The 115,343-nt window shown below is 37.0% G+C and carries 104 protein-coding genes (2 of these 104 only partly in view); 50 read left to right on the forward strand and 54 right to left on the reverse strand.

The features are described from left to right. Positions 1-298, reverse strand: partial view of a DUF748 domain-containing protein gene (locus tag GNP81_RS14200; RefSeq protein WP_155673847.1) — the 5' end (the start) only. 2,756 nt of this gene lie to the left of the window's left edge; only the first 298 of its 3,054 coding nucleotides appear in the window; it begins with the start codon at positions 296-298; the stop codon falls past the left edge of the window. Positions 299-620: 322 nt separating this feature from the next. Here GNP81_RS14200 and GNP81_RS14205 point away from each other — a divergent pair, with 322 nt between their 5' ends. Continuing rightward, on the forward strand, positions 621-1,526 hold the full coding sequence (locus tag GNP81_RS14205; protein ID WP_155673848.1) for a M15 family metallopeptidase: 906 nt from the start codon (positions 621-623) through the stop codon (positions 1,524-1,526). 88 nt (positions 1,527-1,614) lie between these two features. On the opposite strand, the gene speB is transcribed toward GNP81_RS14205, so the two are convergent. Beyond that, positions 1,615-2,541 carry an agmatinase gene (speB, locus tag GNP81_RS14210; protein ID WP_005423310.1) on the reverse strand — a complete coding sequence of 309 codons (927 nt, stop codon included), beginning with the start codon at positions 2,539-2,541 and terminating at the stop codon, positions 1,615-1,617. Further along, positions 2,541-4,433 carry an arginine decarboxylase gene (gene speA / locus GNP81_RS14215; protein ID WP_370539786.1) on the reverse strand — a complete coding sequence of 631 codons (1,893 nt, stop codon included), beginning with the start codon at positions 4,431-4,433 and terminating at the stop codon, positions 2,541-2,543. The genes speB and speA overlap by 1 nt, the downstream gene beginning before the upstream one ends. Positions 4,434-4,733: 300 nt before the next feature. Between speA and GNP81_RS14220 the strand changes: the two genes are divergently transcribed. After that, positions 4,734-5,993, forward strand: coding sequence for a hydroxymethylglutaryl-CoA reductase (locus GNP81_RS14220; protein ID WP_012534689.1), 1,260 nt, complete (start codon positions 4,734-4,736; stop codon positions 5,991-5,993). Between the two features lie 83 nt (positions 5,994-6,076). On the opposite strand, the gene GNP81_RS14225 is transcribed toward GNP81_RS14220, so the two are convergent. Then, entirely contained in the window at positions 6,077-6,607 is a 531-nt protein-coding gene (locus GNP81_RS14225; RefSeq protein ID WP_146860914.1) for a lipocalin family protein, read from the reverse strand. A gap of 235 nt (positions 6,608-6,842) precedes the next feature. Between GNP81_RS14225 and GNP81_RS14235 the strand changes: the two genes are divergently transcribed. Continuing rightward, positions 6,843-7,994, forward strand: coding sequence for an OmpP1/FadL family transporter (locus GNP81_RS14235; protein WP_155672514.1), 1,152 nt, complete (start codon positions 6,843-6,845; stop codon positions 7,992-7,994). A 58-nt stretch (positions 7,995-8,052) separates the two neighbouring features. On the opposite strand, the gene GNP81_RS14240 is transcribed toward GNP81_RS14235, so the two are convergent. Further along, positions 8,053-8,859: a hypothetical protein gene (locus tag GNP81_RS14240; protein WP_155673849.1), complete on the reverse strand. Its 807-nt coding sequence runs from the start codon at positions 8,857-8,859 to the stop codon at positions 8,053-8,055. Between the two features lie 219 nt (positions 8,860-9,078). On the opposite strand from GNP81_RS14240, the gene GNP81_RS14245 reads away from it, so the two are divergent. Continuing rightward, positions 9,079-10,269, forward strand: a complete 1,191-nt coding sequence (locus GNP81_RS14245) for a leucine-rich repeat-containing protein kinase family protein (RefSeq protein WP_155673850.1) — start codon at positions 9,079-9,081, stop codon at positions 10,267-10,269. Between the two features lie 120 nt (positions 10,270-10,389). Here GNP81_RS14245 and astB read toward each other — a convergent pair whose 3' ends face one another. Next, positions 10,390-11,724: an N-succinylarginine dihydrolase gene (astB, locus tag GNP81_RS14250; RefSeq protein ID WP_155673851.1), complete on the reverse strand. Its 1,335-nt coding sequence runs from the start codon at positions 11,722-11,724 to the stop codon at positions 10,390-10,392. 325 nt (positions 11,725-12,049) lie between these two features. Here astB and GNP81_RS14255 point away from each other — a divergent pair, with 325 nt between their 5' ends. Further along, positions 12,050-13,252, forward strand: a complete 1,203-nt coding sequence (locus GNP81_RS14255) for a putative manganese transporter (protein WP_155672518.1) — start codon at positions 12,050-12,052, stop codon at positions 13,250-13,252. Between the two features lie 108 nt (positions 13,253-13,360). Here GNP81_RS14255 and yghU read toward each other — a convergent pair whose 3' ends face one another. Continuing rightward, positions 13,361-14,221 carry a glutathione-dependent disulfide-bond oxidoreductase gene (gene yghU, locus GNP81_RS14260; RefSeq protein ID WP_155673852.1) on the reverse strand — a complete coding sequence of 287 codons (861 nt, stop codon included), beginning with the start codon at positions 14,219-14,221 and terminating at the stop codon, positions 13,361-13,363. 154 nt (positions 14,222-14,375) lie between these two features. Between yghU and GNP81_RS14265 the strand changes: the two genes are divergently transcribed. Further along, positions 14,376-15,227 carry an EamA family transporter gene (locus GNP81_RS14265; protein ID WP_155673853.1) on the forward strand — a complete coding sequence of 284 codons (852 nt, stop codon included), beginning with the start codon at positions 14,376-14,378 and terminating at the stop codon, positions 15,225-15,227. Here GNP81_RS14265 and GNP81_RS14270 read toward each other — a convergent pair. Then, positions 15,214-16,083 (reverse strand): AraC family transcriptional regulator, encoded by an 870-nt coding sequence (locus tag GNP81_RS14270; protein WP_155672521.1) that lies wholly within the window; start codon positions 16,081-16,083, stop codon positions 15,214-15,216. The two genes, GNP81_RS14265 and GNP81_RS14270, sit on opposite strands and share 14 nt — an antisense overlap. A gap of 111 nt (positions 16,084-16,194) precedes the next feature. On the opposite strand from GNP81_RS14270, the gene GNP81_RS14275 reads away from it, so the two are divergent. Then, positions 16,195-17,349, forward strand: a complete 1,155-nt coding sequence (locus GNP81_RS14275; RefSeq protein ID WP_155672522.1) for an aminotransferase-like domain-containing protein — start codon at positions 16,195-16,197, stop codon at positions 17,347-17,349. 36 nt (positions 17,350-17,385) lie between these two features. Then, positions 17,386-18,510: a M14 family metallopeptidase gene (locus GNP81_RS14280; RefSeq protein WP_155673854.1), complete on the forward strand. Its 1,125-nt coding sequence runs from the start codon at positions 17,386-17,388 to the stop codon at positions 18,508-18,510. Positions 18,511-18,562: 52 nt separating this feature from the next. Here the strand turns inward: GNP81_RS14280 and GNP81_RS14285 are convergent, their stop codons facing one another. From GNP81_RS14285 to GNP81_RS14300, 4 genes are all read right to left on the reverse strand, one after another. Next, positions 18,563-19,189, reverse strand: a complete 627-nt coding sequence (locus GNP81_RS14285; protein ID WP_155672524.1) for a hypothetical protein — start codon at positions 19,187-19,189, stop codon at positions 18,563-18,565. A gap of 11 nt (positions 19,190-19,200) precedes the next feature. Further along, entirely contained in the window at positions 19,201-20,202 is a 1,002-nt protein-coding gene (locus GNP81_RS14290; RefSeq protein ID WP_155672525.1) for a 5'/3'-nucleotidase SurE, read from the reverse strand. Between the two features lie 552 nt (positions 20,203-20,754). After that, complete coding sequence (locus tag GNP81_RS14295) at positions 20,755-21,414, reverse strand: hypothetical protein (protein ID WP_196587361.1); 660 nt, start codon at positions 21,412-21,414, stop codon at positions 20,755-20,757. Positions 21,415-21,485: 71 nt separating this feature from the next. Beyond that, the gene (locus tag GNP81_RS14300; protein ID WP_236781372.1) at positions 21,486-21,791 is read right to left on the reverse strand and encodes a hypothetical protein; all 306 of its coding nucleotides are present in this window, start codon (positions 21,789-21,791) and stop codon (positions 21,486-21,488) included. Between the two features lie 310 nt (positions 21,792-22,101). Here GNP81_RS14300 and GNP81_RS14305 point away from each other — a divergent pair, with 310 nt between their 5' ends. Together GNP81_RS14305 and arsB are read left to right on the forward strand one after the other, a co-directional pair. Then, positions 22,102-22,443, forward strand: coding sequence for an ArsR/SmtB family transcription factor (locus tag GNP81_RS14305; RefSeq protein ID WP_155673855.1), 342 nt, complete (start codon positions 22,102-22,104; stop codon positions 22,441-22,443). Between the two features lie 90 nt (positions 22,444-22,533). After that, complete coding sequence (gene arsB, locus GNP81_RS14310) at positions 22,534-23,574, forward strand: ACR3 family arsenite efflux transporter (RefSeq protein ID WP_155672528.1); 1,041 nt, start codon at positions 22,534-22,536, stop codon at positions 23,572-23,574. Positions 23,575-23,643: 69 nt separating this feature from the next. Here the strand turns inward: arsB and GNP81_RS14315 are convergent, their stop codons facing one another. Both GNP81_RS14315 and GNP81_RS19340 read right to left on the reverse strand, forming a co-directional pair. After that, positions 23,644-25,518 (reverse strand): methyl-accepting chemotaxis protein, encoded by a 1,875-nt coding sequence (locus tag GNP81_RS14315; RefSeq protein WP_155673856.1) that lies wholly within the window; start codon positions 25,516-25,518, stop codon positions 23,644-23,646. A gap of 80 nt (positions 25,519-25,598) precedes the next feature. Further along, positions 25,599-25,760, reverse strand: a complete 162-nt coding sequence (locus GNP81_RS19340) for a hypothetical protein (protein ID WP_196587362.1) — start codon at positions 25,758-25,760, stop codon at positions 25,599-25,601. A 262-nt stretch (positions 25,761-26,022) separates the two neighbouring features. Between GNP81_RS19340 and GNP81_RS14320 the strand changes: the two genes are divergently transcribed. From GNP81_RS14320 to GNP81_RS14340, 5 genes are all read left to right on the forward strand, one after another. After that, positions 26,023-26,505, forward strand: coding sequence for a winged helix-turn-helix domain-containing protein (locus GNP81_RS14320; RefSeq protein WP_155672530.1), 483 nt, complete (start codon positions 26,023-26,025; stop codon positions 26,503-26,505). Between the two features lie 2 nt (positions 26,506-26,507). After that, positions 26,508-26,966 (forward strand): hypothetical protein, encoded by a 459-nt coding sequence (locus GNP81_RS14325; protein ID WP_155672531.1) that lies wholly within the window; start codon positions 26,508-26,510, stop codon positions 26,964-26,966. A gap of 87 nt (positions 26,967-27,053) precedes the next feature. Then, on the forward strand, positions 27,054-28,589 hold the full coding sequence (gene norR, locus GNP81_RS14330; protein ID WP_155673857.1) for a nitric oxide reductase transcriptional regulator NorR: 1,536 nt from the start codon (positions 27,054-27,056) through the stop codon (positions 28,587-28,589). 241 nt (positions 28,590-28,830) lie between these two features. Then, complete coding sequence (hcp, locus tag GNP81_RS14335) at positions 28,831-30,492, forward strand: hydroxylamine reductase (protein ID WP_155673858.1); 1,662 nt, start codon at positions 28,831-28,833, stop codon at positions 30,490-30,492. 94 nt (positions 30,493-30,586) lie between these two features. Then, positions 30,587-31,618 (forward strand): hybrid-cluster NAD(P)-dependent oxidoreductase, encoded by a 1,032-nt coding sequence (locus GNP81_RS14340; RefSeq protein ID WP_155673859.1) that lies wholly within the window; start codon positions 30,587-30,589, stop codon positions 31,616-31,618. A gap of 105 nt (positions 31,619-31,723) precedes the next feature. Here GNP81_RS14340 and GNP81_RS14345 read toward each other — a convergent pair whose 3' ends face one another. The 5 genes from GNP81_RS14345 to bcsQ are packed head-to-tail and all read right to left on the reverse strand — an operon-like array spanning position 31,724 to position 42,321. Then, positions 31,724-35,467, reverse strand: coding sequence for a cellulose synthase subunit BcsC-related outer membrane protein (locus GNP81_RS14345; protein WP_155673860.1), 3,744 nt, complete (start codon positions 35,465-35,467; stop codon positions 31,724-31,726). After that, positions 35,458-36,636, reverse strand: a complete 1,179-nt coding sequence (gene bcsZ / locus GNP81_RS14350; RefSeq protein ID WP_155673861.1) for a cellulose synthase complex periplasmic endoglucanase BcsZ — start codon at positions 36,634-36,636, stop codon at positions 35,458-35,460. Before bcsZ ends, GNP81_RS14345 begins: the two co-directional genes overlap by 10 nt. Further along, complete coding sequence (gene bcsB, locus GNP81_RS14355; RefSeq protein WP_155673862.1) at positions 36,636-38,930, reverse strand: cellulose biosynthesis cyclic di-GMP-binding regulatory protein BcsB; 2,295 nt, start codon at positions 38,928-38,930, stop codon at positions 36,636-36,638. The genes bcsZ and bcsB overlap by 1 nt, the downstream gene beginning before the upstream one ends. Next, entirely contained in the window at positions 38,920-41,547 is a 2,628-nt protein-coding gene (gene bcsA / locus GNP81_RS14360; protein WP_155673863.1) for a UDP-forming cellulose synthase catalytic subunit, read from the reverse strand. Before bcsA ends, bcsB begins: the two co-directional genes overlap by 11 nt. A gap of 3 nt (positions 41,548-41,550) precedes the next feature. Continuing rightward, on the reverse strand, positions 41,551-42,321 hold the full coding sequence (gene bcsQ, locus GNP81_RS14365) for a cellulose biosynthesis protein BcsQ (RefSeq protein ID WP_155672539.1): 771 nt from the start codon (positions 42,319-42,321) through the stop codon (positions 41,551-41,553). 490 nt (positions 42,322-42,811) lie between these two features. On the opposite strand from bcsQ, the gene bcsE reads away from it, so the two are divergent. Genes bcsE through bcsG form a run of 3 tightly spaced genes read left to right on the forward strand, consistent with a single transcriptional unit; the run spans position 42,812 to position 46,189 of the window. Further along, on the forward strand, positions 42,812-44,350 hold the full coding sequence (gene bcsE / locus GNP81_RS14370; RefSeq protein ID WP_155673864.1) for a cellulose biosynthesis protein BcsE: 1,539 nt from the start codon (positions 42,812-42,814) through the stop codon (positions 44,348-44,350). A 4-nt stretch (positions 44,351-44,354) separates the two neighbouring features. Beyond that, positions 44,355-44,561, forward strand: a complete 207-nt coding sequence (locus tag GNP81_RS14375) for a hypothetical protein (protein WP_155672541.1) — start codon at positions 44,355-44,357, stop codon at positions 44,559-44,561. Further along, complete coding sequence (bcsG, locus tag GNP81_RS14380) at positions 44,561-46,189, forward strand: cellulose biosynthesis protein BcsG (RefSeq protein WP_155673865.1); 1,629 nt, start codon at positions 44,561-44,563, stop codon at positions 46,187-46,189. The genes GNP81_RS14375 and bcsG overlap by 1 nt, the downstream gene beginning before the upstream one ends. A 69-nt stretch (positions 46,190-46,258) precedes the next feature. Here bcsG and GNP81_RS14385 read toward each other — a convergent pair whose 3' ends face one another. Further along, the gene (locus GNP81_RS14385) at positions 46,259-46,726 is read right to left on the reverse strand and encodes a NanQ anomerase/TabA/YiaL family protein (RefSeq protein WP_336495484.1); all 468 of its coding nucleotides are present in this window, start codon (positions 46,724-46,726) and stop codon (positions 46,259-46,261) included. Between the two features lie 113 nt (positions 46,727-46,839). On the opposite strand from GNP81_RS14385, the gene GNP81_RS14390 reads away from it, so the two are divergent. The 3 genes from GNP81_RS14390 (at position 46,840) to GNP81_RS14400 (ending at position 49,559) form a co-directional block, all read left to right on the forward strand. Continuing rightward, positions 46,840-47,853, forward strand: coding sequence for an AraC family transcriptional regulator (locus GNP81_RS14390; protein ID WP_155673866.1), 1,014 nt, complete (start codon positions 46,840-46,842; stop codon positions 47,851-47,853). A 127-nt stretch (positions 47,854-47,980) separates the two neighbouring features. Next, entirely contained in the window at positions 47,981-48,343 is a 363-nt protein-coding gene (locus GNP81_RS14395) for an MFS transporter (protein WP_155657513.1), read from the forward strand. Beyond that, positions 48,336-49,559, forward strand: a complete 1,224-nt coding sequence (locus GNP81_RS14400; RefSeq protein ID WP_155657512.1) for an HlyD family secretion protein — start codon at positions 48,336-48,338, stop codon at positions 49,557-49,559. Before GNP81_RS14395 ends, GNP81_RS14400 begins: the two co-directional genes overlap by 8 nt. Before the next feature lie 50 nt (positions 49,560-49,609). Here the strand turns inward: GNP81_RS14400 and GNP81_RS14405 are convergent, their stop codons facing one another. Then, positions 49,610-50,473 (reverse strand): LysR family transcriptional regulator, encoded by an 864-nt coding sequence (locus tag GNP81_RS14405; RefSeq protein WP_155657511.1) that lies wholly within the window; start codon positions 50,471-50,473, stop codon positions 49,610-49,612. A gap of 184 nt (positions 50,474-50,657) precedes the next feature. Here GNP81_RS14405 and GNP81_RS14410 point away from each other — a divergent pair, with 184 nt between their 5' ends. The 12 genes from GNP81_RS14410 to GNP81_RS14465 all read left to right on the forward strand — a co-directional run bounded on the left by GNP81_RS14410 (position 50,658) and on the right by GNP81_RS14465 (position 66,287). Continuing rightward, positions 50,658-51,419 (forward strand): hypothetical protein, encoded by a 762-nt coding sequence (locus GNP81_RS14410; protein WP_155657510.1) that lies wholly within the window; start codon positions 50,658-50,660, stop codon positions 51,417-51,419. A 50-nt stretch (positions 51,420-51,469) separates the two neighbouring features. Further along, positions 51,470-52,990, forward strand: coding sequence for an arylsulfatase (locus GNP81_RS14415; protein WP_155657509.1), 1,521 nt, complete (start codon positions 51,470-51,472; stop codon positions 52,988-52,990). A gap of 66 nt (positions 52,991-53,056) precedes the next feature. Next, positions 53,057-54,352, forward strand: coding sequence for an anaerobic sulfatase maturase (locus tag GNP81_RS14420; RefSeq protein WP_155657508.1), 1,296 nt, complete (start codon positions 53,057-53,059; stop codon positions 54,350-54,352). A gap of 28 nt (positions 54,353-54,380) precedes the next feature. Then, entirely contained in the window at positions 54,381-55,364 is a 984-nt protein-coding gene (locus tag GNP81_RS14425; RefSeq protein WP_155657507.1) for an AAA family ATPase, read from the forward strand. A gap of 7 nt (positions 55,365-55,371) precedes the next feature. Then, complete coding sequence (locus tag GNP81_RS14430; RefSeq protein WP_155657506.1) at positions 55,372-56,334, forward strand: DUF58 domain-containing protein; 963 nt, start codon at positions 55,372-55,374, stop codon at positions 56,332-56,334. 2 nt (positions 56,335-56,336) lie between these two features. Further along, positions 56,337-56,867 carry a DUF4381 domain-containing protein gene (locus GNP81_RS14435; RefSeq protein ID WP_155657505.1) on the forward strand — a complete coding sequence of 177 codons (531 nt, stop codon included), beginning with the start codon at positions 56,337-56,339 and terminating at the stop codon, positions 56,865-56,867. Continuing rightward, on the forward strand, positions 56,860-57,912 hold the full coding sequence (locus GNP81_RS14440; RefSeq protein WP_155673867.1) for a vWA domain-containing protein: 1,053 nt from the start codon (positions 56,860-56,862) through the stop codon (positions 57,910-57,912). Before GNP81_RS14435 ends, GNP81_RS14440 begins: the two co-directional genes overlap by 8 nt. Further along, entirely contained in the window at positions 57,905-59,680 is a 1,776-nt protein-coding gene (locus tag GNP81_RS14445; RefSeq protein WP_155673868.1) for a vWA domain-containing protein, read from the forward strand. Before GNP81_RS14440 ends, GNP81_RS14445 begins: the two co-directional genes overlap by 8 nt. Next, on the forward strand, positions 59,680-60,921 hold the full coding sequence (locus tag GNP81_RS14450) for a BatD family protein (RefSeq protein ID WP_155673869.1): 1,242 nt from the start codon (positions 59,680-59,682) through the stop codon (positions 60,919-60,921). Before GNP81_RS14445 ends, GNP81_RS14450 begins: the two co-directional genes overlap by 1 nt. A gap of 222 nt (positions 60,922-61,143) precedes the next feature. Further along, the gene (locus GNP81_RS14455; protein ID WP_155673870.1) at positions 61,144-62,298 is read left to right on the forward strand and encodes an efflux RND transporter periplasmic adaptor subunit; all 1,155 of its coding nucleotides are present in this window, start codon (positions 61,144-61,146) and stop codon (positions 62,296-62,298) included. 21 nt (positions 62,299-62,319) lie between these two features. Beyond that, on the forward strand, positions 62,320-65,433 hold the full coding sequence (locus tag GNP81_RS14460) for an efflux RND transporter permease subunit (protein ID WP_155673871.1): 3,114 nt from the start codon (positions 62,320-62,322) through the stop codon (positions 65,431-65,433). Between the two features lie 98 nt (positions 65,434-65,531). After that, positions 65,532-66,287, forward strand: a complete 756-nt coding sequence (locus tag GNP81_RS14465) for a hypothetical protein (RefSeq protein ID WP_063647922.1) — start codon at positions 65,532-65,534, stop codon at positions 66,285-66,287. Positions 66,288-66,347: 60 nt separating this feature from the next. Here the strand turns inward: GNP81_RS14465 and GNP81_RS14470 are convergent, their stop codons facing one another. Next, on the reverse strand, positions 66,348-67,145 hold the full coding sequence (locus GNP81_RS14470) for a RecX family transcriptional regulator (RefSeq protein WP_155657500.1): 798 nt from the start codon (positions 67,143-67,145) through the stop codon (positions 66,348-66,350). Positions 67,146-67,293: 148 nt separating this feature from the next. Continuing rightward, on the reverse strand, positions 67,294-67,851 hold the full coding sequence (locus GNP81_RS14475; protein WP_155673872.1) for an NAD(P)H-dependent oxidoreductase: 558 nt from the start codon (positions 67,849-67,851) through the stop codon (positions 67,294-67,296). A 110-nt stretch (positions 67,852-67,961) separates the two neighbouring features. On the opposite strand from GNP81_RS14475, the gene GNP81_RS14480 reads away from it, so the two are divergent. The 3 genes from GNP81_RS14480 to GNP81_RS14495 all read left to right on the forward strand — a co-directional run bounded on the left by GNP81_RS14480 (position 67,962) and on the right by GNP81_RS14495 (position 70,961). Then, a complete protein-coding gene (locus tag GNP81_RS14480) occupies positions 67,962-68,870 on the forward strand; it encodes a LysR family transcriptional regulator (RefSeq protein ID WP_155673873.1) in 909 nt (302 codons plus the stop codon). A 502-nt stretch (positions 68,871-69,372) separates the two neighbouring features. Beyond that, the gene (locus GNP81_RS14490) at positions 69,373-70,089 is read left to right on the forward strand and encodes an ABC transporter ATP-binding protein (protein WP_196587363.1); all 717 of its coding nucleotides are present in this window, start codon (positions 69,373-69,375) and stop codon (positions 70,087-70,089) included. Continuing rightward, entirely contained in the window at positions 70,089-70,961 is an 873-nt protein-coding gene (locus GNP81_RS14495; RefSeq protein WP_155673875.1) for a hypothetical protein, read from the forward strand. The genes GNP81_RS14490 and GNP81_RS14495 overlap by 1 nt, the downstream gene beginning before the upstream one ends. Before the next feature lie 51 nt (positions 70,962-71,012). On the opposite strand, the gene GNP81_RS14500 is transcribed toward GNP81_RS14495, so the two are convergent. From GNP81_RS14500 to GNP81_RS14510, 3 genes are all read right to left on the reverse strand, one after another. Beyond that, positions 71,013-72,308, reverse strand: a complete 1,296-nt coding sequence (locus tag GNP81_RS14500; protein WP_063655277.1) for a hemolysin family protein — start codon at positions 72,306-72,308, stop codon at positions 71,013-71,015. 191 nt (positions 72,309-72,499) lie between these two features. After that, on the reverse strand, positions 72,500-73,051 hold the full coding sequence (locus tag GNP81_RS14505) for a sugar O-acetyltransferase (RefSeq protein ID WP_065622537.1): 552 nt from the start codon (positions 73,049-73,051) through the stop codon (positions 72,500-72,502). A 108-nt stretch (positions 73,052-73,159) separates the two neighbouring features. Beyond that, on the reverse strand, positions 73,160-74,530 hold the full coding sequence (locus GNP81_RS14510) for an MATE family efflux transporter (RefSeq protein ID WP_155673876.1): 1,371 nt from the start codon (positions 74,528-74,530) through the stop codon (positions 73,160-73,162). A 203-nt stretch (positions 74,531-74,733) separates the two neighbouring features. Between GNP81_RS14510 and GNP81_RS14515 the strand changes: the two genes are divergently transcribed. Then, positions 74,734-75,177: a dCMP deaminase family protein gene (locus GNP81_RS14515; protein ID WP_011263737.1), complete on the forward strand. Its 444-nt coding sequence runs from the start codon at positions 74,734-74,736 to the stop codon at positions 75,175-75,177. A gap of 40 nt (positions 75,178-75,217) precedes the next feature. On the opposite strand, the gene luxG is transcribed toward GNP81_RS14515, so the two are convergent. The 7 genes from luxG to GNP81_RS14550 all read right to left on the reverse strand — a co-directional run bounded on the left by luxG (position 75,218) and on the right by GNP81_RS14550 (position 82,269). Beyond that, entirely contained in the window at positions 75,218-75,928 is a 711-nt protein-coding gene (gene luxG, locus GNP81_RS14520) for a flavin mononucleotide reductase LuxG (RefSeq protein WP_005423444.1), read from the reverse strand. A 3-nt stretch (positions 75,929-75,931) separates the two neighbouring features. Beyond that, positions 75,932-77,068: a long-chain-fatty-acid--protein ligase LuxE gene (gene luxE / locus GNP81_RS14525; RefSeq protein WP_155672561.1), complete on the reverse strand. Its 1,137-nt coding sequence runs from the start codon at positions 77,066-77,068 to the stop codon at positions 75,932-75,934. A gap of 74 nt (positions 77,069-77,142) precedes the next feature. Next, positions 77,143-78,123, reverse strand: a complete 981-nt coding sequence (luxB, locus tag GNP81_RS14530; RefSeq protein ID WP_155672562.1) for a luciferase subunit beta — start codon at positions 78,121-78,123, stop codon at positions 77,143-77,145. A gap of 38 nt (positions 78,124-78,161) precedes the next feature. Next, positions 78,162-79,226, reverse strand: coding sequence for a luciferase subunit alpha (gene luxA / locus GNP81_RS14535; protein WP_005423453.1), 1,065 nt, complete (start codon positions 79,224-79,226; stop codon positions 78,162-78,164). A gap of 30 nt (positions 79,227-79,256) precedes the next feature. Beyond that, positions 79,257-80,180 (reverse strand): acyl transferase, encoded by a 924-nt coding sequence (locus GNP81_RS14540; RefSeq protein WP_155673877.1) that lies wholly within the window; start codon positions 80,178-80,180, stop codon positions 79,257-79,259. 14 nt (positions 80,181-80,194) lie between these two features. Further along, the gene (gene luxC / locus GNP81_RS14545; RefSeq protein WP_155673878.1) at positions 80,195-81,634 is read right to left on the reverse strand and encodes a long-chain-fatty-acyl-CoA reductase LuxC; all 1,440 of its coding nucleotides are present in this window, start codon (positions 81,632-81,634) and stop codon (positions 80,195-80,197) included. Positions 81,635-81,687: 53 nt separating this feature from the next. Then, the gene (locus tag GNP81_RS14550) at positions 81,688-82,269 is read right to left on the reverse strand and encodes an acyl-homoserine-lactone synthase (RefSeq protein ID WP_005423459.1); all 582 of its coding nucleotides are present in this window, start codon (positions 82,267-82,269) and stop codon (positions 81,688-81,690) included. Positions 82,270-82,487: 218 nt separating this feature from the next. On the opposite strand from GNP81_RS14550, the gene luxR reads away from it, so the two are divergent. Next, positions 82,488-83,240 (forward strand): autoinducer binding domain-containing protein, encoded by a 753-nt coding sequence (gene luxR / locus GNP81_RS14555; RefSeq protein ID WP_215832512.1) that lies wholly within the window; start codon positions 82,488-82,490, stop codon positions 83,238-83,240. 41 nt (positions 83,241-83,281) lie between these two features. Here the strand turns inward: luxR and GNP81_RS14560 are convergent, their stop codons facing one another. Next, complete coding sequence (locus GNP81_RS14560) at positions 83,282-84,082, reverse strand: mechanosensitive ion channel family protein (protein WP_012534908.1); 801 nt, start codon at positions 84,080-84,082, stop codon at positions 83,282-83,284. 181 nt (positions 84,083-84,263) lie between these two features. Continuing rightward, on the reverse strand, positions 84,264-84,458 hold the full coding sequence (locus tag GNP81_RS14565; RefSeq protein ID WP_155673880.1) for a hypothetical protein: 195 nt from the start codon (positions 84,456-84,458) through the stop codon (positions 84,264-84,266). Between the two features lie 306 nt (positions 84,459-84,764). Here GNP81_RS14565 and GNP81_RS14570 point away from each other — a divergent pair, with 306 nt between their 5' ends. From GNP81_RS14570 to GNP81_RS14580, 3 genes are read left to right on the forward strand one after another with little or no spacing between them, the layout of a single operon-like run. After that, the gene (locus tag GNP81_RS14570; protein ID WP_005423467.1) at positions 84,765-85,502 is read left to right on the forward strand and encodes a nucleoside recognition domain-containing protein; all 738 of its coding nucleotides are present in this window, start codon (positions 84,765-84,767) and stop codon (positions 85,500-85,502) included. Beyond that, positions 85,502-85,969, forward strand: a complete 468-nt coding sequence (locus GNP81_RS14575; protein WP_005423470.1) for a YjiG family protein — start codon at positions 85,502-85,504, stop codon at positions 85,967-85,969. Before GNP81_RS14570 ends, GNP81_RS14575 begins: the two co-directional genes overlap by 1 nt. A gap of 9 nt (positions 85,970-85,978) precedes the next feature. Then, positions 85,979-87,103, forward strand: coding sequence for a M20 family metallopeptidase (locus GNP81_RS14580; protein WP_155673881.1), 1,125 nt, complete (start codon positions 85,979-85,981; stop codon positions 87,101-87,103). A gap of 104 nt (positions 87,104-87,207) precedes the next feature. Here the strand turns inward: GNP81_RS14580 and GNP81_RS14585 are convergent, their stop codons facing one another. From GNP81_RS14585 to GNP81_RS14595, 3 genes are all read right to left on the reverse strand, one after another. Then, the gene (locus GNP81_RS14585) at positions 87,208-87,993 is read right to left on the reverse strand and encodes a helix-turn-helix transcriptional regulator (RefSeq protein ID WP_155673882.1); all 786 of its coding nucleotides are present in this window, start codon (positions 87,991-87,993) and stop codon (positions 87,208-87,210) included. A 23-nt stretch (positions 87,994-88,016) separates the two neighbouring features. Continuing rightward, positions 88,017-88,535, reverse strand: a complete 519-nt coding sequence (locus GNP81_RS14590; protein ID WP_054775189.1) for a YbhB/YbcL family Raf kinase inhibitor-like protein — start codon at positions 88,533-88,535, stop codon at positions 88,017-88,019. Between the two features lie 138 nt (positions 88,536-88,673). Continuing rightward, positions 88,674-89,129, reverse strand: coding sequence for a hypothetical protein (locus GNP81_RS14595; protein WP_155673883.1), 456 nt, complete (start codon positions 89,127-89,129; stop codon positions 88,674-88,676). Positions 89,130-89,364: 235 nt separating this feature from the next. On the opposite strand from GNP81_RS14595, the gene GNP81_RS14600 reads away from it, so the two are divergent. The 3 genes from GNP81_RS14600 to GNP81_RS14610 are packed head-to-tail and all read left to right on the forward strand — an operon-like array spanning position 89,365 to position 91,478. After that, positions 89,365-89,754 carry a nitrous oxide-stimulated promoter family protein gene (locus GNP81_RS14600; RefSeq protein ID WP_155673884.1) on the forward strand — a complete coding sequence of 130 codons (390 nt, stop codon included), beginning with the start codon at positions 89,365-89,367 and terminating at the stop codon, positions 89,752-89,754. Then, positions 89,751-90,632 carry a LysR family transcriptional regulator gene (locus tag GNP81_RS14605; RefSeq protein WP_155672567.1) on the forward strand — a complete coding sequence of 294 codons (882 nt, stop codon included), beginning with the start codon at positions 89,751-89,753 and terminating at the stop codon, positions 90,630-90,632. Before GNP81_RS14600 ends, GNP81_RS14605 begins: the two co-directional genes overlap by 4 nt. A 12-nt stretch (positions 90,633-90,644) precedes the next feature. After that, entirely contained in the window at positions 90,645-91,478 is an 834-nt protein-coding gene (locus tag GNP81_RS14610; RefSeq protein WP_419465707.1) for an SGNH/GDSL hydrolase family protein, read from the forward strand. A 55-nt stretch (positions 91,479-91,533) separates the two neighbouring features. Here the strand turns inward: GNP81_RS14610 and GNP81_RS14615 are convergent, their stop codons facing one another. Both GNP81_RS14615 and GNP81_RS14620 read right to left on the reverse strand, forming a co-directional pair. Next, positions 91,534-92,187: an HAD family hydrolase gene (locus GNP81_RS14615; protein WP_005423487.1), complete on the reverse strand. Its 654-nt coding sequence runs from the start codon at positions 92,185-92,187 to the stop codon at positions 91,534-91,536. A gap of 152 nt (positions 92,188-92,339) precedes the next feature. After that, entirely contained in the window at positions 92,340-92,954 is a 615-nt protein-coding gene (locus tag GNP81_RS14620; RefSeq protein WP_065595235.1) for a LysE family translocator, read from the reverse strand. A gap of 278 nt (positions 92,955-93,232) precedes the next feature. Between GNP81_RS14620 and GNP81_RS14625 the strand changes: the two genes are divergently transcribed. Beyond that, positions 93,233-93,757, forward strand: coding sequence for an outer membrane beta-barrel protein (locus tag GNP81_RS14625; RefSeq protein ID WP_041941219.1), 525 nt, complete (start codon positions 93,233-93,235; stop codon positions 93,755-93,757). A gap of 75 nt (positions 93,758-93,832) precedes the next feature. Here GNP81_RS14625 and fruA read toward each other — a convergent pair whose 3' ends face one another. From fruA to fruB, 3 genes are read right to left on the reverse strand one after another with little or no spacing between them, the layout of a single operon-like run. Next, positions 93,833-95,566, reverse strand: coding sequence for a PTS fructose transporter subunit IIBC (fruA, locus tag GNP81_RS14630; protein WP_155673885.1), 1,734 nt, complete (start codon positions 95,564-95,566; stop codon positions 93,833-93,835). Positions 95,567-95,596: 30 nt separating this feature from the next. Then, entirely contained in the window at positions 95,597-96,577 is a 981-nt protein-coding gene (pfkB, locus tag GNP81_RS14635) for a 1-phosphofructokinase (protein ID WP_155673886.1), read from the reverse strand. 3 nt (positions 96,578-96,580) lie between these two features. Then, the gene (fruB, locus tag GNP81_RS14640; protein WP_155673887.1) at positions 96,581-97,717 is read right to left on the reverse strand and encodes a fused PTS fructose transporter subunit IIA/HPr protein; all 1,137 of its coding nucleotides are present in this window, start codon (positions 97,715-97,717) and stop codon (positions 96,581-96,583) included. A gap of 284 nt (positions 97,718-98,001) precedes the next feature. On the opposite strand from fruB, the gene cra reads away from it, so the two are divergent. Further along, a complete protein-coding gene (gene cra / locus GNP81_RS14650; protein WP_155672573.1) occupies positions 98,002-98,979 on the forward strand; it encodes a catabolite repressor/activator in 978 nt (325 codons plus the stop codon). Positions 98,980-99,041: 62 nt separating this feature from the next. Here cra and GNP81_RS14655 read toward each other — a convergent pair whose 3' ends face one another. From GNP81_RS14655 to GNP81_RS14685, 7 genes are all read right to left on the reverse strand, one after another. Then, on the reverse strand, positions 99,042-99,434 hold the full coding sequence (locus tag GNP81_RS14655; protein WP_196587364.1) for a hypothetical protein: 393 nt from the start codon (positions 99,432-99,434) through the stop codon (positions 99,042-99,044). Positions 99,435-99,668: 234 nt separating this feature from the next. Further along, the gene (locus GNP81_RS14660; RefSeq protein WP_196587365.1) at positions 99,669-100,103 is read right to left on the reverse strand and encodes a hypothetical protein; all 435 of its coding nucleotides are present in this window, start codon (positions 100,101-100,103) and stop codon (positions 99,669-99,671) included. Beyond that, entirely contained in the window at positions 100,075-101,259 is a 1,185-nt protein-coding gene (locus tag GNP81_RS14665) for a hypothetical protein (RefSeq protein WP_155673888.1), read from the reverse strand. The genes GNP81_RS14660 and GNP81_RS14665 overlap by 29 nt, the downstream gene beginning before the upstream one ends. Further along, a complete protein-coding gene (locus GNP81_RS14670; RefSeq protein WP_155673889.1) occupies positions 101,259-102,107 on the reverse strand; it encodes a DUF4123 domain-containing protein in 849 nt (282 codons plus the stop codon). The genes GNP81_RS14665 and GNP81_RS14670 overlap by 1 nt, the downstream gene beginning before the upstream one ends. Continuing rightward, positions 102,086-104,182, reverse strand: coding sequence for a type VI secretion system Vgr family protein (locus GNP81_RS14675; RefSeq protein ID WP_155673890.1), 2,097 nt, complete (start codon positions 104,180-104,182; stop codon positions 102,086-102,088). The genes GNP81_RS14670 and GNP81_RS14675 overlap by 22 nt, the downstream gene beginning before the upstream one ends. Before the next feature lie 142 nt (positions 104,183-104,324). Then, positions 104,325-104,843, reverse strand: coding sequence for an Hcp family type VI secretion system effector (locus tag GNP81_RS14680; RefSeq protein WP_005423511.1), 519 nt, complete (start codon positions 104,841-104,843; stop codon positions 104,325-104,327). A gap of 238 nt (positions 104,844-105,081) precedes the next feature. Beyond that, positions 105,082-105,732 (reverse strand): tRNA (adenine(22)-N(1))-methyltransferase, encoded by a 651-nt coding sequence (locus tag GNP81_RS14685; RefSeq protein ID WP_155673891.1) that lies wholly within the window; start codon positions 105,730-105,732, stop codon positions 105,082-105,084. A 100-nt stretch (positions 105,733-105,832) separates the two neighbouring features. Between GNP81_RS14685 and yidA the strand changes: the two genes are divergently transcribed. Continuing rightward, entirely contained in the window at positions 105,833-106,642 is an 810-nt protein-coding gene (gene yidA, locus GNP81_RS14690; RefSeq protein WP_196587366.1) for a sugar-phosphatase, read from the forward strand. 96 nt (positions 106,643-106,738) lie between these two features. Here the strand turns inward: yidA and GNP81_RS14695 are convergent, their stop codons facing one another. The 4 genes from GNP81_RS14695 to GNP81_RS14710 all read right to left on the reverse strand — a co-directional run bounded on the left by GNP81_RS14695 (position 106,739) and on the right by GNP81_RS14710 (position 112,330). After that, positions 106,739-108,037 carry an MFS transporter gene (locus GNP81_RS14695; RefSeq protein WP_005423518.1) on the reverse strand — a complete coding sequence of 433 codons (1,299 nt, stop codon included), beginning with the start codon at positions 108,035-108,037 and terminating at the stop codon, positions 106,739-106,741. A 41-nt stretch (positions 108,038-108,078) separates the two neighbouring features. Beyond that, complete coding sequence (locus GNP81_RS14700; protein ID WP_005423519.1) at positions 108,079-108,822, reverse strand: glycerophosphodiester phosphodiesterase family protein; 744 nt, start codon at positions 108,820-108,822, stop codon at positions 108,079-108,081. 377 nt (positions 108,823-109,199) lie between these two features. Then, complete coding sequence (locus tag GNP81_RS14705) at positions 109,200-111,170, reverse strand: GGDEF domain-containing protein (RefSeq protein ID WP_155672579.1); 1,971 nt, start codon at positions 111,168-111,170, stop codon at positions 109,200-109,202. After that, entirely contained in the window at positions 111,167-112,330 is a 1,164-nt protein-coding gene (locus GNP81_RS14710; RefSeq protein ID WP_155673893.1) for a sugar ABC transporter substrate-binding protein, read from the reverse strand. Before GNP81_RS14710 ends, GNP81_RS14705 begins: the two co-directional genes overlap by 4 nt. A gap of 264 nt (positions 112,331-112,594) precedes the next feature. Between GNP81_RS14710 and GNP81_RS14715 the strand changes: the two genes are divergently transcribed. The 3 genes from GNP81_RS14715 to GNP81_RS14725 form a co-directional block, all read left to right on the forward strand. Further along, entirely contained in the window at positions 112,595-114,121 is a 1,527-nt protein-coding gene (locus GNP81_RS14715; RefSeq protein WP_155673894.1) for a YjjI family glycine radical enzyme, read from the forward strand. Positions 114,122-114,129: 8 nt separating this feature from the next. Next, the gene (locus tag GNP81_RS14720) at positions 114,130-115,041 is read left to right on the forward strand and encodes a YjjW family glycine radical enzyme activase (RefSeq protein WP_155673895.1); all 912 of its coding nucleotides are present in this window, start codon (positions 114,130-114,132) and stop codon (positions 115,039-115,041) included. A 66-nt stretch (positions 115,042-115,107) separates the two neighbouring features. Beyond that, a protein-coding gene (locus GNP81_RS14725) for a substrate-binding domain-containing protein (protein ID WP_155672583.1) crosses the window boundary here: on the forward strand, positions 115,108-115,343 show its 5' end (the start). 772 nt of this gene lie beyond the right edge of the window; 236 of the gene's 1,008 nt are visible here — the first part of the coding sequence; its start codon is at positions 115,108-115,110; its stop codon lies off the right edge, out of view.

The raw sequence follows: 115,343 nt of genomic DNA on the forward strand, positions 1-115,343 counted from the left end.
CTTTTACGCCAGCATTCTCAAAGCGCACAAAGGAAGTTGAAGATTCAGCGTCCTGAATGGAAAACTGATGAAGATCTAATTGAAGAGTAAAAGGATTAAACGTCACGTCAGCTAACGTTACAGGACGTTCTATAAGTTTAGAAAGCTGCTCTGGGATCTGCTGCTTAGCAATATATGGTACCAATAAGCCAAACAATGCAGCATATAAAAGATAAGCACTTAATGCATACGTACTCCAGCGAATACGGCGAGGAAAAGAACGAAACTTTTCAACTACAGCTTTAAATTTGTTCGACATTTTTACCTACTACTCCTACGTCTATAGCAGTCTCATGACGTATTAAGCATTCTTAATATAATCATTAACGATTCAAAATCAGTAATTATTACTTTTATCTATAGACAGAACAAAAAACATCAAAATTCTATCTATACAATATGCTTATGTCTAGCGATCTCCTTTGATTGACTCGCAAAATCGTAAGATATTTAATTTGGAATGAAAATCACACTCAAATACGTTTATTCATCTGGACTCTAGAACAACTAGAATAAGAAAAAAATTCGTGGCATAGTCACTTAAAATACAGCAAGTTACCGTCTTAATAAGGACTGTTTACATGAAAAAATACCGCCTTCTTACTGCTTTAGCATTATCTATTTGCTCTGCCCCAAGTTTTGCCAATATATCTAATTTAACGGCAGCGCAATGCCAAGCAATGATTGGTAAAGGCGTAATGTCAACTAAAGCCCCCGTTCAATGTGACCGCTTACGTAACGTCACCTTTAAGCATTACACGTTTAATGGGAAAACAGCGACAGGTAAACTTGTTGTCTTAGATGCAGTGGCGCCTCACGTTGAACGTATTTTTGATGAGTTGTATCAGCAAGGCTTTCCAATTGCCCAAGCAAAACCCATTGAGTATTACGCTGGTAATGATAATAAATCCATGGATGCAAACAACACCTCAGCATTTAACTATCGACCTATTGTCGGTAAATCTTCCCTCTCTTTACATGCTTATGGTGCAGCTATTGATATCAACCCATTACAGAATCCGTTTGTTGAATTTACTTCATGGGGAACCGCGACTTTTAAACCATTAAAAGGTCATGAATATTCAAACCGAATGCTGCAACGTTTAGGTAAGGAAGACAGAAAGGGATTTGCAGAGGAAGTGATTAATATTTTTGCTCAAAATGGATTCATTTATTGGGGCGGATATTGGGATACACCCATTGATTTTCAGCACTTTCAAACCAGTCGTGATATGGCGTATTTAATGACTGCAATGCCAACCAAAGAGGCGTCCCTATTCTTTAATCATTATGTTGATTGGGTTCAGTCATGCCAACAGAATTACGGTTCTAAGCAGATGAATAAATTCAAAGATTACACTTCATATTTACAAACAGAATTAAAAACAACGACGTCTTTAAACCGTTTGTATAAATCTAACCCTAGTGCTGTGATGCAAGCAATAAACAAAAAAGCACAAGTGTCACAATCTCGTTGTTTTAAATAACCTGAACCTGAACCTGAACCTGAACCTGAAAAGCATAAACCCGTTGAACTCTCATTCAACGGGTTTATTTTTACTCAGTTTATCACGCTTATTTATTTAAACGATTCGCAGTCCAAACATACAGAAGCTCTAAAGCAATCGTCGCACCAGCCAGTGCTGTGATATCACTTTGGTCGTACGCAGGTGATACTTCTACCACATCCATACCAACCATGTTGATGCCTTGCAAACCACGGATGATTTTTAAGATTTTATCTGAATTCAAACCACCACAAACGGGTGTACCTGTACCCGGAGCAAATGCAGGATCAAGACAATCAATATCAAACGTTAGGTATACTGGTTTATCACCAACAATGCCTTTTACTTGCTCGATAATGGCATCAACACTCATGTCATTCGCTTGCATGGCGTTAATCACATTAAAGCCGTGATCTTTTTGGTCATACTCAGTACGAATACCAATCTGCACTGAATGCTCAGGTGAAATAAGCCCTTCATTTGGAGCATGATAGAACATAGTACCGTGATCGTAACGGCTACCATGACTATAAGTGTCAGTATGAGCATCAAAATGAATTAATGCCATTTCACCGTATTTTTTACCATAAGCACGTAGCAAAGGTAGAGTAATAAAGTGATCACCACCTAAACCTAATAGCGTTTTACCACTATCTAGAATCGCATCAGCTGCCGCTTCAAGGCGTACCGTTAAATCTTCTGCATCGCCGGTATCAAAAACAAGGTCACCCGAATCAATCACTTTTGTATGATCAAATACATTGAAATCCCATGGGAATTTTTTACCTTCCCACGCTAGATTTACTGATGCACGACGGATCGCATCAGGGCCTAAACGCGCCCCAGGGCGACCTGAGGTTGCCATATCTAATGGTGCACCTAATACAACGATATCTGCATCGTTATCAATTGGGTTTTGTACCAATGGGCGACGCATAAATGTCATTGCATTTGAGTACAATGAATAATCTTTTTTGGTGAATAAATCGTTCATTAAAAATCTTCCAAATAGGTGTAACCCATTAAGCCTTGCTCTAACTCTTCAAGCACGCTTTGTTGTTCTTCTTCTGCAACTTTCGCTGTTACCATGTCTTTGTAGTTTTGACGGATCAAATCCACATCGATATGTACATAACGCATCATATCTTCAACGGTATCGCCTTCATTAATGTAATCAATATTTGCTTCGCCGTTTTCATCAACATTAACAACAACACTGTGAGTATCACCAAATAGGTTATGCATATCACCTAAGATTTCTTGGTATGCGCCCACTAAGAAGAAGCCCATTAAATAAGGCTCATCAGGGTTCCAAGCTGGTACTGGTAACGTTGTTTCAATACCTTGACCATCAACGTATTGATCAATCGTACCGTCTGAGTCACACGTAATATCCAATACAACAGCACGATGCTCATCCGCATTATCAAGACCGCTTAGTGGTAACACAGGGAACACCTGATCAATACCCCACGCGTCTGGTAATGATTGGAACAGAGAGAAATTCACAAAGAATTTATCCGCTAAACGCTCACTTAACTCATCCAAGATTGGACGGTGGTAGCGATTCTTCGTACTCATTTTTACGCTTAACTCATAATTAATACGCAGTGATACTTGCTCTGCCCATGCTCGATGCTGAAGGTTAATCATACCTGTCGCAAACTGATTATGAGCCTCTGCTACGTCACATTGAGTATCGTTATAAATTTCAATTAGCGCACGATCATCGCTGCCGTTTTCTAACTGTTCTAAGTTACGCCACATATTGTGTAATAACAACGGATCATCAGCACGAGGCGCTTCAATGGCTTCAGGCGTATAACTTTCTGTACCAATAACATTGGTAATTAACACCGCGTGATGCGCCGTTAACGAACGTCCAGATTCAGAGATGATCACTGGCATTGGTTGTGAGTAAAGCTGACAAATATCACCAATCGTCATTACGATATTACGCGCGTATTCCGCCAAGCCGTAATTCATCGAGTTAGATGATTGACTACGTGTTCCATCGTAATCTACCGCTAAACCACCACCCACATCGAGGTATTTTAGTTTTGCGCCAATATCACGTAATTCACAGTAAAAACGAGCCGCTTCACTCACCCCATTACGAACATCACGAATGTTTGCCATTTGTGAACCTAAATGGAAATGCACAAGCTCTAAAATATCTAATTGGTCTTCTGCTTTTAGACGATTAATAACCGTTAATACTTGAGAAGCAGACAAACCAAATTTCGATTTTTCACCACCACTTGCTTGCCATTTTCCTGCACCTTGAGAAGCAAGACGAATACGCAAGCCAAGACGTGGTTTAACACCTAATGCTTTTGCTTCAGATAGAACTAAATCTAATTCTGATAATTTTTCTAGAACGATAAAAACACTGTGACCAAGTTTCTCACCAATCAGTGCTAAGCGAACATACTCACGGTCTTTATAACCATTACATACGATAACTGAACTCGCTTTTTGAGCTAGCGCTAATACGGCCAATAATTCAGGTTTACTGCCTGCTTCTAAGCCTAATTGCTTCTGCTCTAATTGCGCCTGACTTGCAAGAATTTCATCAACCACTTCTTTTTGTTGGTTTACTTTAATTGGGTAAACAAGAAGATAGTGGTTTTCATATTGGTATTCATCAATCGCTTGGTTAAATGCATTACAAATATTATGCACGCGCTGATGAACGATTTGGGGAAAACGAACCAAAGCAGGCAATCCAATATTTCGCTGCTCTAATTGATTCACAATATGACTTAGTGGAACTTGGTGACTCGCGTCAGTGCGTGGTGAAACATAAACCTCACCATTGTCATCAATACCATAAAAACCTTGGCTCCAGTGCTTTACATTATACTCAGCACGGATACGTTCCAAATTAACCGAATGTTCCAAATCTAGACCTCACACAATAGGGCCATCAAAAGAAAATACTTCGTTGGAATATCGAAGCATAACCTAACAATCCTTGTAATCTAACAAGTTGTCGACGGCATTAACTAACATTCTTTAAACGTAGTCCAATAATGAATATTTATCGTAATAATCGAAAAAATTTGTCGTTATTTTGGTTCAAAATTGAGAGATAAAACTGTAACGCTTTTTGTCATTATCCTTGTTTATCTGATACGAAACAGTAGAATCTCATTCAACATTTGCTGTAATTAATATGTTCTTATGCCAAAACTGAATCTGCATCGCCGTGACTATGTTTCAATCTTAGGAGGCGATATCTCTGCAGATAAATTAGAGCAATCGCTCAACCCTCATTTTGAAAAACCACACAATAAAATCACTCCAAGCCCTTATCTAACAGAAAAGAATCTTACTCGTCGCTGGGATAAACTTGCAAAACCTGAACTCCAATCAGAACTTCTCGATCCACACACACAAAATCAAATGCATGTGTACGAGAAAAACATCGAGCATTTTATTGGCACGGTGAAACTGCCTGTTGGTCTTGCAGGCCCATTACGCGTGAATGGCTTATTTGCCAATGATGATTACTTGGTACCACTAGCTACCACAGAAGCGGCTTTAGTGGCCTCTTATAATCGTGGAGCACAACTGCTGACGGCAAGTGGTGGCGCAAGTGCCATGCTATTAAATGAAGGGGTAACTCGTACACCTGCGTTTGCTTTTTTTGGTTTAGCCGAAGCGGGACAGTTTGTTGCATGGGCTGTCACTCAATACGACACATTCAAACAACTGGCTGAATCCACTACTTCTCATGGGAAACTCAGCGATATTAATATCAGTATTGAAGGTAATCATGTTTATTTAGTATTCGAGTTTTTAACTGGTGATGCTTCAGGACAAAACATGGTCACTATTGCTACTAATGCCGTGTTTAGCTACATCATGGAAAACTCTCCAATCACTCCAGAGAATGCCTATTTAGATGGCAACCTATCAGGAGATAAAAAAGCAAGCAGCCAAACTCTACGCAGTGTCCGAGGCAAGAAAGTCACTGCTGAAGCACACATCCCTGCGGAGTTAGTGAAAAAATACCTACACACTACCCCTGAAAAAATGATGCAGTTTACCCAAATGAGTACGGTTGGTGCCACACTCAGTGGAACTATAGGTATTAATGCTCATTATGCTAACGCCCTTGCCGCTCTTTATATCGCTTGTGGGCAAGATGCAGCATGTGTGGCTGAATCAGCCATTGGGATGACTCGCATTGAAGTGGATAGAAATGGTGACTTATACGCAAGTGTCACTCTGCCTAACCTTATGCTTGGTACAGTTGGCGGTGGTACCGGATTACCAAGTCAAAAAGCGTGCTTAGAATTAATGGGATTGCATGGCGCAGGTAAATCTCAAGCACTAGCTGAAGTATGTGCGGCTTTATGCTTAGCTGGAGAGTTATCCATCGTAGGGGCATTCTGTGCGGGGCACTTCTCTCGAGCACATCATAAGTTAGCTCGTTAATTAAAAAATGATGTCAGGTTTCCATATAAAAAAATGGCACTTAATATGAGTGCCATTTCTTTTATTTGCTATATCTCGCTTTATTATTTTTGCTCAACAAAGATGAGTTCATTTGTTTTAAAACCAAGTGATTGAGCGGTTGATACAAAGCGTTCAATCACTTCTTGGTCCACTTTTTTAGTTCGTGAAAGTAGCCATAAATAATCGAGGTCAGGGCCTGAAACAAAGGCGTATTGGTAATTTTCTTTATCTAACTCAAAAACAACATAAGAACCATAGAAAGGTCCAAAGAAAGAAACTTTTAAATACCCCTCATCACTTCCATTAACAAATTTTGCTTTACCTAAAGCCTCACTCCATTGTTGATCTTGATCTGAAAAACCACGATTAATCACCTTTACACTGCCATCCTCATTAATTGAGTATTCTGCGCTTACTTGACTCAAGCCATCTTCGAAAGAATGATCCAAACGAGCTATCTCATACCAAGTACCAAGATAGCGATTCAACTCAAAGCCCGTAACGGGTTCTACACCTTTTGGCATTCCTAAACACCCATTGAGCATCATCAATATAACAGCCCCAAAACCCACTTTACTTATACTTTTAAACATCATTGTCTCCATTACTCTTATCTTTTTGTTATTACGATACTTTTCAACAAAAAGATCATCCCATAGTTAAATATAACTGCATCTTTATTTATTACGGTTTGGAATATTCATTATTCCTAAATGGTATTTATTTTTATTTATCATAAAACCAAAAATAAATTTGTGATTAATCGCATTTTTATTGTACGCATGAGTATTTTTCATGCCCTTTTGATCATTAATATAAGAGCACTTTATGAAACCCTTTTTTAGCTACTCTTTAACTGCCTCTGCTGTTTTGCTCAGTTTTAATGCTTTTTCTAGCGGATTATTTCTTCAAGAAGCAACCGTTGCGAATGCTGGTACAACAGGCGCAGGAGACGGCGTTTACACTGAATCTGCGGCTGCAATGTGGACAAACCCTGCCACCATGTCCTACATGGGAGAGAGTAAAACAACCATCAATACCATGGCGTTTGATTTAGAAATGAAATTTAATGATAACAATGGTTCAGAAGATGGCAAAGCACATTCAATTTTACCTTCAGCTGGCGCTTTTCATACTCAAGCGATAACAGACAAATTACACTTTGGCTTAGCACTTGGCGCTGTTGGAGGCTCAAGCTTAGACTATGGTAGTGACTGGGCTGGCAGTAGACTATTAGAAGATATCAGCTTGACTGCAATGCAGTTAAATCCTGCTTTAAGTTATCAAGTAAATGAACGATTATCATTAGGGGCTGGTTTACAATTTAGCTGGGCTTCTTTTGAGCAATCAATGTCAGGAATTACTGCTGAAAAAGATTCAGATTGGGCATATGGCTATAATTTAGGCGTTATGTATCAAGTTTCAGAACAAGCATCCATGGGCTTAAGCTACCGTTCAAAACTTGAGCATGAATTTAATAATAACATTAGCTTAGGTAATTTTAATCCAACGCTTTCCAGTGGAATGATCATGCCTGATATTGTTGACCTCAGCACCAGTTATGCATTAAGTAAAGATGTAAACTTATTAAGTAGCATACAGTTGCACCGTTGGAGCCACTGGGATTCGACCATTTTAGACGCAAACCTAGGTAATGGTGGTGCCGAAATAAAACGAGATTGGGATGATGTATGGAAATTTGCCATCGGTGCTGATTATCGTCTAAATTCTGATTGGCGTTTAAAGGCCGGATTCTCATATGAAACCTCACCTCAAGATGATCCTTCGATGCAATGGGTAGATTTACCGGTAGGTGAACAATATCGCTACTCTGTTGGTGCATCCACATCATGGGACGATATTACAATGGATATGTTTTATGAATACGCCGATTTAGGCTCTGTTGATATGGATCGTTTAAAGGTAGACGGTTCTTTCGACGGCAGAATCCATTTTGTGGGCGTAAACTTTACTTTTTAAAGAAAAAATAAAATGGCCTACCAATTGAGTTGGTAAGCCATTTTAATGTATCGGGTCGTTAAAATTGATAGTTAAATTCAATTCGGTGATCACCATCAGCAAAGTGCGTATCTTCATTCCAATTAGCAAAGTAACGAATATTAGATCGTTTCGTGATCTGATAACTAATTGCGGCTTCATGCGTTAACATTGCGTCGTTATCTACACCGTAAGCATTATTTTTATATTCATCAGATCCTGAAATTGTCCCTAAATACATTGGATTATAGTTAATCCAAATTTTTTCGGTAATTTCAATTTTACTATACAGCCCTGCCACATAAAATGAACCATGCAAATCATAACGGTCTTGTGCCTGAGCCGCGCCTTGATCGCCTACATCATAAGATTCTCCAGCAGCTAAACCCAAACCAGCTAAAGGATATAAACTAACAGGCCCCATTTTTGGAAGAGCCTGTATAAAACTGTAAGAAGCTGAGCCTTGGTTACGATCAAAATTCCAGTCAACATCAACCTGAGCACCACGCCCATTGGTTAAATCAACGCTAAAATTGCGGAAACGTATCGAGTCAATACTATCATCATTATTTGCACGAGCATCGCCATTCCAACCAACAGCCTCACCAGCAATACCTTTGATCTCGATAATATTCATCCCCATCGTAATATCACTGCCCGTATCATACGTTTGACCTATTTTTAAGTTCAATCCCTTATCGGTATAGCCTGCACCAGCTTGAGTATAAACAGCCAATGGATCCGACATGTCTTGAACATCATCTTGTTTATCTTCAGCAAGCACAGTACCACTAAAAATAGACAGCCCAACAAGCGTAAATAACGATCTTGTCGTACACTTCTTCATTTCAATATCCCCTATAGTTATAAGCACAGTCTAAGCAATGCATTTATATAAATATTTTTATCAACAAAGGGACGATACGCTATGGATACTACAGAGCCAATGATATGGAGGTTATATCGAATATAACCATTTTGGTATGTTAGATTTTTTTCTATTAAAACCGTACAATCAACGGATTGAATAACCAAAAACAATATTTTTATTAAATAGGTAAAAGATTTGCACACATTAGCGCAGTTACAATCTGGTGAATTACAAGGTATTACACGATTACAATTAAGTGAACAACTTACTGAATTTCCAAAAGAAATCTTAACTCTTGCGGATTCATTAGAGATCTTAGACTTATCAAATAATCAACTAACTACGCTACCAAAAGAGATAAATCAATTATCCAAATTAAAGATCTTTTTTGCATCAAATAACCCATTTACTGTATTTCCTGACGCTCTGGCACAATGTGAAAACCTTGAAATGATTGGGTTTAAGTCATGCCAGATTAAACAGATCTCCGAAAACGCTTTTCCACCGAAATTACGCTGGCTTATCTTAACGGACAACCAACTCGAAACAGTACCTGATGCTTTAGGTGAATGTGATTTAATGCAGAAACTGGCATTAGCCGGAAATAAGCTAACCGAATTACCAGAGAATTTATCTCAGCTACGCAATTTAGAATTACTGCGTATTTCTGCAAATCAATTAACAAAATGTCCAGATCAACTACTTGATTTACCTAAATTGGCTTGGTTTGCCTTTGCTGGTAATCCATTCTGTAAATCAGATCTAAAGATCAAATCAGTACCTACAGTCTCTTCAAGTGACTACACATTAGAAAATGTATTAGGCCAAGGTGCATCTGGCGTGATTTTTAAAGCTTGTTGGAATAAAGCACAAACTGATTTCCCACAAGAGATCGCTGTTAAAGTATTTAAAGGCGAAGTCACAAGTGATGGCTACCCTGAAGATGAGTTGCAAGCCTGCTTAAAGGTAGGAAATCATCCAAGCTTGGTGCAATCATTAGCGCAAGTGAATGAAGAAAATCATCTCGCGTTAATCATGAACTTAATCCCCCCACATTATAAAAACTTGGGTTTACCGCCAAGTTTAGAAAGCTGTACACGGGATACTTTTCCTAATGGATTCAGGTTATCACTCGAAAAAATAAATAAAATCACATCAGAAATGCGTAATGTATTCAATCACCTACACGATAATTACGTGTGTCATGGGGATCTATACGCACACAACACGCTATTTGATACTGATGGGAACATCATTTTTGGTGACTTCGGTGCAGCAAGTATGTATCACATGCTAAGTGAGTGTCAGCAGCAGAAAATTAGAACCATTGAAGAGCGAGCGCTAAATCACTTTGTAGATGATTTAATGAGTGTATGTAAACACTAAAGAGAAACTAAAATTTACAATGTAAACTTCAAAAATTAAAAAGCCTTAAATGATCCTACATTTAAGGCTTTTTATTTAATTATTAATTAGTTAACGATTAAAAAGTAACAAACTGCTCTACTACTTTTGGAATGGATAAATAGAACCTAAATGCATGATTTGCGTTAATTCATCTAATGCTGAGCGAGATTCTACTAGCAATTGAGGATCCGCAAGATCTTTATCTTCAATACGGTCTCGATAATGCTTATCTGCCCATAGATTAAGAATCGTAAATAGCTCTTCACTCATTAACGTATGTTGATTTACCGCCTTTTGCTCAGCTTCATTTAACACCACACGCAAACGCAAACACGCTGGTCCACCACCATTTTGCATACTTTGTTTTAAATCAAAGGTATGTAACTCATCAATGCCTCTTTTTTGCTCTACTAGCTCATTTAAGTATGCCCATACTCTTGGATTTTGACGACAATGCTCAGGAAGAATAATCAAAGTAGTTCCATCAGTTTTGGTGATTAACTGACTATTAAACAGATACGTTTCTACAGCATCTTGAACGGATACTTTATCAGTTGGTACCTCAATAACATTAAAGCCAGAACCATAAGAAGCACATAAATCAGACTTCACTTTTTCTTGATTCAAAAAGGCTTGTTGATGACAAAACAACGTATTCTTATTTCCTACAGCAATAACGTCATTATGAAATACACCTTGATCAATAACATCGGGGTTCTGCTGTGCAAATACGGTGAATTTCTCACGTAGGCCATGTGTACGAGCGATGGCTTCACTCGCTTCTAGCGTCTGTCTTGCTGGGTATTTTTTAGGTGCTAAATAACTTTCATTAAATGCACTTTTACCAAAAACAAAAAACTCAACCCCTTGCTCACCATATTCATTACAAAAGCGAGTGTGATTAGCTGCACCTTCATCACCAAAATAATCACTGTGCGGTAATGCTTCATGGTGAACAAAGTGCTTCTCATCAGAAAAAGTGGCTTTGAGAATATTCCCCGTGACCTGGTCCTCTATCGAACGGTGAAACTTATTAATTAAATTCGCTGGTGTAAAGTGGACTTTCCCATCCGTTGTATCTGCACTTGGAGAGACAGTACCTGCATTGGCCGTCCACATACTTGATGCTGAAGAACAAGCCGCAAGCAATTGAGGTGAATATTGATATGACTTTTTTAATACTTCAGAATCAGAACCAGAAAAACCCAAACGTCGAAGAGTATGGATATCTGGACGCTCCTGTGGAGCAAGCACCCCTTGAACAAACCCCATATCATGCAATGCCTTCATTTTTTCCAAACCTTGCTTTACTGCTTGTTTTGGGTTGGAAATACCTGACTTATTATTTTTAGAGGCAATATTACCCACCGACAAACCGCTGTAATTATGCGTAGGCCCAACAAGACCATCAAAGTTTGCTTCAACTGCTTTCATATGTTCCCTCATGACTGTTAACTTCTACTTGTTAAGCTCTTTGGCCCACTCTTTTGCATCGATATTAGCAAACTTATATCTAATCAGTAGCATTTGATATCATCAAACAAGCGCACTATCACAACTTTTATTTAACATTTATTACACTTTAATTAACTATTCTCTACTATAAAATAACTATGCAGATTTTTATTCTGAGCCGTTATAAAGCCACTCTTGCTTCACAAAAAACACATCATCGATAAAACCTATCAAAATGATAGTTGATAATAATTCTCATTTACATATACTGATAATCATTCGCATTTACTGATGGTTTTTTATTATGATGACTACTAATTCATTTTCTCAATCGTTCTCGTTATCACAATTTTCTTTACAACATAAACGCTTATTATTACCTATCACTTTATTAGCATTAGTTGGTGCAGAAACAACACGAGATCTTACCGTTACTACTCTGTCTGATGCTTTTTGGGCGGTTTCAACTTATGTAGCTTTTACCTTAGTTATTTATCATTACCTTTCAAATATAATGGGTAAAACCAATCGTATTACTGCTCTATATAACAAATCTCGTACTAACCAAGTTGTCTTCTCATCTCTACTTGGTGCACTTCCAGGCTGTGGTGGTGCCATTGTTGTTACGACTCAATATATCAGTGGGAAGGTAGGATTCGGTTCTGTCGTTGCAGTATTAACAGCAACCATGGGAGATGCCGCTTTCTTATTAATAGCAGCTCAACCTAAAGTAGGATTTGGTGTAATGGCCTTAGGTGTCGTTGTCGGTGCTATATCAGGTATTATCGTCAATGCCTTACATAAAGATGATTTTTTACGCCCAGAAACTCAAAATGAAAACAAGACTCAAGAGAAATCTGAAACTCTATCGGACATCCCTTGTTTACAAGTAAAAGCAATTAATTTACAAGGTGCTTTTTGGAAATGGGTGTTAATTCCAGCAACAATCATTGCGCTATTGGGTTCGTTTCAGGTCGATATTAATCAGCTATTCCATCTACCAGAACACACGATTGAATGGATTGGGGCTATATTAGCTATTGGTAGCATGATGTTATGGTCATTAACCAAAGAGATCAGTGATTATCAATCAACAGTATCCGAAGATAATAAATGCATAAGCTCTCATCCGATGCAAAAAGCGGCACAAGACACTAACTTTGTCTCTGCATGGGTTATTGTTGCCTTCTTAATTTTCGAACTAACAACTTATTTCTCAGGTATTGATTTACAAACTGTCTTCTTAGGTTATGGAATATGGATGCCATTAATTGGTTTAGCTATCGGTTTACTACCTGGCTGTGGTCCTCAAATCCTAGTAACGAGTCTATATCTATCAGGTGCGATGCCAATGTCAGCACAACTTTCAAATGCAATTTCAAATGATGGTGATGCTCTTTTCCCTGCCATTGCATTAGCTCCAAAAGCAGCAATGGTTGCAACCTTCTACTCAGCAATTCCTGCATTTGTAGTTGGCTACGGTTATTACTTCCTATTTGAGATGTAGTACTTCACTAGTTAGATAAACTAAACCTAAAAATGCGAATAGATAAAACAACAAAGGCGACAGTATTATCTGTCGCCTTTTGTACTAAAACGTAAAACAATGCGTGGTTTACTTAGGCTGTAGATTCAAAATGAAATCAATATCTTCTGCACTATGACGCTCTGGCACTTGCTCCCATGCCTCGCCCCATGAGCGGTTTACAATACGCCCACGTTGAACTCCTTTGCGTTGCGCGATTTCTTTTGCCCATTCAAGAACATGCACATAGCTTTCGACATCTAAAAACTCTGCTGCATCATATAAATTCCCTAATACTAGATTGCCATACCAAGGCCAAATAGCCATATCAGCAATACTATATTCATTACCAGCAATGTATTTGGTGGTAGCAAGCTGCTTATCAAGCACATCTAATTGGCGTTTTGCCTCCATTGAGAATCGATTAATAGGATATTCATATTTTTCTGGCGCATACGCATAGAAGTGACCGAAACCACCACCTAAATATGGGGCCGAGCCCTGTAACCAGAATAGCCAATTTAATACTTGAGCACGACCAGAAACATCTTTAGGAATAAAATGCCCAAACTTATCAGCCAAGTATAATAAAATAGCTCCAGATTCAAATACATGGAGTTCAGGATCAACAGAATGATCAACTAACGCAGGGATCTTTGAGTTTGGGTTAATATCGACAAAGCCAGACGCAAATTGATCTCCCTCCCCAATATTAATTAAATATGCGTCATATTCGGCCTCTTTAACCCCTAATGCAAGTAACTCTTCCAGTAGAATCGTCACTTTTTGCCCGTTTGGTGTCGCTAAAGAGTACAGCTGTAAAGTATGTTCACCAATAGGCAATGCTCGCTCATGCCTTGCCCCTGAGTATGGTCGATTGATGCTCGCCCATTGACCACTGCTGTCCGTTTCTGATGTCCAAACTTTTGGGGGTACATATTGATTATTCATACTCGCTCCTTACTCATTCATGCTCAATATTTACACATTATTACTATAGACCACTTCTAAAAAACCACGTATTCGCTATACGGAAAAAATAGCCAAAACTCCTTGATAAGCATAAAATCACAGCCCTATCGCTATTAACTATTTAAGGTTCATAATGTCAGCGTTTTTTGGCGCATTAGCGTTTATTGTTTGGGGATTAGTTCCTATTTATTTCCATCAACTTGGTGCGATGGAACCTATGTTGATCTTATCTAGTCGTGTTTTTTGGTCAGCCATAATCTTAGTGACCGTTTTCGCATGCAAACCAAACTTAATTAATAAAGCCCAATGCACACCAAAAAACATTGCGCTAGCAGCCGGTGCCGGTATTTTAATGAACCTATCTTGGCTCGGTTTTGTTTATGCCACCATCAGTAATAATATTATGGCGGCTTCTCTAGCCTTCTACATTACGCCTGTAATGGTGTTTTTTATGGGATTTATTTTCTTTAAAGAACACATTCAAAAAAATCAAAAGGTTGCGCTATTTTTAATGGTGTTAGCTATTGTTATGTACGTTGTTTTAGATAAACAATTGCCTTTACTTAGCTTGGCTATCTCTGTTTCTTTTGCTAGCTATATCGCTATAAAAAAACTGGTTACATTAAACACCTTTGGTGCCATTTTCTTTGAACATATTATTTTTGCTCCCCTAGCCCTATTGTATATAGCAACCCATTCATCTGGATTATCCTCAACAGAATGGGGATTATTAGTGGGAACGGCTCCACTGCAACTGCTGCCTATTTTGCTACTGACCATTTCATTACTCAAAACACCATTAAGTAAAATCAGTTTATTGCAATACATTGAGCCGACATTCCACTTGGCATTAGCATTGTGGGTTTATCATGAGCCTATTTCTTTAGGTCAAAAATCTGCGCTGATTATTGTGATTATCTCCATTATGATCGCCTCTCTAAAAACAAGAAAAAAGATAGCTATTAAGAACATTAATAAAAGCTAATGGGTAAATAAAAATCTAGCTCAAACTCTTCGTTTTCATTTAAAAAATGGTTTTTGTGGTAACGAACGTAAGCCGGTGTTGATCTCAGTTTAAATCCCGACGCCGGCAACCATCGCTCTAATACGTGACTAATCTGTGGAAGAAGTTGTCCATATACACCACTTAACTGAAATACGGCGTGTAAACCACCAGGGATCACCATTTGATTCACGACACCACGATATTTAAGTGGTTTATCTATTGCTATGCACGCTACATATCGACATTTAGTTAATTCAACCCATGCAGGATTAGAATGATGCAAACCAAATTGAGTTGAGAAGTCACGATCTTCTGAGTTCGCCCACGCTTTTAATATTAACCACGCATTTCGGATAGAACGATTATAGCCCTCATGTCTTACATAAGCGGCAAGTCTATCTTCTACTTCAATAATTTTTGGTTGAGGTAACGGTTTATCTGCCACACTGACATAACCTGCGGCAATTTCATCGTCTTTCAAATACGGTTTATCCGATATTTGTAAATCGTGTTTTCTCCACTCCCCAGGTGCCATACCAAACGTAGATTTAAATGCACGACTAAAGGAAGAAAGCGAACTAAATCCACACGTATTCGCAATATCTAGTACAGATGATTTTGTATCAAACATCAATTGGTTTGCCGCATACTCCATTCTTGTACGACGAATATATTGATGAATAGATTCTCCCACCACTTGTTTAAAGATTCGATGAAAATGTTGTTCAGAATAAGCAGCAACATCTGCTAACTCTTTCACTGCAAGTTCTTTGCTAATGTCTTTGTGAATATAAAATAAGACATCATTAATTCTTGATAGATGTTGTCGGCTCATGATCGAAAAATAGCATAAATGGACACATTTATAAGCATAAACGGACAAACAAAGTTATACAACGCCTTGTACTATCGGATCAGTTAAAAATATTATTTTATGGGAACATATATGGAAATCGCTCATTCTCTGCAACAAATTCAATCCTCTTACATTAGAGAAATTCTGGCTGCGGCTTCAGACAAAAACGTCATTTCTCTTGCTGGCGGGTTACCTGATGAAGAGACGTTTCCCATTGAAATAATGAAGCCAATTCTTGAAAGTCTATCTGATATGCCAGATGTCTTTCAATATGGTGCAACTGCAGGTTATGGTCCTCTTTTAGAGTTTCTTACGCAGAAGTTTGGATTACCCGAAAATCACTTACCTATGGTATGTACAGGCTCTCAACAAGGATTAGACTTGATTGCTCGAGCTTATATAAACCCGGGTGATACAGTGATTATGGAAGCGCCTAGCTACCTTGGTGCAATGCAAGTCTTCGGATTAGTTCAAGCAAATATTTCCACCGTATCTCAAACAGACTCAGGACCTAATCTTGAAGAACTAGAGCAATGCTTTATTCAAGAGTCACCAAAAATGTTTTACGCGGTTCCTGATTTCCATAATCCAACAGGTGTATGTTGGTCATTAGAAACCCGTAAAAAAGTGGCTGAATTATGTATTCAGTACAAAGTCGCTTTTATTGAAGACGCTCCTTATCGCGAACTTCGTTTTACTGGAGAAGCGTTACCAATGGTATCTAGCTTCTGCCCTCAAGATTCAATTGTATTACGCTCTTTCTCTAAAATAGCCTCTCCAGGTTTACGTATTGGTGTTGTCACAGGTAAAAAGAGTTATATCGAACCATTAGTTAAAGTAAAACAAGGCGCTGATTTACACTCAAGCGTACCTATGCAAGCACTGTTGCTTGGCTTACTCAAACATGAGAAATTTGAGCAGCACATGCAAACTATCCAAACGCTTTACAAACAACGGTACGATGTTTTATACAATGAACTTAAAACCCAACTTCCGGCACAATGTGAAGTCAACGCCGTTGATGGTGGCATGTTCATCTGGGTATCATTACCAGATTGCGATACATTTGAACTTGCCAGCACATTGATCGCCAATGGTGTTGCCGTTGTTCCTAGCCCTGTGTTTTATCCAAAACCAGAAGGCAGCCCTGCAGCTTTAAGGCTAAACTTTACTAATGCGAAACCAAATGAATTAGTAGAAGCGGTAAATCGTTTAACAAACGTATTGAATAAGTCAGTCAATTAATCTTATTCAAATTCTTATCTAAAGAAGTGAAATAGTATGAAAATATTCAGCAATTTTGAAAGTGGCAATATTCATGTAGTAACGGCAGAATCGCCTAATGATATCCAGTTAACCATTCCTGCCGATAATCAAACAGAGATCTCCCAATGGTTTCACTTTCGCTTAGAGAGCCAGCCTCAGCAACAACATAACTTCAAAATATTGAATTTAGCAACATCAGCCTATCCAGAAGGTTGGCAGGATTATGATGTTGTCGCGTCTTATGATCGTGAAGAATGGTTCCGTATTCCTACTGAGTTTGATGGTGATACGCTAAGCTTTAACGTAATTCCAGAATATCGTTCAATGTATTTTGCTTACTTTGCGCCCTACTCATACGATCGTCATCAAGATCTATTACACGGTGCACAAACCCATCATAGCTGCCAATTAGAAACTCTTGGAGTCACATTAGATAATAATGACATCAGTATTCTAACCATTGGTGAGCCTGCCGAAGGGAAAAAGAACATCTGGATCACTGGTCGCCAGCACCCAGGGGAAACCATGGCTGAATGGTTTATTGAAGGTTTACTGCTTCGCTTATTAGATGAAACCGATACCGTAGGCCGCGCTCTACTTGATAAGGTCGTGTTCCACATTGTTCCTAACATGAATCCTGATGGCAGTATTCGTGGTCACTTACGTACCAATGCCATTGGGGTAAACTTAAACCGTGAATGGCAAACGCCATCAATGGAAAGATCACCAGAAGTCTTTCTAGTACGTGAACGTATGTTAGAGACAGGCGTTGATATGTTCTTAGACATTCACGGCGATGAAGCGATTCCATATAACTTTGTTGCCGGTGGCGAAGGCATTCCATCATATGATGACCGCATTGCAGCTCTTGAAAACACATTTAAACAAGCCTTACTAACCATTACTCCAGAGTTCCAAGATGATATTGGTTACGACAAAGATGAGCCGGGAACCGCTAATTTAACTGTAGGTTCAAACTGGGTTGGAGAGCAATTTAAATGTCTTTCTTACACCGTTGAAATGCCATTTAAAGATCATATTAGCCATGCTGATGAGCTATATGGCTGGTCTCCTGAAAGAAGCATCGCCTTTGGCCAAGACGTTCTAAGTGCGATTTGGGCAACCGTCGGAAAGCTGTAAAAATAAAAAAGCCGATCTTAATAGATCGGCTTTTATCATTTAACAATTTGATTTAATTGATTTGTTTAACCCAAATTTGTGGGAACTGCCAATTATCACTTTGTATTTCTAAACTGGTTAATTCATCATTATCTGTTGATAGGTTTATTAAACCTCTTGTTTTACCAAACGAACAAGAATTACTCTTAATCCTAAAATAGGCCGCCTGATCTTCAAGAATTAGATTAACTATAGCCTTATCTTTACAATGATAAGATGTCATCTCTAATTTACCATTGTCTGAAATGATTAAGTTATAAATATCATCATCAACCAATGCGGTATAATGACCAGAGAATTGTGATAACTCTAACGGGGTTTCTCGCTTAATATTCAATTCAAAATCACTATCGTAAGACGAACAGAACCATTTTTTCTCTGTAGGAGAACACATATATTCTCCATTATTGAATGAGATACGGTTCGATTCATTATCCATTTGTCCTACATAGCTAATTTGTCGGTCACGATCATCCCATTGTGTCATCAATATCTCTTCAGACTCACTCGCGGTTACTTCAATTTTAATTGGATCACCATTCTCGCTAGTAGTGACACCAGTAAATACGCCCGGTGAATACACCTCATGGCACCCGGTTAATAAAAGTAATAACCCGACAGATAAACCTAATCTAATCATGTATATCACCTTTATAAATCAATTAAACGTTGTTGAATTAATGCCGCTTTCGCTCGGGTCGCTTGAACATTACCATCAATGGTGCTGATGGTGATATAACCTGATTTTACCGCTACACCTTCAGACATTTCATCCGTATCACCCGCATCCCCTGCCATAAATGAAACACCATGCTTATCACGCAACATTGCTTCGGCGACAATTCTTGCTTGTGTTTCTGACATTCCTTGCTCTTCAACTAGCATGTTAACAACATAATCCATGATCATTTCATTATTGCTTAAATCAGAAACAAATTTCAGTTCTATTCCACCAGCGTTCCAACCAACATTGGTATAAAGGTACCCCAAATTATTATCTATATCATGAGGCGTATTGATATTTAATCCAGTATAAGCAGGCAATAGAGGCTGACCTTCAATACGTGTTTTTTCTAAATTATTTATAACATCGACGACTACTTTAGCTATTTTTTTCCCTTGCTCACTATCTTGTGCAGAATTTTCACTACCACTAACAGCAATGGCAGGAATATTTCGGCTAAGTGCAATCATCGTTGCACCTAACGTACCCGAATTATTGTTCATATAACCCAGATTATTTCCTTCATTTGGTCCTGAAACAACAAGATCCGGGTTCTTTCCCCATCGTTCTTGAGCTGCTACATCAATACCATATAGAACTGACATGACAGGTGTACCTTCCGTATAATCTTCAAAAGCTTGAGTCGTATCCGTATCACCTACACAATATTCGTTATTAGCACTCTTCGTGGTATCTACATTCACCGCTTTAAAAAAGTTAATAGCACCACCTTTACCACTTTGACCAGTACAAGGGGCGCTCATAATCACATCATGACCTTGCTCAATTAAAGCCGACTTCATTGCTTGAATATTATTTGTGCTCCAACTGTCATCATTGGTTAAAACAATATTCAATGCAGAAGCAGGCTGAGACAAGAGTAAAAGTGGCGTAATACATACCGATAAGAAGCTATTTTTGATGTTCATATAATTCCTTGCTATTTATGTGCTTATTGATTCAAAAACAAACTTAACGGCAAATTATGAAATCCTTGTTACATTTTGTTTAAAGAAAAAATACATACACATATCGTCATGCAAGTGAATCATGTGTCTAAAAATAAAAAAGCCGATCTTAATAGATCGGCTTTTTGGTAAAGTTCCATTTTATGTTCACACTTCATAAATTAAATAAATGCCTTTAATTAAAGTAATTTTCTAAAATTAGATTTTCATAATTTTCAATCCAATTCGAATCTATGATATTAAGGATATTAATATCAATTTTTGATACATGTTTCTTTTTATGTGTTAACGAATATAAGGATACATAAAGATAACTAGAATCACGTAGAAAAAAACCAGACTCATATGACAGCGTAATTATGGTCCTCTCTGTTTTATATTCAACAACTTGCATACGATTCCAAAAAATAAATGGTCGCGTATTGTTGCAGATGAGCATAATTTATTAATAGCACCTCAAAAGAATAAACTTAATAAAATGCTATTATCATAATTACTAATGTTTATAAGAAACTACTCATTCACCTTAGACTGAATTTCAGTTCCGGCTTCTTTCAATAAATTAAATGGTGACATAATCACCCCTTTCACCGCACCTTGAGTCGCTTGTTGAGAAAGTTCTTCTGTTTTATCAATGATTTGATCAGCTTTTAGCATAATAGGTGGAACTTCTTTACGCAGCTTTTCAGACTCTTTTAATACCGCAGGAATTGTTGTTATACGGTAGCCTTTACTTTCAACAAATGCTTTTGGAAATACTTGTTCACGATAATTTTTCAGTTCAATTAATGTATTCGGTACAGTCTCTTTATTTACTGCATTCATTACAGTAATAACTTCTGGTAATGATTCAGTCCTGATAGATTGCACTTCATTAAGAATCAATGGAATTTTACTATCAACAGAAGCAACTGTTTGATTAACATTATTAATGGTATTTTTGACTTCGTTAACCAATTCAAGAGCTTGAGGAGTTAATTCTTCAAGATGCTGAGCCAAAAGTAACCATTGCTCTATCTCTAATTTATCAGCCGTTTTATTTACTTCTTTCATTAATTCTGGATATTGATCCACAACCGTATTTATTGAGTGTGTAAAAGAGTAAATTGTATAACCTAAATAAAAAATAGAACTCGCTAAAACAAGTTGTATCGCCATTCCCAATCGAGCCATAACGTATTAATCCATAAACAAAACATAGAACTACTTTACGTTATTAATCACCAGAAATACATGAATAATCGTTACGCTAACGCAAGTAATATCCCACCAACCGTTAGTGCAGCAGAAACGTATTGTCCTGCCGAATATGAAGAGTCATCTTCTTCCTCAATGGAATCAGGATGATTAATACCCAACGCACCATGAGCAAAAGATTCAACTTGATCTGAGACATTTTCAGCTTCTGACTGCTTAAATTTACTCTCCTTTTCTATTTCCTGTAATGCACGTAATAACGCTTTTCCTTCTACAGATAAAGAGACAGTGTCACGCTGTACATTTAAAGCATTCATCGAAACCGTTGTAACAGGGACAGAATTATATTGCATGTTTGGCTTAGTATAAGCAGTAAATCCCGTTCTAACTTGAGTTCCATTTATCATGATATTGCTCCATAACCATGCTTTATACCAATTTTACAAATCACAGAAAAACACATTAAATAAATTGGTATTTCCTACTTTCTATATCGGATTCTTATGGAAAAACTGTTCTTTTTTTATCCTGAATATCATTATTATTCGAGGTTTATCACGATTATCTTGCAAACATAATTGAGTTTGTTTTTATTTTGTCTTGATCTTCTTTAACAGTACCTCTATAGTTAATCGTAATTTCACGATTGACATATGAGTAAACATGACAGCTGAATGTAAAACGACCAATAAATGTTCTTTTTCAACATCAGAACAAGATTTACAGCTAGAAACAAACTTTGCATCATTAGCAAAAGCACTCGCTCACCCTGCTCGAGTTCGAATTTTAAAAATTCTATCAAATTTAGAAAAAGCAGGAGGTTGTTTAAATAGCGATCTTGTTTCTGAACTTGGACTTGCTCAATCAACCGTATCTGAACACTTAAGAGTATTAAAACAGGCTGGATTCATCACAGCAGAATCCATCCCACCAAAAATGTGTTATCGCATAAACCGTGAATGTATTACATCATTTGATCAATTAACTCGCTCTATCTTGATGTAATACGAATAACGCCATTGATGTAATGGCGTATTTTTTGATACTAATAATCGCAATTCGACGATATACGATTCAGTAAAATAAGGAACCATCATGCAACCTAAACTTAGCTTCTTAGATAGATATCTTACACTCTGGATTTTCCTAGCCATGGCCATTGGTGTATTGCTTGGGGTTCAGTTTCCACAAATTGCTGAATGGAATGAATCCATGTCAGTTGGTAGTACCAATATTCCTTTAGCTATTGGTTTAATACTTATGATGTATCCACCATTAGCTAAAGTGAATTACAACCTACTTGGTACCGTTGTAAAAGATAAACAAGCCGTTACTCTTTCTCTTATTATGAACTGGATTGTTGGTCCTATCTTGATGTTTGTTCTTGCTTTGATCTTTTTAGGCGATCATCCAGGTTATATGGTTGGGATCATTCTGATTGGTTTGGCTCGTTGTATTGCAATGGTATTAGTTTGGAACGATATTGGTGGTGGTAATAAAGAGTATGGTGCAGCCTTAGTTGCTATTAACTCAGCATTCCAAATTGTAACTTATAGCTTTATGGCGTGGTTATTTATCAGTGTGTTACCTCCCGTATTCGGTTACGAAAGTATGGTTGTAGACATTTCTATGATGGATATCGCCCACAGTGTCTTAATTTATTTAGGTATTCCATTTTTAGCTGGTTTTTTAAGCCGTAAAATATTGGTCTCTAAAAAAGGTGAAGAATGGTATAACACTGTTTTCATTCCAAAAATTTCACCAATTACACTTATCGCATTACTTGGCACTATCGTTCTAATGTTTAGTTTAAAAGGTGAGATGATCCTTGAGCTACCGATGGATGTAGTACGTATTGCGATTCCATTGACTATTTACTTTGTTTTAATGTTTTTCTCTAGCTTCTTTATTGGCAAAAAGATGGGGATCCCTTATGACAAGAATGCTTCAATTGCTTTTACTGCAACAGGTAATAACTTTGAATTAGCCATTGCCGTTTCAATCGCTGTATTTGGTTTAAACTCAGACCAAGCATTTGCTGGTGTTATTGGCCCTCTTATTGAAGTACCTGTACTTATTGCATTAGTAAATGTTGCATTAAGAATGAAAGATAAAAAAGCAGAAAAAACAGCTTAAATATACTTCTTTATAATAAAAAATAGCCTATAGTTTTCACTAGAGGCTATTTTTATTTTCACTCAATCATCAGTTCATCTTGAAGAAATCTAATTCCGTCTTTTGAGCTACTGCCAACTTAGACAATTCATCCGCAGCTTGTTGAGTCTGATTAATCGCAGATACATTTTGTGTAACCAGATCAAACGTTCTTGTCGTATTTTTCGCGATATCTTCAGTCACACTGTATTGCTCTTGTGAAGCCGTTGCGACTAGCGTGTTGATATCAGACATCGATTGAACTGAGCTGACGATATCATTAAATGATGTTTTCACACTTTCAATAAGATGTACCGATTCTTGAATAGACGTGACATTTTCCATCATATTTTTATTCGCATTTTCAGACTGAGCTTGGAGCTTACTAATGATCTCCTGAATATTACTTGTTGATTCCTTTGTTTTAGCAGCCAGATTACGAACCTCATCAGCTACCACTGCAAAACCTCTTCCCGCTTCACCTGCACGTGCAGCCTCAATGGCGGCATTTAATGCAAGTAAATTGGTTTGTTCTGAAATACTACTGATAACGTCAGTCACTTCACCAATATTAATTGCGTCATCACGTAATACTGAGATCATCTCTGCGGTTTGTTGTACAGATTCGTTAATATCAACAGTTAGTGCGATAGAATTATCAAGTGTATTATGTCCATTTGATACATTAGTTATTGCTTTTTGTGCTTCTTCTTCCGCCTGAGCAGCATTTGTTGTCACTTCTTTTGAAGTACTCGATAGCTCACTGATCGCGGTAGAAATTTCTTCTACTTGTGCCAGTTCATGTTGAGAATTCTTAGCTGTATCAGACATAACGACAGCCAATTCCTCTGAAGCTGCTGATACACTATTTGAAATTGAATGGCTTGATGTCACTATTTCTGACAGCTTCGAGCTTAACGTAACAACTGAACGGTATATACCTGTATCGCTACCTGACACCACTAATTGCTGGGATAAATCGCCTTCCGAAATATTAGATAGGATTTCAGAGATTTTCTCTGGCTCACCACCAATCGGTTTATAGATTAAATAGATAACACCATAATAAACAATCGCTAATGATACGATAAGAAGTGCAAAAAATATGATAATTGAATTCTTTAACATCGCCATACTTGGCGCATAAACATCATCCTCATATTCATACATAACAACTGTCCAATCATAACGGGATAAATTATCAGCACTTGCCAAAACATAATCGTCATGGTCGATATCATAAAAACGAGTATTACCAGAATCAAAATCAACGAGTTCAGGTTTAACATTCTTTATGTTCTTACTAACGTCATCAGGATTTTTCGCAGCAATGATATAACCTAAGTTATTATAGGTAAAAATCTGTCCACGTTCAGTAAGCGTTCCAATAAATGCATTTAAAACATTTTGCTCAATCCCTATAGCCACAACAGCTACGACCTTGCCATCATTTAAAATAGGCACAGCAAATGCGAACACATTTACACCATCTGTATTTTGGTACACATCGGTAATAATTTCTTTTTCACCAGCAAAACCTCGAATGAACCATTCTCGTTTTACTTCCTTTGCATTAAAGTTAGGAATAAACTGACCTTTTTCAAAAGTAAGTCCTGACTCAAATGCAATAAATGCGCTATTGGTATCATTATTTTCTGCTAATTTTCTCAAATCCTTTGTGGTAGTGACTTCATCTAGTTGCCCATCAGGATAGTAAGAAATAGAAAATGTTCTTAATGATGAAAAGTAACCATCGAGTTTTTCTCCTAATGATACAGATATTAATTTAGATCGATCTTCCGTAGATTTAGTTATCAGTTCCTTATTTATTTGAGTGAATTCATTAAAACCATTCCAAGTTAAAGCGCTCGCTATCGAAACCAATAACACGAATATAAATAATAAAATTTTATTCTTTAACAACATCCATTATTCCTTTTATTTACTACTTTAGTAGTAATGACCTACTTTATATCAACTAATTAACACTTATAAATAGCAAGTAATTAATAGACTGAATCAATACCTCTTTCGCAAAATAATTCATTGTCAACACCTACAAAAAATTCAATACCAAAAATAGAGTTAATAAAATAAATCTCTTCCAAGGTCAATTCATTTACAGAATTTATAAAATACATATTTTCATTTGCATTAGATATAGTCATAAGCCTTACTTTCTTGTTTGTTATGTTTATTAGTTAATTCATATTTTTTACGCATTGAATTATATAAAAAACAACCAACACAAACTAATAATGAAGGATAATTTATATATAAAACCTTTAACAACAAATAGATAGAAGAATTATCAACATACATTCACAATATTAATTTATAATGACAATATTATTAATTGTGATCGAGAGCTGATTTTTTATAAATTCTAAGTGTTATCTTTGCGATAAATCAAAAATAATTTGTAACGTTATGAATTTAAAGTTTAAAAATTCCTTATTAATGCTAGAAGATAGGCCAAAAATTCTCATAAATAATAAAAGTTATGTGATAACCATTCCCGAAAGTAAGATTTTAAAATTACTTATAGAAAATAAAAACACACCAATAACTAAGAATGACCTCATTGTAACCGCATGGGGACATCCTGATTTTATAGGACCAAACTCATTAGCCGTTGCTATATCTAACATAAGAAAAATAATCGAACATGATGGGTTAATATTAAAAAACATTCCTAAGATTGGATATAAATTAATAATAGATGAACCATTAAAAAATCAAAACAGATCGATCAACCTTAATAATAGAGAACAACCACTTGATAATGTTACACTCGCTAAAAATAGTACAATCATAACAAAACTGACATCATCACCGATTCAAATACTTATATTCTCAACTTTGACTTACTTTGTCTTATATTTGATTCACTCATGGGTTCTAATTAATTAAAAATGAACAAACTAAGCTTAATTAAAATAAATATTTTTATTACCAGTATAATGCTACTTCTGATTTCTATTTCTTTTGTTAACGGCACAGGTTGCAATTACAAAATGAATCTTATTGATAGTAAAAATCCAAACTTTCAGATAAAAATGACCTGTTTTAAAGGGAACTACGTAGCATTACAAACCTTAAAATATGGCGATAGCACTTCCAAATGGAAGATCACCGCAAGGCAGTTTAACTTATTTAATCAAGTTATTTTGTACATTAACAAAAGAAGTCCGTTGGTGAAGCCTACCTATAACAACAAATTAGACGACTATAACCAACTTGTTTTTGATCAGCGCCTACTGTTTTATGCCTACAAAATAGACAAAAAGAAAAATACTATTACCGTATACGAAGACTTTCCCGAGAGGCGGGCTATTACAACAGAATTCACAGGAAAAATGAGTCAATGGTAATAAAATAGCTGCCATTACATTACGTACGAAAGAGCTTATATGGTAACATGATGTGAATTTTACATCACATTAGGTTATATCAGTCATATGAAACCTTCTATGGAAAAAGTATTACTTCAAATAGCTTTGGATCTTAGTTCTAACTTGTCCAGCGATTTACATTATCAACGTCTGATTAACTCTATTCATCATGTATTCCCTTGTGATGCGAGTGCACTGTTTATTCTGGATCATGATGGTTGCCTTAAGCCTGTTGCTGTTAAAGGACTTTCTCAAGCAGTATTAGGACGCTGTTTTCCACCGCAAGTCCATCCTAGGTTAGAGGCTATTTTACAAAGCAAACATCCTGTTAGATTTGAATCAAATTCAGACCTACCTGATCCGTTCGATGGATTATTACTCGTAGATGAAAGTATCAATATAGAAGTTCACGACTGTTTAGGCTGCAGTTTATATGTAGAAGATACGCTCGTTGGTGTACTCACATTAGATGCATTAGAAGTGGGCGCTTTTAAAAAGATAGATGACATTACAATTGAAACATTTGCAGCTCTCGCCGCTGCGACTTTACATAACAAAGCTCTAATTAAAACTCTTCAAGACAGCAATCAGCAACAAAAGTCCATCAACCAGACCTTAATTCAGCAGGCTAGAATTCAAAAAGGCGAATTAATTGGTATTAGCCCTCAAATTACTCGCCTTAAATCAAACATAAGTACTGTTGCCCATTCAGATTATGCGGTTTTGATCAGTGGAGAAACAGGCTCAGGTAAAGAGTTAGTCGCTCATTCTGTGCATGCACAATCACAACGTAATGAGCTCCCAATGATTTATGTTAACTGTGCTGCACTTCCTGAATCGTTAGCAGAAAGTGAGCTATTTGGGCATGTCAAAGGCGCATTTACTGGTGCGAATAACCATCGAGCAGGTAAGTTTGAATTAGCCGATAAAGGAACGCTCTTTCTTGATGAGATAGGAGAGCTTCCTCTGCTAATTCAAGCAAAGTTATTACGCGTTATTCAACAAGGTGAAGTTCAACGTGTAGGCTCAGATAAAAACGTGATGGTGAATGTTCGTATCATTGCTGCAACCAATCGTAACCTAGAAAAAGAAGTGGAAGAAGGTCGTTTTCGTGCCGATCTTTTTCATCGCCTCAACGTATTTCCAATTCATGTTCCACCACTTCGTGAACGTGAAGGCGATATTTCTGTTTTATCCGGCTATCTACTCGATAAAGTTAGAACACAGTTCAACGTACCAAATTTACATATCCACCCAAAAACACTCACTCATTTAGAATCTAGCCCTTGGCTTGGTAATGTTCGTGAACTTGAACATACACTAATGCGCGCAGGCTTAAGAGCCATTCAAGAAAATGCAAACAGCATTAGTTTAGCTCATTTTCTTGGGGACATAGAACACACTAGCGATGTTAAAAATACATCACATTTATTACCAAATAAAAGCCAACCGATGAGAGAGTTAGTAGAAAGCTATCAAAAACAATTAATTGAACATGCATTATCCGAATCTAATGGAATTTGGGCAAAAGCAGCTGAATTTTTACAAATGGATCGTGGTAACCTCTATCGAATGGGAAAAAAATTAGGTATTTCAAATTGATACAAACACACAAATCGATGTCATTAACACATCAATTATCGTAGTCATTAATACATCAACAAGCAAAAAAGAAACAGCAAAACCATATAAATCAACAACTTAAAAGTGGCACATACTGTGCAATAGATGGTTCATCAATGTCGATTCAAATCTCGACTGGTTCAACAATCTATTGCACAAAATAGAACGCATTGAACTGGCATGATTTGAATAATATGTATTCAATAACGGAGTTCCAACTATGTTCTGTATCCAATGTGAGCAAACGATTCAAACACCAACAACAAAAGGCTGTTCTTTTGCACAAGGTATGTGTGGTAAAACAGCGGAAGTTTCTGACTTACAAGACATTTTAGTTTACGCATTACAAGGTGTTTCTTTTTGGGCAGAGCAAGGTCGCAAAGTTAATGTTATCTTTGATGAAATTGACCAATGGGCACCAAAAGCTTTCTTTGCCACGCTAACAAACGTTAACTTTGATCCTGAGCGAGTTATCGAATTCGCCCTTCAAGCACAAGCATACAAACAACAATTAGAAGAAACGGTACGTGCGGCAGCAACAGTTACTAACACTGAATTAAATGAATTATCTCCAGCTGCAAAATTCGAACTACCAACAGAAGCTGATCAAATCATTGCCCTAGCTCCACAAGCAGCCGTAAACCGTGGCCATGAAACACAACATGAAGATGTTATTGGCTTACGCTTACTTTGTCTTTACGGCTTAAAAGGCGCTGCCGCTTACATGGAGCACGCTCGTGTGCTTGGACAAACTGACAAAGACGTTTTTGCTGAATATCATCAAATCATGGCATGGTTAGGAACTGACCCAACAGATCTAGGTGAATTACTAGATTGCTCAATGAAAATTGGTTTAATGAATTACCGTATCATGGAAATGCTAGATACGGGTGAAACAGATACATTTGGTCACCCAGAACCATCACAAGTCAACGTTAAAACTATCGAAGGTAAATGTATCCTTGTTTCTGGTCACGATTTACATGACTTAGAAAAAATCCTTCAACAAACAGAAGGAAAAGGCATCAACGTTTATACTAACGGTGAAATGCTTCCTGCTCACTCTTACCCTGAGCTTAAAAAATACCCTCACCTTGTAGGTAACTACGGCAGTGCATGGCAGAACCAGCAAAAAGAATTTGCTAACTTCCCGGGTGCTATCGTAATGACATCAAACTGCTTATTAAACCCTAATGTGGGTCAATATGCAGACCGTCTATTTACTCGTAGCATCGTAGGCTGGCCTGGTGTTGCTCATATTGAAGGCGATGATTTCACAACGGTTATTGATTGTGCATTAGCGCAAGACGGTTTCAAGCACAACGAAATTGAACAGATGATCACCGTTGGATTTGGTCGTAACGCACTAATGGCTGCCGCTCCAGCTGTTGTAGAGCAAGTAAAAGAAGGCAACATTAGTCACTTCTTCCTTGTTGGTGGTTGCGATGGTGATAAATCAGAACGTAGCTACTACACAGACTTTACCGCTCAAGCACCTGAAGACTCAGTCATTCTGACATTAGCTTGTGGTAAATACCGCTTCAACAAAAACCAATTTGGCGATATTAATGGTATCCCGCGTTTATTGGATGTTGGTCAATGTAATGATGCATACTCAGCGATTCAACTCGCACTTGCACTCGCTAAAGAGTTTGATTGTGACATTAATGATCTTCCATTAACGCTGGTACTTTCTTGGTTTGAGCAAAAAGCAATTGTTATCCTGCTTACTCTATTTGCTCTTGGTGTTAAAGGCATTTACACAGGACCAACAGCACCGGCGTTCTTAACGGACAACCTACTGTCTATCATTCAAGAAAAGTTTGATATGCGCAGTATCGGTAATGTAGAAGACGATCTAAAAGCCATTTTAGCCGCATAATCAAATCGAATAAACTCATCAAGTTATGCCTCAGTTATCTGGGGCATTTTTCGCTAGCGTGTATTCAACACATTCTGACCAATAGAGAATAAACATGACACAATTTATTTGGCCAAGCACTCCAGTTCAACTTCGTTGTGATAAAAAATGGCAAGAAACAGATGATACGATTAGCCTACAATTAATCAGCGAACACAAAGAAACATTTGATTTTAAACCAGGTCAGTTTGTTAGCATCGGTATTGAAATTGAAGGTAAAATGGAATACCGCGCCTACTCTATCAGCTCAATTCCAAACCAAGATTTTCTACAACTAACGATTAAACGCGTTGAAGGTGGTAAGGTATCAAACTATCTAATTGACCAGTTGAATGAAGGTGATGAGGTTGCTGTTTTAGCACCAACAGGTCCATTCAACTCTATTGATTGTAAACCAAGAAAAAAAGTGGCGTTACTAAGCGCTGGCTGTGGCATCACTCCTATCATGTCGATGACGAAATCGTGGATAGCTCAAAATAAAGATATAGATATTACTTTTGTTCATATGGCAAAATCTCCAGAACACACTATTTATTTTGATGAACTTCAGTATTTAAATAATCAGCATACCAATTTCAACCTTAAATTATTACTGAAAAATCCCCAATTTACCGATTACCCCCAAGGTCGATTAGATCAAGAATGGTTAACAAAATTGTGCCCTGATTTAGTCGAAAGAACCGTATTTTTATGTGGCCCAACAAGCTTCATGGAAGACATGAAAAAATATGTTGAAGCAATAGGCTTAGACATGGCTCACTTCTTCCAAGAAAGCTTTACACCAATCGAAGCTGAAGTCAGTGAAACAGATGATGCCTCTGGTGTTGTTCAATTTGAAGTTCCTGCTTTTGGCGTTTCAAAAGAAATAGATAAAGGCGCAACTCTTGCTGATGTATTAGAAGAAAGCGGCGTACCGATTATTATCGCTTGCCGTAGCGGTATGTGTGGATCTTGCAAATGTAAAGTAACCAAAGGTGAAGTTTCTCGCACCAGTACAGAGACATTAAGCGAAGAAGACATTGCACAAGGTTACACACTGGCGTGTTCAAGCCAAGTTCAAAGTGATGTTGAAGTGAGTTTGACTTAATTACATTCGCTCAACGCTAAAAAGTCGATGGTTACTTTCATACCTATTGCAGTAAGAAAATAACCATCGTTTTTTCATATCTTCGCTGTACGACCGTTTAGTACATTAATCAAAATCACCATATAAAGCTAATGGGTCGACAGGCATAGATATCGGTTGCCAGCGATCGGTAAACGTATATTTAGCATAGAAAAGTAAATGATTCGGTTCATAGAAATCCGAACGTTGAATATCAATGGCGGCACCTAAATACCAGCGCTTACTTATTCTTTGTTCTACTGCTGCTTCTAAAGAAAAACCAAATCCACCACCACTGCTTGAATCAAGTGTTGCTCCTTCAACATATGGATCATCTTCTTTTGTCCAAGAGTTTGAGATTGAGCCACTGACTAAATATGACAGACCATTATTAATACGCTCATAATAATTTACAGGAATAGATACAGAGAAATAATCCTGAGGGCTATAATAACCGCCATATCCGTAGGCATATTCACTTAAATTCTTATCATAATTTAGATACATCAAATTTAAGCCTAAACTTAAACGTCTGTCATTTTCATTGATTATTTTCCAATATGTACCGCCCAACAAGCCTAAGCGAGTATTATCCTCTACTGATTTACCCGTCATTTTATGAAATTGCGCACTAGCCCAATAACCAACATCACCACCTAAATCGTAACTACCACCAAGCTTAATACCGGTTTTCATCACTCCGCCCCATTCATCACCTTGATGATTTGAAACGGTATCGGGCACCGTCATACCCGCATATGAGAGTGTACTGCTTGTTTCTGCACGGCGAGATAATGTCGCTTTCCATCCAATGTCGCCTAAATCGCCAGAAAGGTTCAAACCACCAACGATATTTTGTTGGTCAAACCCCATGGGTGTCGTTCCTATATCAGCACTCCATGAATCTGCTAACCACCCAATACCAAAAGCGGTACCCGTGTTTTTCTCATTCATCGACGCGGTTGTTTTATAATAATCAATATCACCAGAATTCAGATGTACTACATCGGCTCTAAGTTGCAAATGCCCATCGTATTCAGGCATTGGAATGATTGCTTCCACAGGTATTTGAACTGACTTGTTTGCACCTTCACGAGCACTGTAATCAACACCAAAAGAAACATACCCTTGATCTCGTGCATAGATATCATCAAGATCTGATTTTACGTTTCGAGTTAACCAATTATCATCAGCATCATGGTATAAATGTCGAAGCGGCATATTTTTAGGATTGTCATTATCTTCATTCTTAATCTGAGCTTTATCTTGAACAACCGCCGGGCCACCTTGCGGATCTAAAGCATCTTCAATGAGAGCCAATTTAGCCATATCTTTAGCTAAACCCCAGTCTTGTTGGGTCATGGCTACAGACATTCCATCCCGATAATCAATAGCATCACTATCTTGCTTATTACTTAACCCTTTAACTAAAAGCGATGCTTCTTGTTGATGCTCATACCTTGATAATATTCCTGCAAGTTCCACGCTATTACGACTCGATAGCGCTTTTTCCTCACTGTATAAATGCAATGCTAAGGGAAGAACTGTCTCTTCTTTTCCTAACGCCTCTCGGCTTTTAATTAGACCTAATAATGCATCATGCTGATACTGAGAGTGTAATTGGCTTGCTAAAGAGTAATAATACTCGGCCTCTTCATATTGTTCATTTTTATAAGCATACTCAGCAAACAATAAGTCTCGACGGATTGCTTGATCAATGGTTAGATTGTCATGAAAACTTTCTGTCTTGATTGATTGCTGCCAAGCTTCAAATTCAGAGTTTTGCTCAAACTTAAACAATAACTCCCCGTAATGAAGTTGAGTTTCCATCTCCCATGCATCAGCAGGATGTATCTTACCTAAACTTTCTACTGCTTTATCAGAAAAACCAAGTTGATACTGAATATCAATCAAAGACATGGTTGCATCTGGATTTGATGCATATTTAACTTTTAAACGTTCAATTTCTCGTTCAGCGGCATCAGGATCATCCTTCGCCAATACGTACAGAGATCCGAATGTTTGACTCATCTCCAATCGGTTTAAATTAGATATCATCGCATCACTGCGTTTTTCTTTTGATATTGCAGTAAGTTGATTTATTGCTTCAGGAGTATTGCCATGTCTTGCAAGATATAGCGCATAAGCAAATTTCATTTCAGGAGTCGGCGTTTCCATCGACCAGATTCGCATTTGCCTATCAGCACGCTGCTCTTGACCAATCAAATGAAGTGAATCTGCAACATCACTACGTAACCACGGTGATGAAGGAGGATCTGAAAGCAATTTATCTACGATAGTATTAGCAGCAACCATATCACCACGCTTCATAGCTTGATTTAGTTCAGCCATCAGCATCGATATTTCAACTTCATGAAAGCGTTCTGCTAATACTTTTTGAGCATTTTTAGATAATTTATGTCCACTACGTAACGCTTGCTCTTCGCCATAAAGTGCGATATTGACATTAAACCAGCCTCGCAATGCGGTTTCATCAAGGCTATTTTTACTCAGAGCTATTTTATAATAACGAAGGGCTTCTTCATTATTGTGTTGAACCAAAGCTAACTCAGCTAAATAGTTATAAGCATAGGGGTCATCTGGCTCAAACTTAACCGCTTGATGATATTTTCGACTTGCACCATCAAAATCCCCTCTTTTCATTTTTTTCTCACCTATTTCAAGGTAAGCCCAATAACTAGAAGAATTGATCAATCCATTCCATTTATCTGTATTTCGAAGATCTTTATCGTATTTTTTTGCTTTTTGAAAATAAGATAACGCAGCTTCTTGCTGACCTAAACGTAAATAAGTCATACCTAATGCACCTAAAATTTCAGGATCATTCGGGCGTGCTTTTAACGCCGTAAACAGCTTTTGCTGTGCATTTAGGTAATGACCTCTTTCAAGCTCTTTTAAGCCATCTAATTTGGCCATATAACGTGGATCTTTTCTTAGTTCTTTTTCTTTATCTAATCGTTTCTTTGCGTCTATCCATGCTTTTTTATACTTAGTGTTTGATGGGAAATAGCTAGCAAGAATGGCATACTGCAAAACAACATCGTCGGTGATGTATGTATCATCTAAACGAGATAGCCAGAGTGTACCAGCACTATTACTTACAGAGGGTTCTAAAGAAAGGCGCTGTAATAGTTGCATTGCTTCAGGATTAGAAGGGTTTCCACGTGAGATATGTTCAGCATAAGCTAATTGGAAATCTGGTACTCCAGGGTGTTCTTTATTCAATTTTTTTAAACCGAACAATACTCGTCGTTCATGCCCTTCAACTCCTGATTCTATTTTCAAATATTGAAGCTGAATTTCAGGTGTTGGCATACCATTAGGAAACAGTTTTTTTAATCCGGTTAATGCCTGCTTATTTCGCCCAGATCGGGCTTGCAGCATAATTTGCTGATATGCCACCTTGTTATCACCATAAAGTGAAAGTACATCATTAAGTTGTCTGGTTACTTTTGATTTTGGATGCTTTTGCTGTAATTTTTTTAAAATTACTTTCGCTTGTTCAACTTGACCTGATTTAGCCAAGTATTGCGCCTGAAAACTAAGTCCCTCAGCATTTTCAGGATCAATAGCAAATAACCGCTTTAACGTAGTTTGCGTAATATCAGGACGATGAAGTAACTGAGCATAAGTTAATTGTTTAATTAACCATGCTTTAGATTGAATCTTAGATACATCTTGTTGAAAAACTATTGGCTTATGATTATGAATATCTCGATTCAACGAAACAGCAGATACTGGTGCTGCATACATAGCCCCTAGCACTGCAAAAGAAATAAATTGCTTAATACGGTATTTACTTACTGACATACATTAACCCACTTAGGAGTAACACTGCCATCATCATTAAAAGCGTACAAATCTTCATGCCAACCAAGACCAAATAATGTCAGCACACTATTATAGTAATAATCATTTTGAATCTTTGGCAATTCTGCTTGGATTTTCTTCTCATATTCAACAACATGTGTATTTGAATCTAATGAAGATAATAAAGGTAAAATAGCCGCATTCATTCCGGTTCCACCTTGGTTTTTACCTTTGCCTGTTAACACATTTATTGTCTCAGGCATCCCTTTATTTCTTTCTATAGTACGAAGTAATGGCTTCATTTTACTAAGTAACAACGCTTTATTAGGATCACTGTTTGGTAGCATTCCTGCCCACAAATACACTCTAATTGCATTATAGCTGCCAACACTTTGGGTCTTTGAGTCTTTTTTAAATTGAGTTTTATCCCATTCAACCCAATCAGGACTATAGCCTTTTGGCATGGTTTCATTTAATAACCTTGCACTTGATTGATATAGTTCAGACCATTGGTAATTAGGGAAAACAGTATTCATTCGAGTTAGCAACTGCAATGGAACATAGCTCGGGTTTAAACGAACATGATTTTTACCTAATACAAACCCTACTTTACCCGGTAATAATACCGTTCCAAGACCTGACACTTTGATGGTTTCTTCACGTAAAATTCGACTTGCCAATAAATGCCCAAGAGATTGGTAGTAATGGTTATCCCACAATCTCCCAGCTTCAATCAAACTATAAGCAATCCATAAATCTGAATCAGAGGCAGAGTTAGAATCTAAAATACCTTGTGAACCATCAGGTAAAGTTCCCCATAACCAAGCTGGGAGTTGTGCGGTTAAATCTCCCCCAGCTAAATGCAGCTCAGTCCAGCCGAGTAATTCATCAAATGTTTTTTTATCATTCGCAATTAATGCAAAAAATAAGGCATAAGATTGACCTTCTGATGTCGTAATTGAGCGAGGATCACTATTATCAATGACTCGACCATTCTCAATATAATGTTGTTTAAAGCTTTCCCATTGCCCCCATTCACACTGGTTCTCTTTTATTAGTGCGGCTGATGATACGATTTGGGTTGGGTAATTTTCATCTTGAGCAATAGCTGAAGAAGAGCAAGTTAACGTGCCAATTAATAGACTCAATACCGTTAATTGCATTTTCATTATTCATCTTCCTCTGTGTTTAAACGTTTTTTGGCGATACGGCGAAGTACTCTAAATAAAATAATTGTAACCATTACAACTAATAATGCGGCAAGCAAAGCCATCACTAACGGGTGTTTTGAAAAGTGATACCAAATCAGCTGAGAAATAGGTAATTCACCTACGTAGTAGTGTTCCCCTACATTAAAACTTGCCACCTCATCATCTCGTAAAGTAATAACAGAACCAAACATTGCCGACACTTTACCGCTGTCATTTAAGGCTTCATTTACTAATGCGAAAGATTCCGGAGTTTGGGCTAATACACTCACAATGGTTCGCTGCGAAGTATAGGGTGATTCCATACTAGTGATAGCTGCAAAATTACCCGTTGTATTAATGCTGACTGAATCAGAAATTTGTTGGTTCTTTCCTGATGATGCCCCCCAAACTTTCTCTTTTTGAGATTCATTTTTACTTGGTAATTGAACAATGCGGTTCGATGCGACCAATTGAATATTTTCAATTTTTTCTTTGTTTATCGACGCTAATTCGGGAGTCATCCCTATCGTTAAAATGTCTTTATTTTCTAATTCACTTTCATTCCACTGATCAGTTAAAGCCACATTTAATACTGAATAACCAGTATGAGAACCAAATACCCCCATCATATTAACGAAAGTCTGAACCTCTTCTGTACTTGGTTGTTTAGGTAACACAACTACGGTTTCTGACAGATCGGCCATTCGTGTAAATGGATAGCCAGAATTGGCAAAAGCGCGCATATTCGGCATTTCAATATAATGAGAGAATCCTGAAAAATCGATGGTCGAATCAGAGTTGATGACTGCATAATTTTTACTTGGCTGCATAGTTTGACATTGATCTTTACCACCAACCGATGAAGCAAATCCAAACTCAAATTTCACTTCATTTTTACTACCAACTTGGAAAGCAGGAATACGAACCACTTGACCATTACCAAGCAAATCATCGTCTAACAAAGGGAGTCTCAAGTGAGTATTGTCATTCGATTCACCCGAGGTATTTAAATTAAACGCTTTTACAAATTGATTATTAACGCTCAAGCTCATTCTAGAGCCTGAGTTATCCATCAATGGTGGTGTATAACGATAATTCAAATCAAATGGAATGCCGTTACTTTGCCAAGTGAATAAATCAGGTGGCAATCTAAAGTGAAGAGAAATTGGCGGTGGATTTTGCCCTTCAACTTGTAATGTCATGCCTTCAGTTAACAGTTCTGATAACGCAACAGGTCTGTCTGTATTTATCCAATTAGGTGCATCATAAGGAGTACGAGGAACTAATTGTTTTGCTGAATTAATTTTTGCCGACGGTCCTGTTAGCAAATCTTGCCCTAGTGCCAACCCTTTTACTGCGGTAATTAAATCATCGCTGTCTCTACCCATTATCAACAACAATTTAACGTAAGGATCCGTAGGATGAGAAATCATTTGAATACGTGGCCCATCTGCATCTGGAAAATCACGTAAAAAATCAGGTTTACTATCATTGGTAATGAAAACAATGGCATCACTTTTTGGTAATTGATCTTCCAATACAGGGAAGGTCGCTCCACGCCATTGAGCTAATGCACCAAAATAGGACGAGGCAATACCTGCCGCTTTAATTTCATTAAGATCAAGCTTCTCACCAAATACCATTGGTAAATTAACATGCTTCATGTCTCTTGAATCAAAAAATGGAGCGGGTAATAAACTTAAATCGTTATTAATTTTTGTTTTTTGAGTCGCTAATGTAATTGTACTTTGAGAGCTGATTTCAGTCCAAATACTATTGTCATTTGGATTACTGCATGACATAGATGCATTACCAACCAATTCAAATTTGAGTTGGTTAAAATCAGTAAACAAGCGCGGATCAAGCTCAAGATCAACATTTCCTTTCTGGCCTTGCATACCATCAGAAATAGCAACAACCCCAGCCAATTGATTATTAAAATACACCTTGATATGTGAAACCATAGAAAGCAATGCTGGTGATGGCGTAAAATCAAAATGAAGAGAAGCTGTGGACACAACCTCATCTAAACGTGAACCAAAACCAATATAAGCAGTACTTTCACTCCCCTGCAAGCGGATTGATTCTCCATAACCAAGATCACCAAAACTGAACGTTTCTTTCGTAATAATTGAAGATGCTTGTGATGTTTGTATTATTCCATTTTGTAATGGGGCATTGTCATTATGAGCCGTAGCCACTGATGCATTTGCACCCGAGCTCATAAGACCTATTGCTACTGCAAGAACGCTTATTTTTGTTTTAATCGACATAACTGATTGCACTCTGAAAATTGACTTTTTTTGGTTTAAATGTGAGTAAAAACTCACTTGTTATAGTTATTAGTTTTACGATAGCTCGCACCGTTTTAGGGCTATAAGCTATTGTGTTTTTGTATCCTTTTGCCCCAATTTTAAATACGCTGAGCATGCTGGATAACGGTTTGTCACTTTGATAACTTTTTTGCCATTTACTCCATACATCTGCACGAGCAAAAGTACATTGCACATAATCTATGTTCTGTTGTTTTGTTAATGGATCTAATTGCAGACCTAATGCTTTACCGTTGCTGTAAGTCACTTTTGTTGGGAACACAAAATGATGTTCGCCTCTCTGTAAAGCAATATTCAATGCATGACCTGACGGCAAATCAAGCGATGTGGGCAATTCAACACGTAAACCACCTAATGAAAAATCCTTAATATCACAGCGTACTTTATGACCTGAAGGCAAATGTACCGACATTGGAATATTGACCACCACACGGTGATCTTTTCTTACTTGCTTTGATTCTTCAGCAACAGCCACAGCACCACCAAGTATCAACAAATTGTAGAAAACCCACAGCAAGTTCACGACGACACTGCCCAACTCATCACTTGGTCCCCACCCTAATCGGTAAAGACCAAAGCCGATACCTAAAATATTAAGAATAACGAGCAACCAATAAGGCTTAGAAATGGACCAGTCGTAATGCGTTTCCTCAATTAACCCCCCTTTAGCAGTAACGTTAAACGTACCTTTATGCGGAGCAAACAACGCGACAGTCGTTGGTCTTGCGATATACCATGACAATACGGTTTCATACACTTCCCCCCAGAAGGAATAGCGATATTCCCCTTGCATTCGAGAGTTCGTCATACTTGCGTGAACCATATGTGGTAACACATATAAAATGATCGCTAATGCTGGCGCATAAATAATATACGTATGCATAAGTAAGAAAACTAATGGTGCAAGCAAAAAGATAATACGTGGAATACCCGACAAGAAATGCAACATCGCATTGGCATAACATAATCGTTGTTGCCACTTTAGGCCTTTACCTAATAATGGGTTGTCCACCCTAAAAATCTGAGCCATACCACGAGCCCAGCGGATCCGCTGTCCGATATGAGCAGATAAGGTTTCAGTTGCTAACCCAGCTGATAACGGTTTTCTCAAATACGCAGAACGATAACCTAATCGGTGCATTCTTAATGAGGTATGTGCATCTTCTGTTACGGTTTCTACCGCAATACCACCAACCTCTTCTAAAGGCTCTCGACGTAATACGGCACATGAACCACAGAAGAAAGAGGCATCCCATAAATCATTACCATCTTGAATTAAGCCATAAAACAAGCTTCCTTCATTTGGTACAACACCAAAGTTAGATAAGTTTCTTTCAAATGGGTCTGGAGAAAAAAAATGGTGCGGAGTTTGAATTAAACCCAGCTTTTTATCCTTTAAAAACCACCCCATTGTTAATTGGAAAAAAGCACGTGTAGGGATATGGTCACAATCAAAAATGGCAACAAATTCACCAGAAGTTTGCTTCAAAGCATAATTTATATTACCAGCCTTAGCATGCTCATTCGTTGGTCTGCGGATATAACCGACTCCCACTTCTTTCGCGAATTCTTTAAATGAATCTCTTTTTCCATCATCAAGAATAAAGATATTCAACTTTTCTTTTGGCCAATCAACGCCTAAAGCCGAGTAAACCGTTGCTCGAACCACATCCAGATCTTCATTATACGTTGGGATCATCATATCAATCGTTGGCCACAGTGATTGATCTTCTGGTAATGACGCAGGTTGTCGATTTAAAGGCCAAATATTCTGAAAATAACCGAGAATCAGAACAATCCATGCATACGTCTCTGCCATTAAAAGTACACAGCCTAAAAATAGAGCTAACGGATCATCCCAATTTAATGAAGAGGTATATCGCCACCAGATATAACGACAGGAAACCGTAACAGACAATGTAATCAGCAATATAGTTGGAAACTTACCCGGCATACGTCGGAACATCATACCAAGAGACCATAAAGCGAAAATAAAAAACGCTTGTGCTGTTAAGCTAAATGGAATGGTGAAGCACAATAGAGCAAGCGTACAAACAACAAAGCCAATCATTGTATTAATTACGCGTTCACTAAATATTGAATTGCGTTTCTCAGAGGTCTCTTTCTTTTTCAACTCACTGTGCTTAGAGTAATTCTCTAACCATGTCACAATAGAAGTAAGCCCTTTTAAAGGAAAATAGAAAACACGATTAATTTGTGCCCAAATACAACTAAGCCATTGAACTAAAGAAACGTTTTGAGTCATTTTCTTTGGTTGAACAACACATACGATCCAAATCAATTGAATGAACATTCGCAATGGATCAAAAAACTTTAATTGCGAGAAATCAATCTGTGGAAATAAGTAATACGGTAACTTCCAACTATTAACACCTGAAATAACGGGTTTTAAAAAACAAAAACAAATCACAAACCATAAAGACAATACCAATTGGCTAAGGTAAGTAGGTACTTTATTCTGAGTATAAAAATTCAATTGCAACCGAAACTCTCGAACGAATCTTGGTTGAAACAAAAATGAAAGCCAGCCAAACATAGGTTATTTACCTTCTATCGCTTTCGTCGAAAAATGAGTTAATAGCCAAAAAGCTAATTCATTAATGCCCTGAGAGATTTGGCTATGCGGAGCATAATTGAGCACTAAACTAAGTTGTGAGCAAGCGTCTGGTACAGCAGTATCAAAGTGTAAGAACATGGGCAAACACTGTTTATCTAATTCATATTTAAGAACCAATGATAAATCAACACTGTTATCGCTTTGTGGCTGATAGCCATTAATCAAGTAATAAGGTTTATAAAGTTCTTCAAACCGGCGAAAAATAGCATTCTGTTGGATATATGCGTAATTTTGTATGTCGGGTTTTGTAACACACAGCACCATATCTGCACTATTTAATAATGCATCGTAACTTTCATTAAGGTCATGAACTATTGGTAGTAAAATAATTTGCCACATATTCGTTAGTTCAGACTGAGTAGGAAATATATCCAGCAAACCTTTAGATGTGCTCAGCAATTTTTGTTGAAATGCCAATCTCTCCTCTAACGTTAATCCGCCATAAGGAATAAATGAAAGAGAATTCGGCGTCATATAAGCTGCATTTTTCCATGATTCGCCATTAAGCCATCGTTTAGCCCAGCCATCTTGAACCGACAAATCCATCGCAAAATGAAAACGCATTAAATTTTCAGAGCGAGCATCTATAACATGAACATTTTCTTCATTTAACTCTAACGCTTGAATTAAATTAGCGGCAATAGTCGTTGATCCACTACCACCACGAATACCAGTAATTATTATTCTTTTCATAACACAGATACTTTATTGAGTCTTTTATCATTAACTTTATTTTTGAATGTATTATCCGTACTATTTTGACTTTCAGATAATAAATCTAATGCTCGCCATGATTTTTTAATTTTATGATAACGTTCATTTTCTGTTAGCTCATTATATGAACGTTCATTAGTATCAAAGGCAGAAAATAAGTCAGTAATATCTTGGCTAAAATGACTAGAGATAACCTATTCCTTAGTGGATATTGAATCCAAATTAATTTAACAATTAATTCTATTACATATGCCTATAGATATAATACTCAACATTTGTATCATCTTTGAGAATGGGTGTTATATTTGTACAGTAAACTTTTAAAGATAAATACATACCAAAAAAAAGAATATAAGATAATTCTCTTAATCTAGAATTAAAAATAAAAACAATATCATGTTGTTCTTATTTTGTTATTAAAATAATCAGAATAATATATAAATATAAAGATACACAATGAGTAAACGTCATGCCGCAAAGTCTCAAAAACACTGATATTAAAGAGAAAAAATTAAGTTCAAGTATATACATATCAACATTCAGCAATCGTACACTGCTTATTAGCAATGTTAATAAATTGATAGAAAGTGATAACCAAAATGCATTTATTTGTTTCTCGCCACTTGAATCATTCATAAAATCATTAGAAAATGAGTTCATATATTTATTTAAATCTAATTTAAGTAAATATTGTGAAAACATATTTTTCGCAAAAAATAAAAGCATTACTTCATTAAAATCATTAGCTAACGACATCAAGAAATTACAATTCAAGAAAAATAAATCCATAACAATCACAATACCAGATAACATATTTGCAACATCAAGTGAGCGTGATGTTATTTCATTTATAAAAGAATTAAGATTTTTGTCCATTGAAAGAAATGCAACTATAAACCTGTTTATTTATGGGCGAGATGTACACTTAATAAAAAAATCAGTGACACAACATCCTAATCTATGTGCTGGTTATACTAATTATCAAAGTATTGATAAAAATACATATTTGGAACATATATATTATTGGGGATTAAATACTGGCATGAATGGGGAGAGTGAAACATACCACTATCTCAATAACAACGTCCCTAAAAAATATGACACAGTACAAGCACAATCAGCACATTCTAATCTTGATGATGAAGATACCGTTTATATTTCAAAAACAGCAATTGACTACGGCTACAAAATACCAGATACGATGATCTGTGCCTCAACAAATTCTGAGTTAATAAACAGCTTACGAGCGGTGTCAAAAGCAGCAATTGTCTTAAGTTGTTCAGATCAAAGCAGTGTATCTCAACTAGGAATTCAAACTTATCAATTGCGTCAGCAACACGGGCAAAACGTTAAAATCATCATTAAAGAAATGAAACCATGCTTACGCTATGCTGATGAAATGTATTTATTACAAGCTGGTATCAACTTAATTGTACATTTTGGAACTCGTTTTTCTAGAATGCAAAGCAGCATTGAAATGTTAAAAGGTCAAAGATTTACTCGACCCTTACCAAGTTCCGTTGAAGATCTTCTTAGCTTCCATACTGAAACGGCCACTGTTAAAGGCTTTATTAATGCTCCTGATTTCATTAGTTACACCAAAAGTTTCCTGCCACAATTAGAAGCAGTTCAAACCCAATTTGCGTTGATCAAATTGGAACGCCTTCCCAATATTAACGTTTCTAATTATTTATCAATGTGCAGTATTCAAAGAGAAGGCGATATTATGACCATCAGTCGAAACTCTATATATTTATTTTTGCAAGGTGTGCGAATTAACGATCTCGCTACTGCACTTCACAACATTTTTAAATTACCGATTCAAGATATCTTTCTCAGTGAAACAAGCTTCACCTCAATAGGTCGGATTGAACATGAATTACAGAACATTGAGGAAAATAGCATTGATATAGAAGACTTTTCTTCATATGAGAGTAAAAAAGTAGAGACGTTACCAACGATTCCACAATCAACTTCTCTTGCCATACATAAACCGTTGGATTTTTAATATCATGAATATTCAAGACTTTATTCTTACTGCTGTATTCAGTGGTTTAACAGGCCTTATTATTGGCTATTTTTTGCGTGATCTTCTCTCTTTATTGTGGCGATTCTACACAACCAAAATCCGCCAACCAAAGCATCTAATTCAATATCATTTTGAAGATATACAAGCTCATTCCTCTCCTACTACGGCAAGAAAAGGAAGCTCAAAATAATGAAGACTCACTCATCTCAACACACATTAAATGGCCTTGGTTGGTGGAATATTTATTTCATTATAAAAGTTGGGCTTTTCTTACAAGGTACCATTGATTTTCATCCAATCGAAAATTTTGCATTAGTGGCTTTTTTATTGTTCCCAATACGCCATAAAGTACTGAATGTTATTCGTCAGTGTCTTGCTGTACCCTTTGGTTTATGGTTAATGCATTATGATTCGTTTTTACCACCATTAGACCGTTTATGGAGTCAAATGGGTCAATTATTACAATTCAATCTCAGCTATTTAATTGAACTTGCCTCAAGATTTGTATCGTTAGAAACACTGCTTGGCTTATTTGTATTAGTTTTTGCTTATTACTTTTTAAATCAGATATTTCGTATCTCTGTATTTGTTATCATTGCTTTGGTCGCCATTAGCCTTCCTTCTGGTTTATTTACAGAACAATCAAAAGCAGTAGCTAACGTACCGTCACAACCAGACATCACACAAAACACACAAGTTTCCACTCATCAGGCGGATGAAACTGGACCTGTAAATGATGTGGTTTTAAATAACGCAAAAGAACTCTTTTTTAGAAACGAAGCACAACGTAGAGTCAGCTTTCCAACTACATCACCATCAACGGACTTTGATCTTCTTTTCTTAAGCATTTGTTCTGTCGCTTGGGATGATATTGAAATTGCAGGTTTAGAAAATCACCCTCTATTTAAAGAGTTTGATGTTATGTTTGATAATTTCAGTGCGGCAACGTCTTATAGTGGCCCTGCAGTCATTCGCCTATTAAGAGCCAGCTGTGGACAAGAAACACACCCAGAATTATTCAAAGCACCAGCGTCAAAACAATGCTTCTTATTTGACAACTTGGCAAAGCTTGGATTCCAAGAAAATCTATTATTAAACCATGACGGTAAATTTGATGACTTCCTTGGTTTATTAAAAGAAGATGGTGATTTACAGGCACCTTTGCTGTCTCAAGCAGGGTTAACTCAATATCAATCTGCATTTGATGGCTCACCCATTTATCGAGACAAAGACGTATTGAATCGTTGGTTAGATAAACGTGAACAATCACAAGATAGACCTGCCGTTGCATTGTATAACACCATTTCACTTCATGATGGTAACCGCATAATTAAAGCCAGTGGTAAAGTTGGCCTGGTTAGCTACAAACTACGATTAAAAAACCTATTAGATGATTTGTACGGGTTTTTCCAAGAGCTGAAAACATCAAATCGTAATATTGTTGTGATGCTAGTACCTGAGCATGGTGCCGGTATGCGTGGAGATAAAATGCAAATTGCAGGGATGCGTGAAATTCCATCATCAACCATTGTTCATACACCTGTTGGAATGAAGATCTTCGGTCAAGGTATGACACGAGTTGGTAATACCGCACATGTTTCAGCGCCATCAAGTTACTTAGCGGTATCGACGTTAGTGAGTCGTATTATTAAAGAAGATATATATACAACGAAAACGTTCAATCCAGATAAATTAGTTAAAGATCTACCTATAACAAAAATGGTAGCGCAAAACTCTGGGACTACCGTTATGGAATACAATAAGAAACCTTATGTATCCCTTGATGGCACAACATGGTCTGAATACCCAACAAAATAAACTAACAAAAAAGCCCAAAGTAGTTATTCATACTTTGGGCTTTTACATGCTTACCAGTAAATTTTTAATTTATAGCAATGCACTATTCACTTTAATGATTAACTTCTTCACTGCCGCTGGCATATCATTGACAGCCACAAGAGGACGATGAGGTTGTTTAGGATTAAAGATAATAAACTCGCCTTTTACTAGCGTCACAAATTGCTCATCTTTTACCTCATTACTAAAAGCGATGTCTTTCTCTTCTAGGTAATCGTCCTCAATAGAGATTAATGGATACTCACTGTAACCAAACGTCTCACTGCCTTCTAATAACAGCTGTACATCTAGGTATTTGTGATGAATTTCAGAACGGCGGTTTTCTTGTAACTCTGTTTTATCATCAACAATAAAATACACCGACTCATCATAGGGTAATGGATAATTACCTACCGCGGTATTTTGTGCCGTTTGCTCTTTTACGTATTGAATTATCTCGATAATCACAGGATGTAAATCTGCCCCTTGAATATCTTCACTCCATTTACCTATAAACACGATGACCTCGAATTAATGCGTTTAATTGAAGCAAAATAGTAGCATGAGTTATTCATATGGGTAAGCTATAATCAGCACAGTAATTCATTGATGATACTCAAAAAAGGGACTTCATGGCTAAGCAAAACCCTATTTATCTTATTCGTGTATACGCAGCAAAAATGCTAATCGAACATGCAATGAAGCATTATGGATTAAGTCATTCAGATTTTAATATGCCGAGTGATTTACTTAATTATGAATTAAAGTTAATGCCCTTACGTGACTTTGAAGCCTTACTTTGCAAAATAGAGACGTTAACTCAAGACCCTACTTATACTGCCAAATTATCTCAATCAACCAACTTGAAACAATTTGGACCATTCGTACAACTAATCGCAAGCTCAACCAACCTTGGTATGGCGATCAAGCGAGTAAACACCATTCACAACGCTATCCAATCCGGCGTTCAAGTAAATATGTTACTTAGTGGTTCTATTGCCAAATGGCGTCTCTTAAGCCCTACGACACTACCTCAAGCAAGAATTCATGAAAGTATTATTGCCGCAGGCTCTTTCCTACGTTTACTCAAATTATTTCACGGTGAAGATTACCAACCTATCGCTATTCATTTAACGGGTACACCTACAAGTCATCAAACCGAAATTGAATCCATTTTTAATTGTCCTGTGAAATGGAATTGCCCAAATACGCAAGTTTGGTTTCCAGTTAAAGACATCACCTGCCCAAGACGTTTCGAATTACCGACATCACAAGTAAAAGCTTTTACCGTTGAGCAAGCAATGAGTTATATGCTGATACCTCAACCTCATGACATCATTAAAGTGGTTTTTGAATTAACTAAATATGCCTTATTTTATGGCTACCCAACCCTTGAGTTTGTGGCTGATAAAGTAGGTCTAAAACCACTGACGTTACAACGTCGCTTACAAGAACAAAGCATTTCATTTACCAATATTGTCCATCACAGTGTGTGTGACGAAGCGATTGCATTAATGAATACGCAATTGAATATGGATGAAATTTCACAACGTGTCGGTTATAAAAATACCGCTTCCTTTTCTGTTGCTTTTAAACGTATGTATGGTGTAACACCACAACAATATCGACTGGACCATATTGAATAACAACACTCAACACCACATTCAAAAACATCAAATTTCGATAAAATATGATATAAATAAATACTAAATATCGAGTTTTTTCCAATTTAGCTACATGATGCTCGCCCATTATTATTTAGGTGAGTCATTTATGAGTTTAGTCAGCATGCCGTTTGTTGGTTCTGGACAAGATTTAGGGTTACATATCGCAGCAAGCGTCGTCATGATAGGAAGCATAGTCGCTCTTGGTTATGGTTTTTGGAAACTTCATGAATTACCAATTAACAAAGCACATAGCAAACAACATCAACAAATTGGTCTAATTACCGCCCTCACATGGATAGGATTTGTTTGGCATTGGGTGTGGGTTTTAGCCGTTATTTGTGCCTTTGTTGATGCAGAAAAAGCCTTAATTAAAGTTCGAGATATTTGGCGACAGCCTCCAACCATTGAATCATCGACACAAGAAGCATCGACGGCTAAATCAACTCAAGAGGAGAATCATCATGCTTGAGGGGTTAGCGGTATGGGCACTTTTTATATACCTACTTCGAATGGTGGGCATGCCTTGGAATAAATTTACCCAAGCTTTTGCTTATATTGGTGGCGGCTCTTGGTTGCTATTTGTATGGGCCGGATTACTCAATTATACCCCAATGGATCTTTCTGGTGGTTCTGTCGTTCAATCGCCACACATTCAATTACGTCCAGCAAGCACTCAAATTAAAGGTACCGTAAAAGCCATTCATATTAAGCCAAATCAAGAGGTCAAAAAAGGACAGTTGGTTTATGAACTCGATGATGAGCTTTATCAAATTGCACTAAATAAAGCAGAAGTGGCTTTTGATGCCAGTGAAGTGGCACTCGCCGTTGCAAAGCAAAATGTAAAACTGGCCAACCAAGCCATTATTGCTTCAGAAAGTGATATTGTGGTTAGTCAAAAACAAATTGAAGCAAAAAGCCAAGATTTGAAATACAAAAAACTGACACTGCAACGTTACGTTGAGCAAAATAGAAAAGTAAAAAATACCATCACACAAAGCGCATTAGATGAACAAGGTACGCTCGTTTCTATTGGTGAAATTGACGTTGCTAGTGCCATTGCTCAACTTGATAAAGCCAAGTTAGCAAACGAAAAAGCCCATCTTGATTTCGACAATGCAAAGTTAGGTGTTAAAGCAAAAGAAAGTGAATTGGCCAGCGCACAAGAAAACGTCACACAAGCACAATGGAACTTAGACAATACAAAAGTGTATGCGCCAGCAGATGGTTATGTTACCAACTTTATCTTACGTGAAGGTCAATACGTTGGCACCGTTCCTCGTATGCAAATGTACACCAATGAAAAATACGTATTAATGCGTGTGAATCATCAAGCCATACGCAATGTAAAAGTTGGGCGTCCGGCAGAGTTCTCAAGTGCGGTATACCCAGGAAAAGTATTTGTTGCTGAAGTAGAGGGCATTGTTGAAGCGACTGGTGAAGCACAAGCAAACTTATTAGGTCGTGAAACGAATGTACGTCAAACTACAGGGTTAAACGTTAATAATAAACATCATTTTGTTCGTTTAAAACTGCAAGAAGATCAAGGCTATGATATTCCTGTTGGCTCTGTAGGGTTAGCATGGATATCAGGTGAAAAACCAATTGGTTTCATGGCCTTTTTAGATGTAATTCGTGGCATTATCATTCGTATGAAATCACAAATTTACTTCTTCTATTCTCTATAAACACTTCCGTTTTGCCCTTCTGCTCAACTCTCTCGAGCGGAGGGGCTTTTTTATAATCCCATCCATTCCGTAAATGGTTTTTTCTTACTCAACTTATCAATAATCTGCTGCCTTACTTTTCGATGCTGTGGGTCATTAATATAACGCTTATGGTATATAAACTTATACTTAGCATTATCTAATTTTACAGGGCATGGATAAATCGCCAAATTCAGCTGTTTTTCCCACCGCTTTGCAAATGATTGAGAAACTAAACCCAAAGAATCCCCCTGCGAGACAAACATAAGCACACTTGATAATGAAGATACGGTTAATGCAATATTCCTTTCTTCAACAGGCTCTTGAGCTATTTGTTCAAATCCATTCATCCCTTGCCATAAAGCAGAATAAATCACATGCGATTCGCGATAATAATCTTCTTTTGTCAGTTCACCTTGAATTCGAGGATGATTCTTTGCACAGACAACCACCAAAGGTTCAACGTAAGCGTCTTCAATAACAAAGGCAGAATCTTTTATCGTCGCAACGTCCAAAACTAAATCAACTTTTTGTTCCCTTAAGTGTTCAAACAATATTGATTGACTTCGTGGAGATTCTGCAAAATTAATTTGTTCTAAACCAACCAATGAATGAAGAATAATTTCAGCACAATACACCGATAGTGTATTTTTATCATTAACCGCATCATTAATCGTATCTAATGCGAATTGAAACTTAGTTGCTAACGCATGCGCTTTTGATGTTGCCTCTATTCCACGACCTTTCTTAATAAATAATTGCTTACCTATCTCAGATTCAAGACGTTTGATTGCCGCACTCACCGCAGGTTGAGTCAACGCTAATAATTCAGATGCTTTTGTATATGATTGACATTGATATACCGCCATAAACGTACGAACTAAATTTAAATCCATAACTTATTAATACTCACTTAGGGTTAAAAAAGCAGTCAAAAAACACCCAATCCATAAATTCAATTTTGGTAATGGCATAAGTTAACCTTATTTATCACCACTCTACCACTGGTATATTTATTACGCACTTACTCAATAGCAGTAATGTGCGTTAACTCATTAAGATAAATAAAAAGAGCAAATAATGAAAAAAACACTTTTATTGATTTCGCTTCCTCTATTTTCATTATCATGCATTGCAGAAGATACAACACAAGACATGTCTGACCCTCTAGCAGTTTACACTCAAGCAGGTTTTGGCATAACAGATAAAGGCATAAACCTAAAAGTAGGACAAACTTACGATACAGGTAATGCCGATACTGCTGCAATGAACATAATTGAACTTAAAGGGATTGGCGGAGAGCTGCTGAACCTACGCAATAGTGATGATTACCCTTCTGTCGATGATTCTATCGATTCATTTCGTTTTCGTAATTTTAGCGCAAACATGAAGAACGGAAGTGGTCATCAAATAGATATGTCTTATGACGTAGAAACTGAAACCCTCTCAAGCTCATACAGCATCATCCAAGCCCTACCAAAGATGGGAATATTCAGCTTTTTCCCTCTTGCTGGTGCAGGAGTCACAATCCAAAACGATCAAACAGGAGCTAATGGATACAGTATTCCAGGCACTTTTGCTTTAGTTGGTATGTATGCGAAAGCTCAATTAACCGACAAAATTTGGATCAACTACAACCCTATGTATATGTCTGCCCTTTCCGGATCTGATAACTACAAAGAAAGTGCTTATGGCAATGGAAACAGCGACATTTTAACTCATGAATTCGCTATTTCTTATCAAATCAATCCGAGATCTAATATTCGATATTTTGCCAACTGGAGTGAATATACCGACATCTCCAAAGGCGATCACCGCATCGAATACAACTACCAATTTTAATAGCAATATCCGTTTTTAATTAAACGTACTCTACACTTTATGGAGCTTTTATGAACTTAAAAAAACGTAACACCAAAAAGTTTGCACTTAATGCGTGCACGCTTGCTCTTGGTGCCGCCTCTGCTGTAGCTCATGCTGCAGATAAACCGAATATTGTAGTTATCTTTGGTGACGATGTAGGCTACTGGAATATCAGTGCTTACAACCAAGATATGCTTGGTTATTCAACACCAAATATCGACAGTATCGCAAAAGATGGTATTAAGTTTACTAACTTTTATGCGCAACAAAGTTCAACGGCTGGACGTTCAGCCTTTATTACAGGTCAAATGCCAAAACGTACAGGCCTATCAAAAGTTGGGATGCCTGGAGCTCCTGAAGGCATCAGCGAAAAAGATCCAACAATAGCAACAATGCTAAAAGATCTTGGCTATGCCACTGGCCAATTTGGTAAAAACCATCTAGGTGACCGAGACGAAATGCTTCCAACAAATCATGGCTTTGATGAGTTCTTCGGTAATTTATATCACTTAAATGCTGAAGAAGAACCAGAGAATGTTGATTACCCTAAAGACCCTGAATTCCGTAAGCAATACGGCCCTCGTGGAGTCATAAAATCTTCTGCCGATGGCAAGATTGAAGATACGGGTCCATTAACCAAGAAACGTATGGAAACCATTGATGATGAAGTATTGGGCGTAGCTTCAAGTTTCATCGAAAAACAAGTAAAAGCAGACAAACCATTCTTTACTTGGATTAACACCACTCGCATGCATAACAACACGCACATTGATGGCAAAGCTCGAGGCAAAACAGGGCTAGGTGATTATGCAGATGGCATGGTTCAACACGATGAACAAGTAGGCCAAATCCTAAAACAAATCAAAGATCTTGGTATTGAAGACAACACCATCGTTGTTTACACCACAGACAACGGCCCAATGATCGCCACATGGCCAGATGCAGCAATGACTCCTTTCCGTAGTGAAAAAAATACGGGTTGGGAAGGCGGTTTCCGTGTTCCTGCAATGGTTAAATGGCCAAATCATATCCCTAAAGGCAAAAATATTAACGGCATGATGTCATTAGAAGACTGGATGCCAACATTACTTGCAGCAGCAGGTAATGACCACGTTAAAAAAGACCTGTTAAAAGGCAAACGTATACAAGGTAAAAATTATAACGTTCACTTAGATGGTTATAACCAATTACCAATGCTTACAGGTAAAACAGAAGAAAGTGCCCGTAAAGAATTTGCTTATTGGAGTGATGATGGTGACCTACTTGCTATCCGTTACGAACGCTGGAAATTCCACTTCATGATCCAAGAACATGAAACAGGTTTAGATGTGTGGAGATACCCATTCACCAAACTTCGTGTACCGCTAATTTTTGACTTAAAAGTTGATCCACTAGAGCGTGGTGACGGTGGTATGGGTTATGACAAGTGGATGTATGACCGTTCGTACGTACTTGCATTAGCAAAACGTGAAGCTGCCAAAATCTACAAATCTTTTGAAAAATTCCCGCCTCGTATGAAAGCCGGTAGTTTTGTTCCAAAAGAAGATTAATCCACTCTAACTAGCAATTTATAGTGGCTCTGAGTAGAGCCACTATTTTAAAAGATAAGTGATGTTATGCCACACAACTCAATAAAACATTCAACACGATTAGATGTTATTCCACTAAAAACAGCAGAAAAACAAGTCGGTTCTCAGCGCCGTTTTCATGTCATGTCTAAGCCAGGAGGCTCAAAGTGTAATCTTGATTGCCAATATTGCTTTTACCTTCATAAGGATGAGTTGCTTCACCAACCAAAGCAACCAATGATGGATGACACCACCTTAGAAGTGTTCATAAAGAGCTATATTGAGAGTCAAGATGGTAATGAAATTGTCTTTTCTTGGCAGGGAGGCGAGCCCACTTTACTGGGTTTAGACTACTTTAAAAAAATCGTTCAATTACAGAATAAATACTGTCCAAGCGGAGTGAAAATCGAAAACGATTTACAAACTAACGGTATTTTATTAAACGACGAATGGTGCCAATTTTTAAAAGATAACCAATTTCTTGTTGGTTTATCAATTGATGGACCAAAAGAGTTGCATGATAAATATCGTGTAACTCGAAGTGGAAAACCAACTTTTCATTTGGTTATGGCTGCCGCAAAACGCTTACAAGCACACCACGTGCCTTTTAATGCTCTTGTTGTGGTAAACCGTCACAACGCAAAACATCCCTTAGATGTTTATCGATTCTTAACAAAAGAACTCGGTACAACCTATATCCAGTTTACCCCTTGCGTTGAGGCAAAAGATTTTGCCACTACTGCCCCTCAGTTTTGGAATGAAACCATGATACCCAACAAAGGAAGTGAATTGGCAAAACCCGGTCACCCAATGTCTATTGTTACTGATTGGTCGGTTGATCCTGATGATTGGGGACATTTCTTAAATACAGTATTCATTGAATGGGTAAACAACGACTTAGGACGTGTATTAGTGAACCTATTTGAAACGGCAGTCGCTCAAGTTATGGGTAAAGAATCTCAATTATGCGTTACAGCTGAGTTTTGCGGAAAAGGACTCGCAATGGAACACAATGGTGATGTATTTAGCTGTGATCATTACGTCTATCCAGAATACAAACTCGGAAATATTCGCGACCGTGGCTTAAATGAATTTGCTTTTTCTATTCGTCAACACGGTTTTGGAATGGCAAAACGAGACAGTCTTCCTTCCTACTGTAAATCATGCCCACATTTAAAATTATGCTGGGGAGAATGTCCTAAAAACAGATTAATTAATACTCCTAATGGTGAACCCGGATTGAATTACCTCTGCAGTGGTATTCGTGCCTTTTTTGATGAGAGCCTTCCCATGCTTACAGGATTATCTGTATTGCTACAACGACAAGAAAGCGCACAAAAATAGCAACACGCTCATATTATTTGGAATTATTATGCATAACGCTCAAGCTTCTATTACTGAATTATTCGATCACGTAAATCGTTCTGTTATCGGTCAACCGCATGTCGTGAAATCCCTAATCATCGGATTATTGACCAATGGTCACGTTTTACTTGAAGGCCTGCCAGGCACAGCAAAAACACGTTCAATCAAAACATTGGCCGAAGCATTAGACGTTTCTTTTGGTCGTATTCAATTTACACCAGATCTACTTCCTTCTGATGTAACAGGAACAGAGGTATACCAAGAGATCAATGGTAAACCTCAACTTCATTTTCAAGCTGGCCCTATTTTTAACAGCATTGTATTAGCAGATGAAATTAACCGCGCTCCAGCAAAGGTACAAGCAGCATTACTTGAAGCGATGGCCGAAGGCACAATTACTGTTAGTGATAATACTCATAACTTACCAGAACTGTTTATGGTATTAGCCACTCAGAACCCAGTAGAACAAGAAGGCACCTACCCTCTTCCTGAAGCACAAATGGATCGCTTTATGATGAAAGTGAATGTCGATTACCCAGACGATACCGCCGAAAAAGAAATTATTCGCTTAGTTCGTAATGAAGAACAGCAAACAAACGATAATAAACCAAGCAAAAAAAACGTTCATATCGATCCCAATGCCATTTTAACGGGACGAAAAGAACTGACCGCTGTTCATGTCTCCGACATTGCAGAAAACTATATTGTGGCTTTGATTATGGCGACTCGTCATCCAGAACGCTACCCCCATACACAATTAGAAAAATGGATAGAAGTTGGAGCCAGCCCTAGAGCGTCTATCGCCTTAGATAAGTGTGCTCGTGCGCATGCTTGGTTAGAAAATAGAATGCACGTTCTTCCTGATGACATTCGCGCCGTAGCTCATTCCGTATTAGGTCATCGTATCAGCCTAAGTTACGACGCATTAGCAGATGGCATAAGCTCAAAGGATGTCGTTCAAGTCTTATTAAATAATGTGGCTATTGGGTGATTCTTGTATGACACACGCATCTAATACAAAGATCAATCAAGAGATATTAGATCCTAGGATTTATTGTGACTACACTCGCCTTGTTAAATTAAAAACCAACATCGATGGGTTCTCATTTTTTCCATATTTAAAAACCAGTCGACAATTATCAGGTCGTCATCTATCTAAATATCGTGGAAGAGGGTTAAATTTTGACGAGTTACGTCATTACCACCTTGGTGATGATATCCGTAATTTAGACTGGAAAGTCACACTGAGAACAGGAAAGCCACACGTCAGATCTTATACTAAAGAAAAAGATCATAACGTCATTCTATGCGTGGACCAACGTTCAAGCTTATTCTTTTCCTCTATTGATACCATGAAATCCGTCATCGCTGCTGAGCTAGCAAGTTTATGTGCATGGCGTGTAGTTAAAGAAAGTGACCGCGTCGGTTTTTTCTTAATCAATGACAAAAACACAGAATGGATGCCACCAAAACGCAGTCAAAATGATGTATTGAAGTATCTAAAAAAACTGGCGGCGATCAATCAATCACTACAAGTAAATACAAAAGAAAAACATTCAATTTCATTCTCAAACGCACTTCATTCTCTTAACCGTCGTAATTTGAAAAATAGCATCATTATCATATTCAGCGATTGGGTAAACATCACTGAAGAAGACGTTTCATTATTAAAGCACCTACAAAAATATAATGACATATTAAGCATATTGATCAGTGACCCAATGGACTCTTCCCTCATGGCAACCCCTTCATCTAAATGGGTTCTCAGTAATGGCATACATCAAATTAATTTAGAAAAACGACAAGACATTATCAAAGCTAATTATCACCTAGAAAAAACATACCAAAACCGTTGTGAAGCATTACGCCAGCTAATGGCTATAAAGCGCTTACCTTTCATGGAAGTTTCAACTGCAGGAAATCATATCTCTCAATTTACACGTCTACTGAGAGCGAGATAGTCATGGCTCATACACCACCAACAACTTATGTTTTAAAAGGGTTAGCGGATGTCCAAGTCCCGCCCTCTATCTCTTGGCTTCCCCACACTATCGGTTGGAAGATTCTATTTATTGCCTTTACCGCGTTTTCATTATTTGCAATTTACAATGCATTAAAAAAATATAAAAAAAACCGTTATCGTCGCCTTGCAATAAAAGACATTTCTTTAATTAATAGCGATAACCCATATAAAGCCACATGTGAACTTTTTCATCTAATGAAGCGTGTCGCTGTTCATTTAGAACCATCAAATGCATCGAAATCAGGAAAAGAACTACTGCAATTTTTTCTAGAAACCAAGACCGTAAATTGTGTGCATTTCCATAAAAAATTAAGCGAGCAGGCATTACAGCAAATGTGGTTACCTGAAACCAAATTTACGCTTATTCCAGAACAAGTTGAAGTACTGCGACACCAATTCAGATACTGGTTACTTCATCATTCACTTGAGAACTATCACAAAAAAGATCAGAAGGTAAATGCACATGATTAACCTTTCTTGGTCTAGTATCGAATTTATTCATCCTATGTGGTTATGGTTACTCCCTCTACCTTTACTGGTCACCCGAATTGCACCGTCTTATCGAACCCAGCAATCAGCGATAAAAGTGCCATTTTTTCATATCCTTACTGAAGCGTTAGAGATCTCAGTATCTGATGATGCAAGTCGATTGACACCTGCTAAATGGCAACGAATTTTACTTTCTCTTTCTTGGTTAATGATCTTAATTGCATTAACAAAACCAACGCTATTAGGCCCACCACAAACTCGCGAACAATTTGGTCGTGATGTGATGGTTGTTGTTGATTTATCTGGTTCAATGGCCGAAAAAGATTTCACCTCAACCGACGGGGTTAAAATCAGCCGATTAGATGCCGTCAAAAAAGTATTAAATGATTTTGCTAAAACACGAAAAGGGGATCGTCTTGGTCTCATATTATTTGGTGATGCCGCTTTTGTACAAACGCCATTTACAGCTGACCATGATGTATGGCTCGATTTACTCAATCAAACTCGCGTAGAAATGGCAGGAAAAAGTACGCACCTTGGTGATGCTATTGGCCTAACAATAAAGCGCTTCGAAGAAAATGATAACTCACGATCTATCAACATAAACTCTCGTGAAAAAGTCGCAATTATTCTCACTGATGGCAATGATACAGACAGTTACGTTCCTCCTGTAGATGCTGCAAAAGTAGCAAAAGTGAAAGGTGTACGTATACATATGATTGCAATTGGTGACCCACAAACTGTAGGAGAACAAGCCCTTGATATGGATACTATTAATACTATTGCTGATGCATCTGGCGGTCAGGCATTTCAAGCGTTAAATCAAGATGAACTAATCAAAGCTTACGCTGAAATTAGTAAATTAGAACCTCAACTCTACCAAAGCACTACCTATCGAACAAAACAAAGTATTCATCAATATCCAGTGATGGTTATGTTACTGATTCATTTGTTCTTCTTTGGATTTATGTCATGCAAATACGCATGGAAAAAGACATTTCATTCCAAAGGAGACCATCATGTTTGATTCATTAAGTACTCTAGGGACGTTATTAAAACAAATAATTTCTCACTTTCATTTTATTCGCCCTTTGTGGCTATCGCTATTGATCCCCTTCACTAGCATCCTATACATAAAATGGCATCAAGATACGAAAAGGAATAATAAAAACCAACTTCCTGAGCACTTACACCGCGTATTATTGATAGACGAAAGTAGTTGGAAAAAACAGTTACCATTAAAGCTATTATTTGTCGTTATTTTCCTTAGTATTCTGATTTGTGCAGGCCCCACTTGGCAAAAGCAGCCTTCTCCTTTTGGGGAAGATAAAGCACCTTTGCTCATCGTATTAGACACCAGTAATTCTATGCTTGAGAAAGACGTATTACCCACTCGACTCATTCGTGCAAAACAGAAAATTCAAGATTTAATTGCATTACGAGATGGTGGTAAAACAGGTCTTATTGTCTACTCTGGCACCGCTCACCTTGCCATGCCATTAACACAAGACTCTGCTGTTATTACTCCTTATCTCGCAGCTATTGAGCCTAAAATCATGCCGATTGAAGGAAAATCAGCATACAAAACAATACCTCTTATCAAACAACAATTTTCAACTTTATCCAAAAATAATCAGCCATTAAGAGGGACGGTTATTTTACTTACTGACGGAGTAACAACATCAGATAATCAAGCATTTGAAGACTATTTCAGTCACTCTTCAAATCAGTTATTAATTCTTGCTGTTGGTGATAGTAACCAGTCGAGTGATTTCCCTCTTAATATGGACTCGTTAAATGAATTGAATCAATTAAGTCATGGGCACATCACTCAAATAACCATAGATAATAACGATGTCATTTGGCTAAATAACCAAATTGAACGCCATATGCAACTCAGCAATGATTCAGTTATGCCTTGGGAAGATATTGGTTATTACCTTCTCATTCCTGTTCTGTTTCTGTTGCTACTGTGGTTTAGACGAGGTTGGCTAGTGCAATGGTGCGCAGCCCTAGTACTGGTTAGCAGTATTGGGCTTTATTCTCCTATTAGCATGGCTAAAATGGTTCAATCGACATCAGCACCAAATGAGTTAAATACAAATAACAAACAAACATTATGGGTTCAAACCACCCAATGGTGGATGGACTTATGGCTAACGCCAGATCAACAAGGTCAATGGTATTTTGACCGCAATGAGTACGCCAAAGCAGCACAACACTATCAAAATCCTTTGCATAAAGGCGTTGCATTTTATTATGCAGCACAATATCAGCAAGCCTACACGGCTTTCATGGCAGGGATCCCTGACTTACAAAATGCACTAGAAGAAAATCGGTCTGTAAACACTCAAGATAAAATAGATAATCAAAAAAATATTGATGTTTTATTATTTAATACTGCCAATGCCCTTGCTAGACAACGTGAATATCTTGCTGCCCGTGACCTATTTCAAGCGATAGTAAATCGCTCTCCATACAATAAAGCAGCTCAACATAACCTCACTCTTATACAAAATATTATTGATGAAATAAATCGATTAAGTGAAAGCCAAGCTAATACAGGAGAAGTAGAACAATCTCAAGACCTCCCTGATGATGAGCCTCAAACCGCTGATGGTGCCGATGAACAAGTCCTTGAATCTCAAATAATCAAACAAACTCTTTCAGCTGAGCAAATTTTAGCGAATGAAAAAGTGGCAGAAAAGTGGTTACGTCGCGTTGAAGCTGCTCCTAAATACTTTCTACAAAATAAATTTCATATGCAAACGCTTTCAGATAAAGGAAATAAATAATGCGTCAAATATCCTTCTTCCTTTTTTTATTACTAAGCGCAACCAGTTTTTCTCTTTATGCTAGAGAAGAAGCATCACCAACACTACGAGAGCTTGTAAATAATAAAATAACAATCACAAGTTGGTTAAATTCAGATAAAAATAAAACCACTACTGTCGCAATTAATCAGCCAGTTATTCTAACTGTTGATATTGCAACACCCCGATGGTTCACCGATGGAACGGCAATTGAACGCATATCTATTCCAAATATCATAACCCAACAACGTAATTTACAAGCCACCAATTATAGCCTAATGGATGGAGAGCAAACATGGTCACATCAACGTTGGGAGATCCCCCTATTCCCACAAAAATCGGGACAATTCACCGTGCCATCCATTGGTGTAAAAGTCACCGTTTCAGTAAAAACAGGAAAAAGCATTACTGGTATTTTATTTACTCAACCACACCGTTTTTCTGCAAAGCGTCCAACAAGTCAAATGACGAATCCTGATGAATGGATAGTTGCTCCTAAGGCCTCACTCACTCAAGAATGGCAATACATCTCTTCGACCAAAAATAAAATTAATACACCAAACGACAATAAAACATTTCAATTAAAAGTCGGAGATGTAATAACACGAACCACTGTTTTAGAAGTACCTGATTCTCTCGCCATGTTACTTCCAACAGTTATCCCCAATGAAAAGATAAATGCCCTTCAACGTTATACGGACCCAGTTCAACTTATTGATAAAAATACCCGAGGTAATTTCACTTCAATCAAAAAAGAATCGGAAACCTATATCTTACAAAAAGGAGGAAAAGTCACTTTACCTCCAATTTCCATTCCGTTTTGGAATACCACCACACAGCAGTCAGAAACATTATTCTTAGAAGGGAAAACGTTTATCGTCAAACACACACTAATATCATGGCTAGCAGCCTATTGGTATTGCATCTCTTTGTTCTTGATCAGCAGTACCATTCTTGTTTTATTAACAAAGAAAATCAGACTCTATTATCGTACACACCCTTACCCTGATTTCTATTTATTGTGTCAATCAATGTACTCTCACGCATGGCCAAGCATTCGACTTTATATCTATAGAAAATACGCAAAAAAAACAGACCAATTAGAGCTCAAAAAGTACCAACCCAATAATAAAAAAGAGTGGGATATTCAAAGTGAAAATCTACAAACCTCTGAAATATCAAAAATTAAAACATTATGGATATGGTTCAAAATTAAGAAGTGATTTAGAAAAAAACAGACTTAAATTCCAGTTTTACAGTAAAGATATTAAGCAAAAAAATTAAATAAAAATATTTATCAACGAAATATAAAAGCAAAAAAAACGTTGTTAAATCACCGTGTGCTATCTCTCACGACCTAAATTTCGACCTTATTTATAACATTAATAATAGTAAGGTTTAAATGTAACTACATGTGTATTTTAATTAAAATTTGAGAAAAACTCATGAAAAAAATAATAGCCAATTCTCTTATTATTAGCCTCCTTAGTACCCTACTTCTAAGCGGCTGTAATAAAGAAGAAATCAAACAAGCAGTAACCCCTTCACTGCCTAAAGTGAAATCACTAACTCTAAATCCACAACCAATTACTCCCCATTTAGAGTTTATTGGAAGAACATCATCAGTAAGTAGTGTAGAGATCATCCCACGAGTTGGTGGTGAACTCAAAGCGATTCATTTTAAAGATGGTGATTTTGTAAAAAAAGGCGATTTACTCTATGAAATAGATCCTCGAGTTTTCCATGCAGCGGTCAATTCTGCAAAAGCCTCATTAGAAAAAGCGCGTGCAACATTAAAAATGACAACAAGCAACGCAGAGCGTGCAAAACAGCTAATCAAAGATAAAAGTATCAGTGTTCAGCAATACGATACTGCCATTGCTAATTATGAATCTGCAAAAGCTGATATATCTGAAAAACAAGCAACATTAAAGTCCGCTCAACTCGATTTGGAATTCTCACGTATTTATGCCCCTTTCTCCGGTCGATTAGGATTTTCTCGCTACAAAGTAGGGGAGCAAATTACAGCACTTCTTCCACCAAGTTCAACAATGAAAAATAGCTTAGTTTCTCTAACAAAAGTGGATGTTATCAACTTTGACTTTAACGTAGATGAGAAAGTATATCGCCGCATTCGTAGTGCTATTGATATTGTGAGAAATAAAAACAAAAAACTTAATTTAGATATTCGCTTAACATTATCTGACGGCACTGAATACGCAAAAAATGGCAAGATCGCAGCCGTAGGCAACAAAATAGACCCATCAACAGGTTCGATTCATGTCCGCGCCATTTTTGATAATACTGGCTACTCATTAATGCCGGGTGAATTTGGCAAAATTAAAATCGGCTTAAAAGAACGTACTGTTGATGGTCTATTAATTCCAAAATCATCCATCCAACAAGATCAAGCGGGTAACTATGTCATGCAACTTAATGATAAGAATATAGTTAAACAGCAGTATGTGATCTTAGGGCAAGCTTATGGCACCAATAAAGCCGTTATTTCAGGCTTAAATAATGGTGATCGTATTGTGACGGAAGGCTTACAAAAAATCCGTCCGGGAATACAAGTTGAAGAAATCACACCTGAAAAGTAATGCACAATTAGGACAGACATCATGTTAAGTAAATTTTTTATTCACCGGCCTAAATTTGCATTAGTGATTTCATTGGTAATGACATTAATGGGCTTAATTGCACTAAAAGTATTACCAATAGCAGAATATCCGGCTATTTCACCAACCGTAATTATTGTAAATACCGTTTACCCTGGGGCGAATGCCGATGTGGTAAAAAAAACCGTAGCACAGCCTTTAGAATCTAAAATCAATGGTGTAGAAGACATGATTTATATGTCTTCAAACATTGGTAATGATGGTAGCTATAGTCTTCGAGTTTATTTTCGAATTGGTGCCGACGGGGACATGGCACAAGTTCGTGTTAATAACTTAGTATCGCAAGCAACGTCAACCCTTCCACCCGAAGTGAAACAAATTGGGGTAACGGTCCGTAAAAAATCATCCGATATTTTAGGTGTTGTCACCCTTAGTTCGCCAAATAAAACTTACGACAGTATTTATTTATCAAACTACGCTGATCTTAACCTTGTCGAACGATTAAAACGCCTCGAGGGCATGAGTGACATCACCTTACTTGGTAAAAAATCATACTCTATGCGTATTTGGTTAAATCCAAATAAAATGAGTACGTTGAACTTAACAGCTAAAGATGTCATTGGTGCAGTTAAATCACAAAATATTCAAGTCGCTGCTGGGAAAATTGGTGGGATGCCAGCTCCTGATCAACAACAAAACCAGTATGTTTTACAAACCAAAGGGCGGTTAACCTCAACAGATGAATTCGCTAATATTGTTATTCGTGCGAATAAAGATGGATCAATCATTCGTTTGTCGGATGTGGCTCGTTTAGAGCTTGGAGCACAAGGTTATGAAGCGGATGGTCAATTAAACAATCAACCCGCAGCCGTTATGGCTCTGTATCAACTGCCAACCGCTAATGCTCTTGATGCTATGAGCAAAGTGAAAGCTGCCATGAAGGAGTACAGCAAAACCTTTCCTGATGATTTGGAATATAACATTGCTTATGACTCCACAGAATATGTTGAAGCCTCTATTGATGAAGTGTACGAAACATTAATTATTGCCGCTTTGTTAGTTGCGATTGTTGTGTATGTTTTCCTTCAAAACTTACGAGCTACCGCCATCCCTATCATTGCTATTCCAGTCTCGATTATTGCAACATTTGCGGTAATGAGCCTAATGGGAATGACAATAAACACCATTTCACTTTTTGGTTTAATACTCGCTATTGGTATTGTGGTTGATGATGCGATTATCGTTGTAGAGAACGTTGAACGTATCATTCACGAAAAACACATGAAGCCTATCCCTGCAACCATTGAGGCGATGAAAGAAGTAACAGGTCCAGTTCTTGCCACAACGTTAATTTTGCTTGCAGTGTTTGTGCCTGTTGCCCTACTTCCTGGTATTTCAGGAAAAATGTTTAACCAATTTGCGGTAACCATCTGTGTATCAGTATTAATCTCAGCCATTAACGCCTTAACTCTGTCACCTGCACTATGTGGATTAATCTTAACGGATAAACACAGTGAACCGGTTGCGCCACTTAGAGCGTTTAACCGCGGATTTGACGCTGTAACGAAAAAATACCAATTTCTTGTTGGTTTTATGAGTCAACGTCTCTTGGTATCAAGTGTTATCTACATCGCCCTTATTGGCGTTTTAGGCTACACCTTTATGACCATTCCTACTGCCTTTGTACCTAATGAAGATAAAGGGGCATTTATGGTGGAAATGCGATTACCAGATTCCGCATCCTTACAACGTACCATTCCTATTCTGCAGGATTATACTCGAGATCTTTTAGAAATGGATGGTGTCGAAGATGTGGTTTCTGTTAGTGGATTCTCTTTAATTAACATGTCTGCAATCCCTAACGCAGGGATGCTTATCATCAAACTAAACAATTGGGATGAGCGTAAAGACCCAGCTCTGCACCAAAAAGCATTAATGAATAAAGTTCGACAAATGCTAAACACCATTCCAAACGCTAATGCTCTGGTTTTTGCTACCCCTGCTATTCGTGGTATGGGTTCTGTTGATGGCTTTAACTTTGTTCTAGAAGATAACCTAGGGCGGTCACCACAAGCATTAGCACAAACTACACAGAACTTTGTTGCTAAAATAAATCAATTGCCTGAAGTTGCGCGCGCTTTTTCTATTTTTAGAGCCAACGTACCGCAACGTTTCATCGATGTTGATAGAGATAAAGCAATATCAATGGGGATCCCACTTAACGATATTTTCCAAACGTTACAATCTCAACTGGGTGGTGCGTACATCTCTGATTTCAATATCTATGGACGATCTTTTCAAGTAAAGGTACAAGCTGAACAAGAGTATCGAGACAGCACCGATGACATCAATAACCTATATGTACGAAACAACACAGGGAAAATGGTGTCATTAGGAACCTTAGTGAAGATAAAGCCAATATTTGGCCCTGATTCACTCATGAATTACAACTTATTTGGTTCTGCTACCATTAATGGTGTTCCGGCACCAGGTTACAGCTCTGGTGATGTTGTAAAAGCCATTGAAAAACTCGCAGAGAATGAACTGCCTAAAGGGTATTCATTTGAATGGTCAGGAATGACATATCAAGAGCTAGAAGCAGGCAATGCCGCTCCTATTGCCTTCGCTCTATCTCTCTTATTTACTTATCTGTTCTTAGTTGCTCAATATGAAAGTTGGAGTATTCCGACAGCTGTTATGATGGCGGTTCCTATTGCTATTTTAGGCGCGATGGCAACCCTATTCGCTCTTGGCCAACCTTTCGATTTATACGTTCAAATTGGTATCGTCATATTGATTGGTATGTCAGCCAAAGTAGCTATATTAATCGTTGAATTTGCCAAAGTGCTAAGAGAAGAGAAAGGCTATTCAATTATTGAGGCCGCTAAAGAAGCAGCTCGATTGCGTTTTCGAGCTGTTCAAATGACCGCTTTTGCATTTATTTGGGGCGTTTTCCCCCTGGTTATTGCATCCGGTGCAGGTGCTGAATCTCGTCATTCATTGGGATTTGCAGTATTTGGCGGCATGATCCTCTCAACATTGATAGGCACAATCTTTACACCTGTCTTTTTTGTGACAATGCAGAGTTTAAGAGAGAGATTCAATCCTAAAAAATAATTGAAAACAATATACTCATTAACATTAAACCTACAATTGTATTTTCATACTTTGTAGGTTTATTGATTACTATCTTTATTATTTATCAGGCTTACATAATGAAAATTAAACCCTTTATATTACTACCTCTTCTCTTTTCATGCGGAGCTAATGCAGCGGGAACAGTAAAACCTAATTCTGAAAAACTGGCTGACGACCCCACCCGAGTCGTAACAGAACTAGGAATTACCTACAGCGATAATTACGATACTAATAATGATAGCTGGTCGCTCACAGGGTCTATTGCATTCGATCCCGTACGAAAAATAAATATCAGATTAAATGATGACCAGAGTGAATGGCGCGTTGGTGGGTCATGGCTTTTTGATTTTGGTATCGTCAATTTTAATTTTGGTAAAAATGAATTTGATAACAAAAATACACAAACAAACTATAGTGTAGGTACATTTGTTCCTTTGAGTTACTTCGGATTTGAACCTTTAGGTATTCAGATTTTTCCAACGATTGGTTACAACTACAACGATGGAGAAGAAGTGTGTGATGTGAATAACCCTACAGGTAAATGCCTAGACAACACACCTACATTTGACGATCATTACATGATGGTTCCAACGAGCAATCAGAGCGGTTATGTTGGTGCTTTTGCATTAAAACCATTAAGCCAAAAGCTAACATTAATGATGGCAACAGGAGCTGCAAAAGGCACGAATGATTACGATGCATGGTGGTTATTCGGTGGTGTAAGTTACAAGCTCGCTGAAAAACAAACCCTTAGCACTTTCACTTATATGATTGATAATAGCTACGGTCAAGAAGAACGCTTCGGTATCACGTATAAATACACATTTGATTAATTAAATTTATTTGTTTGTTAGATGACGCACAATAGGCGTCATCTAACACTTAACCTCAATTTAGCTATTCAACGCTTCTTTTATCTCGTCTGAACTAAATCCATGAGAATATAAGTAAGCATAAGCTTTGCTTTTCTCTTTTGAGTTACTCAAATCAAAGCGTTTTTTATCTAAACGTAGTCGGCAGTTTTCATAAAAATCAATCGAACCATCCATTTCTAATTTTTCAATTTGTTCATCAAAGTTTGTAACATCAATCAGTTTTTGTTGAAGCTCTCGTTTAATGACGGATTTTCCTTTTAACTTACGAGCCAACTTTTCTATTTCTTTAACGATATCAGCTTTCTCTGCTTTTATTTGCATTTTAGAAGGAAGCGTTGATGCAATAGGATGAGACTTAATGACTTCTCGTACGTCGGAAGATTTAAAACCGTATTTCATTAAAGTTGAATATAGCTTATCGCTTGAATACGAATCTAACGTCATATTACTTAAACGATTGTTCAATATAGTAAATTCGCAAATTTCATCACGATTGATCAAATAATCAATCGCCTCATTTGCATCTGACTCGTTAATCCCTTTTTCTTTTAGCTTAGATAAAATGAATTGACTGCCTTTTTCTGAGTTGAATGCCATCTCGGCAAAATTAATAGCAAAATCCTTATCTGATTTAAGGTAGCCTCGGCCAATAAGATCAGACAAAACCGTATCAATCCATTCTTGATTATCCGTTTTTGCTTCTAGCTTTTTTCTCAATTCATCAATCGTACGATCTTTTGCTTCAAGGTGATAAAAAGCACTACCATAAACGTTATCAATCGTTTTTGCTTGCTTAATGGGACGTTGAGTAAACATAAAAACCTCGAAGACAATGGAATATCTACCGACTCTAAAGCACTTCGCCTTTGGTTACTACGACAAATTGAAAATACCTCTGATATATTGTCGTTAATTAAAATAAAAAGACCGTATTGAATGATTTCATACAGTCTTTTAATCACGATTAATTAAGCATAGATAATAGCTTGCTCGCATGGCATTCAGAGCGAACATTAATATCTTCAACCGAACCATACATATCAGGGATATAAAGCATATTATGGCTATAAACATAATTAATATCTTTAACCTGACAATACCTCAGCATTTGCTTTAATGGTTTTAACAGTTCATCTATCGTTAATGCGATTTCCTTTTCATTACCATACGCAGACTCTTGTCCACCAATCGTAAAAGAAAAAATAAACTGTTTATCTTTTAATTGCGCCCCCTTTTCACCACCAAACGCAAACCCATAGCAAATCACATCATCAATCCACTTTTTCATCAGAGCAGGGAATGAATACCAAAATAGAGGGAACTGAAAGATGATGGTATCAGCCTGTAATAAAGCCTCTTGCTCCTCAATAATATTAAACTCAAAATGCGTATTTAAATCTTCGAGCTTTCTTATGTTTAGCTGACTTTCCATAATGTTACTTTCTAAGTATTCAAGAATCGCTTTATTACTAATGGAACTTTCATGATTTGGATGACCAGAAATAATCGTAATTTTCTTCATTTTATCGCCTCTTATGTGGGTAAGTGAGTAGAATAAGATGAATATTTCATTTTGATAATATGGTACTGTTGGGTTTCACTTTTCCATTTATGGGATAATAAAAGGATTAAATGATGAAGGAAGACTGGCTATTATTTGCAAAAGTTGCTCAGTATCAAAGCTTTTCAGGAGCGGCAAGACGCTTATCAATCCCTACAACAACAGTCAGTCGACGTATTCAACAATTGGAATCTCAACTAGGGGAAAGACTCTTTATTCGTAATACAAGATCAGTAACTCTAACTGAATTTGGCCAACGTTTATTGCCTAAGACTAAACTATTAGAAATGGCGCTAGAAGAGCTGCAGTCAACAATTGAAAGTCACTCACAAGAAATCAGTGGTAAACTCAAGTTATCAACCTCTGATACATTGTCCCAATTTTTACTACCGAGTCTAATTAGCTCTTTTTCATCGCAGCATCCATTAATCAATTTTGATATTTCTTCCTCAAACAGGAATGAACAACTCCTTAATGAGAATATAGATTTTTCTTTTCGTATCGGGCAACTGGAAGACTCAAACTTAATTGCATATAAACTCTGTGAGATAGAGTATGTGTTAGTCGCTGCACCTTCCTTTATTGAAAAGAGCACCATAGGCATCACTCCGAAAACGCTAATTCAACATCCTTGCATCATTATCAATATCGATGGAAAAGAAGTCCCTTGGTTTGTATCAAGTGATGATCATGTATTAGAACTGAATACATATAAAAAGTATCGAGTTGATAATCTATTTATCGCTAAATCTTTAGCTGAATCAGGAAATGGTATTACTTTATTGCCTAAGTTTGTCGCTAAAGAAGCTATAAAAACAAACACGCTCGTTACCGTATTAGATAGTGTCAATATACAAAAGAATCCACTCAGTTTGATCTATTTTGATAAACATTTTCTATCGGAGAAATCTAAGTGCTTTTTGAAGTACATTAAAGAGCAACGCTCCCATATAGAGAGCGTTATTAATCCAACTATATAACAATTAAATAAATTGTGCTTTTTTCACTGCATTAGCCTTTTCCAGTGAAGAGAGCACTTGATTTAACCGTTGAGGCGATAATTTCGTTTTCTCATAACTTACGGGGACAAAATCCCGTTGTTTATACGGAGTAAAATCTGAATACTCAGCACGACATTCATAATAACTTTTTACAATCGAATCTAATGATACATAGCCAAATCGTTGATAGGTTTTTTGCAGTCTCTCTTCGAACCGTCTTATTTTGCAATCTTTACTTATCATAAAATTAAAAGATCATTGTGTGATCTGCTTACTCTCTTTTATTTATATGTGACACACAATTTGCCACATGAAAACAAAAGTCTCTTGAGCATTACTAATCATATATTTGAGAAGAATGCTAAGTATCTATTCTTTCTTATTGATAAGTTGCTAATTTTGCCGCATTTCTTTATTTATGGAACTTATCATGGTATTGCTACTCAATAACCATAATCAATTCAATCAGCTAAGGCATAGAATGAATCCTATTATTACAGTGAGTGGTGTATCTAAACACTACCCTGACTCGAATCAAGCTCAACAAGCTCTTGATAATATCAGCTTCACTTTATCTCCTGGCCAAGTATTAGGCCTACTTGGACACAATGGTGCAGGAAAATCGACACTTATCAATGCGCTTTTAGGTGCACATCGTTATAGCGGCAATATTGAAATTAATGGTTTAGATCCAATCGAAAATCACGCAGAGCTAATGAAGCATTTAGCGTATATCTCGGATGTAAATGTGTTGCCTGAATGGATGACAATAAAACAAATCTTAACATACACATCAGGCGTTCATCCTTGTTTTGATATTAATAAAGCATTGTCGGTATTAGAAAAAACCAACATTAAATTGAGTAGTAAAATTGGTAGTTTATCTAAAGGGATGAAAGTCCAAGTTCATTTAGCTCTTGTTATCTCTACCAATGTAAAAGTACTCATTCTGGATGAACCCACTCTCGGCTTGGATTTGTTATATCGAGATAGCTTTTATAGCAACTTAATGGAATGGTTTAATCAAGGTGATAGATGCTTAATCATCGCAAGCCATGAGGTCAGTGAAATTGAAAAACTACTCACTGATGTTCTGATTCTAAAACAAGGAAATTGTGTCAAATTCGACACGATGCAGAATATCCCTCAGGGAACGCTCGCTGATCTGTTTATCACTTTACAAAAGGAGACAGTGTAATGCGTCCTTCTTTCTATATGATACAAAAAGAGTTGATTGAACATAAAACAGTAACCCGTGTACCACTATTTATTCTGCTATGTGGTGTGTTGCTTTTTTTAAGTTTAATGATGAATACCAACTTGCAAGATAATCTGTTTATTTCTGTTCAAACTCAGGGCGATTTTACGCCTTTTTCTACTGAATTCTCAAACGATGTGCAACTCATGTTAAGTTTTATGGCGGGGATCCTATCTCTTGCTTTAAGCACAACATATTTATCTAAAACCTTACGCAAAGAACGTAACGAAGGCAGTTCTGCTTTTTGGCGCAGTATGCCAGTTACAAGCCAACACACACATGCAGTTAAACTTACTTTTGGGCTTATTGTTATTCCACTAATTTTCTCTATTTTAGTGCTTATTGCCAATTTATGTTTATGGTTTATTAGCTTATCCAGTGATTCTGTTCTCGTTTTGTTGCATGAGCACTCATCGCTTCTTTACGTGATAACTAGCTGGTTTCAATTTTTAACTCGAATGCTATTAGTCAGCATTGTTATGTTACCAATAGCAGGGTTAATACTGGCCGTATCCCAAGTATCTAATTCACCATTAATTGTATTGTTCTTGGGAGGATATGCATTAAAGCTCTTATCCAATTGGGTGTTAGGTTGGGATGGGATTTCTCAATTTCTGTCTCATATATACCAAATACCAACGACCGTTTTATTATCACACAACCCATTAGCCAGTTTTGAACATGCTGGCATAGGTTTTTTAAGTCTATACGCTTTGCTTGGGGCTATCGCTCTGTTTGTTAGTATTTCTTTATATCGAACAACAGAAATCTCGTGGCAATCATTAAACCCAAGTTGGTTGATTAAAAAATAAAAACAAAAAAGGAGATCATATGATCTCCTTTTATTTATTATTCTATGATTTCTAAACCAATTCAGACTGAACTTGAGTAACTCGAACTTTATTCGCTTTATTATTATCAATAGATAATACTTCAAAACTCCAGTCTTGATACTCTAAGGTATCTCCAACAGCAGGTACATTGCTTGTTAGCCACATAAACATTCCTGTCAGTGTTTGGTAATCCCCTTCTTTCTCTTCAGGTAAAGTAGCCAGATTTAAGGTATCTTTTAGCACTGTTGTCGGAATTGAACCATCTAAAACCCATTCCGTTTCTGATACTTGATCAGCCCATGCATCATTCGGGTTTTCAGATTTAAACTCACCCGCTAACGCTTCTAACAAGTTCTTTTGCGTTACAATACCTTGAGCATCACCATATTCATCAACGACTAGAGCTATCTCTTCACCCGTCGTTTTTAGTAACTCCAACAATTCACTGCCATATTTTGTTTCTAAAATCGTTAAACAAGGTAATAAATTACGCATTAACCATTTGGTTCGGTGTTCTTGATGTGCTGCTTTTAGTAAAAATCGTGATGTTGTAAATCCAAGTACATTGTCCATTCCACCACGTGTTACAGGGTAAATAGAATATTCTGAGCGCAATAATTTCGGTAAGTTCTCATCCCACGATTGCTCGGTGTCGAAATAAACCAATTCATTTCTTGGGATCATTAATGATGCAACTCGTCTATCATCTAATTGTAAGATGTTTCGCACCATACTGTGCTCATGTTTTTCAATAACACCTTGCTCAGAGCCTTCTGAAAGCAAAGCGTGAATATCATCTTCAGTAATCGATGCTTCATCGCTATTTGAGCGACCTAATAAACGTAAAATCGCATCTGTTGAGATAGATAATAAGAATACAAATGGTCGAGAGATAGAAGCTAGCATGCTGATCAATGGCGCTATCAGCGTTGCAATACGTTCTGCGTGAAACTGAGCTATACGTTTTGGAACAAGCTCACCAACAACGATTGACACATAAGTGATGATCACAACAGTCGACATGGTCGAAACGGTAGACGCTAATCCTGCTGGAACACCAAATGAAATAAGGAAATTTGAGATCGGGCCAGAAAACGCGGCCTCACCCAAGATACCATTTAAGATACCAATCCCGGTAATACCTATCTGTACGGTAGATAAAAACTGAGTAGGCTCTTCGCCTAATTTAATCGCTTTAGCAGCTGACTTACTGCCTTCTGCTGCTAATTTCTGTAATCGACTCTTTTTTGCTGTCATGAGAGCAATCTCAGACATAGCAAACACACCATTAATCACAATTAGAAAAAGTAATATGGCAATATCCAATGTAAACCTCGAATTATTAAGTAATAAAAACAACGTACATACGTTATTATTTTCCTACTCTTATATGCCTGATTTACAATAAGGTCAATAACTATATTGACCTTATTTTAAGCACTTGTTAATGAATAAACATATAGTTACATTTCGTTATACTTATCCATCTCAAACACCTAATTTTTAACTAACTCTTTTTATTTTTGATCAAGTCGTTTAATTAATTTGGCAGGCGTTCCACCGTACAAACAATCAGATGGCACATCATGGTTCACAACTGAATTTGCAGCAATTACCGAACGAGCACCAATAGTAACGCCTTGATTAATTACTACGCTACCACCAACCCATACATCATCTTCAATGATAATAGGCTTACAATAAGTTTCCCAACAACGACGGCTTTTGTAATCCAATGAATGAGAAGCCGTATAAAACTGAGCATTAGGGCCAATTAGTACATTATTACCAATCGTAATTTCTGCCCCATCGAGCATGGTCACGTTCATATTGATAAACGTTTCGTTTCCTATAGAGATTGTCTTTCCAAACTCACAAAAGAAAGGCGCTTGAATAAAACTCTGACCAAAAACATTAAATACATTTGGTAAAATAGATAACTTCTCTTTTGTTTCAGTACTTCGATTAAATTGTTGAAGATACTTTTGTGTTTGATTACGAATAGCGTCAATTTCAGGATCACCGCCATCAAATACCAAACCACTTTTCATTTTTTCAAATTCGGTCATGCTAACTCCCTACAAAGCAAAAATCGAATAAACCCATTAAAGTCTATTCGATTTCTATAAAATAAAAAGAGTAAATATTGGAATAAAAAATTTCCTATTTTAAATACTCTAATGACTCATGACCGATGTAGAGGTCAATGGTAATGGCTTGATAATCTTCTGAGTTTTCAAATGATTCCATACCATTGGTGCAATACAGATAATCAATGCAATATTTGATACTGGCATCGCTAACCAAACTCCATCAATTCCAAACCACTTAGGCAATATAAGTAAGAACGGTAATTGAATTACAATATTACTAATGGAAATTACCATGGCTTTTTTGCCTTCATTTACGGACAAAAAGTAAATCGTAATCAATACAATCATGCCATCCAAGAACATCGCAAATAAGTGATAACGAATACCGACAATCGTTTCAGCAATCAAAGCTTTATCACCATTAGTAAATAATGCCGTCGTTAGCTCTGGTGAAATATTTAAAATAGTTACCCAGCCAATGCCTGTAATGACTACCCACTTCAATGCAATCTTGAAGATTTGATACACTTTTTTATTTTCTCTCGCACCAAAATAATAACTGATTGGTGGTTGAGCCCCTTCTGCAATACCTTGTGCTAGAAGGTAGTAAAGCATAAATAAGTAACCAACAATGGCATAGGCTCCCACTGTCGTTGCCGAGCCGTAATGCATCATTAACGCGTTATGCATTGCAACAACAAAGCTACCATATAAATACATCACTAATGCTGATGACCCCAAAGAGAGAGACTGCTTCGCTTTATTCCAAGAAAACAGCACTTCTTTTGATGTAATTTTAATACTTGAGCGTTGAGTAAAGAAATAACCAATACCTAAAACGGTGACACAAGCTTGAGCCAGTAACGTTGCTAATGCAGCACCAGAAAGCCCTAACCCCATCACACCAATAAACACGTAATCTAAAACAATATTAATTAATGCGCCAATAACAAGCAGGAACGTAGCGACATTTGGCGACTCATCATTTCGCACAAGCATAGGTAACGCAGTCGCACATGCAGTAAAGAAGCCTCCAAACATAAGCACATTGATGTAATCCATGGCATAGGCAAAGTTTTGACCTTCCGCACCTTGAGCAAGCAAAATGTCTTTTGCGAGTAATACAATGCAAGTGATCGCAATGATGCTTAATATCGCAAGTAGCCAAAAGCCTGTAGTTAAGGCCACTTTTGTTTTTTCTAGTCTATTTTCGCCACGGTATATGGACATAACACTGCCAGTTCCCATACCAACCATTACGCCAATAGCACCTAAAATACAAATCGCAGGCCATGCCATATTAATACCAGCAAGCCCCTCAAAACCAATATAGTGACCAACAAAGATCCCATCAATAATTTGATACAGTCCACTCACCACCATTGCTGCAATAGAAGGGATGGCATAACGCCAAAAAGTACGAGTGATGGATGAATCTGCATGAAATGTTGTCATTTTAACCTCGGTAACAACAAAGAATGGCGTGATTCTATGCTACAATTTAAGATTGAAAAAGTTAGTATCCATCTCTTTTTCGGATAATTGAGTATAGATTGTACACTATTTCTATTTTCCTCTTATTGACACATAGAAACTGTGTTATAAGCTTATGAAATAGATAAAATACTTCTGTAAATACAGACACAAAGGGCAACGTTATGATTTCTAAATGGGCAAAGCGATTCTTCCAAATGGCTGAATTAGTCGGTTCTTGGAGTAAAGACCCATCCACTCAAGTTGGTGCGGTAATCACTAAACATAATCGTATTGTTTCTGTTGGATTTAATGGCTACCCACATGGTGTATCAGACAGTGCTGATACTGATGAACGTGAAATAAAATATTTAAAAACACTTCACGCTGAAGAAAATGCCATTTTATTTGCGAAACGTGATTTAGAAGGTTGTGATATTTGGGTTACTCATTTTCCTTGTCCAAACTGTGCAGCGAAAATCATCCAAACAGGAATTTCAAAAGTATATTGTCCTGAACAGACTGAAGACTTCTTATCTCGTTGGGGTGAAAAAATCCAAGTTAGCCAAGATATGTTTTCTCAGGCGGGAGTTGAAGTAACTTGGTTACCCTTGGACACATTGAAATAATAAAAAAGCCGGATTAATAATCTGGCTTTTTATATTCTCTTTATACGTATGCAAAAGCATCGGCAAACATCTGTTCTGACTTTGCTTTTTTCTCTTCAATTAATTTTTCTTTTGCTGTTTTAGCCATCATGAAGGGTCCACAAACATAAATATCAAAATAAGTAAGATCAGTAAAATCTTCCATGACAGCATCAAGAACAGTGCCTTTTCTCCCTATCCATTCTTCACTTTTATCTTCAATAACAGGAATATAATGAAAGTTTTTGTTGTTTAGTGATAAGTTTAGTAACTCTTCATCTTCATACAAAAGAGAACTGTCTTTTACTCCCCAGTAAAGATAAATATCTTGAGGTATATTCCTATTTAAGCAATTTGTTAGAATGCTATTTATATATGATAAACCTGTACCTCCCGCAATTAATAGCAATGGATTATTACTTTCAGACCGTAACCAAGCGTTTCCATGGGGAGCATCTAACTCAATTGCGACTTCCTCAACAAGAGCATCGACAAAATATTCGATAATATCCAATGAGCAGTCTCTATTCGAACTACCAATATGCAATTCTATTTCGTGATTTTTTGTCGGGCAATTCGCAATTGAAAAAGGACATTTTTTCCCATTAATCGTGACCATTACAAATTGTCCAGCGATAAACTTTATTGGTGAATTTACAGTAATAAATACCTTATATATATTATTTCTTATTGACGCTAATACTATTTTTGAAACTCTACCATCAACAATCATAACTTAATCCTTTATATTCTTTTGTATGACATTAGCCATAGAGAGCGCGCATCCTTTTTGCGCACGTGTATTTAAGCGCCGAACAATCTCAACAGTTACCCCTGGGTAAGGATCTGGTTCTCTAATTTCTTTTACAATACCGATATCATCAGTAACAATAAAAGCAGGGTAAGCAGTTGATGAAGCGTCCATATAACTTAACAACCCGATCTCACCATCTGCTACGGGTTTCAAGGTTTCAGGATCAAGAGCCCGAGCATATACCCACGGTGGAACATGTTTTCTTTGAAATTCATCTTCAAAAAAACAAGTATTAAGCTCAACTTGATTAAAGGTATCTCTAATTTGATTAATCTTGTCGAGTTGGAAAGTATCCATTAATAATTGATTAAAATCAGCACGATCTAAAGAGTCATTTTGATTAGATTTCCATCCTCCACCAGTAATAATATGTACTCTATCTCCTCCTTTAAATTCAATATTGTTTTCTTTCATATATTGGCACAAAAGATACACAAAAAATGGTGGCCCAATTAAGCAAATGTCTTTTTTACTATTCTTAATTCTAAATAGATGTTTTACTGTTTTTTCAAAATCTATTTTGTCATTATCAACTGTAAATTCAGTCGGATAAAGTAACTCGACCAAACTCATGACATATTTAAACCAAATATTATTTGTATTGAATCTATCTGGTCCTAAATTTATCAATTCCATTTGATGCTCAAACCAATCTCCAACGTATTTCATTCCGAAGTTGACAGAACCAAGTAAGCGTTCAATGCTAAGACGATCACGTGCAATATGACTTTTTACTCCACGAGTTCCACTACTTGTATACCAATTTTCAATGTCCTCGGCTGTGACAGTATGTAATTTCTTATATTTAAAAACAGATGTTGGAAACACGGGTATTTCATCAATAGTGTGTAAATTATCACTCACATGCTGATTGATACAATAATTTCTATATTCTTCATTTCTATTGTAGTGAAAATAAAAAGCCTCACGAACTAATTTATCTCGTATTTCTTTTTGCTCTTCAAATGACCACTCTTGTGGTTTCGTCATAAAAATAAGATCATCAATTTCTGAACTAGCAATGATTTGATTTCTTTTATATTCAGTATGGGCAGTCATACCCTCTCCAGTAATACCTAATATCAACAGAAATTTAAAAAGGCAATCTAATATAGAAATTGCCTTTAATTTTATTATGGTAAATTCATTTCGATTTTTTGGTTCAACATATCAATAATATCTTTTACATCTTTAATATCAGACATTGATTCAAAGGATAATAAAATATTTTTAGACCCTGTTTTTTCCACTGCTAATTTTGTCGATTCATAATAGTCATCATGAGACCCAACAGCATTCTCTTCAATAATGCAGTTAATTTTTTCATCTCTATCCATTTGAGGGTAAGTTTCAGTGATATAGTCTTTTAAGTATTCTCTCACTTCTTCTTGAGCCGTATTTCTATCAGAATTTAAGTTCGCAATTACAGTTAATTGATGATCAACACCGGAAATATCAACACCATATTGTTGTGCTGTTTTATTATATAGAATTGCATAACGCTCTTTGGTTTCTAAATTATCCTCCCACTTAAATGTTAAAGGCAGTGCCTTTTTCGCTGCCCACATGACGACTTCTTTTGATGTAGCGGATACATATTGCTTAGGTCCATTCTCACTGTAACAGTGTGGGTTAATTGAAACCTTTGGAAAATCATAAAAGTCGTTTTGGGGATGACAATAACCTGTAGTTAATGCGTCATTAATTATTTCATAGCATGCTTCAAATTGTTGTTGCCTTGATGAGATATGACGTCTAAAAAATTCCATTTCGAAATCACTTTCGCAGTCACTAAAACCGAGAATGAAGCGTCCCTCAGACATTTGATCTAATAAACTGGCTTCTTCTGCTACACGTACAGGGTGATGGGTGGTAATTACTTGATTTAATGAACCAATATGTAATTTATTTGTTAACCCTAATAAAAAACCAGCTGCGGTAATAGGTGCTCCAACAATACCATTTTTTGAAAAGTGATGTTCATTAACAAAGGCAGTATTAAAATGATATTTAGTTGAATCAATTAACGTGACAGTCTTTACCATATTATCCAACGTTTCTTCAGATGTTGTTCCATCTTTCTGAAAGTTTAGAAAAAATAATCCAAATTTCATAACTTGTTCCTTATTATCTCTAGTATCAAATAAGTAATTTATTTAGGTTCTTTTAAGAAAGGTGCGACTTGTGTCATAAAGCGTCGCATGGAAGCAATTATTTCATCTTCAGTTCCATTAGCTTCAAATCCGCATGTAATGTTTGTAATACCCGTTGCATCAATATCACGTTGAATGATTTCAATACACTGCTCAGGAGTGCCTACAGGGTTAATACCATTGCTATAATCAACACGTCGATTGGTGTTTGTATGTCCTTGTAAAACAAAATCACGCCATTGACCTTTATGATAATCATAACCACGAGTTTGATTGCTATCATTAAAGATATTGGTCGCATTTACATATGAGTCATACCAATTTTTCAGAAACTCCCGACAAACATCTTGCGCCTTTTGTGCATCATCATCAACAGAACAAATATAAGTCATACAATGATCTATTTTAGATATATCATGACCATATTCTGTCGCAATTTCATTATAGAGTTCCATCTGTGCTTTTTTTTCATTAGTACCAATAATCCAACTAAGAACCATTGGTAGCCCTTGTATTGCTAGCCATTCTGTCGTACTTGCGGACTCAGCAGTCATACAGGTTGGTACATTTTTTGAGTACACTTTGGGATATACATCAACCTTAGGAAATTGAATGTAATCACTATCAGAGCTAATGGTTCCTGTCTGTAAGCTTTCCATTATCATCTGGTAGAAATTTTGAGTAATTGCTCGAGACTCTTCCATATCAACACCAAATACTCGAAAATCTTTATGGTATAGCCCTCGAACGGTTCCAAAATTAAAACGACCTTTCGACATTTGATCTAATAATAAAACGTCTTCTAACTGTCGAACTGGGTGTGCTGTCGGAATAACAACCCCCATAGTGCCAACATTTAATGTTTTAGTTCTTCCTAACAGGTTAGCCGCAGCAACAAATAAATTTCCCGTAAGACCAAACTCTGTAAAATGATGTTCTAAGGTCCAATATGTATCAAACCCTACCTCTTCTGAGGCGATACCAAGCCGAACAAAGCGATCCATTACTTGCTTATGAGTTTCACCTGGTGGTTGATACGAAAAACAAATATTTCCAAACTTCATACTCTATTCCTTTTTGGTGATTCTGTTTATTTAAGCCAATTCTAATAATTCATTTTCAATTTCATTTTTTAATCTACGCTCCTTAACAGTAATACTTGTAATGTCCTCAAATCGAGGTTCAATAATGTCTATCTCTAAATCCAATAAACCATCATCTAATGCTAAGGCTGCCTTCGTCACTGATTGATAAAAATTTCTTAATACAACCAAATTTTCCCCAAGATCATGTGAACTTCCAATTAGCGAATAGAGCTTACAATTACTAGATTCAATGCTATCAATGAGCTCTATAACTTCACTTTGCTTTACCCAACTATCATCGTTTGCAGTAAAAGCAATAAATGGAATCGCTAATCCTTTAACACTATTAAGTGTCGAGTCTAACGTGTCCCAATTATGTTTAAAGCAATCTGTAACAAAGACCTCCGATCCTAAATTATGACCTTCAAAGTCAAGATCTTCTGGTAACTCTGAAATAGGTAATTGCAAATAGTCATACTCCAATGCTTTTTCTAATGTATCTCTAAGATTAACGACACCTACGGCCGTAATTAAAAATGATAATTTAATTTTATTTACTACCTCATAGGCGATTCTCGCTGACAAACTAGCAGCAATCAGCCCTATTCGTTCGACACCATGATCTGTAAGCCAATCTACGACTGTAAGCAGGCTATTTTTTCCAATCGACATCGTAAATTCATTTATACATCCACTGCTTAATCCAACATGATGCAAAGAATCGTAGCGAATGACATGAAAACCGTTAGTAGATAAATACTCAGCAAGACCTGCAAAATGATCCATTCTTCTAGCAAAACCCGAAGCAATAAGTATTGTATGTTTTTTCTCTGGTACGTTCTTTTTAGGGAGTGTTTCCCAAACTCGGATAGACTGACCATTATCAAGCTTGATGATGTGATCAATCGTAAAAAAAGCACTTTCATCTTTCATATAATTTCCTTTAACTATGGGACAAAAACTAAAAACTTATCTTCCTCTAAGTAACGTGTTTGTTCGATTTCAACCGCAACATCTTTTGTCGTATAATTAAATGGTCTCTCATGCGATACAAACCTAACTAGGTACTGGAGAGGAGATAATGAATCATGAGCCCCTCCAACTCTGAAAATATTATTCATGCCTGATTCAACAATTCTTTCAACTCCACTTCTTGCTAATTTATCTCGATATTTTAATGACGCTTCCCAAGGATAAATAGAAACAGTTTGTGTTCTATTTTTATTAACAAAAGGAATTATCTCTTTAATATCAGATACTTGATGAACATACACACTTCGTGATAGCGGTTGATTTCCAAAGCTATTTGTAGGTGATACGACTATTAACCAAGCTTGCTTATCTCCCTTTCTCACTTCATATCCAGCAAATAGACTTTCTTTTTCAGTAAGAGTAAACGCCGCTTTTTCATCAAAACTATTTGAACCTTTTGGTAAAATTTTCGCGTATCGATCTAGCTGTTTTTCAAGTTCATTTAAAAATAAAGGTAAATTATCTCCTATATAATAAACGTCTTGAGTAGAGAAGCAGGCTTGCTGGTCATAGAAACAAATATCATGAGCAACCCCCATTGCTGCGGCTTCTATATCTTTAGGAGCTTCAATAATACTTAAACTTTTCTTTGGTCCAAATTTCAGAATATCGACATGCGGTGGTGAATATTTTACCGCCCATTTAATCGCCTCGTCTCCACCCCAAGCAATAACCACGTCGGCATGATTCATTATTCTTTGAGATAGAGTCATATCTTCATCATGCGGCCAATACATAACAGACATTGATTTGGTTATTGGATGGTCTGCATTAACATCAATAAAACTGGAAACTAAAGCGTTTGCAGTAAAAGGATCTGAAGACGAAGTTTTAATAATGCACTCATTTTTTGTTAAAATAGCACGCAAAATAGATGTCACTCCTGATAATGGAACATTACCAGCTAACAAGTGAACAGAAACACCTTTCGGTTGTGCTTTAACATAGCAATCACCACGTGGAAGCCATTCATCTAATACGTGTATAGAGCCCAAATCATAATTAACAATGTCATACAAAGCACTTTTAGAGCACAATAACATTGCAATCCAATTCGCTTCTAACCTTGCCATTTCATCAGAATAACCAAGATATGTTTTTAACTCACGGATATAGGTTCGTCGCCGATTATATTCTTCACTTTTCCATCGTTGACCAACGGTATATAAAAAATTCACAATCTGATTTAAATTAAGATTAATTCTATCTTTGATATTTAACATTTTTGAAACTGAACTTTCAGTAATGACAGATAATTTTACTCTATTATCATTATTTAGTTTAACTTCTTTATATGCATAATTATCAAAATCTTGAATCATTCCATTAATTATCATTGGAATACATTTATTCATTATTTTCCCTATAATATACTTAGTATTTAAAATAAATTAATGATTTAATAATATTAATTTAATACTGCTTTTTTAAACTGTTCATTAATAGGCATAGACAATACAACAGATTTAGTATCACCTAATACATGAATTTCTTTGTCTCCAATACGATGACAAGGAACTTTAATACGCTTTAAAAACCGCTCTATTGCTGTTGATGTTACTGTTACATATTCTGTAATACCTTGACTAACAGCGTGTTTATATATAGCTTCAAATAGTTTCATTGTAATTTCACTAGCAGAGTTATTTATCTTTGAGCTATTTTTACCTACAGCAAAACGACTTAATTCGACTATATTAGGATCTTTGGGAGCACTCTGTTGACCAAGCAATTCAGGAAAAACACTTTTCAACATATAATCACCCGTAGTAGGTAATAAACGCCAGCATCCACTTACATTTTCAGTATCATCACAAGCATAAATATATTCTGCATTTGAGTTATCATACTCATCTGATTCAAGATTATTTTCTACAACTAAGTCCCACTCAAGTCTTTGCTTAAATACTTGATAACGAAGACTTAGAATACCTTTATACTCCTCCGATGGAATTGCCAAAAAATCCGATTTTTTTATCATTATAGTCATACCAACCTCCCTTGCGTTTAATCGACTATAACAAACCATTTTCTTACGTAAACCTGTACGATCCTACAGGTACTCATGTTAACCAATTGTATTTCAAGCGATACAATAGTGTGACAAAAATCCAATTTATTAGAATCAAATGTCAATCTATTACTGTTTTAATGATATATAACACGCAAAACTTGCGACAAACAATAGGTAAGGATAAAGAGATGGGTATGAAAGACATAAATGCCAACGACACTTACAGAATAATTAATAAAATTAAAGCTTGTAGAAGCAATAATGATATTAATCAATGCTTATCTGATATGACTAAAATGGTACATTGTGAATATTATTTACTCGCGATCATTTATCCTCATTCCATGGTTAAATCTGATATTTCAATTCTAGATAATTACCCTAAAAAATGGAGGCAATATTATGATGACGCTAATTTAATAAAATATGATCCTATAGTAGATTATTCTAACTCCAATCATTCACCAATTAATTGGAATATATTTGAAAACAATGCTGTAAATAAAAAATCTCCAAATGTAATTAAAGAAGCGAAAACATCAGGTCTTATCACTGGGTTTAGTTTCCCTATTCATACGGCTAACAATGGCTTCGGAATGCTTAGTTTTGCACATTCAGAAAAAGACAACTATATAGATAGTTTATTTTTACATGCGTGTATGAACATACCATTAATTGTTCCTTCTCTAGTTGATAATTATCGAAAAATAAATATAACAAATAATAAATCAAACAACGATTTAACCAAAAGAGAAAAAGAATGTTTAGCGTGGGCATGCGAAGGAAAAAGCTCTTGGGATATTTCAAAAATATTAGGCTGCAGTGAGCGTACTGTCACTTTCCATTTAACCAATGCGCAAATGAAACTCAATACAACAAACCGCTGCCAAAGTATTTCTAAAGCAATTTTAACAGGAGCAATTGATTGCCCATACTTTAAAAATTAAGTACGTAAGTAAAGCTTTATACCTATAGGTTTTTCTCTTTGTTACTCTGTTTTTTGTGGAAAATTGATCTCATACATTTCCATGAAATCTTGACGAATAAGCTGCTCTAAGTGAGAGGCTTTTTCTGTTGGGCAAAAGATCATGTAATGCACTTTTTGATCCCCCATTGACGTCGTCGTAATGTGGATATGAGGTTCTGATCCAGGAAGATCCACACCAGCATGCTTCTCGATTACGCTGTTATAGCGTCGTGCTACTTCAATAAATTCTTCACTATGAACATCTATCTTTGCCAATAAATCAGGTAACATTGGATATAGATTCACGAACTCTTTAACACAGATTGAGAAGTTATGATAAACATAACGCTTCATGAAATTCAGGTTTTTCACTGGGTATGTAAAGAACATACTGTTTGGAAGCGTAGCTGTTTTTCCTGTGTAATCATATTGCCCATGGTGCAAATCAATCTCTTGAATAACCGTAGCCATCATATTGTGCTCAATAACTTCCCCACACAAAGAGCCCACTTCAATCCAATCACCGATTCGAAATGAACGGGAACTGGCACGTTGAATCGACCCCGTAAAACACAAAATGATTTCTTTAGATGCCACCACAATTGCAACGGCAATAGCTGTAACGGATAAAGCAAATTCATTTATCTCTGATTGCCATAAAATAAATAACGTAATGACAATTACAGTAAACGAGCCGTTTTTGGTTCGAGAAATCCATTTACGCTGATCTTCAGTTAAGAAAGCAATATCCCCGCGAATGTGCTTTACTGCATAATGGCGTATTAAGAAGATGAAGCTAATAATCAACACACTAAAAATCATCTTATGTGTTAATAAAAAATCTATTACTAGTAACAGTCTATCCACGCTTACCTCTTCTATTTACTGCTTTATTACTTAACATCTAGCAGTAAATATCCCATAGGTAGACCATAATTTCATCCCCATCTATCGATTTACTCGAACTTGATTCACTTTATCATCACATTAATAATCCTTTTGATTAAGAATGAGTCACTTCTGAACACTCACCTTCGATGATTCTTGCTTCTTTATCTTCGTTTGATTTCATTTTACTGTTATGTGTTTTTGACATAAAAAAGCCAACAATACTTAATCCCACAGCAAAAAATAGACTTGAAACCAAAACAAAAAAACCAACGAATAAAGCAACAATAGTAGCTAATAACTGTTTCATATTTTATCTCTGATAATGAATGAGATTTTATAATATCAAGCCAATTCTGAACGTTAGATGAACAATCAAATCATAACTCAAAGTAATGCTCTCAAATAAATAACAAATAAATCAACAATGAAACACTTCAATATAAAAATCTACATTTTCAGATAGATCACAAAATATAAAACTATTTATACAATCTTTTATTTATAGAAATACTTTTTGATAATTATCAAACCCTTCAAAATCGATTCACGCAAAATACCCCTAAATGGTTAATCCAATACAATTTCTAATCTTTAAATTTTAAACGAGGTATTTATGACTCAATCGGCTGATAAAGCGCGTAAAGTCGGTATTGGCAGTTATGTGGCTCTGGCCTTTGCTGTTGTGTTCTTCTCTGGCTTTATGCAATCAAATGAATGGTATGGTGTTTTTGACTTTACAACGCTAAACGGCTCATTTGGTAAAGTGGCATATTCTGTTTCTGAAACTGCGGACGGCGTTCAAGCTGCAACAACCTCTCTTCGTGGTAAAGGCGGTAGCGGTGCTCGTGACGGTTTCATTTTTGCATTAACTCTTATTCCTACCGTTATGTTTGCATTAGGTATGATTAACGTTCTTGAGCATTACGGTGCACTTGATGCAGCTCGTAAGCTTCTTACTCCTCTTCTACGTCCATTAATGGGTATTCCAGGTAACTCTGGTTTAGCATTAATCGCATCATTACAGAGTACCGATGCGGGGGCTGCGATGACTCGTCAACTAAAAGACGAAAAACATCTAACCAAGCGTGAGACTGACATTTTCACAATGTTCCAATTCACAGCTGGTGCAGCAATTGTAAACTTCTTTTCATCTGGTGCGGTATTATTCACTCTAACTAACCCAGATGGCTCTTTAGCTGTTCCATCATCAATTGGTCTAGCTGTTGTTGTTATGTTTGCTTTCAAATTTGTTGGTGCAAACCTATTCCGTATTTACCTAAATATTACTGAAGGTAAAGAAGGACAAGATGACGACAAACAAGATAAAAAAATGACTGAGGAGACAGCATAATGAGCGACGTTAAAGCAAAAAAACCTATGGTTACAGACATCTTTGTTGAAGGCGCTAAAAAAGGCTGGGTTATTGCTACCACTTCAACAGTTCCTAACGTATTAATGGCATTTGTTATTATCAAAGCACTGCAAATTACAGGTGCACTTGATTTAATGGGTTCTATCTTCTCTCCAATTATGGCTATCTTTGGTCTTCCTGGTGAAGCTGCAGCTGTATTAATTGGTGCTTGGATGTCAATGGGTGGTGCAGTTGGTGTGGTTATTACTCTGTTTGACCAAGGCATTCTAAATGGTGCGCACATTGCTATTCTTGCACCGGCCATTTACCTAATGGGCTCACAAGTACAATACATGGGCCGTATCATGGGTCCTATCGGTACTGAAGGTCGCTATATCCCAGTAATGATTGCTATCTCAGTATTAAACGCATTCGGTGCAATGTTTGTTATGAACATGATTCTATAAGGATTTCAGATGAACTTTTCTCTAAACGATTATCTTGAAGAACTACGCCCTCTTATTGATGTAGACTGCGGTACTTACACAGTTGAAGGCATTGAAGTTATTGCTAATCAAATGGCAGCAAAATATGAAGCAATGAATGGCTGGTCTATTAAGCGTATTGATTGTGGTAAAGCAGGCGTTGGTCTTGAAGTTCGTAACAAACCAGAAGCTGAACATATTGATGTGATGATGATTGGTCACATGGATACGGTTTTCCCAGTAGGTACAGCAGCTGAACGCCCAATGTCTTTAGATGCTGAAAAAGCATATGGCCCAGGTGTTTCTGATATGAAGTCTGGTCTATTAAACGTGGTATATGCACTACGTAACTTAGACCAAACAGTATTAGATAAACTGTCTATCTGTGTTTGCATGAACCCAGATGAAGAGACAGGTTCTTTAGATTCAGTTGATTGGATCCAAGAAACAGCGAAAAAAGCGAAAAACGTATTGGTTGCAGAAGCGGCTCGTGCAGATGGTGGCTTAGTTAAAGCTCGTAAAGGCATGGCTCGCTACAAAATGACCTTCAACGGTAAAGCTGCTCACGCTGGCAATGAACCAGAGAATGGCCGCAGTGCGATCACTGAAATGGCTAACTGGATCTTAGCGACAAACGCAATGACTAACTTTGAATCAGGCACGACGTTAAACGTAGGCGTGGTTTCTGGTGGTGCGGGCGCAAACATCGTTCCTGATTTAGCAACAGCTATTGTTGATGTTCGTTTCTGGGATAACGCAGAATATGACCAAGTAGATACAAGGTTAAATGGTATGATCGAAACGCCATTTGTTGACGGTGTATCAATTGAACTGGTTCGTGAAGCATATAAACCTTCTATGGTGCCATCAGAGCAAACTGAGGCGCTAATGGCCATGATTGAAGAATCAGCTCAAGAGCTAAACATTGATATCAACTGGAAAGAAGTGGGCGGCGGCTCTGATGCTAACAACACTGCAATCTTAGGTGTTCCAACGTTAGATGGTTTAGGCCCTATCGGTGCAGGTTTCCACAGCGCTGACGAGTACTTACTGCTTGAGTCAATCGAACCACGCATCAAGTTATTGATGAACGTATTGACTAAATTAGCTAAGTAACATTTGTGATATAACGATAACAACGCTTTTAGCTAGGTAACAAAATAAAACAGCGAGCATTTGGCTCGCTGTTTTTTTATCTTTTTTAATCAATACGTCTTTAATTAATACGACACGGTTTTCATATATTGTTTGGGGGTAATACCAAACTGCTGATGAAAACGTTGACTAAAACGTGTTTCAGATTGATATCCACACTGTAATGCTAGATCTAACTGACTCTGCTTTCTCTCTTGCATTAAAGAGAGAGCATGACTCATTCTTACGTTCGCTAATACTGTTCTAAAATTAGTTCCATCTTGATTCAATCGACGGATCAACGTCGCTCGACTCATAGAGAAAGCATGTGATACTTCATCTAACTGATAATTTTCTGCAGGATCTTTGGAAAAATAAGCACTCAGTTTATTTTGCAAAGAATCATGGGATTCTGAGAATAAAACATGCAATGCACCAACTTCTACTAGCTGCTGATAAAAGGCAAATAAATGATGTTTTTGCACATTAGAGCTTAAATTCTGAGAACTCATCTCGATTAGCAAAGAAAAACCATACGCTAATGTTGAAGAAACCTTAATAGCGTTAAGGTGTTCATATTTACGTCGGTTTTCTTTACTCACCTCTATCATTTCAAGAGTAGGTGGGAACAAAAAACAGAGCTGAACAGAATAAAAATGATCTTTTGTTGGCTTATTAATAAAACTCAGATCTTGATTGGCAGCAGTTAATAGCCATGATTGAGCATCAATATCATAATTATCAGTACCTTGAAATACCGTTTTTATGCCAGATTTTACCCAGATAATACTTGGAGCATAAATATGAACATTACGTAAATGCTGATCATTAACGCCTGAATACGTTTGTATCTTAAGCAGTGATTCGCTCATTTTATGCTCCTAGTTCTTATCAATTAACGCACATACGTTGCTGTTAATACCGCTTTGTCTAATGCCATGCTATTTAAAGTATAACCAACTACTGCAGGTGAAATGTCTGCTGGTAAATCAATTTTTTCTTGTGGCAATGCCCACACAGTATATTGGTATCTGTGCATGCCATCACCTTCTGGAGGGCAAGCACCACCGTAGCTCATTGTGCCGAAATCATTCTTAGTTTGTAAGATATTTTTCATTGCCGAGCCTTGCTCAATGCTGTGTACATTTGCAGGAATATTTAGAGCCAACCAATGCCACCAACCACTGCCTGTAGGTGCATCTGGATCAAACACAGTTATAGCAAAACTTTTTGTTCCCTCTGGTGCATCTTTCCAACTTAATTGTGGAGAGATATTATCACCAGTACAGCCCATACCTGAGAAAGTAAACTTGCTATTCATCAATTGACCTTCATGTACATCAGTACTTGATACTTCAAAAGCTTGGCTAGAGAATGATGCAAGAGTAAGTAACACCAATAATGCTTTGTTCATAATAATTTCCTTCACTGTTTATAGAGTGTTCTAATTAAGTACAGGAACATTATTACGAATAAAACAAGCTAAAAACCAACACAAAGTATCAACTGATAATTAAACTAAACTTATTTTGATACTTTTAGCAAAAAAATATTAATTACGAAGCTCTAAGGTATACATCATTGTAGACGCCATCTCATCACCACCTTCAGGTGGCGCTACTATTCCAAACTTTGTATTTTCAAAGAAAAGATAAAAAGTAGTATCTGCAGTTAATCCATTTCCAAGTGGTAACCAGCCTGATTGGTGTTTTCCAGAAAGAGGAGGAAATGCAAACTCAAAATTCAACAACGCATTCTCAAAATCACCATTTTGAGTTTCATCTTTCCAGTCTTGATAAGCAGCTTGATCAATAATATAAGATTCAGACAACACATGATTAATGTCTTGTACTGATATATTCACTTCTTGATTTGGCTTCAATGTGAACTCTACAACTTTGTAATCATTTGGAGATATTAAAATTGAATCTATATTATTTTCATCTTCTGTGTCGCACCCAACCAATAGCCCTAGAAGTGCAACAGGTAACACTTTCTTTATATTCATAAAATCAATCCAACACATAAAAACAAGTCATATTAAGTATGGTATGTTTTTTCATAAAAAAAAGCCACTTAGGACTAACTAAATGGCTTTTGGCGCATACACTTTAGGAGCAATATGCTTTTGGGGATACGGTTATACTAGGCTAAAAACAGCACATGAAAAAGTGAACACTTCACCCAGTATCCTTTCCCCTTTATACTAAGAGCAATAATAGTATTTTACGCATAGGCAAAACATGAAAAGTAGTGATATTTTACTTGGAAAACTCAATACAGAGTTCAAAACCGTCTCTGCAATGATTGAGATTTATTGTAAAAAAAACCACCACTCTGAAACACTGTGTGAAGAATGCCAACAATTGATGGACTATGCAGAAGTACGATTAGATCGTTGCCCCTATGGCGAGAATAAACCAACCTGCAATACCTGCCCTATTCATTGCTACAAGCCCGAACCAAAAGAACAAATGCGTCTTGTTATGCGCTTTTCAGGCCCAAGAATGCTACTGCATCACCCAATATTGGCGATTCGTCATCTATTATCAGAAAAGAGAAACGTTGCAGATAAGCCACAACCTAATGCTTCAAACCGTCATATTCGACTTAAGAATGGAAATAAAAAATGAACTGGACATTAGACCAACTGAATGCTTTTGTAACCTCAGTAAAATGTGGTTCTTTTTCTGCTGCAGCACGTCAAATGGGGAAGGCGCAGTCACGAATTAGTACCGCAATTTCCAATTTAGAGACAGATCTTGGATTTGAACTGTTTGATCGAAGTGCTCGTTTACCTGTTTTAACTCAAGATGGCGAAGATATGTTTGTAGAAGCTCAAGCTATTTTAGAGCAATGCGAACGACTACAAGCTCGAGCAGATACTGTTGCAACCGGTGAAGAAATCGCACTCACTGTTGCATTAGATGAAGCAGTACCTATTGACGTATTTGAAGATTTCTTTCAAAAAATCTCTGCTAAATTCCCGCTATTAAAACTGACAATTATTAATGGATCTCAGGCCGATATTGCACGATGGGTTGATGAAAAAAAAGCAGATCTTGGTTTTTTATTTCGAGTTAATGTTCTATCAGATTCATTAGAATATTTATCCCTTGGCTTTTTTAATCAGGCATTAATTGTCTCGCCAGAACACCCTTTATCTCAATTTGAAAAGCCAACGTTGATCCAGCTAAATCAATATCGACAATTGGTTATTCGAGATCGTGTAGGCCACTCTCAAGAAAAACCAATTTCGGCCAATCACTGGTATATCGACAGCTATTATTATATTACCGCTCTGGTTATTCGCAGTGTTGGTTGGGCATTAGTTCCTGAACACATATTAGAATCAGGCTGGTATAAAAACCAAACTCAAAAACTATCTACTGATCATATCCTTGATACATTACAAATTGAGTGGGGAGTAGTAAAACGTAGAGACAGCGGTATGGGCAATGTTATGGAGTGGATGATAGATGAAATCGAACACACATTTAAAAAACAATAAGAAGATCATGGAATGATGAAAGCACAACTCAAAACACATTTATTAAATAACGAAACGGTTGATTTATATGAGCTGTTTCATCAATTACAACCTATTTCGATTTATGAAGTAATTAATCAATTACATCAACTTAAGCATGAATTGGCCTTAACCACTAAACTGAGTCCTTTGGTTTCTCAAATTGATGGTCTATTACCAAAATTAAATGTCATTGATAACCCAAAAGATCAAATTGAGTGGTTATGCACAGAAATTGATATTGCACAACGAGGACATAGTATGAGCCGTTATATTCATTTGGTTGATTCTCATAGCACCTTTACCCCTAAAGCTGATCTTGTTCTTTTTGGTGATTCAATTACCGAATGGGGACCATGGCAAGACGTATTCACCCATATTCCTCATGTGAATCGTGGCATTGCGGGGGACACTACTTTTGGCATGTTGCGAAGAATTGAAACGACTCTAGCAGTACAACCGAAGCTTATTACGATCATGGCTGGTATTAATGATTTGAGCCAAGGTTTTTCTGTGGATTCTGTCTTTGATAATTACACAAAAATCTTAGCTTATTGGCAACGAAACAATTGTGAAATTCTAGTTCAAAGTACATTATTTTGTGGCCAAAAACTGGTTCACCTTAATGCTCAAGTTGCAGAGTTAAACGGTCGTTTAGTTACCTACTGTCAGCAGCATCAAATCAATTATCTAGATGTAAATGCCGTTCTTTGTCCGAATCAATTCTTATCAAATGAATTTACATGTGACGACTTACATTTAAACGCTCGAGCCTATTCAACTTGGATTAACTTACTCCAACCTAAAATAGAAACCTTATTACCATAAATAAAAACGGCTCATCTATTAAATGAGCCGTTTTTTTAAATAAGACTTGAGAATCTTAGCGAGCTTTTAGTTCAGCTAAAACCTCAACCATAGAAGGCAAAATACGATGACCAAGTTCAATAACATCTTGGCTTGGTTGTACTAAATCAGGGATTTGGTAAGTGATCATTGTTGCAGCAACCGCCGCACGAGTTCCATTATTAGAATCTTCAAATGCTAAGCACGTTTCAGGAGCAATACCTAAACGTTCCGCTGCTAAAAAATAAATTTCTGGATGTGGCTTACTGTTCTCAACCTCACACCCCGTAGCAAGTACATCAAAATAACCATCAAGACCCGCTAATGCTAATTTCTTAATAGCGATATCATTTTGAGTTGATGTAGCAACAGCCATTGGGATCTTATTGGCTTTTAACCACTCTAACAGCTCAATAACGCCTTCTTTAACAGGAATAGCTTGATTCTGAACTATAGAAAAATAACGGATACGCCACGCTTTATTTAAAGCAGGGTAATCGATATCAGGACCATAACCTGCACGGAAAAGCTCTTCAATACGTTTAGCGTTACAGCCAATCCCCGACAGATAAACATCTTCAAGAAATGGAACATTCTCTGCTTCACATGCTTGTTGAAACACGGACATACACACTCTTTCTGTATCGAGAAGTAGTCCATCCATATCGAAAATTGCAGCTTTAAATGTCATGAGAAACCTTATGTATGAATAGCAAAAAAACGTTACGTATACCTATAACTCACTATACGTGGAGAATTGTCATAGTAAGCCAAAATGAGAGATGAAAAAAGTGAACTCTTAATTTAAAAGCACTTCCTCTTTAATTACAGCCAACCGATAAACTAGCTATAAAAAACCACTCGCATCGCCAATAAAATCAATACGACACCAGATAATCTGTCTATCCATTTCGCTTTACTACGGAGTTTATCCACAATTCTAGGGGCGGATAGCAAACAACTAATAATCGTATACCACAATCCATCAACAACAATAGGTGTGATAACAATAATGGCTTTATCTAAAGGGTCATTGCCTACTGCGACAAATTGACTAAACAAAGCTAAGAAGAACAACGCGATTTTAGGGTTTAGAAGTGAGATAAGTAGCCCTTCTTTTGCTGACTCAACAATCGTAACTTGTTGTCCAGATTCAAGCTTTGCTGCAATTCCGCCAGTGGAACGCAAGGCACCGAGACCTAAATAAGCCAAATAAGCAGCACCTAAATAGCTAATCCCTTTAAATAGCATAGGTGATTGTTGTAACACTACCGCTAAGCCAATCACGGTAATAAAAGCATAAAACCCAATACCAATTGAATGAGCCCAAGCGGCTGCTATACCATTAATTCGCTTACCTGATAAAGTATGTTTAGCTACTGTCGCTAAACTTGGTCCTGGAGACATTGCTCCCAACAATGAAACCAAAAATAATGAAATCCAAATAGTTAATGTCATTTCAAGCCTTAATTTAACCTCAACTTGGGATAAGAAAGTCGAGATATATGTTTTTTATACACTTACATTAAATCAATGATTCAGTGCTGTTAATTTAGATGCATAACAAGGCAAAATCATAAGTCAATAGCTTGCCTATTGTGTTGATTTTAACGCAGTTAGGCGCTAAAGAAACAGTGCTGAATGACTTAAATTATTCCAAATTGAGGTTAATTAACTTTACAACATTGTCTCATTCACAATAAAATCGCACATTCGGTTAAATAGACGAGTTTATAATGAAAAGGTTACTACCACTTTTGTTGCTAGGGGCAACTGCATCAGCGCAAGCAACAGACACTTTACACCAAATCTATATTCAGCCAAGTCTAGCAAACCTAAAAATTGATGGCTCTCATGGTAGCGCTTTAATGACTCAAGTGGGTTATAACTATCATTTCGCACCCATGATTGCGATGGATCTAAGCTATTACATGACAGCATCAATGAATGATATCGCAATGGATAATGACAAAGCATCGGCTACGGGTGCGACTATCGCAGCAAAAATGTATTTCCCAATGTCTTATTATGGCTCTTTCTATGGGAAATTCGGTTTGAACCGCACCAATGTTGAATATCAATATAAAGTTAATAATCAAACGTTAAAACAAGACGCAGTATCAACTAAACCTTATGTTGCAGTAGGCACAGTAATGAAGCTGTTCCCTTCCGTTACCTTCAACGTTGAATACCAATATATGCCATTAGCTTCTGATGATTACATCTCATCTATTGGTGCTGGTGTGAACTTTATGTTCTAGCTTTTAAACAGCATAAAAAAGGGCGCTTCCAATCACCTTGGAAGCGCCCTTTTTATATCAATATAGCTTCATTTATTAAGCCACTGCAGCTTCTTTCGCATCCGCTTTATTTTTCAAGAAAGCGTAAGTGAAGCCTGTTACTGCTGTACCCGCTGCAATGGCTACCAAATACATAAATACTGGCGTGATTGCGTTTGGAATAAGTAGAACAAATAGACCACCGTGTGGAGCAAGCAATTGAGCACCAAACAGCATAGATAGACCACCCGTTAGTGCACCACCCGCCATACAGCTTGGAATCACACGCATTGGATCTTTCGCTGCAAATGGAATCGCACCTTCAGAGATAAAGCATAAACCAAGCACAAATGATGCTTTGCCTGCTTCACGCTCACCCGCTTCAAACTTGTTCTTAGCAAGAAATGTCGCTAAACCCATACCTAGCGCAGGAACCATACCTGCTGCCATGATAGCCGCCATTGGGCCGTACGTTTGTGAAGCCAGAAGACCTACACCAAATGTATATGCAGCTTTGTTTACTGGACCACCTAAGTCGAAACACATCATACAACCAAGAATCACACCCAGTAATACAGCGTTAGTTGAGCCCATGTTGTTTAGGAATTCTGTTAACGCTGACATGATGCCAGATACAGGACCACCGATGATATAAATCATCACCAGACCAGTAAATAAACTTGCCACAAATGGAATGATTAGAATTGGTTTAAGCGCTTCCATTGATTGAGGAAGAGATACTTTATCCGCAATGAATTTAGCTGAGTAACCAGCAATGAAACCGGCAGCAATACCACCAAGGAAACCCGCACCTGTTGAGCTCGCCAACATACCACCGATTAGACCTGGCGCTAAACCAGGACGGTCAGCAATCGAGAACGCGATAAAACCAGCAAGAACAGGGATCATTAACGCAAATGCAGCGCCACCACCAATGTCCATTAAGGTTGCAGCGATAGTACCCGGTTCTTTAAATGCTTCGATGCCAAATACAAAAGACAATGCAATCAACAAACCACCCGCGATAACAACAGGAAGCATGTGTGATACCCCTGTCATTAGGTGTTTGTACATGCCTTTTTTCTCTTCAGTTTGAGAAGATTGTGTATTACCAGACGCTTGGAAAACCGTCGCATCAGCGAAGGCTTTATTCATCTCTTGTTCTGTTTTCTTTAATGCTAAACCAGTACTTGTTTTATATAGACGTTTACCATTAAAACGCTCAAGAGGAACCTCAATATCAGCAGCGATGATAACCAGATCCGCTTCTGCGATTTCTTGATCCGTTAATTGGTTTTTCGCACCCACAGAACCACGAGTTTCTACTTTAATAATGTGACCTTGGCGTTTACCTTCTTCTTCTAACGCTTCAGCCGCCATGAAGGTATGTGCAACACCCGTTGGACACGCCGTAATCGCTACAATTTTTTTAGCGCCCGTATCTTCAGCAACCGCTGTTGATGTCACTTCAGAAGCGGTTAATTCTTTTGCGCTGTTCGCTGCGTTTTCTAACCACGCTTGCGTATCTGTAGTACATTCCGAAATAGTGCCTGTATATACTTTTTTACCCACAAAGCGAGCGGTATCTACTTCTGTATTTGCAGCGATGATAATAGCATCTGCACCATCAATCACTTCTTGGCTTAATACATCAACAGGTAACACGCTTGATTGACATTCAATCGACGCAGTCCAATTTAATTTTTTTGCAGCTTGTTCTAATAAACCCGCTGCAATAATGCTGTTTGCTACACCACTTGGGCATGCTGTTACGATAGCTATGTTTTTCATATTTTGTCCTTAATCTATCACTAAGCGTTATTACACGTTGCTAGAAATAGGGTTGTGTAGGGTTACTTGTTGTTGTAATTCTTGTACGTTTTTAATATCTGGAACACCAACGCCGACCTGCGATACAGCTAAAGCAGAAAGAGCGGTAGCAAAAGATAAGATTTGTGAACGATCCCAATCTTGCTGCATGTGACCCCAACATAGGCCAGCAACTAACGTATCACCAGCACCAACCGTGCTTACTACGTTCATTTTAGGTGGTTGAGAATACATCCATTCAGCTTGTTCTTGGTCGTTTTTACCAAGCCACATCACGCCTTTTGAGCCTAATGACACGACGATATTTTCAATGCCTTTTTCAGCAAGATCTTCAGCCGCTTGTTGACATGATTCTGGTGTATTTAATTCACGACCTACAAATTCCGACAGCTCTTCATCATTTGGTTTAATTAACCAAGGGTGAGCATCTAAACCTGCAGCTAGTGCGGCACGACTACTATCAAATAACACTTTCTTGCCCATTTGATGCAGTTTTTCAATCCACTCTGCGCACTGCTCTGGAGAAATGCCTTTTGGTAAGCTGCCCGCTAATACGAAAAATTCATGTGTTTTTGCTAACTCAAATAAGCGAACTTCAAACTCAGCAATTGCCTGTTGTGATACCTCAACACCCGGGAAGTTAATGTCACTCACTCGGCCATCTTTTTCAACTAACTTCACATTGATGCGAGTTGCACCATCAACACGGACAAATTCATCTTTAGCCTTCATTTCTTCAAATAGTTGACAGAAAAGCTCTTCATTATCACGGCCTAAAAACCCAGTAACCGTTACCTCTGCACCTAAGTCAGACAACACTTTTGCCACATTAACGCCTTTACCTGCGGCATGAAGTGAGCCTTTACTTACTAAACTCACAGAGCCAACTGATAACGCATCTAAACTACCGGTTAAATCTAAAGCAGGGTTCAGAGTGATAGTAACGACTTTGCTTTTTAAATTAGTACTCATCAATTAACCCTCGCCTAAACCAGAAGCAATCGCAGCACCAATACCAGCCAGCGCTTCTTTTGCATCAGCACCATCTGCGGTAAATTGCAGTTCGTGACCGTGTTTAACACCAAGAGCGATCACTTTCATTAAGCTTTTCGCATTCACGGCTTTACCATCACCATTTACGTTTAATACGGTGATTTTTGATTCGTATTTTTTCGCTTCAGCAACAAGCATTGCACCTGGGCGTGCGTGTAAACCGTGCGCATTTTTAATTTTAAAGATTGCAGTGTTATCCGCATCAGCACTTACTGTTGTTTCTTCAATAGAAGTAGAGAACATGGCAAGTAACTGTTCAGAAGTTGCAGATAGAATCGACTCTTGTTTTTGCTCAGCAACCGCCTTAGTGATCGTTGTTAAAAACGCTTGATGAGAAGCATTACAAGAAGCAATCGCAATCAGACCTTTCACTGGTAATTCATTAAACTCACAACCATTTGCCGTAGTAACAATAGACATGCCTGAGCGTTTTACGCCTTTGTCCGTACTTACTAACCATAAGCCTTTGCCTAAATGAGTCGGTTCTTTAGTTACCAGTTCAGCAACAAATGCGCTCTCTGCGTTGCCGCTATTTTTTAATAAACCGCCAGCAACCGCACTCATTTGAATCATGTCGCTTGCAGGGAAAAGTAATTGAATGAGTGATGCATCAAAATCCGCTTCAAACTGAACTTCACCATTTAATAATGCAATAATGTCAGCTTCGGTTTTTGCTTGTTTTAGTTTCTCTTCTACGCCATCAGCAGACAACACTTTCGTTAATTGCTTAAGAATACCTAAGTGTTCATCTGATTTCGCCGCAATACCGATAGCCACATAAACCACATTATCATCACCCCAATTTACACCTTGTGGAAAATGATGAATCGCGACACCCGTCTGATTAACCAATTCGCGGGTATCAACCGTGCCATGTGGAATAGCAATACCATTGCCTAAAAATGTCGAGTTTTGTTGTTCACGATTAAGCATTCCATCAACATAATTTTCTGCAACTAATCCTTTGGTTGCTAGCTGTTTTGCAATCGCTTTTATTGCTGTTGTTTTATCCGCTGCTGACTGCTGCAGCGTAATGTCATTCTTTGTTAATGTCAGCATGGGTCTTAGCCTCTCGCTATCTATGTTCACTGATTATTCATCGTATTTATTGCCTTGCAAAACAAACTGAATCGATTCAGCAAAGCATTCAAAAAAAGTTCAACAAATTTATTTTCACCCATTAAATTCGCATTTATGAGTAAAAATAGCGCAAATATCACGCTTTTCAAATTTGCTGAATCCTTTCAGCTTTTATACTGAATCGATTCAGCGTATAATTCAACACCTAAGCTGATTGGATCTATATTTCTATGATCCGAACCACAAAATTGAGGATCTTACCCATGACATTAGATGAAATTGCCAAACTTGCTGGCGTCTCCAAAACCACTGCAAGCTATGTCATCAATGGTAAAGCGCAGAAATATCGCATCAGCGAAAAGACACAATTAAAAGTCATGGCAGTAGTTGATGAGCACAATTACCGCCCTGATCATGCGGCATCTGCATTGCGTGCAGGCAGTAGCCGTTCGTTTGGATTAATCATTCCTGATCTTGAAAACACCAGTTACGCCAAGCTTGCTAAACTTTTAGAGTTCAATTCAAGAAAAGCTGGCTATCAAATTTTAATTGGATGCTCTGATGATGATCCTGAAACAGAAATGAATGTCGCTCATGCACTTATTAGTCGTCGTATTGATGCGCTATTCGTTGCAAGTTGCTTACCTAATGGCAGTGATTACTACTTAGGTATTCAAGAAAAAGGTACACCAATCATTGCCATTGACCGCTCATTAGATGACGAGCATTTTGGTTGTGTGATCAGTGAAGATTTTGATGCGGCTTACGAGTTAACTAAGTCGGTAGTTAATGAGAACGTTAAATCAATTGGCTTAATTGGTGCATTACCAGAGCTGAATATTTCTCGTGAACGTCAATTAGGGTTTGAAGCAAAGGCCAAAGAGAAAGGTTTAGCAAGCATCACAGGATATGGCGAACACTTTAATAGTGAATCAGGCAAAGCAATTTTTGAACAATGGATCAAAGATAACGCCATTCCCGATGCGATTATCACCACCTCTTATATTCTGCTTGAAGGGATTTTAGATGTACTCATTGAAAAGCCTGAGTTAATGACCAAAATAAAATTAGGCACGTTTGGTGATAATCGTTTATTGGATTTCTTACCCATTAAAGTTAACTCTCTACCACAACAATTTGAGCTAATCGCAGACAGTGCATTAGCATTGGGGTTGAATGCCTCAGCAAAACGCTATCAAGCAGGAATAGAGTTAATTCCTAGGAAGATTATTATTCGCTAGTCGAAAAATTGGCTGTTGCGGCAGCCAATTTTAGCTTGTTTAGTATGATATACAATACTTAGTTAAATAATAACGAAAGTTTTAGCCATTAATAGACAAAAAATAAAAAGAATATAACTCCATACCCCTAAAGCATTGACCCACATAAAAACCTTAAATTTTATAGAATCAGTTGTTACACGCTTACGAATGAATGGGTACTTAATCCAATAATCAAAGCATCGACTGCCTATTTCCCAAGACATTTGATATTGAGGCCGCATATGCCCATTTTTGTCATAATATTTATCAAGGTCTTTTGCTAATTGCTTATCAATAAAAATAATATGTTTAAAACTTCCTAGTGAAACAGTTGCACTCATAATCACACCAGGAACAGACCAAGCTATAGCATATCCGGCAAAAATAGAGCCAGGAACCATAATCAATAATTCCCACCATACTGCATCCGACATTTATCTCCTCCCATTATTCTTGCTTACAGTACGGTCAGCTGCCCCCCCCCTTTAAGCCCACTATAAATATCCCTTAAATGCGGTTGATATTAATGAGTATCTTAAACTCCACATAATCTTACCAAATACCAGAAAATACATTAGTTCTGATAAACTACGATTTCATTAGAAACCATCGAATCTAAAGGTTCACTAATAAATGTAAAACGCTATAATGAATAATGAAACTATCCATTAATATGGAATCACAAATATCCTAATGACCAAATAAATCAACCCAGTAAAGCTCAAATTTAAGCTTAAAATACATATCGCGTATGTGTGACCAAGAAGTATTTTAACCTTCTCCCGCCATGTAATTATTTCAACATTTGATAATGAGCATAGAAATCTTAATATAGGGTACATAAACCATATAGAAGGAAACATAGTTCCTATAAGCCAATTGTGTGCGACATTCCCCATTGAATTAATAGATCTTTCTCTAAATACAGGAGGTGCACAATCTGCCACTTTATTTATTAATTCTTCTTTTATTTTTCTATTTTTGATACTTATATAAATAGTTAAAAATATAGATAAAAACATACCTACTGTAAATGTAAAAATAGCACTACTTAAAGTAATAAAATCAATAATATCAATCAAATAATCTATCGTATAAATCAAAACTCACCTCCTCAACAGCACTTCCAAACTCGTTAGATATGTCTCCACCATAAATTCCCCAAACAAACCCTGCACCACCAACTAATAATACGGAAAGTCCTCCTGTAGCTGGTGATAGAATAAGCCCTATACCATACATTCCCATACCTGCATTGAGAGCCATCGAACTAACATTTTTAACGGTTGAGCGACCACATGCTTCACTCATTACATCATTATTTGTAATGCAGGTTTGAAACAAATCCTTTCCATTTCCATAAAGGCCGAGCCCTGTAGCAACGACTCCACCAATTTTTAATCCCTTACTGAATTTCATCGATTGTTTATACAAAGACGTCATGTCTATTCCAGAAATAGATTTAGAAAAATCTTTTGCTTTATATAATTGTCGCTTATCGATATTTAGGTACTTATTAATATTTCTTGCTTGAAACTCTTTTATATAAGCAGGCTTAGTCACCCCTGATAAAGCTCCTTTCATCTCTTCTTTAAAAATTCGGGAAGCTTTACGCCATGCTTTATAATCTGGATTAGATTTTAAATTAGCTTCTGAAATCCCTTTTGTTTTTTCTGCTATTTCTTTTGAATACTCAGCAAAATTTGTCATTTTGCTATTAAGGATTTTTCCCTGCTCTTGAGCACCATCTATCAATCCAGCACTTACCGCTAATAAGTGACTTAAATTTAAACTACTTGATTCCGGCGAATCAACAACCCCTTCTCGAGTATCTAAATTTGAAGCAGCAATTATCATTAATGCACTAGTTGTCGTTTCATGATGCTCAGAAAACCACTTTTTCTCATCACTGGATAGTGTTAAGAACTCCGTCATCAACTCATCAGTTTGTTCTATTGCGTATGCTTCATCTTTGTGAGGAGCTTTCCAGGGAGATACAACCAATGGCATCCCTTCAATTATCTGGTGAAAGCTTCTTTTTAAGTGTGGGTTTGACTTAATAAAATGCTCAATAACTTCTGACTTATCTGACAAGTACGTTTCTTTTACAAAATCTTCAATAGTTATTTTTGAATCAGAAAAAACGATATAGGTATCATCAACATCAAAAACCTCTGTCTGACATACAGGTGTACCCTCTCCACTTACCGCATAATCATTACCATTTCCGTACTTTTCATCAGGTAAAGTAATCTTCATTATATTAGCTCCTGACTTTTCACTTGTTGATGAATCCCTTTTATCCGCTCAGTTAATGAGGTGTCACTTTGATCTAACTTTATGCTCATCCATTGAGGTTCTTTTTCTAAGCAACCAGCGTCAATTCTCATGCGTAAATACCCTTCGTATTCTTGTGCCATTGTTGGATTGTATTTATCCGCATCCAAAAGAATATCCATCGCTTGATGTGACGATGGTAAAATTGGTTGATATTGATGAGCAATATCCTCTAACAACTGATATTTTCGAATCTCATCCATTAAAGCAAGTTGCGTATTATCAATAACAATTGGATTCTCATTAAAGCTATGTACTTCTTCTAGAAAATCACTTGATACCGAACGTTGATATACGAACCAAGAGTTGTAGTGATGCCACTGAATTGCTAAAACACCGTTAAACATTTGCTCAAGCTGCTCAGGTTTTAATGCCAACAGCACACTTGGTAATACTCTTGGATCAAAGAATCGTAATGTCGCTTTATTTCCAGACTCTTTAATAATTGTATAAGCGTAAAGAGCTTGATTTTGAAACGCTTTAAAACCGAGAGAGGATGAAAATACACTCCCTGATGGCTGTGCAATAAACCGATTCAAAAAATCATCATGGCTTTCATTACCCGTTAATTTGATAATAATTGGGCTGCATTTCTTTAATTCGTGACCTAATAGATAATCCCATTCAAGAACTGGATTTTGTTGATAGACATACACTAACAGATCATCGAATAGACTAGGTTCAATAATGGTGTATTTATTAGCAGTCATTGGTTGATATTCAGGGTGTTTAGCTATTGAATAATCATCTAGTTTGAATGTACGGAGCATGTTCCCTCTCCATCACAATGACACTCTTCGACAATTGCACTTCCCTGAGTTGCTTGCTGCTGATAATTAGCAACTTCTAACGCTTCAATATCATAAGATGTTGCATTCACAGCATTAGAAACCTCTCCCGCCTGCTCAACTTCTTTCCCCATTGGTAATACGGCTGTTTTTCCTGCATAACCACTGCCACTTCCTGCGCTTCCGCCAGAGTTCAGGTTAATTGCAGAACCAATAAGATGAACACCTGCTGGGTCAATTTTTACAACACTACCACCGGCTTTAATGGTGATTTCAGTACCTGCTTCTAACACTATTTTTTGACCTGATTTTAAATGCAATTCAGAGCCGATCTCCTCTAGCTGTTTTTTGCCTACTTTTTTATGTAAAGAGCCATTAACTTGATGATGAGCATCACCCTTAATCGTTTCAAACTGGCTTCCATTAACGGTGGTATGGCGATTGTTTTTTATCTCATTAAACTGATTGTTATGTACTATTTTATGCTCATCATTAAACACTTCTATCGTGTGATCATGTTGGATCTGACTGTCCATGTCTTTTGCTGCATGAATATAAATTTGCTCTGCGTCTTTTTTATCTTCAAAGCGCAGTTCATTGAAGTTTTCACCACCTAATGAACTTGAGGTTTTAAAGGTACTGCGTGTTTTATGCTCAGGTAAGGTATAAGGTGGTTTATTAGCACCGTTATAAAGCGCTCCAGTAATAATGGGCTTATCTGGATCACCATGAATGAAACTGACAATCACCTCGTGTCCTATCCTAGGTAAAATAAACTGCCCATATTGGTTTCCAGCCCAGCCCTGAGATGTTCGTAACCAACAACTGGTCTTTTCATTTCCCTGACCATTTCTATCCCAATGAAACTGTACTTTTACACGACCATGCTCATCACAATATATCTCTTCGCTTTCAGGGCCTGTTACGATAGCGGTATCAACATTATGGATCAGTGGTTTAGGTTGAGTATTAAGCTTAAAAGGAACTATCCATGGCATACAGCGAAAGCTGGCATTATATTCAGAGCCACCATCAGCCAATTCTTCAAGTACCTGTGGCTGACGCCCGCTATGAAACACTTGAGTTAGCAACCAAGTATCGTTCCACTCAGGGTTAGGATGTTCTTGAATAGGTTGGAAATACCCTGCGGTCAGTTGTGCGCAGTCGCTCTCGCCGAAAAGCTCAATACTCCTAGCTCTTTGTTGCTCTAATCGTAATGACGCTTGTTTTGTAGCTTTTTCTGATGAGGTTTGATTAATTGGGTATTGATAATGTTCTAATGCTAACTCAGAGGCACATTCACCTTGATCATCGTTCTGCATAATCCCTGCAGGAAGTCGTGTTGGCGTTTCAAAATTAAAGTCTCTTACTGATACTTTACCGACGCTTACTTGCTGCTTTTTCATTAAAGAAGTAATGGTGTTGCCATCTTTCGTCATTCCATTATCAGCAACAACGCACAAGGGAGGTAATTCGGTATATATTTCAGGTCCATCCGAAATAATCTGTTTAACTCCACTCTCTGTATGTTCAAAATAATATACTAAGCCTTCTTCAGACAATAAGCGCTGAACAAACATGGCATCGGATTCACCGTATTGAACACAGTACTCTCTTGGTTCATGAGTATTAAACAGCTCAATAGCAAAATGATTACTCAAGATCCCCGCTTGTTGATAAATCTCGGTAATGATGTCTGGTACAGTTTTATTTTGAAATATTTGATAATTGGTTCGATAATTCAGAAGTGCAAAAATAGGAACCAGACTTAATCGGTAGGTACTGTTTCGAAAAGAAGTGCTGATTTGTTCTATCGATTCAATAATACCGTGTACGTACCTTGGTGCAAAATCGGGATTATTGTCATGATGCAATGTCAAGCAAGCTGGCAATTGTAACCATTGAGCTAAATTCAATTCAGGCTCTTCACAAATAAAAGTAACATCAAACTGATAGTTTTCCCCTAACGTTTCTTGCCCTGAGAATGAATACACTTGAAGTGGAATATCTATCGTTGCAACGTTAATTTCAAATTGAGCTTGGTTTGCATCCTGCATAATGATCCTTCCTAATACACGACTCTATTTTCATCGCGTTAAACACGGTGACTTAATTAAATAAGCTAAAACGCAAAAAGGGAGAGCCATCATAAACAGCTAGGGGTGCTTATGATATTGACTCTCCCGAAAATGCGAGCGATTACGCTTTCATTGCTGTACGCCAGTCATCGTTACCTGATGTACCTGCGACTTCGTGCGTCCAATCAATGGCACGATATGTCATAAATACATCTTCTAGGTGTGTGAAATGCGCTTGTGATGGATCTTGACAGTTAGGCATTGACGCAGTGATATCAACGATAATCGCATCGTGTAGAACTGTTGTGAAATAGTGCTCTTGTGTACCTGTTGCAGAAGTACGGTACCACTTAATCTCAACTTTAGGCAGTTTCTCACCAGACGTTAATGCGTTATACATTAGTGGTGATGCCTTATCGAATACTTTTGTAATACGTACAGGCTTATGCACACGTTGACCAGTAGGCTGACCTGATTGAGGATCACGAGGTAATAAAACCTGGTGTTCAAATCCTTGAACTAACACTTCGTCTTCATGACCTTCTTGGTAAATGTTACCTACTGAATCTTCAGTAAATGTACCTGCAGTAATTAGTCCCTGTTTTTCGCCTTCAATGCGCATATAAGCTGGAGTTGGCATACTTTCTTCCTTTTAAACAATAGTAAATGAATAATTCCCTATCCCTATTGCCAAAGATGTGCCAATTTTTTAACCGTTAAATATCAATAAGATAAAATGATAAAAAACATAAATTATAAAATAAAAGTTTGAAAAACAATCAAAGATTCTTGAAAATCAATCAAACTAATATCCGTGCCAAATTAAACTATCTTTCGTACTGAATCACGATTTTCCGATTCAGTTATCAAAAAAACCATTAATTAAGTAAATGAGCATAAAGGTTACTCACTTTTTCACTGCATTTAGGATTCGCTTCCATTCTTTTATAATGTGCAATGGTTTTATGTAAATACTCTTGGTGCTCAGTATTGCTCAAATCCCACATTTCAGAACCTATGCAATGTAATGACTGTGTTGCTCGGTTGCTCACATGCAATACTTCATAAAATCGTTGGTTTTCTTTTACAAGCGTTTCAGAGATCAAACCAAAGCCCATTTCAATTAATTCTCGTCTTACTCTGTGATTATGCAAAACTGGGCAAAGAATAAACTCTAAATCAGCATCTTTATTGTACTGATAAATAGACCGTACTATCTCAATAAGTAAATCGCCACCGACACCAGCAATAATAATTAAATTTTTAGAATCATTAACTAATGGAAGGTGCGCCACATCCATACAATGAACCTGCCATTGAGGTTGAATATCAGCAGCGTATTTATTAAGTCGAATTTCTAGCTCTACCATTAAGCTATCTACCACATCCACAAAATGAATCACGCTTTTGGGTTGTGAGGCTAATAAAGCCATACCTAACTGGCCATGGTCACAGCAACAGTCCCAAATATGATCATAATGGGTTGTTACTTTATTTCTGATGGTATCTAAACGAGAGCTTAATTTCATGAGTTTAATCTGTAGTAAAAATCAGACACAGTATATAGTATTTTTTTCATAAAAATCAGGTAAGCTACCCTATAGAATTCTTAATCAAATGGTAATGATGATGTATAAACTGATCGCGCTTGATATGGATGGCACTCTGCTTAATTCCGACAAACAAATCTCTGCAGAAAACAAAGCTGCAATTGCCGCTGCTCGTGAAAAAGGTGTCGTTGTCGTATTGGCTTCTGGGCGCCCACTAAATGGCATGAAACCACAGCTTGAAGAACTTGGAATGACAACTGAAAACGACTACGTGCTCAGCTATAACGCATCATTAGTTCAAAAAGTGAAAAATGAAGAAGTGATCCGTAGCCAAATCATTACTGGTGCAGATGCCAAAGCCATTGCAAAACTTGCACAAGAGCTTGGTGTTAATGTTCATGCATTTTCTCAAGAAAAAGGCTTAATTACCCCAGCACTAAGTCACTACACAGAGCATGAATCAAAAATCACAGGTATGCCAATCACAGTTATTGATTTTGAAGAACTTGCTGATGATGAACAAATACTTAAAGCCATGATGATTGATGAACCAGAACTGCTTTCTGCGGCTATCAAACAACTTCCTGAAGCACTTTATAAACAATTTACCATTGTTCAAAGTGCGCCTTTCTTCTTAGAGTTTTTAAACCCAAACAGCAACAAAGGTGTAGGTGTAGAAGCACTGGCTGATCATCTAGGTATTACCGCCGATGAAGTAATTTGCATGGGTGATGCTGGTAATGACTGGCACATGATTAAATATGCAGGATTAGGCGTTGCAATGGCCAATGCGACCGATGACGTAAAAGAAATTGCTAACCACATTACAGTAAGCAACAACGAACATGGTGTAGCAAAAGTGATTGAAGAGTTTGTTTTAAACGTTTAATTCCTTTTCATTATATAAATACAACTAAAACATAGCCCCTAGCATGAACAGACATACTAGGGGCTATTTTATTTCTGATAAAGACTAATTACATGATTACGCTTCTGATTCAACCATGTGTTTTTCGTTATCTCCACCACTATTTTTCTTCTTTAATGAAATAAGAATGAGTGAACAGACCATACCAACAACAGCAACCGTTAAACCAATGCCAAAGATCATTTGATACGCCTGAACTGCAGGATAGCTATCAATAATCCAACCATTTAATGCATATGCCCAGAATACAGAAGCATAAGCTGCAAATGAACCAACACTCATTGCTGAACCACTGTAATCTTTAGGTACGCCCGCTTCTGCCACTGGCGCTAAAATAATACCTTTTGCTAAGAAAATGCTAAATGAGAAGCACATTAATAGAACCATGTTCATCATTAGCATACCTTCTGATTTAGGCAGAGCAATCGTCACACCTAAACATACCGCAGTTAATCCTAATGCAAAGAACATCATCTTAATGGAAGATTTAAATACAAAATCAGCAATTGAACCCGCAACAAGACCTGCAACAACACCCATTGCCCCTGTATTAATGATACCGAAAATCGCAGCTTGAGCAGTAGACAACCCGAACACAGCTTGAAGATAAGGAACCGTATAAATCAGAGTAATGTAAATCCAATATACGGTTAGAGAAGTAATTGCAGCTAACCATACCGTTGGCATTTTTAAAACGTGAATTAAGCCTTTTAACGCTTCTTTATTTTTGCTTTCACCTTGCTTAATTTCCATGTGGTTATCTGGTACGAATTTCCATACACAGAAGATCATAGGAAGAATAAGTAATGTATAGAAAACGATCGCACCTTGGAATACTAGAATTGATCCACCAACCAATGCCATGATACCTACGATAACCGCATTCATGCTCATCTCAGCTGCACGTCGTACAGACTCTAGTAACCCAAATGCCATCCCTTTATTTCTATCGCCAGACATTAACGTCACACCATTCACAACGGCAGGCCAGAATGCAGCGTCAACTAAGCCCCAAATACCTGCAATAACAACCAGTACGCTAAAGCCAGGCTCTAAGAAAATGATCGCCATCATACTTAAAAAACGAATCGACAAACTGGTAATTAAAATGGATTTGACAGAAAAACGATTATTGACCCAACCAGCTGGAATATAGAAGAACATTGCTGAGCCTATCAGCGTAAATAAGATCCCCATCTGGGTATTATCTATTTTTAGTACTTCTAATAATAAATTATAAAATGTCCCTTTAAAGGCTTCAAAAGCCGAGTAAATAATTTGCCCTGACATCACGACAGAGAAAAAGCCAAATAGCTGATTTCGACTGGTAAATCCAATCTTTTCAAATAAGTTCATTTGAGCAATCCTTTCACGTTATTGAATTATTAGTTTTGTTATTATTGTTTTGCTTTGTATTTAGAAGGAAACTTATGAGCGATATCAGTACAAATACCATCTACGCCCCAATTGAAAAGTTCATTTGCACGAGCCAAATCATTCACCGTCCAAACATTTACTTTAATACCTGATGCTTTAAATTTTTGCACCATATCTCGAGTTAGCCCTTTCTCTTCAGGGTGAATATAGTCAGCTTGGCACCACTCAATAATCGAATTCCAGTCATCCCACAATGTATGGCTTTCAAAAAGACATGCTACTTTCGTTTCTGGGCTTTTGCGCTTAAATTCAGATAAAACAAGGTGGTTAAAACTTGAAATAATCAATTCTCGTTCTGGGTTTAATTCTTTAAGTGCAGAGATTAAATTATCAATCAACAAATGACTTAACTTAGCGCTAGCTGAACATGATTTAATTTCAATATTGAGATTCAGCTCTTTTTCGTTCGCTAATGTGATTAATTGCTGAATCGTCGGTAAACGCTCATCAATATAATCATCACTAAACCAACTGCCAGCATCAATAGAAGATAAATCAGCGCTGCTAATATCACATAGGCGACCACTTTTATCTGTACAACGATCTAATGTATCGTCATGAGATATGATCACAGTGCCATCTTGTAGAATATCGACATCACATTCAAACCATTGAACACCATGATCTTTACATAATGAGAATGCTGAAAGCGTATTTTCAGGAGCCAGAGAAGACATTCCACGATGAGCTATTAATGTTTTCATTGTTAACCTATTTCACGTGTTAAAAGATAGAAATAATAATAACGCTTAGGTCATTGCATAAATGTGACAGAAACGAACAAAATGCGCATTCGAACGCTCGAATTGGAACTTTTATTACTTTTTGCAGCAAAGTTAACAATATTAATCACTAAAAATAAGCGGCTGCAATAAATTTATCATCTATTAGGCGCTACCCATTTAGTAGTAAAAACTGTTTACACCCTAAGTTTCAACAAAATAAGTAAACTCTTAATTCATTAGTTAACTATATAATTGAATTTATTTTTCATGAACTCTATCGCTAATACTGCTTTTTAATAAATAAAAAAATGGCACTTCATCAATGATAAAGTGCCATTAATTTTAACTTTATTATTTTACTGCTGGTAATACACTTTCTTTTCACGATACATATGTTCATCAGCAACAGTGAACATTTTAAATAAATCCGTTTTATCTGAACATGACCACCCAATAGAATAGTGGGCTGGATAAGAGTTCCCCTCTTTATCTAAAAATGAAAGTCCTTTTTGGTTAACTCTCAACTTATCAGATAACGTAATGCACTCACTCTGCGTAACGTTTTCAACAAGTAGAACAAATTCATCACCACCAATACGATAAAACTTAATATCACTCGATAATAATTGAGCGATATTGTGGCAACTGGCTTTAATTAGCTCATCACCAGTACTATGTCCATATTGATCATTGATGGTTTTTAACCCATTAACATCTAAAATGAATAATCCAAAATGCCAAGTTGCTTTAGAATCTCTATAACGTTGTTGATAATGCGTTAAGTCTTCATCAAACGCTTTTCTGTTTCCGCATGCGAGTAATACATCCGTTCTTGCAATATCAGCAAGCTCTAACCAAGACGATAATTGCTTTATAAATAGCTCAAATACCAATACCTGTTTTTCTAATGCTTCTGTAGATACAAAATGCAAACTCGCCAACACTTTATAATTGCTAGCAACTATTTCAATACCTGCATTATCACCTAAAGGATCAAAGCTGAGTTTCCAAACCGTCTCCGGAAACAATTTACTCAGTTGTTGTTCAACCTTTGCGGGAACATCATGAAAATCTAATGCTTTATATTCCGAACCAAACTCAATCACTGCAGCTAAGTTGTTCTTGTTTACCTCTTCACGAAACAAAGCATCACTAATTAAAGCCGTTTGTTTTTTTACTTGAACTTCCAGCTCTTGATTAAATGATGATAATTTTTCATTACTTAATTCAATTAAGTTCTTAGATTCATTTAACTCTTCGTTTTTCTTCTTAAGTTCCAATAATTGATTACGAATCGTTAAACTCATTGTTTTTAATACAATTGCCATTCGTTCAAATTCGCTAAACTGAAAACGTTTCTCTCGTTTATTCGGTTTATTAGACGCGTAACTAACAATGGTATCTTCCATCTCAAGAAATTCTTTTGAAATCCAACGAGTGATCCCCATCGCTACCAAAATGACGGTAATAAGTGTCCAACCAATAACGGTGAATAGAGCTAATAAAGACGACTTCATGTCCTTTAAGCGTGACACATCAGAAAATTGGTACGTTATATCTAATGTCAGCGATGATGAAAATGAAGGATTATTTAATATAAAGATACGCTCAAGTGCGCCATCTTTAGTTTTCGATTGCTCAATTTCATGTTCTTCATGTCCAACATGTTGATTTAATTTAAAGTTCTCATCTTTAAACAGGAAATGTTGGAAATGCTGCTCAATTGTCTCAAATGAAATAAGCACAACAACATAGCCAGATGCTCGATATCGTCCAGAGCCTTCCAAATTATATGCCAGCATCGGCGTGACTAAAGCAATACCTTTCGTAGATGGCAGTCCTTTAATTAAATTAGGCTCTGAATAAAAAAGAGTTTTAGTTAACCCTTTCTCATATATTGTATTATCAATACTTATAGCCTTTAATAGCTGACTATTCTCAAAGTGATATGGACGGCCATTTAAATTATAGAGTGGCTCCCACTTATCATTAAGAATATAAACACTGTTTATCAGACGTGATAATTCACTAAAGCGCGTTAAATTGTGTCTAACCACACTTGAATAAAGAATATTATCTAGCGCTTGAATATTGAATCGATCACGCGATAACCAATTCAAACTTTGTTGAATACGATCAAACTCCACCACTATCTCTTGCGCAATAGTAGATACGGCATTTTGGATCTGTTGTTCTTTTTGATTAAATAGTGTTTCACCTATGCTATTAGTTAAAAATTGACTAATAAATATCAATGGCACTAGCGAGCAAATAATCAAAACGTAAGTAAATGCTTTGCGTAAACTCACATATGGGCGAGAGATCATGATCCTTCTACCTTTTCAGAAAAACGATCAATTAATTGATTAATGTAAAGCATGGTTTCTTCTTTAGGCATACCATCGGAATAACGAGATACGCCTCTTGCTAGAGCTTCCCAAATAAATGAAACGCGTACACTTGTGGGCATTGGCTGTGATCTCAAATACTGCTGATACACCGAATACATCACTTCTTGCTCAGGTTGTATTGATACTTGGTTCACTTCTGTTGAAGCCGAAATATATTGATGCTCATTGATTAATTTAGTCAAAAATACCTTATCTTGAACCATGGTTAGCAACTTCTTAATCATCATTCTTTTTGCAGGGTTCTGTAATGCTGTTTTCGTTATCATTAGTACTTTACCAGCAGATAAAGATTTCATTGGTATACCACGATAACTTGGCAGAGAAGTGATACCAAGATTGTCCCCAAATTTTTCACGTAAATCACTTACCGCCCAATCTCCATCGATCAAATATGACGCTTTACCGTCAATAAATAACTGTCGACTACATAAGCTGTTACATTGAGAACCTAAGTGATTCAGTCTCACTAATTCATGAAAGAAAACTAAGGTATTCATGCATTTACGATCTTTAAAATGAACCTGATCTAGAGGAATATCTGGATGAAATAAACTAAAAAAAGCCGAGAAAAAATACATATCACGTGAGCTAAACGCTATCTGTGTTTTATTCGGTTCCTTGGCTGACAAAGCTTGTAATTGCTCCCACTGAGTAATCGGCTCTGGAGTTTTACTCTTATCGTAAAAGAGCATTAAATGATTACCAAGAAAAAGGGGAAGTCCCATATAGCTATCACCCACCATTGCACTTTGACGTGCAGCAGGTTCTAATTGATCTTGCTTTATCCAAACTTTTGGAATAGGTGAAATACCTATAAATTTATGAAGCCCAAGAAAATCAGAAGGCACCCATGCTACATCAGGCATGTAGTTTTTAGATCTTGATGCTAAAAGTAACTCTGCTTTCATTTCATCAATTGAAAATTTACGGATCATCAATTGATTTCCCGTTCTAGCTTCAAATTCTACAGCTAACTCCTGATCAACGTTATCACCAAATGCACTCCAAAATTCAAGTACTTCCGCTTTCGATACAAATGAAATAGATAATAATATAAGAATGAAGAATTTAGGCATGGGATTGTATTTAAAAGTCAGCTAAAAGTAGAAAAAATGCAGAGTAAATCAGTGCAGTTTAAGGCTGAGCATTATATCAGATAAAGCTTAGTTTACCTCTCTCTATTTATAAAATACTACTTTAGGAGTCAGTCTTTTCATTGATATTTATAATATACACACCAAGTTATTTCCAAAACAGAAAATACTATTTGAATTAATTTCACTAACAGAAACCATTAGACTTCATTAGAATATATCCATACTAATAAAAAGGGTTTTATCATGAGTCAAGAACGTTTCTATAGCATCATTACTGATGCAAATCTGTCACCAAAACAAAAATCAAATTACTTAGCATTAGAAGCTGAAGCAAGTTTGCCTTATATGGATATCAATACTGAAACTCGTAAAGCAATGGATGACGGCGTTCTTTGTGATATGTTTGAAGGCCATGCCCCTTTTAAACCACGTTATGTATTACCAGATTACGCTAAGTTTTTAACTCAAGGTTCAGAATATTTAGAGTTAAGCCCAGCAGAAAATTTTGATGATGCATTAAATTTACTCACCATCATTTATCATCATGTCCCTTCTGTTACTTCTATTCCTGTTTATCTTGGTCAACTTGATACTGTACTTCTGCCTTATGTTGGCGCCCTTAGCGATGAAGAAATTTACCAAAAAATAAAACGTTTTTGGATCATGTTAGATCGCACTCTTCCTGATGCATTCATGCACGTTAACATCGGTCCAACTGACAATATTATTTGTCGCACCATCTTACGCGTTGATGCTGAATTAAAACAAATAGCTCCAAACTTAACCTTTATGTATGACGCTGACATCACACCAGATGATCTACTGCGCCAAGCCGCATCTAACATTTGTGAATGCAGCAAGCCTCACATTGCTAACTACCCTGTGCATGCACAAGCGTACAATAATACAGGCTTTGGTATTGTTAGTTGTTATAACTCACTACCTCTTGCTGGTGGCTCAAACACCTTAGTTCGTATGAACTTAAAAGAAGCCGCAAAAAAAGCAGAAAGCAAAGCCGACTTTGTTGAGAATATACTGCCGCATTATTGCACCATTATGTTTGGGTTAATTGAAACTCGTAGTGCTTTCTTACATGAAAAATCAAACTTCTTTGAAGGGTTCTTAACGAAAGAAGGCCTTATCAATGAAGACCGCTTTGCCCCTATGTTCGGTATTTATGGCATGGCTGAAGCGGTTGATATTTTGATGGAAAAAGAAGGTATCGAAGCCAAATATGGTCATGATGAAATTGCAAACCAATTAGGTCATGCGATTTCTAAGCAATTATCAGAAATCGTTGATGAGACAGATGTAAAATACGGCTATCACGGCAAAGCACTGCTTCATGCTCAAGGTGGTATCAGTTTAGATATCGATGTTACACCTGGTGTTCGTATTCCTTATGGTACAGAACCTGACCCTGTTAGCTATGTACAAGCAACCGTTGGCCACCACCAATATTACACCTCTGGCATTAGTGATATTTTAACCATTGATGAAACCGTAAAATCAAACCCAGAAGCCATGTTTAATTTAGCTAAAGGGGCATTACAATTAGGTTATCGTGAGTTTACAGCTAACGTTGCTTCAAATGATTTAGTTCGAATCACTGGCTACATGGTGAAATTATCTGATATAGCGAAATACGATGCTGAAGGCTCACGCACCAATACCACTTTCTTAGGTGCTGAGGCCGCGAAAAACACCGAGGTACTAAACCGTACACCACGTGTAGTGGCATTAGAAACGACACCCACATACGCTAAGTAGCTGCATTTATGGTTAACACTGCCCTTTTAAACGGTGATAACGTCAACTATAAAAAAACAGGAATAGTCAGTAAAGTACTGACCTTTTCTTGTGTTGATGGACCTGGTAATCGCCTTGTGATCTTCTTGCAAGGCTGTAACTATGACTGCATTACTTGTCATAACCCTCATACAATAAACCATTGTGATCACTGTGGTGATTGCTTCGCTCATTGCCCGACTAACGCATTAACGTTTGATGATTCACCAAGCCCAAAAGTCATCTGGAATGAATCTTTGTGCACTCAGTGTGACAAATGCATTGATGTTTGCCCAAGTAAATCGAATCCTAAAATCACTCTCTATTCGGTTCAACAATTACTTGAGTTAACTAAAAAATATGCGCCCTTTTTAAGTGGCGTGACAGTTTCAGGCGGAGAAGCGACACTGCAACTTCCCTTTATTATTGAGTATTTTAAAGCGATTAAAAGCACTGATGCTTTACGCCATTTAACCTGTTTTATTGATAGCAACGGCAGTTTGTCTGAGCAAGGTTGGAACAAAGTTCTCCCCTACTTAGATGGTACGATGATTGACTTAAAAGCATGGCAAAACGATACGCATTTATGGTTAGTTGGTAGAGACAATCATCGGGTATTACACACAATCAATCTACTAGCTCAGCACAACAAGCTGCACGAAGTACGATTACTGTATATTCCAAACAAAACTGACTTATTAACTGAGATTGATGCCGTTAGTGAATACCTAAAAACATTACCAAAACATATTCAAATCCGATTAAATGCTTTTCAACATCACGGTGTCATTGGAGAGGCATTAACATGGAATAAGTGCTGTAAAACACAAATGGAAGAATTTGAAGCTAATCTAGTGCAGCGATTAGGTCGTGAAGTGATAACTCCATCTATTTACACTTAAACAAACCATTGATTCATAAAGAAAGCCTCAGTTATAATGTTACTGTAACATTAACTAAGGCTTATTATGACTACCGATACTCGAAAATCACGTCCAACCTTACAAGACATTGCAGATAAAATCGGCATTACTAAAATGACAGTAAGTCGTTATATGCGTGATCCCAACTCTGTTGCTGAATCCACACGAGTAAAAATACAAGCGGTAGTTGAGGAGCTAGGGTATATTCAAAATCGTGCTCCTGCGATGCTTTCAAAAGCCTCAAGTAAAGCTATTGGCGTATTACTCCCTTCTTTGTCTAA

This window comes from Aliivibrio fischeri, assembly GCF_009727955.1.
GTDB classification, from domain to species: Bacteria; Pseudomonadota; Gammaproteobacteria; order Enterobacterales; family Vibrionaceae; genus Aliivibrio; species Aliivibrio fischeri_A.

What these genes read in the sequence shown, in the direction of transcription:
- GNP81_RS14205 (WP_155673848.1), top strand. Translation starts at nt 621, where the DNA reads ATGAAAAAATACCGCCTTCTTACTGCTTTAGCATTATCTATTTGCTCT.
- speB (WP_005423310.1), bottom strand. Translation starts at nt 2,541, where the DNA reads ATGAACGATTTATTCACCAAAAAAGATTATTCATTGTACTCAAATGCA.
- GNP81_RS14220 (WP_012534689.1), top strand. Translation starts at nt 4,734, where the DNA reads ATGCCAAAACTGAATCTGCATCGCCGTGACTATGTTTCAATCTTAGGA.
- GNP81_RS14225 (WP_146860914.1), bottom strand. Translation starts at nt 6,607, where the DNA reads ATGTTTAAAAGTATAAGTAAAGTGGGTTTTGGGGCTGTTATATTGATG.
- GNP81_RS14235 (WP_155672514.1), top strand. Translation starts at nt 6,843, where the DNA reads ATGAAACCCTTTTTTAGCTACTCTTTAACTGCCTCTGCTGTTTTGCTC.
- GNP81_RS14240 (WP_155673849.1), bottom strand. Translation starts at nt 8,859, where the DNA reads ATGAAGAAGTGTACGACAAGATCGTTATTTACGCTTGTTGGGCTGTCT.
- astB (WP_155673851.1), bottom strand. Translation starts at nt 11,724, where the DNA reads ATGAAAGCAGTTGAAGCAAACTTTGATGGTCTTGTTGGGCCTACGCAT.
- GNP81_RS14255 (WP_155672518.1), top strand. Translation starts at nt 12,050, where the DNA reads ATGATGACTACTAATTCATTTTCTCAATCGTTCTCGTTATCACAATTT.
- yghU (WP_155673852.1), bottom strand. Translation starts at nt 14,221, where the DNA reads ATGAATAATCAATATGTACCCCCAAAAGTTTGGACATCAGAAACGGAC.
- GNP81_RS14265 (WP_155673853.1), top strand. Translation starts at nt 14,376, where the DNA reads ATGTCAGCGTTTTTTGGCGCATTAGCGTTTATTGTTTGGGGATTAGTT.
- GNP81_RS14270 (WP_155672521.1), bottom strand. Translation starts at nt 16,083, where the DNA reads ATGAGCCGACAACATCTATCAAGAATTAATGATGTCTTATTTTATATT.
- GNP81_RS14275 (WP_155672522.1), top strand. Translation starts at nt 16,195, where the DNA reads ATGGAAATCGCTCATTCTCTGCAACAAATTCAATCCTCTTACATTAGA.
- GNP81_RS14280 (WP_155673854.1), top strand. Translation starts at nt 17,386, where the DNA reads ATGAAAATATTCAGCAATTTTGAAAGTGGCAATATTCATGTAGTAACG.
- GNP81_RS14285 (WP_155672524.1), bottom strand. Translation starts at nt 19,189, where the DNA reads ATGATTAGATTAGGTTTATCTGTCGGGTTATTACTTTTATTAACCGGG.
- GNP81_RS14290 (WP_155672525.1), bottom strand. Translation starts at nt 20,202, where the DNA reads ATGAACATCAAAAATAGCTTCTTATCGGTATGTATTACGCCACTTTTA.
- GNP81_RS14295 (WP_196587361.1), bottom strand. Translation starts at nt 21,414, where the DNA reads ATGGCTCGATTGGGAATGGCGATACAACTTGTTTTAGCGAGTTCTATT.
- GNP81_RS14300 (WP_236781372.1), bottom strand. Translation starts at nt 21,791, where the DNA reads ATGCAATATAATTCTGTCCCTGTTACAACGGTTTCGATGAATGCTTTA.
- GNP81_RS14305 (WP_155673855.1), top strand. Translation starts at nt 22,102, where the DNA reads ATGACAGCTGAATGTAAAACGACCAATAAATGTTCTTTTTCAACATCA.
- arsB (WP_155672528.1), top strand. Translation starts at nt 22,534, where the DNA reads ATGCAACCTAAACTTAGCTTCTTAGATAGATATCTTACACTCTGGATT.
- GNP81_RS14315 (WP_155673856.1), bottom strand. Translation starts at nt 25,518, where the DNA reads ATGTTGTTAAAGAATAAAATTTTATTATTTATATTCGTGTTATTGGTT.
- GNP81_RS19340 (WP_196587362.1), bottom strand. Translation starts at nt 25,760, where the DNA reads ATGACTATATCTAATGCAAATGAAAATATGTATTTTATAAATTCTGTA.
- GNP81_RS14320 (WP_155672530.1), top strand. Translation starts at nt 26,023, where the DNA reads ATGAATTTAAAGTTTAAAAATTCCTTATTAATGCTAGAAGATAGGCCA.
- GNP81_RS14325 (WP_155672531.1), top strand. Translation starts at nt 26,508, where the DNA reads ATGAACAAACTAAGCTTAATTAAAATAAATATTTTTATTACCAGTATA.
- norR (WP_155673857.1), top strand. Translation starts at nt 27,054, where the DNA reads ATGAAACCTTCTATGGAAAAAGTATTACTTCAAATAGCTTTGGATCTT.
- hcp (WP_155673858.1), top strand. Translation starts at nt 28,831, where the DNA reads ATGTTCTGTATCCAATGTGAGCAAACGATTCAAACACCAACAACAAAA.
- GNP81_RS14340 (WP_155673859.1), top strand. Translation starts at nt 30,587, where the DNA reads ATGACACAATTTATTTGGCCAAGCACTCCAGTTCAACTTCGTTGTGAT.
- GNP81_RS14345 (WP_155673860.1), bottom strand. Translation starts at nt 35,467, where the DNA reads ATGTCAGTAAGTAAATACCGTATTAAGCAATTTATTTCTTTTGCAGTG.
- bcsZ (WP_155673861.1), bottom strand. Translation starts at nt 36,636, where the DNA reads ATGAAAATGCAATTAACGGTATTGAGTCTATTAATTGGCACGTTAACT.
- bcsB (WP_155673862.1), bottom strand. Translation starts at nt 38,930, where the DNA reads ATGTCGATTAAAACAAAAATAAGCGTTCTTGCAGTAGCAATAGGTCTT.
- bcsA (WP_155673863.1), bottom strand. Translation starts at nt 41,547, where the DNA reads ATGTTTGGCTGGCTTTCATTTTTGTTTCAACCAAGATTCGTTCGAGAG.
- bcsQ (WP_155672539.1), bottom strand. Translation starts at nt 42,321, where the DNA reads ATGAAAAGAATAATAATTACTGGTATTCGTGGTGGTAGTGGATCAACG.
- bcsE (WP_155673864.1), top strand. Translation starts at nt 42,812, where the DNA reads ATGCCGCAAAGTCTCAAAAACACTGATATTAAAGAGAAAAAATTAAGT.
- GNP81_RS14375 (WP_155672541.1), top strand. Translation starts at nt 44,355, where the DNA reads ATGAATATTCAAGACTTTATTCTTACTGCTGTATTCAGTGGTTTAACA.
- bcsG (WP_155673865.1), top strand. Translation starts at nt 44,561, where the DNA reads ATGAAGACTCACTCATCTCAACACACATTAAATGGCCTTGGTTGGTGG.
- GNP81_RS14390 (WP_155673866.1), top strand. Translation starts at nt 46,840, where the DNA reads ATGGCTAAGCAAAACCCTATTTATCTTATTCGTGTATACGCAGCAAAA.
- GNP81_RS14395 (WP_155657513.1), top strand. Translation starts at nt 47,981, where the DNA reads ATGAGTTTAGTCAGCATGCCGTTTGTTGGTTCTGGACAAGATTTAGGG.
- GNP81_RS14400 (WP_155657512.1), top strand. Translation starts at nt 48,336, where the DNA reads ATGCTTGAGGGGTTAGCGGTATGGGCACTTTTTATATACCTACTTCGA.
- GNP81_RS14405 (WP_155657511.1), bottom strand. Translation starts at nt 50,473, where the DNA reads ATGGATTTAAATTTAGTTCGTACGTTTATGGCGGTATATCAATGTCAA.
- GNP81_RS14410 (WP_155657510.1), top strand. Translation starts at nt 50,658, where the DNA reads ATGAAAAAAACACTTTTATTGATTTCGCTTCCTCTATTTTCATTATCA.
- GNP81_RS14415 (WP_155657509.1), top strand. Translation starts at nt 51,470, where the DNA reads ATGAACTTAAAAAAACGTAACACCAAAAAGTTTGCACTTAATGCGTGC.
- GNP81_RS14420 (WP_155657508.1), top strand. Translation starts at nt 53,057, where the DNA reads ATGCCACACAACTCAATAAAACATTCAACACGATTAGATGTTATTCCA.
- GNP81_RS14425 (WP_155657507.1), top strand. Translation starts at nt 54,381, where the DNA reads ATGCATAACGCTCAAGCTTCTATTACTGAATTATTCGATCACGTAAAT.
- GNP81_RS14430 (WP_155657506.1), top strand. Translation starts at nt 55,372, where the DNA reads ATGACACACGCATCTAATACAAAGATCAATCAAGAGATATTAGATCCT.
- GNP81_RS14435 (WP_155657505.1), top strand. Translation starts at nt 56,337, where the DNA reads ATGGCTCATACACCACCAACAACTTATGTTTTAAAAGGGTTAGCGGAT.
- GNP81_RS14440 (WP_155673867.1), top strand. Translation starts at nt 56,860, where the DNA reads ATGATTAACCTTTCTTGGTCTAGTATCGAATTTATTCATCCTATGTGG.
- GNP81_RS14445 (WP_155673868.1), top strand. Translation starts at nt 57,905, where the DNA reads ATGTTTGATTCATTAAGTACTCTAGGGACGTTATTAAAACAAATAATT.
- GNP81_RS14450 (WP_155673869.1), top strand. Translation starts at nt 59,680, where the DNA reads ATGCGTCAAATATCCTTCTTCCTTTTTTTATTACTAAGCGCAACCAGT.
- GNP81_RS14455 (WP_155673870.1), top strand. Translation starts at nt 61,144, where the DNA reads ATGAAAAAAATAATAGCCAATTCTCTTATTATTAGCCTCCTTAGTACC.
- GNP81_RS14460 (WP_155673871.1), top strand. Translation starts at nt 62,320, where the DNA reads ATGTTAAGTAAATTTTTTATTCACCGGCCTAAATTTGCATTAGTGATT.
- GNP81_RS14465 (WP_063647922.1), top strand. Translation starts at nt 65,532, where the DNA reads ATGAAAATTAAACCCTTTATATTACTACCTCTTCTCTTTTCATGCGGA.
- GNP81_RS14470 (WP_155657500.1), bottom strand. Translation starts at nt 67,145, where the DNA reads ATGTTTACTCAACGTCCCATTAAGCAAGCAAAAACGATTGATAACGTT.
- GNP81_RS14475 (WP_155673872.1), bottom strand. Translation starts at nt 67,851, where the DNA reads ATGAAGAAAATTACGATTATTTCTGGTCATCCAAATCATGAAAGTTCC.
- GNP81_RS14480 (WP_155673873.1), top strand. Translation starts at nt 67,962, where the DNA reads ATGATGAAGGAAGACTGGCTATTATTTGCAAAAGTTGCTCAGTATCAA.
- GNP81_RS14490 (WP_196587363.1), top strand. Translation starts at nt 69,373, where the DNA reads ATGAATCCTATTATTACAGTGAGTGGTGTATCTAAACACTACCCTGAC.
- GNP81_RS14495 (WP_155673875.1), top strand. Translation starts at nt 70,089, where the DNA reads ATGCGTCCTTCTTTCTATATGATACAAAAAGAGTTGATTGAACATAAA.
- GNP81_RS14505 (WP_065622537.1), bottom strand. Translation starts at nt 73,051, where the DNA reads ATGACCGAATTTGAAAAAATGAAAAGTGGTTTGGTATTTGATGGCGGT.
- GNP81_RS14510 (WP_155673876.1), bottom strand. Translation starts at nt 74,530, where the DNA reads ATGACAACATTTCATGCAGATTCATCCATCACTCGTACTTTTTGGCGT.
- GNP81_RS14515 (WP_011263737.1), top strand. Translation starts at nt 74,734, where the DNA reads ATGATTTCTAAATGGGCAAAGCGATTCTTCCAAATGGCTGAATTAGTC.
- luxG (WP_005423444.1), bottom strand. Translation starts at nt 75,928, where the DNA reads ATGATTGTTGATGGTAGAGTTTCAAAAATAGTATTAGCGTCAATAAGA.
- luxE (WP_155672561.1), bottom strand. Translation starts at nt 77,068, where the DNA reads ATGACTGCCCATACTGAATATAAAAGAAATCAAATCATTGCTAGTTCA.
- luxB (WP_155672562.1), bottom strand. Translation starts at nt 78,123, where the DNA reads ATGAAATTTGGATTATTTTTTCTAAACTTTCAGAAAGATGGAACAACA.
- luxA (WP_005423453.1), bottom strand. Translation starts at nt 79,226, where the DNA reads ATGAAGTTTGGAAATATTTGTTTTTCGTATCAACCACCAGGTGAAACT.
- GNP81_RS14540 (WP_155673877.1), bottom strand. Translation starts at nt 80,180, where the DNA reads ATGAAAGATGAAAGTGCTTTTTTTACGATTGATCACATCATCAAGCTT.
- luxC (WP_155673878.1), bottom strand. Translation starts at nt 81,634, where the DNA reads ATGAATAAATGTATTCCAATGATAATTAATGGAATGATTCAAGATTTT.
- GNP81_RS14550 (WP_005423459.1), bottom strand. Translation starts at nt 82,269, where the DNA reads ATGACTATAATGATAAAAAAATCGGATTTTTTGGCAATTCCATCGGAG.
- luxR (WP_215832512.1), top strand. Translation starts at nt 82,488, where the DNA reads ATGAAAGACATAAATGCCAACGACACTTACAGAATAATTAATAAAATT.
- GNP81_RS14560 (WP_012534908.1), bottom strand. Translation starts at nt 84,082, where the DNA reads ATGATTTTTAGTGTGTTGATTATTAGCTTCATCTTCTTAATACGCCAT.
- GNP81_RS14565 (WP_155673880.1), bottom strand. Translation starts at nt 84,458, where the DNA reads ATGAAACAGTTATTAGCTACTATTGTTGCTTTATTCGTTGGTTTTTTT.
- GNP81_RS14570 (WP_005423467.1), top strand. Translation starts at nt 84,765, where the DNA reads ATGACTCAATCGGCTGATAAAGCGCGTAAAGTCGGTATTGGCAGTTAT.
- GNP81_RS14575 (WP_005423470.1), top strand. Translation starts at nt 85,502, where the DNA reads ATGAGCGACGTTAAAGCAAAAAAACCTATGGTTACAGACATCTTTGTT.
- GNP81_RS14580 (WP_155673881.1), top strand. Translation starts at nt 85,979, where the DNA reads ATGAACTTTTCTCTAAACGATTATCTTGAAGAACTACGCCCTCTTATT.
- GNP81_RS14585 (WP_155673882.1), bottom strand. Translation starts at nt 87,993, where the DNA reads ATGAGCGAATCACTGCTTAAGATACAAACGTATTCAGGCGTTAATGAT.
- GNP81_RS14590 (WP_054775189.1), bottom strand. Translation starts at nt 88,535, where the DNA reads ATGAACAAAGCATTATTGGTGTTACTTACTCTTGCATCATTCTCTAGC.
- GNP81_RS14595 (WP_155673883.1), bottom strand. Translation starts at nt 89,129, where the DNA reads ATGAATATAAAGAAAGTGTTACCTGTTGCACTTCTAGGGCTATTGGTT.
- GNP81_RS14600 (WP_155673884.1), top strand. Translation starts at nt 89,365, where the DNA reads ATGAAAAGTAGTGATATTTTACTTGGAAAACTCAATACAGAGTTCAAA.
- GNP81_RS14605 (WP_155672567.1), top strand. Translation starts at nt 89,751, where the DNA reads ATGAACTGGACATTAGACCAACTGAATGCTTTTGTAACCTCAGTAAAA.
- GNP81_RS14610 (WP_419465707.1), top strand. Translation starts at nt 90,645, where the DNA reads ATGATGAAAGCACAACTCAAAACACATTTATTAAATAACGAAACGGTT.
- GNP81_RS14615 (WP_005423487.1), bottom strand. Translation starts at nt 92,187, where the DNA reads ATGACATTTAAAGCTGCAATTTTCGATATGGATGGACTACTTCTCGAT.
- GNP81_RS14620 (WP_065595235.1), bottom strand. Translation starts at nt 92,954, where the DNA reads ATGACATTAACTATTTGGATTTCATTATTTTTGGTTTCATTGTTGGGA.
- GNP81_RS14625 (WP_041941219.1), top strand. Translation starts at nt 93,233, where the DNA reads ATGAAAAGGTTACTACCACTTTTGTTGCTAGGGGCAACTGCATCAGCG.
- fruA (WP_155673885.1), bottom strand. Translation starts at nt 95,566, where the DNA reads ATGAAAAACATAGCTATCGTAACAGCATGCCCAAGTGGTGTAGCAAAC.
- pfkB (WP_155673886.1), bottom strand. Translation starts at nt 96,577, where the DNA reads ATGAGTACTAATTTAAAAAGCAAAGTCGTTACTATCACTCTGAACCCT.
- fruB (WP_155673887.1), bottom strand. Translation starts at nt 97,717, where the DNA reads ATGCTGACATTAACAAAGAATGACATTACGCTGCAGCAGTCAGCAGCG.
- cra (WP_155672573.1), top strand. Translation starts at nt 98,002, where the DNA reads ATGACATTAGATGAAATTGCCAAACTTGCTGGCGTCTCCAAAACCACT.
- GNP81_RS14655 (WP_196587364.1), bottom strand. Translation starts at nt 99,434, where the DNA reads ATGTCGGATGCAGTATGGTGGGAATTATTGATTATGGTTCCTGGCTCT.
- GNP81_RS14665 (WP_155673888.1), bottom strand. Translation starts at nt 101,259, where the DNA reads ATGAAGATTACTTTACCTGATGAAAAGTACGGAAATGGTAATGATTAT.
- GNP81_RS14670 (WP_155673889.1), bottom strand. Translation starts at nt 102,107, where the DNA reads ATGCTCCGTACATTCAAACTAGATGATTATTCAATAGCTAAACACCCT.
- GNP81_RS14675 (WP_155673890.1), bottom strand. Translation starts at nt 104,182, where the DNA reads ATGCAGGATGCAAACCAAGCTCAATTTGAAATTAACGTTGCAACGATA.
- GNP81_RS14680 (WP_005423511.1), bottom strand. Translation starts at nt 104,843, where the DNA reads ATGCCAACTCCAGCTTATATGCGCATTGAAGGCGAAAAACAGGGACTA.
- GNP81_RS14685 (WP_155673891.1), bottom strand. Translation starts at nt 105,732, where the DNA reads ATGAAATTAAGCTCTCGTTTAGATACCATCAGAAATAAAGTAACAACC.
- yidA (WP_196587366.1), top strand. Translation starts at nt 105,833, where the DNA reads ATGTATAAACTGATCGCGCTTGATATGGATGGCACTCTGCTTAATTCC.
- GNP81_RS14695 (WP_005423518.1), bottom strand. Translation starts at nt 108,037, where the DNA reads ATGAACTTATTTGAAAAGATTGGATTTACCAGTCGAAATCAGCTATTT.
- GNP81_RS14700 (WP_005423519.1), bottom strand. Translation starts at nt 108,822, where the DNA reads ATGAAAACATTAATAGCTCATCGTGGAATGTCTTCTCTGGCTCCTGAA.
- GNP81_RS14705 (WP_155672579.1), bottom strand. Translation starts at nt 111,170, where the DNA reads ATGATCTCTCGCCCATATGTGAGTTTACGCAAAGCATTTACTTACGTT.
- GNP81_RS14710 (WP_155673893.1), bottom strand. Translation starts at nt 112,330, where the DNA reads ATGCCTAAATTCTTCATTCTTATATTATTATCTATTTCATTTGTATCG.
- GNP81_RS14715 (WP_155673894.1), top strand. Translation starts at nt 112,595, where the DNA reads ATGAGTCAAGAACGTTTCTATAGCATCATTACTGATGCAAATCTGTCA.
- GNP81_RS14720 (WP_155673895.1), top strand. Translation starts at nt 114,130, where the DNA reads ATGGTTAACACTGCCCTTTTAAACGGTGATAACGTCAACTATAAAAAA.